General features: G+C 66.6%; 106 protein-coding genes, 6 tRNA genes, 1 other RNA gene, 1 pseudogene and 1 riboswitch (2 of these 115 only partly in view). Of the genes and pseudogenes, 62 read left to right on the forward strand and 52 right to left on the reverse strand.

What is annotated here, in order from left to right:
• Positions 1 to 8, forward strand: partial view of an ABC transporter ATP-binding protein gene (locus tag WT97_RS25025; RefSeq protein ID WP_059499910.1) — the final stretch only. Its footprint begins 1111 nt before the window's first position; 8 of the gene's 1119 nt are visible here — the last part of the coding sequence; the start codon falls outside the window, past its left edge; it ends in the stop codon at positions 6 to 8.
• A gap of 94 nt (positions 9 to 102) precedes the next feature.
• On the opposite strand, the gene WT97_RS25030 is transcribed toward WT97_RS25025, so the two are convergent.
• The 3 genes from WT97_RS25030 to trxB form a co-directional block, all read right to left on the reverse strand.
• Entirely contained in the window at positions 103 to 726 is a 624-nt protein-coding gene (locus WT97_RS25030; RefSeq protein WP_006491172.1) for a trimeric intracellular cation channel family protein, read from the reverse strand.
• The gene (locus WT97_RS25035; protein WP_060354607.1) at positions 713 to 1492 is read right to left on the reverse strand and encodes a Smr/MutS family protein; all 780 of its coding nucleotides are present in this window, start codon (positions 1490 to 1492) and stop codon (positions 713 to 715) included. Before WT97_RS25035 ends, WT97_RS25030 begins: the two co-directional genes overlap by 14 nt.
• A gap of 136 nt (positions 1493 to 1628) precedes the next feature.
• Positions 1629 to 2591 carry a thioredoxin-disulfide reductase gene (gene trxB, locus WT97_RS25040; RefSeq protein ID WP_059499913.1) on the reverse strand — a complete coding sequence of 321 codons (963 nt, stop codon included), beginning with the start codon at positions 2589 to 2591 and terminating at the stop codon, positions 1629 to 1631.
• Positions 2592 to 3018: 427 nt separating this feature from the next.
• Between trxB and WT97_RS25045 the strand changes: the two genes are divergently transcribed.
• The 3 genes from WT97_RS25045 to WT97_RS25055 all read left to right on the forward strand — a co-directional run bounded on the left by WT97_RS25045 (position 3019) and on the right by WT97_RS25055 (position 7541).
• Complete coding sequence (locus tag WT97_RS25045; RefSeq protein WP_059499914.1) at positions 3019 to 5328, forward strand: DNA translocase FtsK; 2310 nt, start codon at positions 3019 to 3021, stop codon at positions 5326 to 5328.
• Between the two features lie 37 nt (positions 5329 to 5365).
• A complete protein-coding gene (lolA, locus tag WT97_RS25050) occupies positions 5366 to 6055 on the forward strand; it encodes an outer membrane lipoprotein chaperone LolA (protein WP_059499915.1) in 690 nt (229 codons plus the stop codon).
• Between the two features lie 175 nt (positions 6056 to 6230).
• Positions 6231 to 7541 (forward strand): replication-associated recombination protein A, encoded by a 1311-nt coding sequence (locus WT97_RS25055; protein ID WP_059499916.1) that lies wholly within the window; start codon positions 6231 to 6233, stop codon positions 7539 to 7541.
• Positions 7542 to 7584: 43 nt separating this feature from the next.
• Here WT97_RS25055 and WT97_RS25060 read toward each other — a convergent pair whose 3' ends face one another.
• Complete coding sequence (locus tag WT97_RS25060; RefSeq protein WP_059499917.1) at positions 7585 to 7857, reverse strand: DUF2164 domain-containing protein; 273 nt, start codon at positions 7855 to 7857, stop codon at positions 7585 to 7587.
• 258 nt (positions 7858 to 8115) lie between these two features.
• Here WT97_RS25060 and serS point away from each other — a divergent pair, with 258 nt between their 5' ends.
• Positions 8116 to 9417: a serine--tRNA ligase gene (serS, locus tag WT97_RS25065; protein WP_059499918.1), complete on the forward strand. Its 1302-nt coding sequence runs from the start codon at positions 8116 to 8118 to the stop codon at positions 9415 to 9417.
• Between the two features lie 117 nt (positions 9418 to 9534).
• Positions 9535 to 9625, forward strand: a tRNA-Ser gene (locus tag WT97_RS25070).
• A gap of 418 nt (positions 9626 to 10043) precedes the next feature.
• Here WT97_RS25070 and WT97_RS25075 read toward each other — a convergent pair.
• Positions 10044 to 11204, reverse strand: coding sequence for an alkane 1-monooxygenase (locus tag WT97_RS25075; protein ID WP_059499919.1), 1161 nt, complete (start codon positions 11202 to 11204; stop codon positions 10044 to 10046).
• Between the two features lie 553 nt (positions 11205 to 11757).
• On the opposite strand from WT97_RS25075, the gene WT97_RS25080 reads away from it, so the two are divergent.
• The 5 genes from WT97_RS25080 to WT97_RS25100 all read left to right on the forward strand — a co-directional run bounded on the left by WT97_RS25080 (position 11758) and on the right by WT97_RS25100 (position 15040).
• Complete coding sequence (locus WT97_RS25080; protein WP_257127200.1) at positions 11758 to 12381, forward strand: GNAT family N-acetyltransferase; 624 nt, start codon at positions 11758 to 11760, stop codon at positions 12379 to 12381.
• 169 nt (positions 12382 to 12550) lie between these two features.
• Positions 12551 to 13336 carry a septum site-determining protein MinC gene (gene minC, locus WT97_RS25085; protein ID WP_060354608.1) on the forward strand — a complete coding sequence of 262 codons (786 nt, stop codon included), beginning with the start codon at positions 12551 to 12553 and terminating at the stop codon, positions 13334 to 13336.
• Positions 13337 to 13395: 59 nt separating this feature from the next.
• Entirely contained in the window at positions 13396 to 14211 is an 816-nt protein-coding gene (minD, locus tag WT97_RS25090; RefSeq protein WP_006476635.1) for a septum site-determining protein MinD, read from the forward strand.
• Between the two features lie 12 nt (positions 14212 to 14223).
• Positions 14224 to 14478: a cell division topological specificity factor MinE gene (gene minE, locus WT97_RS25095; protein WP_006476634.1), complete on the forward strand. Its 255-nt coding sequence runs from the start codon at positions 14224 to 14226 to the stop codon at positions 14476 to 14478.
• Between the two features lie 160 nt (positions 14479 to 14638).
• Entirely contained in the window at positions 14639 to 15040 is a 402-nt protein-coding gene (locus WT97_RS25100) for a YXWGXW repeat-containing protein (RefSeq protein ID WP_059791586.1), read from the forward strand.
• Between the two features lie 116 nt (positions 15041 to 15156).
• Here the strand turns inward: WT97_RS25100 and WT97_RS25105 are convergent, their stop codons facing one another.
• A complete protein-coding gene (locus tag WT97_RS25105; protein ID WP_060354609.1) occupies positions 15157 to 16704 on the reverse strand; it encodes a chloride channel protein in 1548 nt (515 codons plus the stop codon).
• Between the two features lie 196 nt (positions 16705 to 16900).
• Here WT97_RS25105 and waaC point away from each other — a divergent pair, with 196 nt between their 5' ends.
• Positions 16901 to 17899 (forward strand): lipopolysaccharide heptosyltransferase I, encoded by a 999-nt coding sequence (gene waaC, locus WT97_RS25110; RefSeq protein WP_060033524.1) that lies wholly within the window; start codon positions 16901 to 16903, stop codon positions 17897 to 17899.
• A gap of 19 nt (positions 17900 to 17918) precedes the next feature.
• Here waaC and WT97_RS25115 read toward each other — a convergent pair whose 3' ends face one another.
• The 9 genes from WT97_RS25115 to rph all read right to left on the reverse strand — a co-directional run bounded on the left by WT97_RS25115 (position 17919) and on the right by rph (position 24540).
• Complete coding sequence (locus WT97_RS25115; RefSeq protein WP_059499925.1) at positions 17919 to 18098, reverse strand: hypothetical protein; 180 nt, start codon at positions 18096 to 18098, stop codon at positions 17919 to 17921.
• Positions 18099 to 18203: 105 nt separating this feature from the next.
• A complete protein-coding gene (locus WT97_RS25120) occupies positions 18204 to 19514 on the reverse strand; it encodes an MFS transporter (protein WP_059499926.1) in 1311 nt (436 codons plus the stop codon).
• 302 nt (positions 19515 to 19816) lie between these two features.
• The gene (locus tag WT97_RS25125; RefSeq protein ID WP_060354610.1) at positions 19817 to 20308 is read right to left on the reverse strand and encodes an energy transducer TonB; all 492 of its coding nucleotides are present in this window, start codon (positions 20306 to 20308) and stop codon (positions 19817 to 19819) included.
• 316 nt (positions 20309 to 20624) lie between these two features.
• A complete protein-coding gene (locus tag WT97_RS25130) occupies positions 20625 to 20918 on the reverse strand; it encodes a hypothetical protein (protein WP_059499928.1) in 294 nt (97 codons plus the stop codon).
• Between the two features lie 347 nt (positions 20919 to 21265).
• Positions 21266 to 21658, reverse strand: a complete 393-nt coding sequence (locus WT97_RS25135; protein WP_034206673.1) for a hypothetical protein — start codon at positions 21656 to 21658, stop codon at positions 21266 to 21268.
• A 141-nt stretch (positions 21659 to 21799) separates the two neighbouring features.
• Positions 21800 to 21887, reverse strand: a tRNA-Ser gene (locus WT97_RS25140).
• Between the two features lie 44 nt (positions 21888 to 21931).
• Positions 21932 to 23146 (reverse strand): radical SAM family heme chaperone HemW, encoded by a 1215-nt coding sequence (gene hemW / locus WT97_RS25145; RefSeq protein ID WP_059791578.1) that lies wholly within the window; start codon positions 23144 to 23146, stop codon positions 21932 to 21934.
• Between the two features lie 34 nt (positions 23147 to 23180).
• Positions 23181 to 23807: an RdgB/HAM1 family non-canonical purine NTP pyrophosphatase gene (rdgB, locus tag WT97_RS25150; protein ID WP_059499952.1), complete on the reverse strand. Its 627-nt coding sequence runs from the start codon at positions 23805 to 23807 to the stop codon at positions 23181 to 23183.
• A complete protein-coding gene (gene rph / locus WT97_RS25155) occupies positions 23800 to 24540 on the reverse strand; it encodes a ribonuclease PH (RefSeq protein ID WP_060354611.1) in 741 nt (246 codons plus the stop codon). The genes rdgB and rph overlap by 8 nt, the downstream gene beginning before the upstream one ends.
• Before the next feature lie 173 nt (positions 24541 to 24713).
• Between rph and WT97_RS25160 the strand changes: the two genes are divergently transcribed.
• The 4 genes from WT97_RS25160 (at position 24714) to WT97_RS25175 (ending at position 29020) form a co-directional block, all read left to right on the forward strand.
• Entirely contained in the window at positions 24714 to 25637 is a 924-nt protein-coding gene (locus WT97_RS25160) for a YicC/YloC family endoribonuclease (protein WP_059499954.1), read from the forward strand.
• Positions 25638 to 25644: 7 nt separating this feature from the next.
• Positions 25645 to 26328 carry a guanylate kinase gene (gene gmk, locus WT97_RS25165; protein WP_046545150.1) on the forward strand — a complete coding sequence of 228 codons (684 nt, stop codon included), beginning with the start codon at positions 25645 to 25647 and terminating at the stop codon, positions 26326 to 26328.
• Positions 26329 to 26386: 58 nt separating this feature from the next.
• A complete protein-coding gene (gene rpoZ, locus WT97_RS25170) occupies positions 26387 to 26590 on the forward strand; it encodes a DNA-directed RNA polymerase subunit omega (protein ID WP_006025620.1) in 204 nt (67 codons plus the stop codon).
• 63 nt (positions 26591 to 26653) lie between these two features.
• A complete protein-coding gene (locus tag WT97_RS25175; protein WP_060354612.1) occupies positions 26654 to 29020 on the forward strand; it encodes a bifunctional (p)ppGpp synthetase/guanosine-3',5'-bis(diphosphate) 3'-pyrophosphohydrolase in 2367 nt (788 codons plus the stop codon).
• A 194-nt stretch (positions 29021 to 29214) separates the two neighbouring features.
• Here WT97_RS25175 and WT97_RS25180 read toward each other — a convergent pair.
• The 3 genes from WT97_RS25180 to WT97_RS25190 form a co-directional block, all read right to left on the reverse strand.
• Positions 29215 to 29291, reverse strand: a tRNA-Arg gene (locus WT97_RS25180).
• A 61-nt stretch (positions 29292 to 29352) separates the two neighbouring features.
• Positions 29353 to 29429, reverse strand: a tRNA-Arg gene (locus WT97_RS25185).
• A gap of 61 nt (positions 29430 to 29490) precedes the next feature.
• Positions 29491 to 29567 (reverse strand) — tRNA-Arg (locus WT97_RS25190).
• A gap of 129 nt (positions 29568 to 29696) precedes the next feature.
• On the opposite strand from WT97_RS25190, the gene greB reads away from it, so the two are divergent.
• Positions 29697 to 30263, forward strand: coding sequence for a transcription elongation factor GreB (gene greB / locus WT97_RS25195; RefSeq protein ID WP_059499957.1), 567 nt, complete (start codon positions 29697 to 29699; stop codon positions 30261 to 30263).
• Between the two features lie 108 nt (positions 30264 to 30371).
• Here the strand turns inward: greB and WT97_RS25200 are convergent, their stop codons facing one another.
• Positions 30372 to 31523: a porin gene (locus WT97_RS25200; protein WP_059499958.1), complete on the reverse strand. Its 1152-nt coding sequence runs from the start codon at positions 31521 to 31523 to the stop codon at positions 30372 to 30374.
• A 501-nt stretch (positions 31524 to 32024) separates the two neighbouring features.
• Positions 32025 to 32291 carry a hypothetical protein gene (locus WT97_RS25205; protein ID WP_034206682.1) on the reverse strand — a complete coding sequence of 89 codons (267 nt, stop codon included), beginning with the start codon at positions 32289 to 32291 and terminating at the stop codon, positions 32025 to 32027.
• A gap of 392 nt (positions 32292 to 32683) precedes the next feature.
• On the opposite strand from WT97_RS25205, the gene WT97_RS25210 reads away from it, so the two are divergent.
• Both WT97_RS25210 and WT97_RS25215 read left to right on the forward strand, forming a co-directional pair.
• Positions 32684 to 32887, forward strand: a complete 204-nt coding sequence (locus WT97_RS25210) for a cold-shock protein (protein WP_059499959.1) — start codon at positions 32684 to 32686, stop codon at positions 32885 to 32887.
• Positions 32888 to 33028: 141 nt separating this feature from the next.
• Positions 33029 to 34156 (forward strand): exonuclease domain-containing protein, encoded by a 1128-nt coding sequence (locus WT97_RS25215; RefSeq protein ID WP_060354613.1) that lies wholly within the window; start codon positions 33029 to 33031, stop codon positions 34154 to 34156.
• Between the two features lie 29 nt (positions 34157 to 34185).
• On the opposite strand, the gene WT97_RS25220 is transcribed toward WT97_RS25215, so the two are convergent.
• The gene (locus tag WT97_RS25220) at positions 34186 to 34779 is read right to left on the reverse strand and encodes a chorismate mutase (RefSeq protein ID WP_059836830.1); all 594 of its coding nucleotides are present in this window, start codon (positions 34777 to 34779) and stop codon (positions 34186 to 34188) included.
• 223 nt (positions 34780 to 35002) lie between these two features.
• Positions 35003 to 35149, reverse strand: a complete 147-nt coding sequence (locus tag WT97_RS34670; protein WP_006476612.1) for a hypothetical protein — start codon at positions 35147 to 35149, stop codon at positions 35003 to 35005.
• A gap of 198 nt (positions 35150 to 35347) precedes the next feature.
• Between WT97_RS34670 and WT97_RS25225 the strand changes: the two genes are divergently transcribed.
• The 3 genes and pseudogenes from WT97_RS25225 to WT97_RS35005 all read left to right on the forward strand — a co-directional run.
• On the forward strand, positions 35348 to 35740 hold the full coding sequence (locus WT97_RS25225) for a DUF2946 domain-containing protein (protein WP_060354614.1): 393 nt from the start codon (positions 35348 to 35350) through the stop codon (positions 35738 to 35740).
• Positions 35741 to 35868: 128 nt separating this feature from the next.
• Positions 35869 to 38232 (forward strand): TonB-dependent receptor, encoded by a 2364-nt coding sequence (locus tag WT97_RS25230; protein ID WP_060354615.1) that lies wholly within the window; start codon positions 35869 to 35871, stop codon positions 38230 to 38232.
• A pseudogene (locus tag WT97_RS35005) lies at positions 38220 to 38573 on the forward strand (exo-alpha-sialidase); the annotation flags it as partial. The gene WT97_RS25230 and the pseudogene WT97_RS35005, both read left to right, overlap by 13 nt.
• A gap of 213 nt (positions 38574 to 38786) precedes the next feature.
• Here WT97_RS35005 and WT97_RS25235 read toward each other — a convergent pair.
• The gene (locus WT97_RS25235; RefSeq protein WP_006476609.1) at positions 38787 to 39041 is read right to left on the reverse strand and encodes a GlsB/YeaQ/YmgE family stress response membrane protein; all 255 of its coding nucleotides are present in this window, start codon (positions 39039 to 39041) and stop codon (positions 38787 to 38789) included.
• Positions 39042 to 39491: 450 nt separating this feature from the next.
• Here WT97_RS25235 and WT97_RS25240 point away from each other — a divergent pair, with 450 nt between their 5' ends.
• Positions 39492 to 39728 (forward strand): hypothetical protein, encoded by a 237-nt coding sequence (locus WT97_RS25240; protein ID WP_060354616.1) that lies wholly within the window; start codon positions 39492 to 39494, stop codon positions 39726 to 39728.
• A 167-nt stretch (positions 39729 to 39895) separates the two neighbouring features.
• On the opposite strand, the gene WT97_RS25245 is transcribed toward WT97_RS25240, so the two are convergent.
• The 3 genes from WT97_RS25245 to pepN form a co-directional block, all read right to left on the reverse strand.
• Positions 39896 to 39971: transfer RNA gene (locus WT97_RS25245), tRNA-Thr, on the reverse strand.
• Between the two features lie 206 nt (positions 39972 to 40177).
• Positions 40178 to 41191 (reverse strand): class 1 fructose-bisphosphatase, encoded by a 1014-nt coding sequence (locus WT97_RS25250; RefSeq protein WP_006485729.1) that lies wholly within the window; start codon positions 41189 to 41191, stop codon positions 40178 to 40180.
• A gap of 284 nt (positions 41192 to 41475) precedes the next feature.
• Positions 41476 to 44169, reverse strand: a complete 2694-nt coding sequence (pepN, locus tag WT97_RS25255; protein WP_060354617.1) for an aminopeptidase N — start codon at positions 44167 to 44169, stop codon at positions 41476 to 41478.
• 187 nt (positions 44170 to 44356) lie between these two features.
• Between pepN and WT97_RS25260 the strand changes: the two genes are divergently transcribed.
• Positions 44357 to 45058, forward strand: coding sequence for a DUF4136 domain-containing protein (locus WT97_RS25260; protein WP_059499966.1), 702 nt, complete (start codon positions 44357 to 44359; stop codon positions 45056 to 45058).
• A gap of 74 nt (positions 45059 to 45132) precedes the next feature.
• Here WT97_RS25260 and WT97_RS25265 read toward each other — a convergent pair whose 3' ends face one another.
• From WT97_RS25265 to WT97_RS25300, 8 genes are all read right to left on the reverse strand, one after another.
• On the reverse strand, positions 45133 to 45705 hold the full coding sequence (locus WT97_RS25265; protein ID WP_059499967.1) for a TMEM165/GDT1 family protein: 573 nt from the start codon (positions 45703 to 45705) through the stop codon (positions 45133 to 45135).
• 78 nt (positions 45706 to 45783) lie between these two features.
• A riboswitch (yybP-ykoY riboswitch) is annotated at positions 45784 to 45921 on the reverse strand.
• A 113-nt stretch (positions 45922 to 46034) separates the two neighbouring features.
• Positions 46035 to 47354 (reverse strand): guanine deaminase, encoded by a 1320-nt coding sequence (guaD, locus tag WT97_RS25270; protein ID WP_059499968.1) that lies wholly within the window; start codon positions 47352 to 47354, stop codon positions 46035 to 46037.
• 16 nt (positions 47355 to 47370) lie between these two features.
• Complete coding sequence (locus tag WT97_RS25275) at positions 47371 to 47712, reverse strand: hypothetical protein (RefSeq protein ID WP_257128554.1); 342 nt, start codon at positions 47710 to 47712, stop codon at positions 47371 to 47373.
• Between the two features lie 27 nt (positions 47713 to 47739).
• Entirely contained in the window at positions 47740 to 48765 is a 1026-nt protein-coding gene (locus WT97_RS25280) for an adenosine deaminase (RefSeq protein WP_059499969.1), read from the reverse strand.
• Positions 48766 to 48783: 18 nt separating this feature from the next.
• The gene (xdhC, locus tag WT97_RS25285) at positions 48784 to 49788 is read right to left on the reverse strand and encodes a xanthine dehydrogenase accessory protein XdhC (RefSeq protein WP_059499970.1); all 1005 of its coding nucleotides are present in this window, start codon (positions 49786 to 49788) and stop codon (positions 48784 to 48786) included.
• A gap of 625 nt (positions 49789 to 50413) precedes the next feature.
• Complete coding sequence (locus WT97_RS25290; protein WP_059499971.1) at positions 50414 to 50926, reverse strand: disulfide bond formation protein B; 513 nt, start codon at positions 50924 to 50926, stop codon at positions 50414 to 50416.
• A gap of 147 nt (positions 50927 to 51073) precedes the next feature.
• Entirely contained in the window at positions 51074 to 52450 is a 1377-nt protein-coding gene (locus WT97_RS25295) for an amidase (protein ID WP_060354618.1), read from the reverse strand.
• A gap of 6 nt (positions 52451 to 52456) precedes the next feature.
• Complete coding sequence (locus WT97_RS25300) at positions 52457 to 53137, reverse strand: GntR family transcriptional regulator (protein WP_059499973.1); 681 nt, start codon at positions 53135 to 53137, stop codon at positions 52457 to 52459.
• A 271-nt stretch (positions 53138 to 53408) separates the two neighbouring features.
• Here WT97_RS25300 and WT97_RS25305 point away from each other — a divergent pair, with 271 nt between their 5' ends.
• Together WT97_RS25305 and WT97_RS25310 are read left to right on the forward strand one after the other, a co-directional pair.
• The gene (locus WT97_RS25305; protein ID WP_059499974.1) at positions 53409 to 54599 is read left to right on the forward strand and encodes a gamma-glutamyl-gamma-aminobutyrate hydrolase family protein; all 1191 of its coding nucleotides are present in this window, start codon (positions 53409 to 53411) and stop codon (positions 54597 to 54599) included.
• A gap of 115 nt (positions 54600 to 54714) precedes the next feature.
• Positions 54715 to 55407, forward strand: coding sequence for a DUF2968 domain-containing protein (locus tag WT97_RS25310; protein WP_059791552.1), 693 nt, complete (start codon positions 54715 to 54717; stop codon positions 55405 to 55407).
• 78 nt (positions 55408 to 55485) lie between these two features.
• On the opposite strand, the gene WT97_RS25315 is transcribed toward WT97_RS25310, so the two are convergent.
• Positions 55486 to 56430, reverse strand: a complete 945-nt coding sequence (locus tag WT97_RS25315) for a hypothetical protein (RefSeq protein WP_179949811.1) — start codon at positions 56428 to 56430, stop codon at positions 55486 to 55488.
• Between the two features lie 351 nt (positions 56431 to 56781).
• On the opposite strand from WT97_RS25315, the gene WT97_RS25320 reads away from it, so the two are divergent.
• Positions 56782 to 58077 carry an MFS transporter gene (locus WT97_RS25320; RefSeq protein WP_034206702.1) on the forward strand — a complete coding sequence of 432 codons (1296 nt, stop codon included), beginning with the start codon at positions 56782 to 56784 and terminating at the stop codon, positions 58075 to 58077.
• A gap of 81 nt (positions 58078 to 58158) precedes the next feature.
• On the opposite strand, the gene WT97_RS25325 is transcribed toward WT97_RS25320, so the two are convergent.
• Positions 58159 to 60066, reverse strand: a complete 1908-nt coding sequence (locus tag WT97_RS25325; RefSeq protein ID WP_060354619.1) for a tetratricopeptide repeat protein — start codon at positions 60064 to 60066, stop codon at positions 58159 to 58161.
• Positions 60067 to 60124: 58 nt separating this feature from the next.
• Between WT97_RS25325 and WT97_RS25330 the strand changes: the two genes are divergently transcribed.
• Positions 60125 to 61771, forward strand: coding sequence for an FAD-dependent monooxygenase (locus WT97_RS25330; RefSeq protein WP_060033555.1), 1647 nt, complete (start codon positions 60125 to 60127; stop codon positions 61769 to 61771).
• Between the two features lie 8 nt (positions 61772 to 61779).
• Here WT97_RS25330 and WT97_RS25335 read toward each other — a convergent pair whose 3' ends face one another.
• The 4 genes from WT97_RS25335 to WT97_RS25350 are packed head-to-tail and all read right to left on the reverse strand — an operon-like array spanning position 61780 to position 67082.
• On the reverse strand, positions 61780 to 62031 hold the full coding sequence (locus WT97_RS25335; RefSeq protein WP_059499978.1) for a formate dehydrogenase subunit delta: 252 nt from the start codon (positions 62029 to 62031) through the stop codon (positions 61780 to 61782).
• A gap of 7 nt (positions 62032 to 62038) precedes the next feature.
• The gene (gene fdhF, locus WT97_RS25340) at positions 62039 to 64990 is read right to left on the reverse strand and encodes a formate dehydrogenase subunit alpha (protein WP_060354620.1); all 2952 of its coding nucleotides are present in this window, start codon (positions 64988 to 64990) and stop codon (positions 62039 to 62041) included.
• Positions 64991 to 65007: 17 nt separating this feature from the next.
• Complete coding sequence (locus WT97_RS25345; RefSeq protein WP_060033563.1) at positions 65008 to 66585, reverse strand: NADH-quinone oxidoreductase subunit NuoF; 1578 nt, start codon at positions 66583 to 66585, stop codon at positions 65008 to 65010.
• The gene (locus WT97_RS25350) at positions 66582 to 67082 is read right to left on the reverse strand and encodes an NAD(P)H-dependent oxidoreductase subunit E (RefSeq protein ID WP_059499981.1); all 501 of its coding nucleotides are present in this window, start codon (positions 67080 to 67082) and stop codon (positions 66582 to 66584) included. Before WT97_RS25350 ends, WT97_RS25345 begins: the two co-directional genes overlap by 4 nt.
• A gap of 131 nt (positions 67083 to 67213) precedes the next feature.
• On the opposite strand from WT97_RS25350, the gene WT97_RS25355 reads away from it, so the two are divergent.
• From WT97_RS25355 to WT97_RS25365, 3 genes are all read left to right on the forward strand, one after another.
• A complete protein-coding gene (locus WT97_RS25355; RefSeq protein ID WP_060354621.1) occupies positions 67214 to 68320 on the forward strand; it encodes a substrate-binding domain-containing protein in 1107 nt (368 codons plus the stop codon).
• 101 nt (positions 68321 to 68421) lie between these two features.
• Positions 68422 to 68691 (forward strand): hypothetical protein, encoded by a 270-nt coding sequence (locus tag WT97_RS25360; RefSeq protein ID WP_059791540.1) that lies wholly within the window; start codon positions 68422 to 68424, stop codon positions 68689 to 68691.
• Positions 68692 to 69046: 355 nt separating this feature from the next.
• Positions 69047 to 69400, forward strand: coding sequence for a DUF4148 domain-containing protein (locus WT97_RS25365; RefSeq protein WP_059791538.1), 354 nt, complete (start codon positions 69047 to 69049; stop codon positions 69398 to 69400).
• 256 nt (positions 69401 to 69656) lie between these two features.
• Here WT97_RS25365 and ssrA read toward each other — a convergent pair.
• From ssrA to ompA, 4 genes are all read right to left on the reverse strand, one after another.
• Positions 69657 to 70026: a transfer-messenger RNA gene (ssrA, locus tag WT97_RS25370) on the reverse strand.
• Between the two features lie 17 nt (positions 70027 to 70043).
• Positions 70044 to 70757 (reverse strand): phosphoglycolate phosphatase, encoded by a 714-nt coding sequence (gene gph / locus WT97_RS25375; protein WP_059501698.1) that lies wholly within the window; start codon positions 70755 to 70757, stop codon positions 70044 to 70046.
• Between the two features lie 13 nt (positions 70758 to 70770).
• Positions 70771 to 71469: a bifunctional 2-polyprenyl-6-hydroxyphenol methylase/3-demethylubiquinol 3-O-methyltransferase UbiG gene (gene ubiG, locus WT97_RS25380; protein WP_059501696.1), complete on the reverse strand. Its 699-nt coding sequence runs from the start codon at positions 71467 to 71469 to the stop codon at positions 70771 to 70773.
• Positions 71470 to 71621: 152 nt separating this feature from the next.
• On the reverse strand, positions 71622 to 72290 hold the full coding sequence (gene ompA, locus WT97_RS25385; protein ID WP_006400736.1) for an outer membrane protein OmpA: 669 nt from the start codon (positions 72288 to 72290) through the stop codon (positions 71622 to 71624).
• Between the two features lie 528 nt (positions 72291 to 72818).
• Between ompA and gyrA the strand changes: the two genes are divergently transcribed.
• The 16 genes from gyrA to cysM all read left to right on the forward strand — a co-directional run bounded on the left by gyrA (position 72819) and on the right by cysM (position 90555).
• Positions 72819 to 75422 (forward strand): DNA gyrase subunit A, encoded by a 2604-nt coding sequence (gene gyrA, locus WT97_RS25390; RefSeq protein WP_059501694.1) that lies wholly within the window; start codon positions 72819 to 72821, stop codon positions 75420 to 75422.
• Between the two features lie 83 nt (positions 75423 to 75505).
• Positions 75506 to 76105 carry a DUF2059 domain-containing protein gene (locus WT97_RS25395; protein ID WP_006486966.1) on the forward strand — a complete coding sequence of 200 codons (600 nt, stop codon included), beginning with the start codon at positions 75506 to 75508 and terminating at the stop codon, positions 76103 to 76105.
• A gap of 155 nt (positions 76106 to 76260) precedes the next feature.
• Positions 76261 to 77343, forward strand: a complete 1083-nt coding sequence (serC, locus tag WT97_RS25400; RefSeq protein WP_059501692.1) for a 3-phosphoserine/phosphohydroxythreonine transaminase — start codon at positions 76261 to 76263, stop codon at positions 77341 to 77343.
• A gap of 33 nt (positions 77344 to 77376) precedes the next feature.
• A complete protein-coding gene (gene pheA / locus WT97_RS25405) occupies positions 77377 to 78459 on the forward strand; it encodes a prephenate dehydratase (RefSeq protein ID WP_059501691.1) in 1083 nt (360 codons plus the stop codon).
• 187 nt (positions 78460 to 78646) lie between these two features.
• Positions 78647 to 79573, forward strand: coding sequence for a prephenate dehydrogenase/arogenate dehydrogenase family protein (locus WT97_RS25410; RefSeq protein ID WP_060033573.1), 927 nt, complete (start codon positions 78647 to 78649; stop codon positions 79571 to 79573).
• A 13-nt stretch (positions 79574 to 79586) separates the two neighbouring features.
• Positions 79587 to 80891 (forward strand): 3-phosphoshikimate 1-carboxyvinyltransferase, encoded by a 1305-nt coding sequence (aroA, locus tag WT97_RS25415; RefSeq protein WP_059501687.1) that lies wholly within the window; start codon positions 79587 to 79589, stop codon positions 80889 to 80891.
• Positions 80892 to 80904: 13 nt separating this feature from the next.
• Positions 80905 to 81591, forward strand: coding sequence for a (d)CMP kinase (gene cmk, locus WT97_RS25420; protein WP_059574065.1), 687 nt, complete (start codon positions 80905 to 80907; stop codon positions 81589 to 81591).
• Positions 81592 to 81732: 141 nt separating this feature from the next.
• Positions 81733 to 83445 (forward strand): 30S ribosomal protein S1, encoded by a 1713-nt coding sequence (rpsA, locus tag WT97_RS25425; RefSeq protein ID WP_011544885.1) that lies wholly within the window; start codon positions 81733 to 81735, stop codon positions 83443 to 83445.
• 22 nt (positions 83446 to 83467) lie between these two features.
• Positions 83468 to 83791, forward strand: coding sequence for an integration host factor subunit beta (locus WT97_RS25430; RefSeq protein ID WP_006486894.1), 324 nt, complete (start codon positions 83468 to 83470; stop codon positions 83789 to 83791).
• 209 nt (positions 83792 to 84000) lie between these two features.
• A complete protein-coding gene (locus WT97_RS25435) occupies positions 84001 to 84294 on the forward strand; it encodes a lipopolysaccharide assembly protein LapA domain-containing protein (RefSeq protein ID WP_012328123.1) in 294 nt (97 codons plus the stop codon).
• 53 nt (positions 84295 to 84347) lie between these two features.
• Complete coding sequence (lapB, locus tag WT97_RS25440) at positions 84348 to 85520, forward strand: lipopolysaccharide assembly protein LapB (protein WP_060354622.1); 1173 nt, start codon at positions 84348 to 84350, stop codon at positions 85518 to 85520.
• Positions 85521 to 85609: 89 nt separating this feature from the next.
• Entirely contained in the window at positions 85610 to 87010 is a 1401-nt protein-coding gene (locus WT97_RS25445; protein WP_060033576.1) for a UDP-glucose/GDP-mannose dehydrogenase family protein, read from the forward strand.
• Between the two features lie 7 nt (positions 87011 to 87017).
• Positions 87018 to 87968 (forward strand): D-glycero-beta-D-manno-heptose-7-phosphate kinase, encoded by a 951-nt coding sequence (gene rfaE1, locus WT97_RS25450; RefSeq protein ID WP_059501680.1) that lies wholly within the window; start codon positions 87018 to 87020, stop codon positions 87966 to 87968.
• A 63-nt stretch (positions 87969 to 88031) separates the two neighbouring features.
• Positions 88032 to 89024 carry an ADP-glyceromanno-heptose 6-epimerase gene (gene rfaD / locus WT97_RS25455; RefSeq protein WP_006496538.1) on the forward strand — a complete coding sequence of 331 codons (993 nt, stop codon included), beginning with the start codon at positions 88032 to 88034 and terminating at the stop codon, positions 89022 to 89024.
• Positions 89025 to 89098: 74 nt separating this feature from the next.
• On the forward strand, positions 89099 to 89440 hold the full coding sequence (locus tag WT97_RS25460; RefSeq protein ID WP_060354623.1) for a helix-hairpin-helix domain-containing protein: 342 nt from the start codon (positions 89099 to 89101) through the stop codon (positions 89438 to 89440).
• Positions 89441 to 89652: 212 nt separating this feature from the next.
• A complete protein-coding gene (gene cysM / locus WT97_RS25465; RefSeq protein WP_059501676.1) occupies positions 89653 to 90555 on the forward strand; it encodes a cysteine synthase CysM in 903 nt (300 codons plus the stop codon).
• 76 nt (positions 90556 to 90631) lie between these two features.
• Here the strand turns inward: cysM and mltB are convergent, their stop codons facing one another.
• Positions 90632 to 91975, reverse strand: coding sequence for a lytic murein transglycosylase B (mltB, locus tag WT97_RS25470; protein WP_082751483.1), 1344 nt, complete (start codon positions 91973 to 91975; stop codon positions 90632 to 90634).
• Between the two features lie 43 nt (positions 91976 to 92018).
• Between mltB and WT97_RS25475 the strand changes: the two genes are divergently transcribed.
• Positions 92019 to 92942 (forward strand): histone deacetylase family protein, encoded by a 924-nt coding sequence (locus tag WT97_RS25475; protein ID WP_034206723.1) that lies wholly within the window; start codon positions 92019 to 92021, stop codon positions 92940 to 92942.
• Positions 92943 to 92972: 30 nt separating this feature from the next.
• Here the strand turns inward: WT97_RS25475 and WT97_RS25480 are convergent, their stop codons facing one another.
• Positions 92973 to 93893 (reverse strand): alpha/beta hydrolase, encoded by a 921-nt coding sequence (locus tag WT97_RS25480; protein WP_060354642.1) that lies wholly within the window; start codon positions 93891 to 93893, stop codon positions 92973 to 92975.
• 218 nt (positions 93894 to 94111) lie between these two features.
• Here WT97_RS25480 and WT97_RS25485 point away from each other — a divergent pair, with 218 nt between their 5' ends.
• From WT97_RS25485 to WT97_RS25505, 5 genes are all read left to right on the forward strand, one after another.
• Positions 94112 to 95146 (forward strand): methionine ABC transporter ATP-binding protein, encoded by a 1035-nt coding sequence (locus tag WT97_RS25485; protein ID WP_059791522.1) that lies wholly within the window; start codon positions 94112 to 94114, stop codon positions 95144 to 95146.
• Positions 95136 to 95789: a methionine ABC transporter permease gene (locus tag WT97_RS25490; protein WP_006486982.1), complete on the forward strand. Its 654-nt coding sequence runs from the start codon at positions 95136 to 95138 to the stop codon at positions 95787 to 95789. Before WT97_RS25485 ends, WT97_RS25490 begins: the two co-directional genes overlap by 11 nt.
• Before the next feature lie 29 nt (positions 95790 to 95818).
• A complete protein-coding gene (locus WT97_RS25495) occupies positions 95819 to 96613 on the forward strand; it encodes a MetQ/NlpA family ABC transporter substrate-binding protein (RefSeq protein WP_034206726.1) in 795 nt (264 codons plus the stop codon).
• A gap of 226 nt (positions 96614 to 96839) precedes the next feature.
• Positions 96840 to 97589: an electron transfer flavoprotein subunit beta/FixA family protein gene (locus tag WT97_RS25500; protein WP_059501667.1), complete on the forward strand. Its 750-nt coding sequence runs from the start codon at positions 96840 to 96842 to the stop codon at positions 97587 to 97589.
• 16 nt (positions 97590 to 97605) lie between these two features.
• On the forward strand, positions 97606 to 98541 hold the full coding sequence (locus tag WT97_RS25505; protein ID WP_060033586.1) for an electron transfer flavoprotein subunit alpha/FixB family protein: 936 nt from the start codon (positions 97606 to 97608) through the stop codon (positions 98539 to 98541).
• 360 nt (positions 98542 to 98901) lie between these two features.
• Here the strand turns inward: WT97_RS25505 and WT97_RS25510 are convergent, their stop codons facing one another.
• The gene (locus WT97_RS25510) at positions 98902 to 100188 is read right to left on the reverse strand and encodes a D-amino acid dehydrogenase (RefSeq protein WP_059501664.1); all 1287 of its coding nucleotides are present in this window, start codon (positions 100186 to 100188) and stop codon (positions 98902 to 98904) included.
• Positions 100189 to 100333: 145 nt separating this feature from the next.
• Here WT97_RS25510 and WT97_RS25515 point away from each other — a divergent pair, with 145 nt between their 5' ends.
• The gene (locus WT97_RS25515; protein ID WP_012492860.1) at positions 100334 to 100822 is read left to right on the forward strand and encodes an Lrp/AsnC ligand binding domain-containing protein; all 489 of its coding nucleotides are present in this window, start codon (positions 100334 to 100336) and stop codon (positions 100820 to 100822) included.
• A gap of 91 nt (positions 100823 to 100913) precedes the next feature.
• Positions 100914 to 102092 carry a PA0069 family radical SAM protein gene (locus WT97_RS25520; RefSeq protein WP_060354624.1) on the forward strand — a complete coding sequence of 393 codons (1179 nt, stop codon included), beginning with the start codon at positions 100914 to 100916 and terminating at the stop codon, positions 102090 to 102092.
• A 51-nt stretch (positions 102093 to 102143) separates the two neighbouring features.
• Here the strand turns inward: WT97_RS25520 and WT97_RS25525 are convergent, their stop codons facing one another.
• Both WT97_RS25525 and WT97_RS25530 read right to left on the reverse strand, forming a co-directional pair.
• A complete protein-coding gene (locus tag WT97_RS25525) occupies positions 102144 to 102611 on the reverse strand; it encodes an NINE protein (protein WP_059791513.1) in 468 nt (155 codons plus the stop codon).
• A 111-nt stretch (positions 102612 to 102722) separates the two neighbouring features.
• Positions 102723 to 103862: a sorbosone dehydrogenase family protein gene (locus tag WT97_RS25530; RefSeq protein ID WP_060354643.1), complete on the reverse strand. Its 1140-nt coding sequence runs from the start codon at positions 103860 to 103862 to the stop codon at positions 102723 to 102725.
• Between the two features lie 152 nt (positions 103863 to 104014).
• On the opposite strand from WT97_RS25530, the gene rpsP reads away from it, so the two are divergent.
• The 6 genes from rpsP to WT97_RS25560 all read left to right on the forward strand — a co-directional run bounded on the left by rpsP (position 104015) and on the right by WT97_RS25560 (position 108144).
• Positions 104015 to 104269, forward strand: a complete 255-nt coding sequence (rpsP, locus tag WT97_RS25535) for a 30S ribosomal protein S16 (protein WP_006476550.1) — start codon at positions 104015 to 104017, stop codon at positions 104267 to 104269.
• A 42-nt stretch (positions 104270 to 104311) separates the two neighbouring features.
• Positions 104312 to 104989: a ribosome maturation factor RimM gene (gene rimM / locus WT97_RS25540; protein WP_060354625.1), complete on the forward strand. Its 678-nt coding sequence runs from the start codon at positions 104312 to 104314 to the stop codon at positions 104987 to 104989.
• A gap of 1 nt (position 104990) precedes the next feature.
• Entirely contained in the window at positions 104991 to 105785 is a 795-nt protein-coding gene (trmD, locus tag WT97_RS25545) for a tRNA (guanosine(37)-N1)-methyltransferase TrmD (protein WP_059501656.1), read from the forward strand.
• Positions 105786 to 105917: 132 nt separating this feature from the next.
• A complete protein-coding gene (rplS, locus tag WT97_RS25550; RefSeq protein ID WP_006486838.1) occupies positions 105918 to 106310 on the forward strand; it encodes a 50S ribosomal protein L19 in 393 nt (130 codons plus the stop codon).
• An 87-nt stretch (positions 106311 to 106397) separates the two neighbouring features.
• Complete coding sequence (locus tag WT97_RS25555) at positions 106398 to 107084, forward strand: CoA pyrophosphatase (protein WP_059501654.1); 687 nt, start codon at positions 106398 to 106400, stop codon at positions 107082 to 107084.
• 121 nt (positions 107085 to 107205) lie between these two features.
• Positions 107206 to 108144 (forward strand): CobD/CbiB family protein, encoded by a 939-nt coding sequence (locus WT97_RS25560; RefSeq protein WP_059791509.1) that lies wholly within the window; start codon positions 107206 to 107208, stop codon positions 108142 to 108144.
• 77 nt (positions 108145 to 108221) lie between these two features.
• Here WT97_RS25560 and WT97_RS25565 read toward each other — a convergent pair whose 3' ends face one another.
• The 3 genes from WT97_RS25565 to WT97_RS25575 all read right to left on the reverse strand — a co-directional run bounded on the left by WT97_RS25565 (position 108222) and on the right by WT97_RS25575 (position 110801).
• Positions 108222 to 108539 (reverse strand): putative signal transducing protein, encoded by a 318-nt coding sequence (locus WT97_RS25565; RefSeq protein ID WP_011351362.1) that lies wholly within the window; start codon positions 108537 to 108539, stop codon positions 108222 to 108224.
• Between the two features lie 64 nt (positions 108540 to 108603).
• Positions 108604 to 109545, reverse strand: coding sequence for a ribosome small subunit-dependent GTPase A (gene rsgA / locus WT97_RS25570; RefSeq protein ID WP_034206736.1), 942 nt, complete (start codon positions 109543 to 109545; stop codon positions 108604 to 108606).
• The gene (locus tag WT97_RS25575) at positions 109542 to 110801 is read right to left on the reverse strand and encodes a M48 family metallopeptidase (RefSeq protein WP_059501650.1); all 1260 of its coding nucleotides are present in this window, start codon (positions 110799 to 110801) and stop codon (positions 109542 to 109544) included. The genes rsgA and WT97_RS25575 overlap by 4 nt, the downstream gene beginning before the upstream one ends.
• Positions 110802 to 110926: 125 nt before the next feature.
• Between WT97_RS25575 and orn the strand changes: the two genes are divergently transcribed.
• On the forward strand, positions 110927 to 111380 hold the 5' portion of the coding sequence (orn, locus tag WT97_RS25580; protein WP_059501648.1) for an oligoribonuclease. The gene runs 167 nt beyond the window's last position; 454 of the gene's 621 nt are visible here — the first part of the coding sequence; the start codon lies at positions 110927 to 110929; its stop codon lies off the right edge, out of view.

Here is a 111380-nt window from a genome sequence, read left to right on the forward strand (position 1 = left end):
TCGCGTGACGCGGCGTTCGCGCTGAACGAAGGAGAAGGGGCCGTTTCGAACGGCCCCTTTTTCGTTTCGGCGATGCAGCCGACGCGTCGGCGGAGGCGTCGGTCAGTGCGGCAACCGCACGTCGAACTTGAACGTCGCGAGCCGTGCGACGAGGATGAAGCCGGTCGCGAGCAGCACGCTGTACACCGAGTCGAACTGCAGCCACACGAGCAGCAGGTAGAACCAGCAGCCGACGAACGCGCAGGTCGCATACGGCCGCGAATCGCGCAGGATCAGTGGGATGTCGTTGCACAGCACGTCGCGGACGATCCCGCCGACCACGCCGGTAATCACGCCCATCATCACCGCGATGAAGCGCGGCATCTCGGCGTCGAGCGCGATCGCCGTGCCCGAGATGCTGAAGATGCCGAGCCCGATCGCATCGGCGATCAGCAGCAGCCGTTCGGCCGACAGCCGCGACAGCATCCGCAGCACGAACGGCGCGAACAGCGCGAGCACGAAGATGGCGATCACGTAGTCGTCGTGCACGACCCAGTAGAACGGCCGGCGCTCGAGCAGGATGTCGCGCAGCGTGCCGCCGCCGAATGCGGTCGCGAGCGCGACGACGAACGTGCCGACCGAGTCGAGGCGGTTCTTGCGTGCCTCGATGAACCCCGAAATCGCGAAGGCCAGCGTGGCGATCGCCTCCAGTACCGCGATCGCGAGCGTCAGCCTAGGATGCGGCACGCGGCCCCCGGTCGGCCGGCGTCGCGTGCGGCTGCAGCAGCACCAGCACCGCGCCCGCGCCGCCGTCGTGGCCGCGGGCCTCGCAGAATGCGATCACCTCTTCCTTCTGCACGAGCCATGCGCGCACCTTGCCCTTCAGCACGGGCTCCTTGCCGATCGAGCCGAGCCCCTTGCCGTGGATCACGCGCAGGCAGCGCAGCCCTTTCTTGCCGGCTTCGCGGATGAATTCGGCGAGCGCATCGCGCGCTTCGTCGCGCCGCATGCCGTGCAGGTCGATCTGCGCCTGCACGATCCATGCGCCGCTCCTCAGCTTGCGCACCACCTCGCGGCTGATGCCGGGGCGGTGGTAGTACAGCGATTCGTCGCTGTCGAGCAGCGTCTCCGGATCGAATTCGTCGGACAGCGTCGCGTTCAGCACGGCTTCCTCGTCGCGCTGCGTCTGTTTCGGCACCGGGTCGGGCGGCATGCGGCCGGACGACGCGCGCGGCGGCGCGTTCAGCGGCCGGATCGCGCCGATTTCGTTGCGGAACAGGTTCGCGTCGGCTTCCGCCTTGCGCTCGGCCTTCGCGGCTTCGATACGCGCGCGTTCGCGACGATCGGCTTCACCTTGCAGCGACTTGCGCAACGCACCGAGGCCCGCGAGGCCCTGGCCGCGCAACGCGGCCGCATCGGGCGCGCGCGGCGGCGCCTCGGGCGCCGGGGTCACGGGACGGGCAGCGATCTTCCGCTTCGCGGGATCGCTCGGATGGGGCTGGTTCTTCGCCATGATTCGGTAACGGGGCAGGCGCGTTCGGGCGCGCGGGCACAAAAAAAGCCGCTGCGCGGCGGCAGCGGCTTTCCGGTCGAGCCCGCTTCGCGGCAGCGGACGCCATTGTAGCGTCCGGCGCGGCAACGCTCCCGGCTTACTTCTTGTCGTGCAGGCTTTCCAGGTAGCGCTGCGCATCGAGCGCGGCCATGCAGCCCGTGCCCGCGCTGGTGATCGCCTGGCGGTACACGTTGTCCTGCACGTCGCCCGCGGCGAACACGCCCGGCACGCTCGTCGACGTCGCGTTGCCTTGCAGGCCGCTCTTCGTCAGGATGTAGCCGTCCTTCATCTCCAGCTGGCCCTGGAACAGGTCGGTGTTCGGCTTGTGGCCGATCGCGACGAACACGCCCTGCACGTGCAGGTCTTCCGTCGCGCCGGTCTTCACGTTCTTGATGCGCAGGCCCGTGACGCCCGATTCCTCGCCCGTCACCTCGTCGAGCACGTGATCCCACTTGATGTCGACGACGCCTTCCTTTTGCTTCTCCAGCAGGCGGTCGATCAGGATCGGCTCCGCGCGGAACTTGTCGCGGCGATGGATCACCGTGACCTTCTTCGCGATGCCGGTCAGGTAGAGCGCTTCCTCGACGGCCGTGTTGCCGCCGCCGATCACCGCGACTTCCTGGCCGCGATAGAAGAAGCCGTCGCAGGTCGCGCAGGCCGACACGCCCTTGCCCATGAACGCTTCCTCGGACGGCAGGCCGAGATACTGCGCCGACGCGCCGGTCGCGATGATCAGCGAGTCGCACGTGTATTCGCCCGAGTCGCCGATCAGGCGGATCGGCTGCTCGTGCAGCTTCGCGGTATGGATGTGGTCGAAGACGATTTCGGTGTTGAAGCGCTCGGCATGCTCGAGAAAGCGCGCCATCAGCTCCGGACCCTGCACGCCGTTCGCGTCGGCCGGCCAGTTTTCGACGTCGGTCGTGGTCATCAGCTGGCCACCCTGCGCGATGCCGGTGATCAGCACCGGCGACAGGTTGGCGCGTGCCGCGTAGACGGCGGCCGTGTAGCCGGCGGGGCCGGAACCGAGAATCAGGACTTTGGCGTGTTTGGGCGTGGACATGTGCGAATCCGTAAAAGGCGGCCGCGGCGGGCGGGGTAGGGCTCGCCGTACGATCCGGGTTGACCGGGATGCCGTCATAGATGGGTATCAGACGCGCATTATAAAGGCCCCGTTGCTGCGCTGCCGAACGAGAGTTTCAATCGCGACGATAGTGTCTCGCGGGCGGCCGGCCGGCGCGGCAAGCAGGGCGGGGCGCCAGCGACGACCTCCGGCACCGCCGCATCGGGCGGCGCACTGCCACAGTCGAGCGCGAGTGACGGGCCGGCGCGTGTCGGGCTCGCACGCGCGGTATCCCGGTATCCGCTCGATGCGTGATCCCGACCCTCTTATGTAACCGTCATTTACACTTGGCGGCGCGGTGCAGCGTTTACAATAAGCGCGATCGAACGACAGGCGGGCGCACGGCCCGTCCTCTTTATACGGATTCATGGCAAAAGCTCCTTATTCCGCCCAGGCACAGGCGTTGCCGCACCGGATGTCGAAGCTCCTCACGGAGATCCGCTGGATTCTCCAGGTCGCGCTCTGCGCCTTTCTGGTGATGGCCCTGCTGAGCTACAGCCGGCGCGATCCAAGCTGGACGCATGCCGCCCAGGTCGATCACATCTCGAACTGGGCCGGCCGCGTCGGCGCGTGGACGGCCGACATCATCCTGCTGCTGTTCGGCCTGTCGGCCTACTGGCTGATCGTGCCGCTCGGGCGGCGCATCGCCGTCAACTACCGCCGCATCACGCGCCACGACGCGATTCCGGACGAACCGGAGCGCCCGATCGGCTGGCTGACCGAAATCCTTGCGTTCGTGCTGGTCGTGCTCGCCTGCGACGGCATCGAGGCGCTGCGCATGTGGTCGCTGAAGGTGCAGTTGCCGCGTGCGCCGGGCGGCGTCGTCGGCGAGGCCGTCGCGGGTGCGATGTCGCATGCGTTCGGCTTCACGGGCGGCACGCTGTTGCTGCTGATCGCGCTCGCGATCGGCCTGTCGCTGTATTTCCGCTTCTCGTGGCTGTCGGTCGCCGAGCGGGTCGGCGGCGCGATCCTGTCCGCGGTCAACGTCGCGAAGCTGCGCCGCGAGGCCGAGCGCGACCGCAAGCTCGGCGAGGCCGCGGCGGTGCGCCGCGAAGGCAAGGTCGAAGAGGAGCGCGTGCGCATCGAGGATCACGAGCCGGTGACGATCGTGCCGCCGGTCGTCACGCCCGCGAAGTCCGAGCGCGTCGAGCGCGAGCGCCAGGTGCCGTTGTTTACCGACCTGCCGGGCGATTCGACGCTGCCGCCGGTGTCGCTGCTCGATCCCGCGCCGAAGACGCAGGAAGCGATTTCCGCCGATACGCTCGAATTCACGTCGCGCCTGATCGAGAAGAAGCTGAAGGACTTCGGCGTCGAGGCGAGCGTCGTCGCCGCGTATCCGGGCCCGGTCGTCACGCGCTACGAGATCGAACCGGCCACCGGCGTGAAGGGCAGCCAGATCGTCAACCTCGCGAAGGATCTCGCGCGTTCGCTGTCGCTCGTGTCGATCCGCGTGGTCGAGACGATTCCCGGCAAGAACTACATGGCGCTCGAGCTGCCGAACCAGCGCCGCCAGACGGTGCACCTGTCTGAGATCATCGGCTCCGAGGTGTATGCGGCCGCAGCGTCGGCGCTGACGCTGAGCCTCGGCAAGGACATCGGCGGCAAGCCGGTGTGCGCGGATCTCGCGAAGATGCCGCACCTGCTGGTGGCCGGTACGACCGGTTCGGGCAAGTCGGTCGGGATCAACGCGATGATCCTGTCGCTGCTGTACAAGGCCACCGCCGAGCAGGTGCGCCTGATCCTGATCGATCCGAAGATGCTCGAAATGAGCGTCTACGAAGGCATTCCGCACCTGCTGTGCCCGGTCGTCACCGACATGCGCCAGGCCGGCCATGCGCTGAACTGGACGGTCGCGGAGATGGAGCGCCGCTACAAGCTGATGAGCAAGCTCGGCGTGCGCAACCTCGCGGGCTACAACAACAAGATCGACGAGGCGGCGAAGCGCGAGGAGAAGATCCCGAACCCGTTCAGCCTGACGCCGGACGATCCCGAGCCGCTCGGCCGGCTGCCGAACATCGTCGTCGTGATCGACGAGCTGGCCGACCTGATGATGGTCGTCGGCAAGAAGGTCGAGGAGCTGATCGCGCGGATCGCGCAGAAGGCGCGTGCGGCCGGCATCCACCTGATCCTCGCGACGCAGCGGCCGTCCGTCGACGTGATCACCGGCCTGATCAAGGCGAACGTGCCGACGCGGATTGCGTTCCAGGTGTCGTCGAAGATCGACTCGCGCACGATTCTCGACCAGATGGGCGCCGAATCGCTGCTCGGGATGGGCGACATGCTGTACCTGCCGCCCGGCTCGGGATTGCCGGTGCGCGTGCACGGCGCGTTCGTCGCCGACGACGAAGTGCATCGCGTCGTCGAGAAGCTCAAGGAGCAGGGCGAGCCGAATTACGTCGAGGGCCTGCTCGAAGGCGGCACCGCCGACGGCGACGAGGGCTCGGCCGGCGCGGGAACCGGCGAAGGCGGCGGCGAGTCTGATCCGCTGTACGACCAGGCGGTCGAGATCGTCATCAAGAACCGCCGCGCGTCGATCTCGCTCGTGCAGCGTCATCTGCGGATCGGCTACAACCGCGCGGCGCGGCTGCTCGAGCAGATGGAACAGTCGGGGCTCGTGTCGGCGATGTCGTCGAGCGGCAACCGCGAAATTCTTGTGCCGGCGCGCGACGCGGAATGAGTCCGCGGCGCCGGCCACCCAGGGAGAAAACCGCAATATGCAGCAACATTCGTTCGCAATGTCTCTTCGTTCGACGCGGCGCTGGCTCGGCGCGGCGCTCGCCGGCGCATCGCTGATGCTCGCGGCGACGCACGCGTTCGCGGGCGGCACCGAGCAACTGAAGGCCTTCGTGTCGCAGGTACGTTCGGCGAAGGGCGATTTCACGCAGCAGATCGTCAAGGCGCCGGCCAAGGGCGCGAGCGCCGCGCAGGCCGCGCCGAAGCCCACCGACAATTCGAGCGGCACGTTCGTGTTCTCGCGGCCTGGCAAATTCATCTGGACGTATCAGAAGCCGTACCAGCAGGTGCTGCAGGCCGACGGCGACAAGCTGTACGTGTACGACCGCGACCTGAACCAGGTCACCGAGCGCAAGCTGAACGGCGCACTCGGTGCGAGCCCGGCCGCGATCCTGTTCGGCAGCAACGATCTCGACAAGAGCTACACGTTGCGCGATGCCGGCGAGAAGGGCGGCATCGAGTGGCTCGAGATGCTGCCGAAGGCGCAGGACACGCAGTTCCAGCGGATCGGCATCGGCTTCCGGAACGGCACGCTCGCCGCGATGGAGCTGCACGACGTGTTCGGCAACGTGACGCTGCTGACCTTCACGAACATCCAGACGAACCCGCCGCTGAAGGGCGATACGTTCAAGTTCGTCGTGCCGAAGGGCGCGGACGTGATCAACGGCTGACGGGCGCCGCGCGCTGCTTTTCCGCAACGGGCCTGCCGGCGACGGCAGGCCCGTGTCGTTTCTGTGGGTGGGCACCGGCCCGGACACCGGGCGCGGCGGCGCCGTCGTGCGGCTGTCATAATGTCGAGTCCGGCGGCCGGTTCGGTCGCCATCGTTTGATGTGGAGCGAGGGTTCATGTCCGACCTGTTTCAAGTCGAGCCGCGCCGGCCGCTCGCCGAGGCGCTGCGGCCGAAAACGCTCGCCGAGGTGATCGGCCAGACGCATTTGCTGGGCGAAGGCAAGCCGCTGCGGCTCGCGTTCGAATCGGGCAAGCCGCATTCGATGATCCTGTGGGGGCCGCCCGGCGTCGGCAAGACGACGCTCGCGCGGCTCACTGCGCTCGCGTTCGACTGCGAGTTCATCGCGCTGTCCGCGGTGCTCGGCGGCGTGAAGGACATCCGCGAGTCGATGGAGCAGGCGAAGGACACGCTGAACCGCACCGGGCGCCACACGATCCTGTTTGTCGACGAGATCCACCGTTTCAACAAGGGGCAGCAGGATGCGCTGCTGCCGTTCGTCGAGTCGGGCCTCGTGACCTTCATCGGCGCGACGACCGAAAACCCGAGTTTCGAGGTCAATTCGGCGTTGCTGTCGCGTGCGCAGGTGTACGTACTGAAGTCGCTGAACGACGACGAGATGCGCCAGTTGCTGAAGCGTGCGCAGGACATCGCGCTCGACGGCCTCGCGTTCGACGACAAGGCGATCGATACGCTGGTCGGCTACGCGGACGGCGACGCGCGCCGCTTCCTGAACCTGCTCGAACAGGCGCAGACGGCGGCGACGTCGGCCGGGGTCGCGACGATCGATGCCGATTTCGTCAGCAGCGCGATGACGCTGAACGCGCGGCGCTTCGACAAGGGCGGCGACAACTTCTACGACCAGATTTCGGCGCTGCACAAGTCGGTGCGCGGCTCGAGCCCGGACGGCGCGCTGTACTGGTTCTGCCGGATGCTCGACGGCGGCGCGGATCCGAAGTATCTCGCGCGGCGCATCGTGCGGATGGCATGGGAAGACATCGGCCTGGCCGATCCGCGCGCGTTGCAGGTGGCGAACGACGCCGCCGAAACCTACGAGCGGCTCGGTTCGCCGGAAGGCGAACTCGCGCTCGGGCAGGCCGTGATCTATCTCGCGTGCGCGGCGAAGAGCAACGCCGGCTACAACGCGTTCAACCAGGCGATGGCGTTCGTGAAGCAGGACAAGTCGCGCGAGGTGCCCGTGCACCTGCGCAACGCGCCGACCAAGCTGATGAAGGAGCTCGGCTACGGTCACGCTTATCGTTACGCGCACGACGAGCCGAACGCGTACGCGGCCGGCGAGACGTACCTGCCGGACGGGATGCGCGAGCCGCGCTGGTATCAGCCGGTGCCGCGCGGGCTCGAATCGAAGATCGCCGACAAGCTTGCATGGCTGCGCGAGCTCGATCGCGAGGCCGGCAAGAAGGACTGACGGCGCCGCGCGGGGCGCTCCGGCCTGCGCCGCCGCGGATGCGTCAGCGCTTGTTGCGGCCCGGCGGTTGCTTCTTCCAGTATTCGAACGGCTCTTCGTGGCATTCGATGTCGAGTTCGGCGACTCGCGCATGCAGGCGTTCCTGCGCGTCGGCGATCGCGAGGTTGTAGATCGCCGGCGCGATTTCCTGGACGAAGAAATGCAGCAGCGCGCCGGCCTGGATGTTGCCGATCGGCTCGTCCATGTTTTCTGTGAAATAACGTTGCAGCGACGCGATCGCGCGGTCGCGTAGATCCTTGTCGAGTTCGATGGTCATCGGATTCCCTGGAGGCTGTGACGCGGAGCCGGCGCTCCGCTCGATTCGGTTGCCGCGAGCCGGCGCGGGCGTATCGCGAGCGTATTGCGATCCGTCATCGCGAGGCGCTCGGCCGTTCGCCGGCCGCCGATGCGGCGGACCGCCAGTGCGATACTGCCATGGCCGCCCATTTGCGACATCGTCCGTCCGGACGGTGCCGTGGCGGCCGCGGGGTGCGTTAGAATTCCCTTCTTACACAACGATTTTCCAAGTCCTCCCATGCTCGACATCCAGTTGCTGCGCAAAGACCTCGACGGCGTCGCCAAGCGCCTCGCCGATCGCGGCTACACCCTCGACGTCGCCGCGTTCTCCGCCCTCGAGGCGGAGCGCCGCGCGATCCAGACCCACACCGAAGAGCTTCAGGCGCGCCGCAACAGCCTGTCGAAGCAGATCGGCGCGATGAAGGGGAAGGGCGAGGACACGTCGGCCGTGATGGCCGAGGTCGGCGGGATCGGCGACGACATGAAGGCGTCGGAAGCCAAGCTCGGCGAGATCCAGGCGCGCCTGTCCGACCTGATGCTGGGCATGCCGAACGTCGCGCACGAAAGCGTGCCGGTCGGCAAGGACGAAGCCGACAACGTCGAGGTGCGCCGCTGGGGCACGCCGCGCCAGTTCGACTTCGAGGTGAAGGATCACGTCGACGTCGGCACGCCGCTCGGTCTCGATTTCGAGACGGGTGCGAAGCTCGCCGGTGCGCGCTTCACGATGCTGCGTGGCCCGATCGCACGCCTGCACCGCGCGCTCGCGCAGTTCATGATCGACACGCACACGCAGCAGCACGGCTATACCGAAACGTATACGCCGTACATCGTGAATCCCGAGATCCTGTACGGCACGGGCCAGTTGCCGAAGTTCGCGGACGACATGTTCCGCGTCGAGAAGGGCGGCGCGGAAAACACGGTCACGCAATACCTGATTTCCACGTCCGAGATTTCGCTGACGAACACCGTGCGCGAGTCGATCGTCGACGCATCCGCGCTGCCGATCAAGCTCACCGCGCATTCCCCGTGCTTCCGTTCGGAAGCCGGTTCGTACGGCCGCGACACGCGCGGGATGATCCGTCAGCACCAGTTCGACAAGGTCGAGATGGTGCAGGTCGTCGCGCCGGAAACGTCGTACGCGGCGCTCGACGAGATGGTCGGCCACGCGGAAGCGATCCTGCAGAAGCTCGGCCTGCCGTACCGCGTGATCACGCTGTGCACGGGCGACATGGGCTTTTCGGCGGCGAAGACGTTCGACCTCGAGGTGTGGCTGCCCGCGCAGAACACCTATCGCGAGATCTCGAGCTGCTCGAACACCGAGGCGTTCCAGGCGCGCCGGATGCAGGCGCGGTTCCGCAACGCGCAAGGCAAGCCGGAGCTCGTGCATACGTTGAACGGTTCGGGCCTGGCGGTCGGCCGCACGCTCGTCGCGGTGCTGGAGAACTACCAGAACGCGGACGGCTCGGTCACGGTGCCGGAAGTGCTGCGTCCGTACATGGGTGGCATCGAGCGGATCGACGCGCCGGCACAGGCGTCGTAACGCGGGCCTTCCGAAGCCCTGCAAAAAAATTTGCCGAAGGGGCTTGTCAGCCAAGAAAAGATCGTTTTATAATCTTTTCTTTCGCGGAAACGACCAACCGCGAAATGCAGTAAGGAAGGAGAGGTGGCAGAGTGGTCGAATGTACCTGACTCGAAATCAGGCGTACGGTTTCCCCGTACCGTGGGTTCGAATCCCACCCTCTCCGCCAAAATACGAAGCCCCTTGATCCGGAAGGATCAAGGGGTTTTTCGTTTTGAGCCGCCGGTGCAATGTGTCGATTGCCGATGCGGCGACGGCAGGCCGGCTACCGGCGCATCGGGTCGTGCCGAGACAATAGCGATTCCACTGCGCGCACGATCGTGCCGCATCGTCGATGCAGTCTCGCTGCATGACGAGCCCACCCGCCGGCGACGAACCGACCGTCGGAAGTCCTGACGGTTATTTTGCCGATTGAGGTCATCGCGGTCGTGGATCTTCGCAGCGCTCGTCGAGCGCGCCACGGCCACGCCGCAGAAGGACCATGTTCGATTAGGCGTGACGGCGTAGCTGCCACACCGAGCGCGCGCAAAACCGGCGCGTCGACCGTTTCAAGCCGCGTCCGCCGGCTTCTCCCCCATCCCGAACGATCACGCCGCCGCCGGATACTGCGCCAGCACCCTGTCGCGGATCGACGGCTTGATGTTCGAGTGCGCCATGTCGCCGCGATAGTGCGCGACCACGCGCGGGTTCATCACGCGATACCAGAGCGGCGGGACGTACGCGAGCAGGATCATCGTCGCGTAGCCGGCCGGCAACTGCGGCGCATCGTCGAAGTGGCGCAGTGCCTGGTACGAGCGCGTCGGATTCGCGTGATGGTCGGCGTGTCGCTGCAACTGGTACAGGAACAGGTTCGTGACGACGTGATTGCTGTTCCACGAATGCTGCGGTGTGCAGCGTTCGTAGCGGCCGCTTGGCAGCTTGCGACGGCCGAGCCCGTAGTGTTCGACGTAGTTCACGACTTCGAGCAGCGACGCGCCGTAGACGGCCTGGATCACGAGGAACGGGATCGCGACCTTGCCGGCCACCGCGATCGCGATGCCCCACACGACCGCAGTCATCGCCCACGCGTGCAGCACTTCGTTGCGCCAGGTCCACGGCGAATGCCCGAGCCGTTCGAGGCGGCCCTTTTCGAGCCGCCACGCCGAGCGGATGCTGCCGGTCACCGTGCGCGGCAGGAATGCCCAGAACGACTCGCCGTAGCGCGCGCTCGCCGGATCCTCGGCCGTCGCGACGCGCACGTGATGGCCGCGATTGTGCTCGACGTAGAAGTGGCCGTAAGCGACCGGCGCGAGCGTGATCTTCGCGAGCCAGCGTTCGAAGCGGTCGGTCTTGTGTCCGAGCTCGTGCGCGGTATTGATCGAGATGCCCGTCGCGGCGCCGAGCGAGAGCGCGAAGCCGACGTAGTCGTACCACGCGAGCGTATGTGTGCCGACGATCCACACGCACATGAAGAACGCGACGTATTCGACGAAAGTCGCGAGATAGACGATGTGCCGGTAATAGCGCTCGCGTTCCAGATGCGGCACGACGGCTTCGGGCGGATTGTCGCGATCGTCGCCGATCAGCGTGTCGAGGATCGGGATCACGCCGAACGCGAACAGCGGGCCGAACCACCAGAACACGTGAAGGCCCGTCGACAGCGCGAGCTGCGCGGCGAGGATCGGCAGCGTGATCGTCAGCGCGCCGAGCAGCCACAGATAACGCTTGCCATCCGACCAGCCCGAAGCCGGTCCGTCGGTCATTGCCATTGTCTCCCTCCAGTCGGCCGGCCCGCGGGCGGCCGCATGCAACATCGTTCGAATCCTCGTGGTCCGCGACGCGCGCGGCCGCCGGATCGTCGTCCGGTTCTGCCTGTTATACGACCGGTGCGCGCGCTTGCCAAACTCCGGCGCTAGGCGTGTCGCTCCAAACGACGGGGTGCGCGCAACATGCGTCGGGGAGGGGCCGACGCGCGCTGATTGAAACATGTCGACGCGGGTGGATCGGCCCGCGGCGGCGAGGTGTTTGTCGGAGGAATGACTCCGCAGGCGGCAAGCACAGGTCGATACGACGAGTTACAACAAATGTTGCGTTGCAATAGAGAGGTCGGCGAAGGAGGGGCGCAGCGGGCTTTTCGTTTGCTTATATTACGGAGCATTACGGTCGCGGCGATGCAATGCAACGCGGCTCGAAACCGGACGACCACGCGCCGCAAGGAGAACGACGCGAAGCGTCGGATCGCCAGATCGCGCTCACCGTCGGCGGGCCTGCGTCGATGTGCTGATGCTGCACCTGCACACCGGGCGGCGCGTATCGCCGCTGATGACATCTGCCGCCTTTCGATCCGCGCCGCCATTTGAAAATTACGATTTGACTCATGCCCCGCTTTCGGTTGAAGCTACTAGCTTGCTGTCCGAAGGGGGCTGTGCCTGCATGAGTTCGACCTTGACCGTTCGTCGTATCGCTGCCGATCAGGGCGGCGTGTATCGCGAACTCCGCGCCGCGTCGCTGCGTGAGCCCTACGCACCCGGCGAAGCGCCGGAGGCCGAATTGCTGACCGTCGAAACGGACGAGGCGTCGGCGATTGCCGCGCAGCGCGCCGTGTCCGACGAGTCGACGACTTTCCTGCTGTACACCGAAGGCCACCCGGCCGGCATGATCGGCGCGTATTTCGACAACAGCCCCGATCGGCGCGCGTTCGTCAGCGAATTGTGGGTCGCGCATGCGGTGCGTCACCTGCGCGGCGGCGTGCTGCTGCTGGAGACGGCCACCGCATGGCTCGCCGAGCGCGGCGCCACCGACGTCTACGCGTGGATCGCCGATGCGAACCGCAACGCGATCCGCTTCTACGAGCGTGCCGGCTTCGGCAACACCGGCGAACACGCACCGATCGCACGGATGCCCGGCGCGATGAAATCGCTGTTCGTGTCGCAGGTGAAGCACTGACGCGACCTCAAAAAGGCCACCGCGTGGCGCGATGACAGCCCGGTCGCCCACCGGCCCGCCCGCTGGCCGGTGGCGCGTCCGCGCGGGTCGCCGCCACGCCTCGTCCCAAAAATAATGGCCGCACGCGTGGACGCCTGTAAAATACGCAAAAAATTTTTGCAGAGTGTCCATGTCGCTTAAAAAATCGCCATTCTTCGAGCTGCGCAGCGGATCGGTCGATACGTTGCTGTTCACCGTGAAGACGACCGATCTCGATGCGTTGCGTACCGAACTGGTCAAGCGCTTCGAAGCGACTCCCGAGTTTTTCGCCGACGATGTCGTCGCGATCGACGTCCGCCGCCTGGCTGACGGCGAACGCGTCGCGCTCGCGGACATCCGGCAGATGCTGAACGACGTGCGGATGCGTCCGGTGGGCGTCGTCGCACTGGCAACGCAGGGCTGGGCGGGGGAAGCCGGCCTGCCGTTGCTGGAGGCGCGCGATCGCCGCGCGCCGGCCGCGAAACCTGCCGACGAAGCGGAACCGGCGGCCGTGCCAGCCGCCGAAACCGCCGCCGCTGCGGCAACCGCAGCGGCGCCCGAACAGTCGTCGGAGCTCGCGCCGACGCTCTCGCAGGCCGGCGGCCAGACGCTGGTGATCGACCGGCCGCTGCGTTCGGGGCAGCAGATTTACGCGAAAGGAGACCTCGTGGTGCTCGCGCCGGTCAGTCACGGTGCGGAAATCATCGCGGAAGGCAATATCCACATCTACGCGCCGTTGCGCGGCCGCGCGCTGGCGGGCGTGCACGGCAATCACGACGCGCGCATTTTCTGCACGTGTCTCGAACCGGAACTGATTTCGATCGCGGGTATCTATCGAACGACCGAGAACCCGCTGCCCGCCGACGTACTGGGCAAATCGGTGCAGATCCGGCTCGAAGAGGAAAAACTGATGATCGAACCGCTGCGGCTGACGTGATTCACGCGGTGCGCTCCGGATCGATCGGCTCTCATTGACGAACACAGGGTATTGGGTAAATGGCAAAAATCATCGTGGTGACCTCGGGCAAGGGCGGCGTGGGCAAGACGACGACGAGCGCGAGCTTCGCGTCGGGCCTCGCGCTGCGCGGCCACAAGACGGCCGTGATCGACTTCGACGTCGGCCTGCGCAACCTCGATCTCATCATGGGCTGCGAGCGTCGCGTCGTGTATGACCTCGTGAACGTGATCCAGGGCGAAGCGAACCTGAACCAGGCGCTGATCAAGGACAAGAAGTGCGAGAACCTGTTCATCCTGCCGGCGTCGCAGACGCGCGACAAGGACGCGCTGACGCGCGACGGCGTCGAGAAGGTGCTGAACGATCTCGTCGCGATGGACTTCGAATACATCGTCTGCGATTCGCCGGCCGGTATCGAGGCGGGCGCGCTGCACGCGATGTACTTCGCGGATGAAGCGCTGATCGTCACGAACCCGGAAGTGTCGTCGGTGCGCGACTCGGATCGCATTCTCGGCATCCTGTCGTCGAAGACGAAGCGCGCGACCGAAGGCAAGGAGCCGATCAAGGAACATCTGCTGATCACGCGTTACAGCCCGAAGCGCGTGAGCGAGGGCGAGATGCTGTCGCTCGAGGACATCAGCGAGATCCTGCGCATCAAGCTGATCGGCGTGGTGCCGGAGTCGGAGGCCGTGCTGCACGCATCGAACCAGGGTCTGCCGGCCGTGCACATCGACGGCACCGACGTCGCGGAAGCGTACAAGGACGTCGTCGCGCGCTTTCTCGGCGAGGACAAGCCGCTGCGCTTCACCGATTACCAGAAGCCGGGCCTGCTGCAGCGCCTCTTCGGCAGCAAGTAACGGAGGCCTCCCATGTCCATCCTTTCGTTTCTCCTCGGCGAGAAGAAGAAGTCCGCATCGGTCGCGAAGGAGCGCCTGCAGCTCATCATCGCGCACGAGCGGGTCGGCGGCCGGCCGCCGGCCGATTACCTGCCCGCGCTGCAGAAAGAGCTCGTCGCGGTCATCTCGAAGTACGTTCATATTTCCGACGATGACATTCGCGTGAGCCTCGAGCGCCAGGACGATCTCGAAGTCCTCGAAGTGAAGATCGAGATCCCGCAAGCCTGACGCTTGCGCGCGTCCTTCCGCACGGCGGCGCCCGCCGCCGTGCGCGTCTTACGCCCTGTTGCACTTTCGGGCACGCCGTAACACGGCGCCTGTCGGCCGTAATCGACCCTCCCGCATTGAACGAATACGCTCGCGTGACTTGTTCAACCCGGAGGTTGTGATGGCCGTTTCTACCGTTTCACGTCGTATCGTTTCGCTCGCGCTGTTCGCCGCGGGCCTGTCAGCCGTCGTCGCACCGTGTGCCGCGCATGCGGACGAGATGCTCGTCGGCACGCCCGTGCTCGCGCCGCAGGGGCGCATGGTCATCGCGGAGCCGGTCGCCGTGCGCACCGGGGAAATCGTCGTCGTCGCGCCGAATGCGCCGCCGCCCGTGCGCTACGAGGTCGTACCGGCCACGCGCGTGGGCTATGTGTGGGAGCGCGGGCACTGGCACTGGGATCATGGCCGCTACGTGTGGATCGGCGGCCACTGGGAAGCCGAGCGCGTGGGCATGCAATGGGTGCCGGGGCATTGGGACCAGCGCGGCCCGAACTGGTTCTGGACGCGTGGCCACTGGGCTTGACGGAGGCGCGCGATGAAAAGAACCGCAATCGCCATCGTGCTCGTCGCGATCACGCTGGCCGGGTGCATCGTCGTGCCGGCGCGGCCGGTCTACTACCGGCCGGCACCCGTCGTGATCTACTGAGCGTCGCGGGGGCCGTGCCGCTGCGCCGGACCGTCTGCGTCGGTCGCGGCCGGCCCGGCATCGTGCGGCGCATGCGCGGCGCTGTCGGCCGCTGAGGCGGCCGGCTCGTTGCCGCCTTCGTCGCGCAGCGTGTCGAGCGGATCGGCGGGGGCCGCGTTCGCATCCTGGGGTTCGGTCACGTCGGTCACGTTGCCCGCAGTGGCCGCTGCGGCGGCCGCTGCCGGCGCGGCGGCAGCGGCCGGCGGCGCGAGATAGCGCTGCGCGAGCGTTTCGTAGAGCGGTGGCGCGAAAAAGCGCGAGACCCGGCTCGATACCAGTGCGGTCGCCATCAGCGAAATCACCAGCGCATGACCGTTGATCATTTCCATCACGATCACGAACGACGTGATCGGCGACTGCGTGACGGCGGCGAGATAGCCGACCATCGCGAGCGCGATCAGCATCGGCAGGCTCATGTTGCTGAACACGGCGTGCAGCAGGTTGCCGAAGCCGGCGCCGATCGACAGCGACGGCGCGAAGATCCCGCCCGGGATGCCCGGCAGGTACGACGCGACCATCGAGATCATCTTCAGGAACGGATAGAACACCGACAGTTGCTGGCTGCCGTCGAGCAGGCCGCGCGCCTCGGCATAGCCGCTGCCGAACGTCGTGCCGCCGGATACGAGGCCCACGACGGCGATCGCGAAGCCGCACAGCGCGGCGAACGCGATCGGCCGCTCGCGATACAGGCCCAGCAGTTGCGCGGGCAGCCAGCGCCCCGTGTTGAGCAGCAGCCAGCAGAACAGGCCGCCCGCGATGCCCGTCACGATCGCGGTGACCAGCACCGCGACCGCCAGCAGTTTCGGGAAATGGAGGCCGGCGTCGATCGTGCCGAAATACGTGTAGTTGCCGTTCAGGCCGAGCGCGACGACGCCGGCGAGGATGATCGCGGTGATCAGTACGCCGCTGGCGCGCGCGGAGAAGCTGCGGGTCAGCTCCTCGATCGCGAACACGATCCCGGCGAGCGGCGTATTGAAGGCGGCCGACAGCCCGGCCGCCGCGCCGGCCAGCACCAGCTGGCGTTCGATCTGCGCGTTCGAGCGCGGGTAGAAGCGCCGCAGGTTGAACATCAGCGCCGCACCCACCTGTACCGTCGGCCCTTCGCGACCGATCGTGAAGCCGCCCAGGATGCCGAGGAACGAGATCAGCACCTTGCCGAACAGGATGCGCAGCGTCAGCAGCCGAGCGCCGAATGCGCTCGGGCGCGCATGCAGCGTCGCGATCACCTGCGGGATGCCGCTGCCCTCGGCGCCGCGAAAAAAGCGCCGCGTGATCCATGCCGACATCGCGGCGATCGCCGGTGTCAGCAACAGCGGCAGCCAGACGGCGTGATCGCGCATCGCGCGGAAGGTCTCGTAACCCCAGTCGATCAACCGGGCGTACAGTACGGCGGCGAGGCCGACGACGATCGCGCCCAGCCAGAAAACACCATATTGGCGCCAGATTCGCAGCGAGCGGCGGGTGAGGGCGGGAAACAGCGCGGGGAGGGCGGGGCGCGGCATTGGGGCGGGCCGGAGGGGCAAAGAGTCGATTATAAAAAGAACCGGATGCCGGCGGGGACGACAAAAGCCCGAATGGGGCGACAAAAATTCACAAAACAGATGCAATTTGTTGCAAATGTAATGCTCGCGTAATGTCTGCACATAGCAACCGTCGTTAGCATGCCGAGATGGCCAGTCGAGGATTCCCCCGCAAATCGTGAAACGCATCCTTATCGTGAAAGTGACGTCGCTCGGTGACGTCGTCCAGACGCTGCCTGTCGTTGCCGACCTGCATCGCGCCTTCCCCGGCGTGACGGTCGACTGGGCCGTGGACGAATCGTGCGCAGAGGTCGTACGCTGGCATCCGGGCGTGAGCGTCGTCCTGTGCGCGCCGCTGCGCCGCTTCAAGAAAATGCGCAACGCCGGTGACCTGAAGGCGATCTCGGCATCGATCGGTGCGTTGCGTGCGCATCGGTACGACGCGGTCATCGATCTGCACGGCGTCTACAAGAGCGCGATCATTTCGTCGCTGGCGCGCGCCGCGCGCCGCGTTGGCTATCAGACGCAGGATCTCGGCGAAACGGGCGCGCGCTTCGCGTATTCGCACCGTTTCGGTCCGCGACCGGACTGCGATGCATGGCACGGGATGCGCGTGAGTGCCGGCGAAGCGCTCGGCTACGTGCCCGAAGGGCCTGCCGCGTACGGCATCGTCGCGCCGCGGGACGCGAGCCTGCCAGCCGCCGTGACCGACGGCGGGCCGTTCATGCTGCTGTTCCATGCCACGTCCAACCCCGACAAGAAGTGGCCGGCCGAGCATTGGGCCGCCCTTGCCACGCAGATGATGGCGCGCGGCGTGCGCGTGCTGCTGCCGTGGGGATCGGCGGCCGAGCACGACGATGCGCGGGATATCGCCGCCCGTGCGCCGGGCGCGATCGTGTTACCGGCGATGACGGTGCGTGAGCTCGGCGCGGCGCTTGGCCGGGCTGCGCTCGTGGTGGGCGTCGATACGGGGTTCGTGCACATGGCGCATGCACTGCAGCGGCCGACCGTGATGATTTTCGTCGCGACGTCGCGCCACCATTGCGGCATCGGCGGTGCGCCGACGGCGCTGTCGATCGGCGAGCCGGGCGCGATACCGACCGTCGGCGAGGCGCTGGACGCGATCGACACGGTCTGCCCGGCCTACGGCGCGTTGCGCGCGCGGCTGTCCGCCTGACGCGGCGCGGCGGCCGCGATCAGGCCAGCAACATCTCGACCGTGACGACGGCGGCAATGGCCGCCAGATTCGCCAGCAGCGCCTCGAACACGAGGCCGCGCCAGGTCTTCGGCCGGAACCGCAGCGCGAGCAGTAGCGCGCCACCCAGCGCGAGTGCGAGGATCAGGACGAGATCGGCGTTGGCGAGGCGGATATTCATGGCGGCGGCTCCTGTCGGGGGCGGGATCCGAGGGCGCGTAACGACGCGCCCAGGATCGAGTATAGAGAGCGCTCGCCGTCGCACAACCCGGGCCGCCCCGGAGGGTCAGACGAGCGACGCGTCCCGCGTTTCGCGCATCAGCAGTACGCCGATCAGGCTGATCGCCGCGGCCACCGACACATAGCCGCCGACCCACGACAGCCCGCCATGCGCAGCCAGCAGTTGCGCGATATACGGTGCGATCGACGCACCGAGAATCCCGCCGAGGTTGTACGCCACGCCCGCGCCCGTATACCGGACGTTGGTCGGGAACAATTCCGGCAGCAGCGCGCCCATCGGGGCGAACGTCACGCCCATCAGGAACAGCTCGATCGTCAGGAACAGCGCGACGAGCGGCATCGAGCCGCTGCCGAGCAGCGGTTCCATCGCGAATCCCGACAGCAGCGCCGCGATCGCGCCGACGACCAGCACCGGCTTGCGACCGAAGCGGTCCGACGCCCAGGCGGACAGCGGCGTCGCGAGGCCCATGAAGACGACCGCGAAGCACAGCAGACCGAGGAAGCTCTGACGCGGAATATGCAGTGTCGACACGCCGTACGACAGCGAGAACACCGTCGAGATGTAGAACAGCGTGTAGCAGACGACCATCGCGAGCGCGCCGAGCAGCGTCGGCTGCCAGTGCTGCGTGACGAGCGTCGCGACCGGCACGCGCACGCGCTCGTTGCGATCGAGTGCGGCCTGGAACGCGGGCGTTTCGGTGATCTTGAGTCGCACGTACAGGCCGAGCGCGACGAGCACCGCGCTGACGAGGAACGGGATGCGCCAGCCCCAGCTGCGGAACTGCTCGTCGGACAACGACAGCGCGAGCGCGAAGAACAGCCCGTTCGACATCAGGAAGCCGACCGACGGCCCCAGTTGCGGGAACATCCCGAACCAGCCGCGCTTGCCCTGCGGCGCGTGCTCGGTCGCGAGCAGCGCCGCACCGCCCCATTCGCCGCCGAGGCCGATTCCCTGGCCGAAGCGCAGCACGCACAGCAGTACCGGCGCGAGCGCGCCGATCGCGTCGTAGCCGGGCACGAAGCCGATCGCGGTGGTGGACACGCCCATCACGAGCAGCGATGCGACGAGCGTCGATTTGCGGCCGATGCGGTCGCCGAAGTGCCCGAACAGGAACGAGCCGATCGGGCGCGCGATGAACGCGATGCCGAACGTGACGAACGCGGACAGCGCCTGCGCCGTCGCCGAGCCGTGCGGGAAGAACACGGGGCCGATGACGAGCGCGGCGGCTGTCGCGTACACGTAGAAATCGTAGAACTCGATCGCGGTGCCGATGAAGCTCGCGAACACGATGCGCCGGTGGCTGACGGCGCCGGCCGAACCGGTTGCGTGTGCAACGGCCGGGGGGGATGCGGACATGGATGTCTCCGTTTTGTCGTTGGGGCGGTCGGCCGAGCATGCACTCGGGCAGGCGCTTGCCTGCCGGGAGCAGCCGGGCAGATGATGATGCGGATGACGCGGTGGCGGCGTGGACGCGCGCCGTGGCGCGGACGTCACCCGCCGGTCGACGATGGAGACGGGTACGTCGCCGCCCGGTGCCGGCGTGGTCGGCTCGCTTGCCGGGTGGGGCGCGCGAACGCACGCGCGGCGTGATGGCCGCGCGAGTGCGGAAAATTATAGCCACCGCCGCCGCTCACCCGCAATCGGGTCGCGGCGGCGCGTCAATCGATCGATTGCGCCTGCGCGGACGCGGTGCTTTGCAGCTGGAAGTGACCGTCGTCGTTGAAGAGCCAGCCTTCCATCAGTTCGAGCCGGCCGTTGCCGTCGAGCAGCCGCGACGGCGGCGCCGGCAGCGGGGCCGAGCGGCGCAGCGACGCGAGCGCGAGCGCTTCCGCTTCGCTGTCGCCGTTGCTGCGATAGACGGATGCATTGATGACGCGGCCGCTGCCGTCGACGGTGAAGGCCACGACGACGAGCGAACGCAGCATGGCCTGCGGTGTGCCGTGCAGCATCCCGGACGGATTGCGTTCGGCGACACGATGGGCGACCTCGACGCGATACTGGTCGAGGCTGCCGCTGCGTGTGACGGACGGAATCGTCAGGACCGAGCGTAGCGACGAAGGTGGCGTGATCGTGCACGCGGCAAGCAGGGCGACGGCGGCCAGCGCGGCAACACGCAGCCGGGAGACGCGCGGACGGAGAAGGGGGCGCATGAGGTGACGGCCAGGAGGGACGATAAAAAAATGATAGGCGCACCGACGCGACGCGATATGGGGAGAAACGCATAGCGCGCGGGACCGGTTGCTGCGATCGCTGATGATGGCCGCCGGGCGCCGCGTCGAGCAACGTGCGTGTGCATGGTGCGCCCCGATGTGACGCGACATGTGACAGCGCCATATCGGGGTACGCGCGTGTTGCGAAGTTGAAAGCCACGGCATGCCGCGATCGTCCGGGCGGGCGGCGCGCTCGGACGATGCGGCAATTTCGGCTGGCCGTCCGCGCGATCGCAAGCGATGCGGGCCGGCCGCGTCAGAAGCCGTGCGTCACGAGCGACAGTACCGACAGGTCGGGATGTGTGCCGTCGATGATGCTCTTGCCGATGTGCACGGCTTCGTGGGCGGCCTCGTCGAGGCTCGCGAAGCTTTCCTCGCCGTCCGCGTGGAACGGCACCGCATGGCCGGGCAGCGCGGGATTCGCACCCGGATGACATACGTAGCCGGTGTAGGTATAGCGCGTGTCGCTGCCGGGCACCGCGGCCGGCACGACATGGATCTCGAAGCCTTCGTAATCGACGTGGTTCGTCGCGGTCGACAGGTCGGTCATGGCGATCTCCGTGTGCCGTACGCAAGGGTGGCGCGTGCGGCATCGAATACGCGGCGGCGTTCGTGTCGCCGTGTTGAACGAATTCTAGGCGATGGCGGGGTGGGTCGGGAGGCGTGCGGCGGTGGTGCGGCGACTTCCGGCCGGGTGCGCATACCATGCCGATTCGGCGCCGACGATCGGGCGCCGATTCCATTGGCGAGCGACGGAAGCGGGGATTGTCGTATTGATCGCGTGCGGCGCGTTCGTGTACGGCGCCGCCGCCCCGGCCTGCCAGCCAGGTGCCGTGCAGGGCACGGCGCAAACGCGCGTTCCGACTCGATCGACAGGCGTGTCGCCCCGCGACATCGCTACTTGCAGCGCGCGTCCTTGCGTTGCACGACGACGATCACCGGATACTTCTGGCCGTGATCGAGTTCCACGCGCGCGACGACGGTCAGCGTCGCAGGATCGGAATCGTCGTATACGCTGACCTGTTCGTTGCGAAGGTAGGTCACGCCGGTGCAGTTCGACGTGCGCCCGTCGTCGCCCACCTTGCACTGAAGCTCGTTGTCCTTCAGGTAGTTGTACGGCGACGGACTGGCGAGGTATTCGCTCAGGCCGCGCGGCGAACCGCCGACGCCGGTTACGTACGCGATCGCGCACGACGCCTGTGCGTCGCTGCCGGCGGCGGTGTCGGCCGCTGCATGCGTGCTGACGGTGGCCAGCACGGCGACGAGCGACGAGACGAGGAAGGGCTTCATGACGTGGATTTCCCGTTTCGCGAATCGGAGCGCGGGATTGTAACGGCATCCGGCGGGGCGCGTCGGAACGTGGGGAGCGCACGTGTGCGGCCAAACAAAAACCCCGTCATTCCGGGAATGGACGGGGTTGGGCGAACTTCCTGGCGGAAGCGGTGAGATTCGAACTCACGGACAGTTTCCCGTCGCTGGTTTTCAAGACCAGTGCCTTAAACCGCTCGGCCACGCTTCCACACGAGGCGGCATTGTAACCGAAATGCCGCCGGGTTCATCCGGTCAGTCGTCGCGCAGGAACAATTCCTGCAGATCGTTGAGGAAACGCTGGCCGAGCGGCGTCGGCGCGATCCGGGTGAAATCGCGTGTGATCAGTCCGCGCCGCTCCGCTTCCTTCAGCGCCGGCTCGATCGTGCTCATCGGCAGGCCCGTGCGTTCTACGAAGCTGTGCACGGGGAAGCCCTCGACGAGCCGCAACGTGTTCAGCATGAATTCGAACGGCAGGTCGCGCGCGCCGACTTCACGCTCTTCCTGCACGGCCGTGCCGGCCTTCGCCTGCTCGATGAAGGTCGCCGGATGCTTGTAGCGCGCCTGCCGCAGGATCCGGTTCGGGAACGACAGCTTCGTGTGGGCACCCGCGCCGATCCCGAGATAGTCGCCGAAGCGCCAGTAATTCAGGTTGTGCTTGCACTGATGATTCGGCTTCGCGTATGCGGACACTTCGTAGCGCTCGTAGCCGGCTTCGGCCGTGCGCGCATGAATCCATTCCTGCATGTCGGCCGACGCGTCGTCGTCGGGGACGACCGGCGGGAACTTCGCGAACAGCGTATTCGGCTCTAGCGTCAGGTGATACAGCGACAGGTGCGGCGGCGCGAACGACAGCGCGGTCTCGATGTCGGTGCGGCATTCGTCGAGCGTCTGGTTCGGCAGCGCGAACATCAGGTCGAGGTTGAAGTTGTCGAAATTCTTCGCGGCGATCTCGACGGCCGCGCGTGCCTGCGCGGTGTCGTGAATCCGGCCGAGCGCCTTCAGGTGCGCCTCGTTGAAGCTCTGGATGCCGACCGACAGGCGATTCACGCCGCTCGCGCGGAACTGCGCGAACTTCGCGGCTTCGAACGTGCCCGGATTCGCCTCGAGCGTGATCTCGGCATCGGCGTCGAGCGGCAGCAGCGCACGCACGTCGGACAGCATCCGATCGAGGCCGGCCGCCGACAGCAGGCTCGGCGTGCCGCCGCCGATGAACACGGTATGCACCTGCCGACCCCACACGAGCGGCAGCGCCTGCTCGAGGTCGGCACGCAGCGCGTCGAGATATTCCGCTTCCGGAAACCGCTCGCCTTTCCATTCGTGCGAGTTGAAATCGCAGTACGGGCACTTGCGCACGCACCACGGGAAATGCACGTACAGCGCGAGCGGCGGCAGCGACGTGAGGCGCACCTGGCCGGGCGACGTGAAGGTCGCGACAACGCGTGCACCGGTTTCCGCGGCCTGGCTCATGCCACCTCCTGCGGCGAAGCGATATCGGGGACGGTCATGCTTCCTCCGCGAGCCGTGCGAGCAGCGCCTTCAGCGCCAGCGCGCGATGGCTGTGCGTGTTCTTCACGGCCGGCTCGAGTTCGGCGGCCGTCGCGCCGAGCGACGGCAGGTAGAAATACGGGTCGTAGCCGAATCCGTGTTCGCCGCGCGGCGTATCGACGATCTCGCCGGCCCAGCGCCCTTCGGCGAACAGCGGTTCCGGATCGTCCGCATGGCGCACGAGCGCGAGCACGCAGCAGTAGTAGGCCCGCCGGTCGTCGACGCCGCGCAACTGCTCGACGAGATACGCATTGTTCGCCGCGTCGCCCTTGGCGCGGCCCGCACGCTGCGCATAGCGCGCCGAATAGACGCCCGGCGCGCCGCGCAGCACGCGCACGCACAGGCCGGAATCGTCGGCGATCGCCGGCAGCCCGGTGAGCCGCGACGCGTGGCGCGCCTTGGTCAGCGCGTTCTCGATGAACGTGCCGAACGGCTCTTCCGCCTCCGGCACCGCGAGGTCGCCCTGCGGGACGATCTCGATGCCGACCGTCGAGAACAGCGCGGTGAATTCGCGCAGCTTGCCCGGGTTGTTCGATGCGAGCACGATGCGCGACAGCGGCGCGAGGGTGAGGTCGTCAGGCATGGCTCGTGCCCAGGACATCTTTCTGCAACCGCACGAGCTCGGCGATCCCGCCCTGGGCGAGGTCCAGCAGCGCATTCATCTCGGCGCGCGAGAACGGCACGCCTTCGGCCGTGCCCTGCACTTCGACGAAGCCGCCCGCGCCCGTCATCACGACGTTCATGTCGGTGTCGCAGCGCGAATCTTCCGCGTAGTCGAGATCGAGCACGGGCGCGCCTTCGTACACGCCGACCGAGATCGCGGCGACATGGTCGGTGATCGGCGAGCGTGCGAGCTTGCCGGCCGCGATCAGCGTCGACACGGCGTCGTGCGCAGCGACGAACGCGCCGGTGATGCTGGCCGTGCGCGTGCCGCCGTCGGCCTGGATCACGTCGCAGTCGATGTGGATCGTGCGCGGGCCGAGCGCCTCGAGATCGAATACCGCGCGCAGCGCGCGGCCGATCAGGCGCTGAATTTCCTGCGTACGGCCCGTCTGCTTGCCGCGGGCGGCTTCGCGGTCGCTGCGCGTGTGGGTCGCGCGCGGCAGCATCCCGTATTCGGCGGTCAGCCAGCCTTGCCCGCGCTCGCGCAGGAACTCGGGCACGCGTTCGGCGACGCTTGCGGTGCAGAGCACCTTGGTGTCGCCGAATTCGACCAGCACGGAGCCTTCGGCGTGTTTCGTGTAGTGGCGCGTGAGGGCGACCTTGCGCAGTTCGTCGGCGCGGCGGCCGCTCGGGCGGAAAACGGAAGACGTCATGGGGAAATCGCGGAAGGGGAGGAAACCCCGATTTTAGCGCCGAACGGCGGGCGTGCCCGGCGGGACGGTCCGCAAAAATGGGATAATGCGCGCTTCCCGCCCCGCGCCTTTCGATGCGCCGGGCGCCTCGATGTATTCCCCGCCCGCGAGGGCACCAGACGGCGAGACGAACCATGATCTACAGCATGACGGGCTACGCGAGCGCGACGCGCGAACTCGCGACGGCCACCGGCAACGGCGGCACCAGCGTGTCGGTCGAACTGCGCACCGTGAACTCGCGCTTCCTCGATCTCAATTTCCGGATGCCGGACGACGTGCGCGCGTGCGAACCCGCGCTGCGCGAAATGCTGATGAACAAGCTGTCGCGCGGCAAGGTCGACGTGCGCATCAACCTGCAGCGCGGCGAGCAGGGCATCGGCGCGGGCGCGCTGAATCAGTCGGCGCTCGGCCAGCTTGCCGATCTCGAACGCGCGGTGCTCGATTCGTTCCCGGGCGTCGGCCGCCTGCGCGCGGGCGAAATCCTGCGCTGGCCCGGCGTGCTCGCCGAGAGCGGGGTGTCGGCCGACGCGATCCGCGACGCGGTGCTCGCATGCGGCAAGGAAGCGATCGCCGAGCTCGTCGTCGTGCGTTCGCGCGAAGGCGCACAACTGGCGACGATGCTGCTGTCGAACGTCACCGAGATGGAAGCGATCGTCGCGCGCATCACGCCGCTCGTGCCGGAGCTGATCGCGAAGCACCAGCAGAAGATCGTCGAGCGGCTGCAGGAAGCGCTCGGCCTCGCGGCGCCCGAAGGCGGCTCGACGGTCGTCACGCGCGAGGAAGCCGCGGAGCGCATCCGTCAGGAAGTGACGATGTACGGCATCCGGATCGACATCGCGGAAGAGTTGTCGCGGCTCACCGCGCACCTGAACGAAACGCGTCACGTGATCGAGAAGGGCGGCCGCGTCGGCAAGCGTCTCGACTTCATGATGCAGGAACTGAATCGCGAAGCGAACACGCTCGGCTCGAAGGCGGCGGCGAAGGAACTCGCCGACGCGTCGATGGCGCTGAAGCTGCTGATCGAGCAGATGCGCGAGCAAGTGCAAAACCTGGAGTAAAAGCAACATGACCGAATCCCATCGCGACGGCCACGCGTCGCATTCGCTGCACGGCGGCGTCTATCCCGGTAACCTGTTCATGGTCGTCGCACCGTCGGGTGCCGGCAAGTCGACGCTCGTGAATGCGCTGCTGTCGAAGGACAGCGACATCTGCCTGTCGATCTCGTACACGACGCGCAAGCCGCGCCCGGGCGAGCAGGACGGCCAGCACTACCACTTCACGACCGTCGAGGATTTCCGCGCGCGTCACGCGGCGCACGAATTCCTCGAGAGCGCGGAAGTGCACGGCAACTACTACGGCACGTCGCGCGTCTGGATCGAAGAGCAGATGAAGAACGGCCACGACGTGCTGCTCGAAATCGACTGGCAAGGTGCGTTGCAGGTGAAGAAGCAGTTCCGCAACGCGGTCGGCATCTTCATCCTGCCGCCGTCGCTCGATGCCCTCGAGGAGCGCCTGAAGAAGCGCGGCCAGGACGAACCGAACGTGATCACGCGACGCCTGCTGGCCGCCGGCAGCGAGATCGCGCACGCGTCGGAAGCGGAATACGTGGTGATCAACGAGAATTTCGAGCGTGCGCTCGCCGAACTCGAATGCATCGTCGCGGCGACGCGCCTGCGTTTTGCTTCGCAGTACGCGCGACACACGGAGCTGTTCATCGAGCTCGGCATCCATCTGCCCCACGCGGAATGACGCGGGGCACGAGGGACATAAGGTAGAATAAGGACTATATTCAGAAGGAATTACCAACATGGCTCGCATTACCGTCGAAGACTGCCTGAAGCAAATCCCGAATCGCTTCGAACTGGCGCTCGCCGCCACTTATCGCGCGCGGCAGCTCGCGCAAGGCCATACGCCGAAAATCGAAAGCCGCGACAAGCCGACCGTCGTCGCGCTGCGCGAAATCGCCGCCGGCCAGGTCGGCGTCGAGATGCTGAAGAAGGTGCCGGTGTAACGCGCATCCGGCCCGTTCCAGCCATGTAGTCCACGCGCGCAACGACTCGACCTGGAGGCGAATATGAGCACCACCCCATCGTCCGCCTCCGCGGATCCGACCACCGAAGCCCCGGCCCAGTCGCCTGCGCGCCAGTACATCGACGCGGTCCTCGAACAGTCCTTCCGGCATCTGTTCGGGCCGACCGCCACGCCCGAGCAGCCGCGCAAGCACGGCGTCGTTTCGATCGCGAAACTGACGGCCGTGCTTGCCGAATATCTCGCTCCGGACGAAATCAAAGAGGTCAAGGCGGCGTTCCACTTCAGCGACGAAGCCCACCTCGGTCAATATCGCCAGAGCGGCGAGCCCTACATCACCCATCCCGTCGCCGTCGCGGAAATCTGCGCCGGCTGGAAGCTCGACGCGCAGGCCGTGATGGCCGCGTTGCTGCACGACGTGATGGAAGACCAGGGCGTGACCAAGAACGAGCTGGCCGAGCGGTTCGGCCCGAAGGTCGCCGAGCTGGTCGACGGCCTGTCGAAGCTCGACAAGATGGAATTCCGCAGCCGCGAGGAAGCGCAGGCGGAAAACTTCCGCAAGATGCTGCTCGCGATGGCGCGCGACGTGCGCGTCATTCTCGTCAAGCTCGCCGATCGCCTGCACAACATGCGCACGCTCGGTGCGGTGCCGATGGAAAAGCGCCGTCGCGTTGCACGCGAAACGCTCGACATCTACGCGCCGATCGCGCACCGGCTCGGGTTGAACAACACGTATCGCGAGCTGCAGGACATGAGCTTCGCGAACTTCAACCCGCATCGCTACGCGACACTCGAGAAGGCCGTGAAGGCCGCGCGCGGCAACCGCCGCGAAGTGATCAGCAAGATCCTCGAGGCCGCGCAGCGCGCGATGGCCGACGCGAAGATCGACGCCGAGATCACCGGCCGCGAGAAGACTATCTACAGCGTCTACCGCAAGATGCGCGACAAGCAACTGTCGTTCTCGCAGGTGCTCGACGTGTACGGCTTCCGGGTCGTCGTCGACAGCCCGCTCGACTGCTACACGTGCATCGGCGCGCTGCACGCGCTGTACAAGCCCGTGCCCGGCAAGTTCAAGGATTACATCGCGATCCCGAAGATCAACGGCTATCAGTCGCTGCACACGACGCTCGTCGGCCCGTTCGGTGCGCCGATCGAGTTCCAGGTGCGCACGCGCAAGATGCACGAGATCGCCGAGGCGGGGGTCGCCGCGCACTGGCTGTACAAGAACGGCAGCGCGGATCTCAGCGACGTGCAGAAGCGCGCGCATCAGTGGCTGAAGTCGCTGCTCGACATCCAGAGCGAAGCTGGCGATTCGAGCGAATTCCTCGAGCACGTGAAGATCGACCTGTTCCCCGACGCGGTCTACGTGTTCACGCCGAAGTCGAAGATCATGGCGCTGCCGCGCGGCGCGACGGCGCTCGATTTCGCGTATTCGATCCACAGCGATCTCGGCAACCAGTGCGTGGCCGTGAAGATCAACAACGAGCTGCTCCCGCTGCGCACCGAATTGAAGAGCGGCGACATCGTCGAGGTGATCACCGCGCCGTATTCGAAGCCGAACCCCGCGTGGCTCGGCTTCGTGCGTACCGGCAAGGCGCGCTCGGCGATTCGCCACTATCTGAAGACGATGCGCCTGAACGAGTCCGTGCAACTGGGCGAGCGGCTCGTCGACCAGAGCCTGAAGGTCTATGGTCTCTCGCTGGCCGATATCGAGCCGGAAGTGTGGGAGAAGCTCGTGCAGTGGACGGGTAACAAGAGCCGCCAGGAGATCTTCGCGGACATCGGCCTCGGCCGTCGCGTCGCCGCGGTGATGGCCAAGCGCATCGAGGTGCTGATGAGCGGCCGCGACGCGGACGACGATCTCCCGAAGTCCGAGCGGCATCCTGCGCATCACGCGCCGCCGGTCGTGATCACCGGCACCGAAGGGATGTCCGTGCAGTTGTCCGCCTGCTGCCGGCCGATTCCGGGCGACGCGATCATGGGTTACATCGGCATCGGTCTGGGTATGGCGATTCATACGACGGATTGCCGTGTCGCGCAGCGCATCCATCGCCGCGATCCGGGGCGCTGGATCGACGTCGAGTGGGCGCCGCAGCCGGGCCGCCTGTTCGATGTCGCGGTGAAGGCGCTCGTGAAGAACACGAAGGGCATCTTTGCGCGCGTCGCGGCGGACATCACGTCGGCCGACGCGAACATCGTCCATATCGCGATGGACGAGGATCTGACGCACGAATCGACGGTGCTGCGCTTCGTGATCCAGGTCAGCGACCGCGTGCATCTCGCGAACGTGATGCGGCGCGTGAGAACCAATCCGGACGTGATGCGGATCATGCGCGAGCGTTCGACCGACGACGGTGCGCACACGCGCCATGACGGCGGCATGCGTATCGAGCGCGAGCGGCAGGATTACTGACGCCGACGCGCGGGGGCGGGCGAATTCGACGATCGACGGACGGCGGCCTATGGCCGCCGTTTTCATTGGGGGGCTGCCGAACGTGCGGCCGACGTTGCCGGCGCTTTGCCGAGGGCGCCCGGGCCGATGGCGCGAGCGAGGGAAGGCGAGCGCAAAAAGAAAAAGGGCTTTCCCGGAGGAAAGCCCTTTTAAGGTGGCGCGGCTGGCAGGATTCGAACCCACGACCCCTTGGTTCGTAGCCAAGTACTCTATCCAACTGAGCTACAGCCGCACGCAAAACGGTACTGCTTCAACTGTCGGGGCCTTCTGCGATGGGAAGGCCCCCAAAAAAGTGGCGCGGCTGGCAGGATTCGAACCCACGACCCCTTGGTTCGTAGCCAAGTACTCTATCCAACTGAGCTACAGCCGCACGCAAAACGGTACTGCTTCAACTGTCGGGGCCTTCTGCGATGGGAAGGCCCTCGAAAAAGTGGCGCGGCTGGCAGGATTCGAACCCACGACCCCTTGGTTCGTAGCCAAGTACTCTATCCAACTGAGCTACAGCCGCACGCAGAAGCGGAAGTATAGCAGAGTCGTATAAAAAGGGAAGCCTTATTCGCGAATAAGGCGGCATGGCCTCGGTCGGCCGCCCTTCGTGTACCCTTGGGGGATCGGTCATTCACGTTGAATCTGCATCATGAACAAGGCGTTTGTCAAAGAGTCGGACGGTGACGACGACGATCTCGACCAGGCTCAACCCGCGATTCCGGCGGGCGCGAAGAACTACATCACGCCGGCCGGCCACAAGCGGCTGCGCGACGAGCTGCTGAACCTCATCGACGTCGAGCGTCCCGAGGTCGTGCGGCTCGTATCGTGGGCCGCGTCGAACGGCGACCGGTCGGAAAACGGCGACTACATCTACGGCAAGCGGCGGCTTCGCGAGATCGACCGCCGGATCCGCTTCCTGACGAAGCGGCTCGACCTCGCGGAAGTCGTCGACGCGAGCCGGCAGGAGAATGTCGATCAGGTGTTCTTCGGCGCGACGGTCGATTATGAGACGCCGGACGGCGAGGATCACACGGTGACGATCGTCGGGATCGACGAGGTCGATCTCGACCGCGGCTGCGTCAGCTGGATTTCGCCGGTCGCACGCGCGCTGATCAAGGCGAGGATCGGCGATACCGTCACGCTGATGACGCCGGCCGGCCCGCAGCCGATCGATATCCTCGATGTGCGTTACCCGGCCGCGGACAGCCGGACGTGAACCGCATGGTCGGCGCTGCGCCGGGCCGTCCGGCCGTCCGCGAGACCTGCTTCCCTTCCCGAAAAAAAAGCGCCTCGCGAGGCGCTTTTTGTGCCGAAGCCGCTCCGGTCAGAAACGGTGACGCAGGCCGGCGGTCACCGCGATCTGCTTGTTGGTCGACGAAGCGCCGCCGAGACCATTGACATAGGCGCCGAGGCCCAGGCCGTCCGTGCTGACTCGCTGATACACGCCTTGTACATACACGTCGGTTCGCTTGGACAGCGCATAGTCGGTCTGCAGGTTGAATTGATTCCAGCCCGGATGGCGGCCGTCCAGGAAGCCTGCGGTGTACGTGTACGACCCGGCCAGCGACAAGGCCGGCGTGAGCGCGTAGCGTGCGTTGACTTCGTAGTTGTTGAAGCGGGCGAACGTGCCGTCGAGAGCCAGGCCGTTCGACACGCCCGACGCACCCGCAGAGATGCCGAGCGCCCGGTTCACGCGCGATTGCGTGAATACGAAGCCGGCCGTGGCCGGGCCGAACGTGTAGTTCAGGCCGCCGCCGAACACGCGCTGACGCTTGCCGACGAACGTGTTGTCGCCTGCCACCGCGCCGGCGCTGTTGGTCACTGCAGCCGACGTGAGCCCGGAGATGTCATTGTTCAACTGCAGGTAGCCGGCGCCGATATTGAAGCCGGCGTAGGAATACGACACGCCCGCGCTGTATGCGCGATTGTTCGAGAACTGGGTGCTGTTCGAGAAGCCGTACAACGCGCCGAACTTCAGGCCGCCGAAATTGACGCTCGTATATTTGACCGAATTATTGATCCGGAACGAATTGTTCAGGTTGTCGTTGTCGAACGGGTGGGCAAACTGGGTGCCGCCGAATTGCGTGCCGGTCAGCGACAGCGGCCCGATGTAGTCGACGACGCTATCGTATTGGCGACCGAGGGTGACGGAGCCGAACTGGTCTTGCGACAGGCCGACGAACGCCTGGCGGCCGAATTCGCGGCCGTTCTGGCCGAGCGTGCCGTTGGCGATGTTGAAGCCGTTTTCCAGTACGAAGATTGCTTTCAGGCCGCCGCCGAGATCTTCCGTGCCGCGCAGGCCCCAGCGGCTGCCATTGATCTGGCCGCTGCGTTCCGACCATGAGCTGTGCCCGCCCTGATTGTTCGTGTAGGTGATGCCTGCATCGATCAGGCCGTACAGCGTCACGCTGCTTTGAGCATGGGCTGCGGTAACGAACACGCCCGACAACGCGGTGACGATCAGGGTTTTTTTCATGGATATGTCTCCAAACACGATGATGTCGATCGAACCTGCGGCGGACTGGCCGTGTTTTGCTTGACGCTGTAGCCGGTCCGGCAGAACGGCGGTGCGCTTATCAGAAAGCCGTCTGCAGTGTACGGAGTGTGCGGAGCAGGGGTGTCTTACGCTTTAAGAAATAATGTATTTTGGAATCCGCAAAAATCAGAAAAACCGCGCAAACGGTTGCCCAGTAAGGGTTTGCGGCAGTGCAGCGAAGGGAGGTGACGATCAGGACTGCCGAGCGAGCGTTGCGAGATTGCGACAGACGATCAGCAGCGGGCGGGAGTCGCGATAGCGCGATTATTGACACATCGGCAATAGAGGTTTGTGTGGGGCATGGATAATGAAAGGTAGTTCTCTCGCTATACTGCAATCTCTGCTTTCCGAAGCAGACTTTTTCGTTGACGGAAAAGATCTCCAAACCTTTGTCGGCGCGACTTCCCAGTCGCGCTTTTTTTTGTCCCGCTGCCCGGTGCGCTACGGCGTGTACGAGCGGCGCTTGCGTTTGCCCGCAGGCGCGGCGTCTTCTGCTTCGATCGGCGGCGGCGTGTAGGTCCAGTCTTCCATCACGTAGTGACGGGCATCCAGAGGCGATGCGAGCAGGTTCTGCCAGTGATCGCCGTGCCACGTCGTATCGAATTCGGTATCGCACGGCGCTTCGCGCGCGGACTCGGCCAAGGCGCGGGACTTGCGACGTACGCGCCCGAGCCGGCTCGCGAAGCGCATGATTCCGTCCAACCACATGACCCTCTCCTTCCTTTCGGCGTTGATTCAGGATCGCAACGTCCCCGGATTTCTGCAACCCGGAAAAAACCCGAGGATTTTACCGAATCGATTTGTCCCCGGTAGGAATTTCAGCCCTGCATTAATGATGATCCGGTCCCGGTAATATTGACAGGTTTTTGATGCGCATCAATTAATCAAAGGCGACGGTGTACCGATTCCAGTGGTATTAGCGCCTTTTCGAGAAAGCGATCGCTAAAAATTTTCTTGACGCACCCGGATTGTCCAATTTATAAAGTCAGCACTCCGTCCTCGGGCGGCATGCTGGTACGGGTGCTGGCGCGATGTTTCGGGATTTCGGGAAACGGCTATAAAAATAGCTTTTTTGATCTTATCGAGTGGGGAACGAAGACATGGATACCGGTATCGTGAAATGGTTTAACGATGCTAAAGGTTTTGGCTTTATTACGTCGGACAATGGCGGTGAAGATTTGTTTGCGCACTTTTCCGAAATCCGGATGGAAGGCTTCAAGACGCTGAAGGAAAACCAGCGTGTTTCGTTCGACGTCAAAGTCGGGCCGAAAGGCAAGCAGGCAGCGAATATCCAGGCGGTCTGACGCGCCTCGCATTGCCGATCACGTCCGGCCCCCGCATCGCGGGGGCTTTTTGTTTTCCGGGGACGGAACGAACCGGCCCGGGCTGGCCGCGAGTACGCATGCCGGTGCATACTCATGAAAGCATCGTTTCCTTGTCTTTTCATGTCCGATTCCCGTCCGTCCGATCCCGCCAGTGAGCAGCCGCTCGTCTTCGTCGACCTTGAAACCACCGGCGGCTCGTCCGCCGACCACCGGATCACCGAAATCGGCGTGGTCGAAATCGGGCCGCTCGGCGTGTCGACGTGGACGAGCCTTGTCAATCCGGGGCAGGCGATTCCGCCGTTCATCCAGCAACTGACGGGCATCTCGGACGCGATGGTGCGCGATGCGCCGACGTTCGCGTCGCTCGCGCCGGCGCTGTTCGAACGGCTCGACGGCAAGTTGTTCGTCGCGCACAACGCGAGCTTCGATCGCGGCTTCCTGCGCGCCGAGTTCGAGCGTACCGGCCTGGCGTTCAATCCCGATGTGCTCTGTACGGTGCGGCTGTCGCGCGCGCTGTTTCCGCGCGAATCGCGGCACGGGCTCGATGCGTTGATCGAGCGGCATGGGCTCGTTCCGGCCGCGCGCCACCGGGCACTGGCCGATGCCGACCTGCTCTGGCAGTTCTGGCGCCAACTGCACGACATCGTGCCGCTCGAGCGGCTGCGCGACCAGATCGCGCGGACGACACGCCACTTCCGTTTGGGCGGCGACCTGACCGAGGCCTGGCTGGATACCGCGCCGGCAGGGTGTGGCGCGTATGCGCTCTTCGGCGAGCGTGACGAAGCGCTGTATGTCGGCCGCAGCGTGCGCGTACGGCAGCGGCTGCGCGCGCTGTTGACCGGCGAGCGCCGCTCGTCGAAGGAAATGCGGCTGGCGCAGCAGGTGCGCCGCGTCGAATGGCGCGAGACCGGCAACGAGCTGGGGGCGATGCTTGCCGAAGCGCAATGGATCGCCCGCTTGCGCCCGTCGTACAACCGGCGCCCGGCGGCCGACGTCGCTCGCGGGGGCGGTGCGCCTTGGCCGTTCGAGGGGGCTGTCGCGTTCGAGGCGAGCGGCGAGCGTCGCCTGTTTCATGTAATCGACGGCTGGTGCTATCTCGGTTCGGCGGAATCGCTCGATGCAGCCGCGCGGCTGGTGGCCGACGCGGCGGGTGGCGGGTTCGAACCCTTCACTCATCGCCTGCTGCAGACGCATCTCGCGCGCGGCCTGCAAGTGATTCCGCTCATGGCGCTGACGCCGGCGCACTGAGCGCCACGGCGCGATGCGCGCCGGCCGCGTCAGCCGATCGCGCTGGCTCCGCCGGCGGCGCACACATGCGACAGCGCGGTATCGAGCGCCTGCGTTTGCGTGGAATCGTAGCGCGTGAGCGTCTTCCAGTTTGCGATGCTGCGCGCGAGCCGCGCCTGGCAGTCGGGCGCATCGCGCAGCGGGGCGACCTGCGCGAGACCGGCGAGCATTTTCTGCGTCAGCCGATCGAGTGCCGGGCGCGTGCTGGTCGCGAGATCCGGCGGCGTGCCTTCCGGCGGCCGCGTCGTGCGCCAGGTCGCGAACAGTGCGTTCTGCACGTCCTTGCTTGCGGTGATCTGATCCTCGAAGAACGTGCGGGCGAATGCGGGATCGACGCCGGCCTGGACGGCGCGTTTTTCGACTGCGGTGAGCAATGCCGCTTCGCGCGGCCGGTCCTCGATGGCCTTGTGATTCGCCCATTTCCATCGCGCGACCGGTTCGGCGAGCGCGAGGCGCTGCGACGCGAGCGCCACGACGTTGGTGAGGGCGGTGTCGTCGCCGTCTGCACGGGCGATGTGAGGAGACGAAAAGAGGGCGACGCCGAGCACGGCGACAGCGAGGCTGGCACGAATGGCTTGCTTCATCGGAACGATCGGGAGAGCCGGGCGGGCCGGACGTGGAAAACCAGAAGGATAGACGAAGACAGTCGCGCGGCGCAGCGTCGCGACAGGAGAATCAGCCGGCGAGCCGATCCGGCACCGTCAGGCTGTTGCGGCCCGGGTGCGAGGCGAATTGCGCGCGAAGCGCACGAATGAACCGCACGATAACGATGATCGACACGTGGCGGTTACAGAACCGAACTGACGTTCACTTCGGCGCGTACAGCTTGTGCTGCTCGTCGAAGAATGCCCGAACGTGCTCGGGCAATTCGGCGAGAAATTCCACGCCGACGGGTTCCGGATCCGGGCTCATCACTTGCTCGGGCGGGGGCATGCGAGTTGGTCTTTCGTCCATGATCGTTTCTCCAGCAGGTGCAATGATTATCAACCTCGCGCTCGGATTTATGCCAGCGGCGAATCGTTAGATTTTGTCTCTGTTGTATTAACGGCACATGCGCTCAGACGCGCGGTGCGATGCCCGGTATTGCACGCTGCACAATCGGCAACAATCGGACTGCTTGTTACACTTGCGCGCACTTTTTTCTGGACCGCGATGAGACGAACGACGCGATGGATCGGCCTCGTATGGCTGGCGCTGGTACTGAACGTACTGTCGCCCGTCGTCGGCTACGCGCGTCTCGCGTCGAGCGGCTCCGGCGGCGCGCTCACGCTCGAGTTGTGCAGTGCAGCGGGCGCCCGTCAGGTCGTGCTCGCGCAAGCGGGCGACGAGCGCGACACGTCGTCGTTCGACCATGCCGGCGTCCCGCATTGCGTGTACTGCCCCGGCTTCGCGGCGAACGTCGCGCTAGGTACGAGCCTGCCCGCGATGCCGGGCTTCGTGCGCACGTTCGCGTATCGGGTAGCCGCGCCGATCGTTCCCGATGTGCGCCGCAAGGGCATCCGTCTCGCGCAGCCGCGCGCCCCGCCTGAAAACGTTCCGGTCTGATTGATGTCGTCCGCGCGCCCCGGTGGCGCGCGAGCCGCCCGCGGCTTGGGTCCGTGCGTCGCGCCGTTCGTGCGCGGCTCGCGCGCTCATGTCCGGCGGCGTCCGATCACGTTTTCAGGAACTCACCCATGTCGTCTACTCTTGCCGCGCGACCGTCGCGCGGCCGGCTCGCGCTTGCATGCGCGGCCGCTTTCGCATGGCCGGCCGCTCACGCGGCTTCGATGGACGATGGACGCGCCGAAGCCGCCCGCAGCGGTGGCGTCGGCCGTCCCGCCACCGCCGCACCGGCTGCCGCTGGCGTCGCTGCGTCGGCCGCACCGGCCGGCGATACGCTGACCGCCGTCAGCGTGACCGCGCAACGGCAACCGGTCGACCCGGATACGCCGGCCGTCGTCACGTCGATCACGCGCGAGCAGATCGATGCGCACACCAACGTCACCACCGAGGACGCGCTGAAGTACGCGCCGAACCTGATGGTCCGCAAGCGCTACATCGGCGACCGCAACAGCATATTCGCGGGCCGCGACTTCAACGAATTGCAGAGCGCGCGCGGGCTCGTCTATGCCGACGGCGTGCTGCTGTCGAACCTGCTCGGGTCGAGCTATGCGTATCCGCCGCGCTGGTCGCTGATTCCGCCCGACGACATCGCGCGCGTCGACGTGCTCTATGGCCCTTTTTCCGCGCTGTATCCGGGCAATGCGATCGGCTCGACCGTGCTGCTCACTACGCGCCGCCCGGAACGGCTCGAGGCGTCGCTGTCGACGCAGTTCTTTACGCAGCGCTACCACGACGGCTACGGGTTCGCGGACAGCTTCGGCGGCAATCATCAGACCGCGCGAATCGCGAACCGCGTCGGCCGGTTCTGGTTCGCGCTGTCGCTCGACCGGCTGGAGAACGACGGACAGCCGATGCAGTATGCGAGCCCCAATTCGGCCTACAACCCGAAACTGGGCGCCGCCGTGCCCGTGACGGGCGCCGCGACCGACATCGGACCCAACGGCAAGCCGCGGACGATCGTCGGCGCACAGACGATCGAGCGGACCGAGCAGCTCAACGAGACGGTCCGGATGGGCTATGCGTTCACCGATCATGTCGATGCGACGCTGACGCTCGGGCATTGGGAGAACCATTACCGGCAGCACGGCGAGACCTTTCTGCGCGATGCGGCCGGCCATCCGGTCTACGGCGGCAACGTGTCGATCGGCGGCCGGAACATGACCGTCGCGCCGAACGCCTTCGCGCCGCAGCGTGGCGACCAGGAGAACTGGCTGTATGCGCTCGGGCTGAACGGCCGGCTCGATTCCGGCTGGCGGCTGTCGGGCGTCGTGTCGGCGTACGACGTCTCGCGCGACGTGCTGCGCGCGGCCTCGACCGTGCAGGGCGGCGCGGGCACGCTGTTCCAGGGCGACGGCACCGGCTGGCGCACGCTCGACCTGAAGGCGGAGGCGCCCGAAGTGAGGGGGCATGCGTTCACGTTCGGCTATCACTACGACAACTACTTCCTGCGCAACGTCACGTACAACACGGCTGACTGGCTGGCCGGGCCGACCACGTCGCTCGCGGGCGTCTATCGCGGCGACACGCGCACGCAGGCGCTGTTCGGGCAGGACACGTGGCGTTTCGCGCCGGGCTGGTTGGCGACGCTCGGGCTGCGCTACGAGCGCTGGGATGCGTACGGCGGCGCGCTCGGCAACGCGAACGGCACGCTCGGCTATGCGGACCGCAGCGCGAATGCGCTGTCGCCGAAAGTCGCGCTGCAGTGGGATGCGACCGAGGTCTGGCGTTTCCGGCTGTCGTTCGCGACCGGCACGCGATTCCCGACGGTCGGCGAACTGTTCCAGGGCACGATTTCGAACAACGCGATCGTCAACAACAACCCGAACCTGCGGCCGGAAAAGGCGATCGACTGGGATTTCACCGCCGAGAGCGACGTGGGCGTCGGCGTCGTGCGTGCCAGCGTGTTCCAGAGCGACCTGCGCGATTCGATCTACAGCCAGACGACGGTGTCGGGCGCGACGACCGTCACGAACATCTCGAACGTCGACCGCGTACGCGTACGCGGTGTCGAACTCGCGTTCAGCGGCGAGAACGTCGGGCTGCGCGGGTTCAACGTCGATGCGAACGTATCGGCGAGCAACGCGCAGATTCTCGCCGATGCCGCGAACCCGGCCTACGTCGGTTCGCGTTTCCCGCGCATTCCGCGCATGCGCGCGAACCTGCTCGCGTCGTATCGCTTCGACGAGCACTGGCTCGCGAGCGTCGGCGTGCGCTATTCGGGACGCCAGTTCAACACGCTCGACAACAGCGACGTGAATCCGGACGTCTACGGCGGGACGAGTTCGTTCACGGTCGTCGATCTGAAGGCGCGCTACCGCTTCGATCGTCACTGGAGCGCGTCGGCCGGCATCGACAACCTGACGGACCGCCGCTACTACACGTTCCACCCGTATCCGGGCCGCACTTTCTATGGAGAACTGAAATGGTCGCTGTGAAATCGTTCGCGGCAGACCGTGCGCCGTGGTTGGCGGCGCTGTCACCCGCCGGCGCGCACGGTGGGCCGGGGCCGCCGATCCGGTCGCCGCGCATATGAGCATGCAGGCCGCGTCTGCGCAGGAAGCAGCCGCTCGCGACCGGCGCCGCGTTCGACGACGCGCGGAGCCCGCTTTGGGTCGCGTGGGTCGACGGTGCTCATGTCGTCGACCCACGCGACGATGCGGGCCGCACGCTGTCCGCGCCCGTCACCGTCTACACGGTTCCGGAGCGGATCTACACGCGCGCCGACAATCGCCCGAAGCTCGCGACGAGCCCGGACCGGCGTGCGGTATACGTATCGTGATCGATGCCGCTCGATGCGGGATGAAGAGGGGATGCCGCGCACCGTATCGATCGGGCGCGAAGGTGTGCGCGAAGGGGATTGCTGGCGGCCGGCGTGCTCGATGGTTGGCGGCAGCAAACGGAGCGCTGACCGAGCCGGCGGCGCGCGGCGAACCGGCCGCGCGCCGGCCCGATGCGAAAACGCGCCCGAAGGCGCGTGGGGAGAGAAACGTCAGGCCGCTCGCCTGAATAGCCGGATCACGAACAGCAGGATCACCGCGCCGATGACCGCGACGATCACCGAGCCGATGAAGCCGCTGCCGATGCTGATGCCGAGCAGTCCGGCAAGCCAGCCGCCGATGACCGCGCCGACGATGCCGACGATGATGTCGACGATCAGCCCGAAGCCGCCGCCCTTCACGAGCAAGCCGGCAAGCCAGCCGGCGATCGCGCCGATGATGAGCCACATAATCAAGCCATGAGTCATGGTGGTCCTCTCCTTGGGGTTGAGTCGAAATGACCGCGCGTCGGCTGCCGCATGCCGAAAAACTGATTGAAAGCGGCTGCGACCGCCGCGCCGCCCACGCAATGTAACGCGATAGACGGGTCAGGATCGTTAAGTAATGTTATGCACCCTTAAGCAGATTTGCCAAGGGGATTTGTCTGCGTAGGGCACGATTCGTGCGCCCACGTTTGGCGAAATGGATTTGTAAGGATTGGCCGCCGCTGGAGTCCGTCGGCTGCGTCGCAATCAGTCGCGCGACCGTCGCGCATCGCCGATCGCCTCGATCGAAAGCAGTGCAAAACGGGCGAGGCGGCACGACTCGCCGCTTCGCCGATCCGGGGCATCGTGTGGCGCGGATCGGCGTAGGGCGGTCATACCCGATGTCCGTCATCGTTCGGTATCCTGAAGGATGGGCTTGGGTCGCGGTGTGCGGTGGAGCGGGAGATCGACCGTGGCGGCCATGTCGTCGGTGCGTGCGTCGCGCCCGAGCCCGAGATGGACGGTGCCGTTGCGTGCGCCGTCGAGGTCGGCCAGTTGGCCATCGTCGCCATGGCCGCCGCGCAGACCGTGACGCTGCGCACCGCGAGGGGCGATGCGATCGCTGGTGGCCGTCGCGTGCGTGGAAACGTCGTGCCGATGCGCCAGCGAGGTTGTGTGGAGAACGGCTGACGCGACGATCGGCAACGAGCAAGGCTACGTGCGCGGTTGCCGAACGCGCATGTGATCGCGCGCGGCGTGATCGGCGATCGGGCGGGGCGTCGTCGAACGACTTCAGGATTTCGGCGCCGGAAAAGAGAAAAGGTCTGACAAGCGATGCTTGTCAGACCTTTATGTCTTGGTGCCGGAGATAGGAGTCGAACCTACGACCTTCGCATTACGAATGCGCTGCTCTACCAACTGAGCTACACCGGCAGCGGAGAAATGAAATTATATGGTGAAATCCGCGATCTTGGCAATAGGTTTTGCGAAATTTTTTCAGCTTGCTGCGGCTGCTTCGCGAAACCCTCGATCCGGCGGACTTTCCGCTTTCACTTCACTGCGACGCGACCCGTTAGGGCCACATCGCGAAGGCGCGATTGTACTGATGTCTCGCGCCTCCGTCCAGTGCTGCAGTGCAATTATTTTGCTTCGTCGTGATAGCCGGTCACGCGCTCGACTTCGTTCTTCGAGCCGAGGAACACGGGCACGCGCTGGTGCAGGCCGGTCGGCTGCACTTCCATGATGCGCTGCGTGCCGGTCGTCGCGGCGCCGCCCGCCTGTTCGACGATGAACGACATCGGGTTCGCTTCGTACATCAGGCGCAGCTTGCCCGGACGATCGGGCGTGCGCTTGTCGGCCGGATACATGAAGATGCCGCCGCGATTCAGGATCCGGTGCACGTCGGCCACCATCGACGCGATCCAGCGCATGTTGAAGTTGTCGCCGCGCGGGCCGTCCTTGCCGGCGTTCAGTTCGTCGACGTAGCGCTTGACCGGGTCGTACCAGTGGCGGGCGTTCGACGCGTTGATCGCGTATTCGCGCGTGTCGGCCGGGATCTGCATGTTGCTCTGCGTGAGCACCCACGAGCCGACTTCGCGATCGAGCGTGAAGCAGTTCACGCCGTTGCCGGTCGTCAGCACGAACACCGTCTGCGGGCCGTAGACGGCGTAGCCGGCCGCGACTTGCTGCGTGCCGGGCTGCAGGAACGATTCTTCGGTCGCCTGCTTGCCGTCCGGGCAGCGCAGCACCGAGAAGATCGTGCCGATCGACACGTTCACGTCGATGTTCGACGAGCCGTCGAGCGGATCGAACACGAGCAGGTATTCGCCGCGCGGGTAGTTCGCGGGGATCGGGAAGAACGTTTCCATTTCTTCCGACGCCATCGCGGCGAGGTTGCCGCCCCATTCGTTCGCGTCGAGCAGGATTTCGTTCGACAGGATGTCGAGCTTCTTCTGCACTTCGCCCTGGACGTTCTCGCTGCCGGCGGTGCCGAGCGCCTCGCCGAGCGCGCCCTTCGACACGTTGTAGCTGATCGCCTTGCACGCGCGGGCGACGACTTCGATCAGCAGGCGCAGGTCGGCGGGGAGGTTGTTGGTCTCACGTTGCTGTTCGATCAGGAACTTCGACAGCGTGGTGCGGCGGGCAATGGACATGACAGACTCCGAAAGGCCAAAGAATCCTTGAATGGCCGCAATTTTACCCGTCGCGCTTCCGATGCCGCCGGCTTTTTTCGTCCGGTTACATGGCCGGGCCGCCGAATCGGGCCGGGGTCGGGCGGCGATGACGGGTGGGGCGTGCATCGCGACGCAGGGACGCCGCGCGGTCCGACCCCGCGCGTGCGTCTGCTTTCAGGACGGGCACGCGCAATAAAAAAGCCGGCGCCGCGTCGGGCGGCGCCGGCTCGATCGCGCGGACGCGACAGCGTCGGTCGCCCGACTTACGCGAGCGCTTTCTCGACGATCTCGCGCACGTCACGCGATTTCGCGCTGGCGGCGACCTGTTCGAGCGCTTCGTGCATCCGGTCGCGCAGCGTCGGCGTGAAGCGGCGCCACAGTTCGAGCGAGCGCGCGAGGCGTGCCGCGACCTGCGGGTTGATCGCGTCGAGCGCGAGCACCTGTTCGGCCCAGAACGCGTAGCCCGAACCGTCCGCCGCGTGGAATTGCGCGGGGTTGGCCGCGCAGAAGCTGAAGATCAGCGAGCGCGCACGGTTCGGATTCTTCAGGTTGAACGCGGGGTGCGCGAGCAGCTTGCGCACCTTCGCGAGCGTCGGCTGCGCGGGCGTGCCGCGTTGCGCCGCCTGCATCGCGAACCACTTGTCGATCACGAGCGCCTCCTTCTCGAAGCGACGGTAGAAGTCGTCGAGCGCGTGCTCGGCCGGCCCGTTCGCGCCCGCGGCGGCCGCGGACAGCAGCGCGCCGAGCGCAGCCGCGCGATCGGTCATGTTGTTCGCCGCGTCGTACTGGGCCGTGGCGAGGCGCACAGCATCGGTCGGATCGTCGAGTTCGGCGAGATACGCGAGCGCGAGGTTCTTCAGCGCGCGGCGGCCCGAGGCTTCCGGCGTCGGCTCATAGGCGCCGGGCGTCTGGTGCCGTTCGTATGCGGCGAGCCAGTCGGCGCGCAGCGCGCTCGCGAGTTGGCGGCGCACGAACTGGCGCGCGCGATGCACGGCGGCCGGGTCGGCCTCGGCCATCTGGTCGGCGAGATAGGTTTCCGACGGCAGCGTCAGCGCGAGTTCGCGGAATGCCGGCGACAGGCTTTCATCGGTCAGCACGCGACGGAACGCGGCGACGAAATTCCCGCCGAGCGCGAGCGGCGCATCGGCGGCGGCACGTGCGGCGAGCGTCAGCAGCGCGCGTGTCGCGAGGCGCTGGCCGGCCTCCCAGCGGTTGAACGGATCGCTGTCGTGCGCGAGCAGGAACGCGAGATCGTCGTCGCTGTAGTCGTACTCGACGATCACCGGCGACGAGAAGTTGCGCAGCAGCGACGGCAGCGGCGCTTCCGGCACGTCGACGAACGTGAAGGTCTGCTCGGTATCGGTGAACTCGAGCACGCGCGTCGTGCCCGATGCGGCGGCTTCGCCGTCCAGACGCAGCGGCAGGTCGCGGCCGTCGCGGCCGATCAGGCCGATCGCGAACGGGATCAGCAGCGGCCCCTGCTGCGTTTCGCGCGCGGCCGGCGACGCGTCGCCGTAGCCTTGCGCGAGGGTGATCGTATAGCGGCGCGCGGCCGCGTCGTACGCGGTGCGCACCGACACGCGCGGCGTGCCGGCCTGGCTGTACCAGCGCTCGAATTGCGCGAGGTCGCGCCCGTTCGCGTCGGCCATCGCGTGACGGAAGTCGTCGCAGGTCACCGCGTGGCCGTCGTGGCGCTTGAAGTAGAGATCCATCCCCTTGCGGAAGCCGTCGCGGCCGAACAGCGTCTGGTACATCCGCACGACTTCCGAGCCTTTCTCGTAGACCGTCATCGTGTAGAAGTTGTTGATCTCGACGTAGCTCTCCGGGCGCACCGGGTGCGCCATCGGGCCGGCATCCTCGGCGAACTGGAGTTGGCGCAGCACGCGCACGTCCTCGATGCGCTTCACCGCGCGGGCCGCCGATTCGACGTCGTCGCCCGCGGCCATGTCGGCCGAGAATTCCTGGTCGCGGAACACCGTCAGGCCTTCCTTCAGGCTCAACTGGAACCAGTCGCGGCAGGTCACGCGGTTGCCGGTCCAGTTGTGGAAGTACTCGTGGCCGACCACCGACTCGATGTTCGCGAAATCGGTGTCGGTCGCGGTCTCGGGGTTCGCCAGCACGTACTTCGTGTTGAAGATGTTGAGCCCCTTGTTTTCCATCGCGCCCATGTTGAAATCGCCGACCGCGACGATCATGAAGCGGTCGAGATCGAGCTCGAGACCGAAGCGCTTTTCGTCCCAGCGGATCGAGTGGATCAGCGAATCCATCGCGTGGCGCGTCTTGTCGAGATCGGCCGGTTCGACCCACACCTGCAGCAGCTTTTCCTTGCCGGAGCCGGTCGTGATCGTTTCCTCGATCGCGACGAGCTTGCCCGCGACCAGCGCGAACAGGTAGCTCGGCTTGCGGAACGGGTCTTCCCATTTCGCGAAGTGGCGGCCGTCGGGCAGGTCGCCCGAATCGACGAGGTTGCCGTTCGACAGCAGCACCGGGTACGCGGCCTTGTCGGCACGCAGCGTGACGGTGTACGACGCCATCACGTCGGGGCGGTCGAGGAAGTAGGTGATGCGGCGAAAGCCTTCGGCTTCGCACTGCGTGAAGAAGTTGCCGCTCGACACGTAGAGGCCCGACAGCGTCGTATTCTGATCGGGGGCGCACGCGCTTTCGAGCGTCAGCTCGAACGCCTCGGGCACGTTCTCGACCGTCAGGCCGTGTTCGTGCGCGCGCACCGCGCCGTGCGGCGCGCCATCCAGCCGCGCGCCGAGGAATTCGAGCGCCTCGCCCATCAGTTCCAGGTGGGGCGCGGGCGCGGCGTCCGGATTGCGGCGCACGCGCATCGTATTCCTGACGATCGTGCGGGCCGGCGCGAGATCGAATTCGAGTGCAACGGCATCGATGAGGAAGGCCGGCGGCGTATAGTCGGCGCGGCGGATCACGGTGGAGGAGGCGTTGTCGGACATGGTCGTCGAGATCGGTGGAGTGGGGATCGGGCCCGCGGCGCGGGCCGGGCGAACCGGGCCATTGTACAAAGGCTTGCCGCCGCGTGCCGCTGCGAACTTTTTACCGCTTCCGGGAGTCCGCGTATTATCGGCATCCCGTGCGCTTCGCGCGGTGCGACGAACGGGTGACGGATCGACGAGGATCGACATGAAACGCGAATGGATACAACGCGGTGCGGGCTGGGTTGCGGTGCTGTGCGTGGCGCTGCTGGCGGGCTGCACGAGCTACGTGACGACGCAGGTCACGGCCTTCTCCGACTGGAGCGGCAGCGACGCGACACGCACTTACGCCTTCACGCGCACCGACGCGCAGAAGCACAGCATCGAGCAGTCGACCTACGAGCCGATCGTCGCGAACGAATTGTCTGTGTACGCGTTCCGCCAGGTGCCGGCCGCGCAGGCGCGCTATCTGGTCGGCCTGACGTACGGCGTCGGCAGCGATCTGGTGACGGTGCCGCAGCCGGTCTACTACGACCCGTGGTTCATGGGGCCGGGGCCGTACTGGCGGGGCGGGCCGTGGGGCCCGTGGGGGCCATGGGGCGGGATGCCGGCCGGCTATGTCGCGCAGACCTACCAGGTGTTCGATTACACGCTCGGCATCCGGATCACCGAGCGCGCGACCGGCAAGGAGGTCTACAACGTGACCGCGCGCACCACCGGCGACAACGGCGCGCTGCTGTACGCGATGCCGTTCCTCGCGCGCAGCGCGCTCGCCGATTTCCCGTTGTCGAACGGCGCGATCCGCACCGTGCGGCTGCCGGTCGACAAGCGCGGCGGGCCGGCCGCGCCAGCCGCCAACGAGCGCGCGGTGCCGGCGGCCCCGGCGTCGGGCGCGGCGGTCGCGAAGTAACGCGATCGCGGTACGGGCGCGGCCGCGCGGCCGCGCCGCTCGCTCGCCTGCATCGAGCGGGAGTCAAACCTGCGTCAAACCCCGATACCCAGCAGCGCCAGCACGCCGAGCACGACGAACAGCACGGCCGCGATGCCGTGCACGAGCTTCGTCGGCAGACGGTGCGCGAAGCGGTCGCCGAGCAGGATCGCCGGCACGTTCGCGAGCATCATTCCGAACGTCGTGCCGGCCACGACGCCGATGTAATCCTGGAAGCGCGCCGCCAGCGCAACGGTCGCGATCTGCGTCTTGTCGCCCATTTCGGCGAGGAAGAACGCGACGAGCGTCGCGCCGAACACGCCGAGCCGCGAGCGGGTCGCATTGGCTTCGTCCTCGTCGAGCTTGTCCGGCACGAGAATCCACAGCCCCATTGCGATGAACGAGAACGCGAGCGCCCAACGCATGATCGACGGCGTGACGAGTACGCCCAGCCATTCGCCGAGCGCGCCGGCGAACCCGTGATTCACGAGCGTCGCGACGAGCACGCCGAGAATGATCGGCATCGGCTTGCGATAGCGCGCAGCCAGGACGAGGGAAAGCAGTTGGGTCTTGTCGCCGATTTCAGCGAGGGCGACGGCGCCGGTGGAGATCAGGAAGGCTTGAGACACGAATGGGGTTCCACGGGCCGTTGTTGTGCGTGCGAGCGACGATCCACCGCGCGCCGGGCCCTGATGCGGCGCGCTGTGAACCATCGGTCTCGCCAGGCCAACGTGGCTGCGCCCGCCATGGCCGAACGGCCAAGTCTGTTGACGGACGCCTCCGTCACGATGCGCGCCGGTGGCGCGGGACATCGAGCGGAGCGGCTACTCCCCAATGAGCGGCGAATTCTAGCACGGCGCATTGCACGCGGGAAAGCGGTCCGGCCGCCGTGCATTCGATCGCCGGCATGCACGGCGGCGAAGCTGCCGCGCTGCCGGAACGGCGTGCCCGCCGGGCGTTACGCGGCGGTGGGGCGGCGAGCGGCGCCGCGCTCGTGCACGAGTTCGCCGGCCGCATAGGTGCGGTACACCGCGCGGTCGTCGCCGAGCAGCGCGAACGCGAACAGCAGTTCCTCGAGCGAATCCGCGCGCTTCGTGCGGCGCGCGAGCAGCGGCGTCGCCTGCGGGTCGAGCACGACGAAATCGGCTTCGGTGCGCGGCTGGAGCGTGCCGACCGTGTCCGTGAGGTCGAGCGCCTGCGCGGCGCCGGCCGTCGCGAGCCAGAACATCCGCGTGGCGGTCAGATGATGGCCCGACAGCCGCGCGACCTTGTGCGCCTCGTTCATCGTCTGCAGCATCGAGAACGACGTGCCGCCGCCGACGTCGGTCGCGAGCGTGACGGGCACGTCGTATTCGCCGGCCTTGTCGAAATCGAACAGCCCGCTGCCGAGGAAGAAATTCGACGTCGGGCAGTGCGCGACGACGGTGCGCGTCTCGGCCATCCGGCGGCGATCCTCGTCGTCGAGGTGGATGCAGTGGCCGTACACCGCGCGCGGACGCAGCAGCCCGTAGCGGTCGTAGATGTCGAGATAGCTGCGGTGGCCGGGGAACAGCTCGGCCACCCATTTCACCTCGTCGACGTTTTCCGCGACGTGGCTTTGCACGAACACGTCCGGATGGCGGCGCGCGAGTTCGCTGCACGCCTCGAGCTGCGCCTCGGTCGACGTCGGCGCGAAGCGCGGCGTGAGCGCGTACATCTGGCGCCCCTTGCCGTGCCAGCGGTCGATCAGCTCGGCGCTGTCGTCATAGCCCGATTGCGCGGTGTCGCGCAGGAATTCGGGGCAGTTGCGGTCCATCAGCACCTTGCCCGCGATCATCCGCAGGTCGCGTGCGTCGCTCGCCGCGAACAGCGCATCGGCCGACTGCTTGTGCACCGTGCAGTAGACGAGCGCGCTCGTCGTGCCGCACGCGAGCAGTTCGTCGACGAAGAACTCGGCGACTTCGCGCGCATGCTCGGGGTCGCCGAACTGGCGCTCGGTCGGGAACGTGTACTTGTCGAGCCACGGCAACAGGCCCGGGGCCGGCGACGCGATCATGTCCGTCTGCGGATAGTGGATGTGCGTGTCGATGAAGCCGGGCACGATCAGCTTGTCGCGCAGGTCGTGGACCACCGCGTCGCGCGCAAGCGTCGCGGCGAGCCGTGCATACGGGCCGGCCGCGACGACCTTGCCGGCGTCGACGATCAGGAGTCCGTCGGTCTCGTAGTTCGCGGCCTGGCTCGATTGCGCCGGGTCGCCGTTGAAGGTCAGCAGTTGGGAACGGAAAGCGGTTTGCGTCATGACGAAAGGTCCTGCATCAAGGTAAGGCGAACGGAAGAAGGCGATCGACGCCGCATGGCGGCGGGACGGTGCTTCGCGAGCGGCGGCGGCACGCGACGTGCGGCACGGCCGGGGCAACGGCGCGGGTGAACTTGGCGGCCGGAGCCGCCAACGAGTGGTTGCCCGCGCACCTCGCGGCCGTTGCGTCCGCAACCGGTGCGCCCGCATCCGGTACGACGGCGAACGGCACGGCAAGCCGCGACGGCCGGTGCAAGCAGGCGACGACGCGCTGCACGGTCACTCCGCCTGCACGCAGCCGGCCGGCCCGGCGCCAGGCCGAACCGGTGATCGCGAAGCGAATGTCGTTGCCGTGTTTCATCCGTCTAGCGTTCCTCGATGCGGGTCGTCACGCGGCCTTCCAGTAAGCGTCGAGGCGCGCGTACAGTGCGTCGCGCTGCGCCGGCTCGATGAACGACGCCTCGAAGCCGTTGCGGATCACCGCATGGACTTCGGCGTCCGTGAGTTGCAGCCCTTCGGCCGTCGCGAAGTAGTTTTCGTTGACGTAGCCGCCGAAATAGGCCGGATCGTCGGAATTGATCGTCACCGCCACGCCACGGTCGAGCAGGGCCTTCAGCGTATGCTTCGCCATGTCGTCGAACACGCACAGCTTCAGGTTCGACAGCGGGCAGACGGTGAGCGCCGTGCGCGTCTTCGCGAGGCGTTCGACGAGCGCCGCATCCTCGATGCTGCGCACGCCGTGGTCGATCCGGTCGACCTTCAGCACGTCGAGTGCTTCGTAGATATACGCGGGCGGACCTTCCTCGCCGGCGTGCGCGACGAGCTTCAGCCCGAGCGCGCGCGCCTTCTCGAACACGCGTGCGAACTTCGTCGGCGGATGGCCGAGCTCCGACGAATCGAGGCCCACGCCGATCAGGCGATGACGATAGCGTTCGAACAGCGGCAATGCGGATTCGAACGTCGCGAGCGCATCTTCTTCGGACAGGTGGCGCAGGAAGCACAGGATCAGTTTGCTCGACAGCCCGCGTCGTTCGGCATCGGCGAGTGCGCGCTCGATGCCCGCGACGACCGTCTCGATCGGCACGCCACGCTCGGTGTGCGTCTGCGGGTCGAAGAACAGTTCGGTGTGGACGACGTTGTCGGCGAGCGCGCGTTCGCAGTACGCGGCCGTCATGTCGTAGAAATCCTGCTCGGTGAGCAGCACGCTCGCGCCGGCGTAGTAGATGTCGAGGAACGATTGCAGGTCGGTGAACGCGTATGCGGCGCGCAGCGCATCGATCGAATCGTACGCGAGCTTCACGCCGTTGCGCTGCGCGAGCGCGAAGATCAGCTCGGGCTCGAGCGAGCCTTCGATATGGATATGCAGTTCCGCTTTCGGTGCGCGGGCAATCTTGTCCTTGAATGTCGGGGTCATGGCGTCGTTCTTGGTCGGTCAGTAGGATGGGGAAGCCTGCGCGGACGCATTCGCCTCGACGGCCTGCAGCAACTGCGCGGCCACCGAGATCGCGATCACTTCGGGCGCCTTGTCGACGATGCCTTCGACGCCGATCGGGCAGCGCATCCGCGCGAGCTGGGCCGGGTCGATGCCGATCGCGGCGAGGCGATGATCGAACTGCGCGCGTTTCGTGTGCGAGCCGGTCATCCCGAAGTATGCATAGTCGCCGCGTCGCAGGATGCGCTCGGCCAGCGCGAAATCGAGTGCGTGGTCGTGCGTCATCACGACGAAGTAGGACTGCGGCGGCGCTGCATCGACCGCGTCCGCCGGGGAAGCGGCCGCGTCGATCGCGAGGTTGCCGATGCCGGCGAGCGCGTCGGCCGGCGGGAATACCGCATCGGGCCGGTCGATCCAGCGCACGTGGCACGGCAGCGTCGCCAGCACCTTCACGAGCGCGGTGCCGATGTGCCCGGCGCCGAACAGCATGACGGGGAACGCGTACGGGGCGATCGTTTCGGTCATCAGCGATACGCCGCCGGTTTCCCACAGCAGGCAGTCGGCGCGCGCGGCTTCCGATTCGGGCTCGCTCAACAGCGGCGCGCCCGGCGAGGGGCCGAATGATACGCTACGGACGGTCGCGGCGCCGGCCGCGACGCGCTTCGCGAGCGACATGATCCAGCCGAGATCGCCGACGTCGAGCCGCTCGAATGCGAGCACCACGGCGCCGCCGCAGCACTGCCCGAGGCTCGGGCCGAGCGCGAGCCGCTCGAGCCGGCGTGCGTGCGGCACGTGCGCGCCGTCCTTCAGCAGGTGCCGCGCGATCTCGATCGCCTTCCATTCCAGATGACCGCCGCCGATCGTATGGCGTGCCGTGTCGCGCGTGACGAGCATCTTGGTGCCGGCCTCGCGCGGCGCGGAGCCGTCGGTGTGCGCGACCGTCACGAGCACGGCCGCTTCGCCGTGCGCGAGCAGTTGCTGCAGATCGCCGAGCCAGGCTTCCATCAGCACGCTCCGTTCGGGACGACGCGGCACGACACGCGGCGCGGGCTGGCGGGCGCGGCGGCAACGAGGACGGACGGGAGCGGGGCAGCCCGGCTGCACGGCCGATGCGGTGCGGCGGCCGGGGACCGACGGCGTGCGCGAACGGCGCCGCCGGACGCGCGGACGCCATGAGGGTGACGGATGCGGATGGTTTGCGTTGTCATGATGAATCCAGTCGACATTGCGGATCGGGCGCGCGTTACGCAGGCAGCGGTGAGACCGCCTGGCCTCGCGCACGTAGATCGCCATCCAGTCCCGAAGATAGCACCGCCACGCGGCGGGAACATGGGCGGGCGGTGATCCGGGCTATCAGGCGGCGACCATGTCGATCATAGGCCCGCTGCGCGGGATCGGGGCGCCGAGGCATGCACATCGGGCCGAAACGCCCGCGTGACGGGCGCGAGCGCGGCGATTGCGCGACGCACGCCGGCTCGGCGATCCGGACGGCGGCGGGGTAGGGGTTTACACGCGACGACCGGGCGGGGCCGGCGCAGGCACCCGCCGCGACCGGGTGGCGACTCGCCGGCGCCGCGCGGCCCATTCGGCCGGGCCGCGCAGGCCGTGGGCCGGCAAAACGGCCGGCCGGTCAGCTCGCGAGCTTGCGGCGATGGCGCCAGAGGCTCGCGACGACCGCGATCAGGATCACGGCGAAGCCGATCAGCGCCCAGCCGGGCAGCAGGATGCCGAAGATCGGCGGGTAGACGGTCTCGCACAGCCCGGCGACCTTGAACATGCCGGGGAACCACTGCGCGGGCGGCAGGCTGTCGACGATCGGCTGCAGCGTGTCGAAGCCGCAGCTGAAGCCCGGATTCATCTGGATCGACAGGTGTCGCGCGGCCGTGGCGACGCCGCCGGCCGCGGCGATCGCGATCAGCAGTTCGAGCACCCAGATGCCGCGCCAGTTGCGGATCCCCGCGGCCAGGAACGCGAAGATCCCGATCGCGCAGAAGAAGTAGCGCTGGATGATGCACAGCGGGCACGGGTCTTCGTTCTTCACGTACTGCAGGTACAGCGCGCCGGCCAGCAGGGCGATGCACACCCATCCGAGCAGCATCAGCAGGCGGCGTTCGCGGCGTAGTGCAAGCGTGTAGTCGTTCATGTCGGCGGGGTTCCTCGTCGGTCGGTCCGGAAAACAATCGCGCGATTTTAGCGCGAACGGTCTGGCACGAAACTGACGGCGCGCGTGCGGCACCCTGCCGCACCGCGCGCGGGCCGCCGGCGAACGGCTGGCCACCGGCTGGCGCGGTCAGCGGATCGTGTTCAGCACGGCTTCGACCGACTGGCCGATCGCGAGCAGCGCATCGTCGCGATGCGGCGCCGCCGCGAGCATCAGGCCGACCGGCGCGGCATCGCGCGGATGGCACGGCAGCGACAGCCCGCATGCATCGAGGAAGTTGAATGCGCTGGGGTTGCGCAGGATCAGCGCGTTGGTACGCGTGAACGCGTCGTCGTCCGTTTCGAGTTCGGCGATGCGCGGCGGCACGACCGGCACCGTCGGCGCGACGAGCGCATCGAAGCGCGACCAGACCGTGTGCGCGGCCTCGTCGAGCATCGCGGCGCGTGCGGCGAGCAGGTCCAGATAGTCGGCGGCCGTCGCGGGCTCGCCCTTCAGGATCCGCGTCAGCACGCGCGGGTCGTACCGGTCGCGATGGGTGGCGAGCAGCGGGCGATGCCATGCGTACGCTTCGATCGGCGAGAAGCCGAAACGGTTGATCTCCGGCAACCGGTCGAGCGCGGGGAAGCGCACTTCGGTGACGATCGCGCCGGCGGCTTCGAGATGCTTGAGCGCGGTGTCGAGCGCGGTCGCGACGTCGGCATCGACGCCGTCCGTCACGTAGTTCGTCAGCACGCCGAGCCGCACGCCCTCGAGCGGCCGGGCAGCCGGCACGTGCGGCTCGAGCCCCGCGAGCATCCGGTCGACGAGCGCGCAGCACGCGACCGTCAGGCCGATCGGGCCGAACGAGTCGAGCGTCGTCGACAGCGGCACGCCGCCTTGCGTCGGAATCCGGCTCGCGGTCGGCTTGAAGCCCGTCAGCCCGCACAGCGCGGCCGGAATGCGGATCGAGCCGCCGGTGTCGGTGCCGAGCGCGACCGCAGCCATCCCGTCGGCGACCGATGCGGCCGCACCCGACGACGAGCCGCCCGAAATCCGTGCATCGCCCGGCACGTCGCGATGGTACGGCGAGCGCGGGGTGCCGAAGTGCGGATTCAGCCCGAGCCCCGAGAACGCGAACTCGCTCATGTTGGTGCGGCCGACCAGCACCGCGCCCGCACGCTTGAGCCGCGCGACGGCGACCGCATCGGTGCGCGCGGCCGGCGCGCCGTCGAGTACGCGCGAACCCGCGCGCGTGACCTGGCCCGCGACGTCGAACAGATCCTTGACCGACACGGGAATGCCCGCGAGCGGCGACAGCACGGTGCCCGCAGCGCGCAGCCGGTCGTGTGCGTCGGCGACCGCGCGGGCGTTGTCCGCATCGACTTCGGTGAAGACGACGGCGCCCTGGCCCGACGGATCGGCGATCCGGTCGAGTGCGGTGTCGACGAGCGCGCGGCTCGTGGTCCGGCCGGCGGCGAGATCGGCGGCGAGCTGGGCGAGCGGGGGGAAGGGCGTGAAAGTGGTCATGGCGGCTCAGGGGCGAAGATGTTGAAGAAGCGTGGAGCGAAACGAATCGATATGGCGTTCGACGGCTGCGCGCGCGCCGGCGGCGTCGCGTGCGGACAGCCGATCGAACAGCGCGCGGTGCTCGTGCTGGACGTCGGCGAGATGGTGCGGTTCGGACAGCGTGACGAACCAGAAGCGCAGCGAACGATCGTGCAGTGCGCGCAGGATGTCGGCGAGCACCGCGTTGCGCGCGGCCGCGGCGATCGTCTGATGAAACGCGCGGTCGAGCGCCATCATGCCCTCGACGTCGTGCGTGTCGACGCAGGCCTGCCCGTCGTCGAGCAGCGCGGCCAGGCGCGCGAGATCGTCGGGCGTCGCATGGCGCGCGGCGAGTTCGGCGCAGTGCGCTTCGTTGATGCGCCGCACGTCGATCACCGCGACGATGTCGTCGAGCGACAGCGGCTGCACCATCAGGCCCTTGCGCGGCATCACGGACAGCAACCCTTCGAGCACGAGCCGATGCACGGCCTGGTGCACCGGTGTGCGGCCGATCCCCGTGCGGGCGACGAGATCGGCTTCGTTGAGCGCGGCGCCCGGCTTCAGGCGCATCGTGATGATGTCCCGCTGAATCAGCGCGTACGCGCGCTCGGCGAGGCTGGCCGGCGACGCGGCGGCGCGGTCGCGGGCGACGTCGGTGAGGGTGCTCACACGGGGTGCGGCGCAAGGGCCGGAAGGGGCGCGATCATGGCGCGGATGGCTCGGAAAGGATGAACGATCTCTGGATATTATTGTGATATATCAGCGATGTCCAGCATGGTCGATACGAGGCGGGCGCGTGACCGGGCCGCTCTCCGGCGCGACTGGCCAACGACTTGCAACAATATCGACAGGATGTTGCCGGTTTGCCGCGCGATCGTGCACTGAAGCATAATGAATCCTCGTCTATCCCTACGCGCGAGCGACGCATCAGACCATCGTCATGAGCGAAAACACGCCTTCTCCGGCCGGTCTGCCCGGCACCTCTTCCGCTTCTTCCGATTCCCCCCGTCCCGATCCGGCGAAAACGCCCGCTGCGCCGGCCACGCAGGCCGCCGCGGAGAACGTCGCCGACGACGGTGCGTCGCCCGTCACGGCCGCATCCGAGCCGGGTGCGCCCGGCGCGGCGGGCGCCGTCGGTGATGGCGCCGCCTCGGCCGCGCCGCCGAAGCCCGGCTCGCCGCCGCCCGGCTTCGGCGCGCCGCCCGATTTCGACACGCCTCGGCCGCCGCCCGCGAACGCGCAGAATGCGCCGCCGGCCTACCTGAAGCAGAGCGACACGCCGTGGTCGGTGTTCGGCCGGATCGTCGCGGCCCGCGCGCGACGGCTGTTCGACCGTGCCGGCCAGCGCATCACGCAGCGCACGCTGCGCATCGGCGTGTCGGCGCGGATCTTCCATCCGGAGCCGGGCGCGAAGGGGTTGCGCGGCAAGACGCTGCAGTATCTCGAGGAGTCGATCGCCCACTGGGTGATGTCGCGCGACGTGCTCGTGTTCATGATTCCGACGGTCGGCCATCAAGGCATGATCCATCCGAGCAACATCCGCCTGCGCGATTACGCGAAGCATCTCGACGGCCTGCTGCTGCAAGGCGGCGCCGACGTGTCGCCGCAGACCTACGCGGCGTCGGATGCGCGCCCCGAATGGCCGGGCGATCGCGTGCGCGACATGTACGAGCTCGAACTGCTGCACGAATTCGTCGAGTCCGGCAAACCCGTGCTCGGCGTGTGTCGCGGCTGCCAGCTGATCAACGTCGCGTTCGGCGGCTCGCTGTACCAGGACATCGCCACCGACGTGCCGACCGCGAACGCGCACGTGAGCGAGCATTACGACCAGCATCGCCACGCGATCCGCTTCCCCGACTCGTCGACGCTCGCGAGCATGTTCCCGGGGCGCAGCGAAGCGATCGTCAACTCGATACACCACCAGGCGATCCGCGATCTCGGCCGCGATCTGAACATCGAGGCCGTGTCGGCCGGCGACGGGATCATCGAAGGCATTCGCCATCGGCGTTCGCCGTTCGTCGTCGGCGTGCAGTGGCATCCGGAGTTTCATCGCGCGGGCGGCTCGGAACTGCTCGACTGCACGCCGCTGCTCGATGCGTTCCTGCGCGCGGCGCGCGAAACGCGTCTGTAGTACGCGGCATTTTTCGCGTCGCACGACGGCCGGCCGCATTCCGATAAATTCGAGATGCGGCCGTTTCGTTTTGAACGATAATCGCGAGTTCCGATTCGTTCGCCGGAGTCTGACGTTGGCTTTCCGAAACTTCTTCCCTGCACGATGCGCGACGTGGATCGTCGCGCTGGTTGCCTGCGCACAAGCGGGCACGGCCTGGTCCGCCGATGCGACCGCACCTGCCGCCGGTACGCGTCCGGCGGTCACGAGCCTGAGCGGCGGCGCGCAGCCGGCGGCATCGGCCGCGACGGACGCCGCCGCGCAAGGCAACGTCGCCGAGCTGACGCAACTGCTGCACGACGGCCGGATCGTCGAGATGCGCACGACGTACAACGGCAGCTACGGCGCGAGCTTGATGTTCGATCCGCGGGAGATGACGTACTACGTCGCGCTGTTCCAGGACAAGAACCTGTGGCGCGTGATCCGTTCGCAGGAAAAGAACCGCGCGGAGATGGTGTACGCGAACTTCGTCCAGCAGACGGCGCAGCTTGCCGATATCGAGATCCGCCGGACCGAGCTGCAGGCGCAGAAGGCATTTCTCGAACGCGTGATCGCGCTGCAGGCGAATCGTGCGCAGCAGTTGCAGGCCGACTTGAGCATCGCGCGCAGCCAGCAGGCCGAAGTCGCGCAGCGGCAGAAGTCGGCGCAGGAGCAGGCACAGGCGCTGCAGGTCGAGAAGCGGGCTGCGCAGTTGCAGTTGCGCGATCTGCAGGAGCAGGTGCGGCAACTCGAGAAGCAGACCGAGACGGGGCTGTCCGCGCACAAGTAACGATTCGTCGAACGGACGGAGCGAGACGAGCAAAAACCCGGCGAAGCGATCTTCGCCGGGTTTTTTATTGCGCGGGCGTCAGTGAGCGAACGCGTCCGGCGCGTCGGTCACGCGACGGTGCGATAGTTGCGACGTCCAGTCGAAACCGGCCGCGGGCGGCGGCGCCGGGCGAGCGGGCTGGGTGGCGCGCAGCGCGTTCGCCATGGTAATCAACGTGGCCGGATCGTCGAGCGAGTCGCGGGTATCGCGCGTGTCTGCCAGACGCGACGGGGGAACGAGCCGATCGGGTGTGCCGGTGGGGCGCGCGCTGCGCTGGGTCGACGGATGTGCGGCCAGCCGCGGCACGACCGGTGTGCGGGGCGGTGCTTTCGTTGCGCGCGGGCTGGTTGTCCGACGTGGCGAGGCAGGGTGGACCTGCCGCGCGTCGGCCGCCGCTTGCGGGTGAAGCGACGCCGGGCGAACTGCGATGCGATGCGTGGCTGGCGGCGATCCGATCGTGTTCGCGACAGGCGTCGCCACGTTGCGCTGCGGTATGACGTGCGTCGACGTACCAGGTCGTGCCGTAGCGGCGTGAATCGTGCCGGTCGATGTTGCGACGACATCGGCCGAACTGCCGGCTGCTTGCGTCGCGTATGCAGGACCGAACCCCGCAGGCGGGTCGTACACGCCGATCAGCCCGCCGATGATGCCGAGTGCGCCGATGCTCCAGCAGACGGCGTAGATCGCGCGCCGGTCGTGAGGGCGGCGCACGCGACGGGTGGCTGCCGCAGCCGGCGTGACGGCCACCCCGACCGAAGCCGGCAGCGATATCACCGCAGGCAGCGGTTGCCATCGGCACGCGTGGTGTGGCCGGTCGACATCGATGCAGGACGTCGTCAGTGTCGCGAGGCAGGGCCTGCCGGGCCGTGTGCCGGGCGCACCGGGGAGTCGCCATTCGCGGCCGAACGGCGGGACGTGATCGAGCGGGGTGGCGCGCGGGCGGGCGAGCGCGCCTTCGACCGGGACGAGAGGCAATGGGGTCATGAAAAGAGTACGCCGTGCGACACGGGCGACCGTGCCGGCGCGGCGCGGAAATGTCGTCGCAAATCCTGCATTGTGGTCGGCAGGCGAATGCCGGTCGATCAGATCAATCTGATTCTCGTGCCCGTTTCGGGGCGACGTGTACGAGACGGATACCGCGACGGTCATGACAGGGCGCCACAAGGCAAATGTCGGGCTGACGTGGCATGATTCGCGAATCATGCCGGCGGCGCGCCGTTACGCGCCGCCGGCGGGCAGCGATGCCCGTGCGCACCGGCTCGGCTCGGCCCGGCGCGTCGTGCATCGTCGGATTCATGCGGTGCGGTATGCGCCGTCCGAGCTGAGCGAGAAAACATGTCCACTGCATCCCCTGCCATCGCGCAGGAATCGAAAGTCCGCACCGTCTTCCGGGTCGTCAGCGGCAACTTCCTGGAAATGTACGACTTCATGGTCTACGGGTATTACGCGTCGGCCATCGCGAAAACGTACTTTCCGAGCGGCAACGCCTTCGCATCGCTGATGCTGTCGCTGTCGGTATTCGGCGCGGGCTTCCTGATGCGGCCGGTCGGTGCGATCGTGCTCGGCGCGTATATCGACCATCACGGCCGCCGCAAGGGACTGATCCTGACGCTCGGGCTGATGGCGATCGGCACGCTCACGGTGGCCGCGATACCGGGATACGCGACGATCGGCGTGCTGGCGCCGGTGCTCGTGCTGTTCGGCCGGTTGTTGCAAGGTTTCTCGGCGGGCGTCGAACTCGGCGGCGTGTCGGTCTACCTGTCGGAGATCGCGACGAAGGGCCACAAGGGGTTCTACACGTCGTGGCAGTCGGGGAGCCAGCAGGTGGCCGTCGTGTTCGCCGCGTTCGTCGGCGTCGTGCTGAACCGCGCGCTGCCGGTCGAGGAAATGACCGCGTGGGGCTGGCGCATTCCGTTCCTCATCGGCTGCCTGATCGTGCCGTTCCTGTTCCTGATTCGCCGGTCGCTGAAGGAGACCGACGAATTTCTTGCAAAGCGTCACCGCCCGACGATGGGCGAGATCATGCGCTCGATGCTCGACAACTGGGGTGTCGTGGTGGCCGGCATGGGGATGGTGATCATGACGACGGTGTCGTTCTACATGATTACCGCCTACACGCCGACCTTCGGCAAGGAAGTGCTGCACCTGTCGTCGCTCGACGCGCTGGTCGTGACCGTCTGCGTCGGGATCTCGAACCTCGTGTGGCTGCCGCTGTCCGGTGCGCTGTCCGACCGCATCGGCCGTCGCCCCGTGCTCATCGCGTTCACCGTGCTGACGTTGCTGTCGGCTTACCCGGCCGTGCTGTGGCTCGTCGGCGATCCGTCGTTCCTGCGGCTGCTCGCGGTCGAGCTGTGGCTGTCGTTCCTGTACGCGTCGTACAACGGGGCGATGGTCGTCGCGCTGACCGAAGTGATGCCGGCCGACGTGCGTACGGCCGGCTTCTCGCTCGCGTACAGCCTGGCAACGACAATCGGCGGCTTCACGCCGGCGATCTCGACGCTGCTGATCCACCAGACGGGCAATAAAGCGGCGCCCGGGCTGTGGTTGAGCGTGGCCGCGATCTGCGGCTTGATCGCGACGCTCGTGCTCTATCGCACCGCCGACGCGCGCAACCAGTACAAGTCGGCCTGACGGCGGCCGGTCTATCGCGCGGCGTCGGCCGCGCATCGCATCGAAAAAAGGGAGCGCATGCGCTCCCTTTCTCGTTGGCGGTCATGCCTCGCGCAGCATGTCGGCCACCGCGGCCGCCACGTCGAGCCATGCGCCCGGCGCAGGCTGGCGGGCGATCCTGGCCTGCGGATACCACGGGCAGTCGTTGCCGGTGAACCAGCGCCAGTCGGGCGCGAACGGCAGCATGACCCACAGCGGCTTGCCGAGCGCGCCCGCGAGGTGCGCGACGGCCGTGTCGATCGTGACGACGCCGTCGAGCCGTTCGATCAGCGCCGCCGTATCGGCAAAGTCGTTCAGCCGGCCGTCGAGGCGATGCACGCGCGGATGTGCGTCGACGCGCGCTCGTTCGTCGTCGTCCAGCGCGGGCTGCAGCACGATCCAGTCGATGTCCGGCAGCGCGAGCAACGGCGCGAGCGCGTCGAACGGCATCGAGCGGTTTTCCTGCGCCTGCCGGCGCCCCGACCATGCCAGGCCGAACTTGCGTTTCGACTGCCCGCCGAGCGACCCGCGAAAGCGCCGCCGGGCGCCGTCGGGCGCATCGAGATAGCGCGAGCCGACGATGTCTTCCGGCTGAAGCCCGAGCAGGAACGGCAGGCTCATCAGCGTGCAGCCGACGTCCGCGACAGGCGGCTTCGCGGCGCCTTGCGCGATGAGCGTCACGCGCCAGCGCGACGCGGCCGGCGTCAGCAGTGCGACGAGTTCCGGCTGGACTTCGAGCACGACGCGCGCGCAGCGTGCGCGGGCCAGCGGCACGAAGCGCACGAACTGCAGCGTGTCGCCGAACCCCTGTTCCGCGCGAATCAGCAACGTACGCGACGCAATCGGCTCGCCCTGCCAGCGCGGCAGCGCGCCGAGCGGCGTCGCGCCGGGCGTCTCGTGGCGCGCTTCGTAGGCGGGCAGGCCGCGCGTGAAGTCGCGCAGCGTCAGCAGCGTGACCGCGCGATGCAGCCGCGCGAGCGTGAGATCGGGCGCGACGCGCAGCGCTTGGTCGAATGCGCGCAGCGCCATCTCGTGCGCGCCGAGCGCATGATGCGCGTTGCCGAGATTCAGCCACGCGAGCCCGAACGACGGATCGAGCCCGACGGCGCGTTCGTAGTAGGGCAGCGCGTCGCGGTGGCGCGCCTGCGCGCAGAGTGCGTTCGCGAGCCCGAACAGCGCGAGCGGAAACGGCGGGTGCAGCGCGAGCGCGGCTTCGAAGGCGGCTGCCGCCTCGGCATGCCGGCCGACCGCGTCGAACGTGTTGCCGAGATTGAAATGCGCGGCGACGAACCGCGGCTGCGCGGCGATCGCGGCCTGGAAGTGCGCGATCGCCTCGTCGGCGCGACCCATCGCGCTCAGCGCCATCGCGAGATTGTTGTGCGCGCCCGCATGCCCGGGCCGGAGCTCGAGCGCGCGACGGAACGCGGCGAGCGCGTCGTCGTGGCGGCCGAGCGCGTTCAGCGCGTTGCCGAGATTGTTGTGGATCGATGCGTCGTCGGGCGTGAGCTGCAGCGCGCGGCCGAAGGCGTCGATCGCATCGTCGTGACGCTGCACCGCCGCATAGGCGTTGCCGAGGTTGTAGTGCGCGAGCGGAAACTCGGGCGCGAGCGTCAGCGCGTTGCGAAAGCGGTCGATCGCTTCGTCGAGCCGGCCGAGCGCTTTCAGCGCGTTGCCGAGATTGAGCTGCAGCGCGGCATCGTCCGGACGCAGCGCGACGGCGCGGCCGACGAGATCGGCAGCCTCGGCGTGCTGGCCCTGCTGGTGCCGCAGCACGCCGAACAGGTGCAGCGCGTCGGCGTCGGCGGGGTTGGAGGCGAGCGCGTTGCGATAGCCGTGCTCGGCCTCGGCGAGGCGACCCGCGCGGTGCGCGGCGTATGCCCGGTCGAATGCGGAATCCATGACGCGAAAACTGGCGGAAAGCGCGTATTTTCCCACACCGCGCGGCGCGGGCGCGTATCGGCCGGTCGGCATATGGCCCCGTGACGCGGAGCGGCGTAGACTTGCAGAGTCGCGTGTCATCGAGGGTCTCATGGCTGACACACTGTCCGATATCCCACCCGTGCTGATCGTCGGCGCGGGGCCGACCGGCCTTGCCGCGGCGATGAGCCTCGCGCGTGCCCGCGTGCCGGTGCGCATCATCGATCGTCTCGTCGCGCCGGCGCCGTTTTCGCGTGCGATCGGCATCCAGGCGCGCACGCTCGAGCTGCTGGAGCAGCATCGTGCGGTCGAACCGTTTCTCGCGCTCGGCCATCGCGCACATGCGGCCGAGCTGCATGCCGACGGCCGCGTGATCGCACGGCTCGATTTCGATCCGCTGCAAACGCGCTATCCGTATCTGATGTTTCTCGATCAGAGCATCACCGAGCGGCTGCTCGCCGAACACCTGGCCACATTGGGCGTGACCGTCGAACGCGGGACGACGCTGACCGCATGCGACGCGGGCGGCACGTCGCTCGACGTGACGCTGCGCCGCGCCGACGGCCGCGAAGAGTCGTTCACCCCGTCATACCTGATTGCCGCCGACGGCGCGCACAGCACGGTCAGGCATCTCCTCGGCCTCGGCTTTGCCGGGCATGCGTTCGAACAGACTTTCCTGCTTGCCGATTTCGCGGCGATACCCGAATGGTCGGACGAGGAGATCCATCTGTTCACGACGCCCGCAGGCATCGCGGGCCTGTTTCCGATGGGAGGCGGCCGTTACCGGCTCGTGGCGGACCGGCCGCCCGGCAGCGGTGCGTCGCCCGACGCACCGGCTCCGTCGCTCGCGGAATGCGACGCGATCATCCGCGCGCGCGTCGGCGCGTCGATCTCGCCAAGCGATCTCGCGTGGTCGTCCTATTTCCACCTGCACAGCCGGATGGTCGACCGGCTGCGTCATGGCCGCGTGTTCTTCGCGGGCGACGCCGCGCACGTCCACAGCCCGGCCGGCGCGCAGGGCATGAACACCGGCATCCAGGAGGCGTTCAACCTCGGCTGGAAGCTTGCGCGCGTCCTCGGCGCAGGCGCGCCCGAGCGGTTGCTCGACACGTATCACGCGGAGCGCCATCCGATCGAGCGCGACGTGTTGCGGCAGACTGGTTTCGTCACCCAGGTGGTCGAAGCCGAACGCGGTGCGATGAAGCTGCTGCGCGATCATGTCGTGCCGCTGCTGGCGTCGTTCGGGCCGATGCGCGACGCGCTCAGGCGCACGGTGAGCGAACTCGGCGTGCAGTATCGGAAGAGTCCGCTCACGCTCGAGCGCGTGCTCGACGGCGGCCCGCGCGCGGGCGAGCGCGCGCCCGATGCGCTCGTGCACGTGCTCGACGGGCCGCTCGGTCGGGCGCCCGGCACGGCGCGGCTATACGATCTTCACGATCCGGCGAGTTTCACGCTGTTGCTGCTGGAAGAACCGGTGAATACCGACGCCGGCGAAGTGCCGCCGATCCCGGCCGATGCGCAGGCGCTCGTGCAGGGGCTCGAACGGATCATGCCGGAAGCGGTGCGCGTGTGGCGCGTCGCCGATGCCGAAGGCGACGGTGCGGCGGGGCTCGCGCAGGAATACGGCCGCTCGCGGCCGTCGTTCTATCTGCTGCGGCCCGATGGCTATGTCGCCGCGCGGGGACGCACGGCGACCGACGCCAACGCGTTGCTGCGCCACTGCGAAAGCTGGTTCGCGGGCATGTCGGTGTCCGCGTAGCCGGGCGGTCAGGCGGGCGCTGCGGCAGGGACGAGCGACGCGCGATGCGCGGCGATCGCATCGCGCACGATCGGCATCGCGCGTTGCCCGGCTTCGCTCGACGGGTCGTCGAGCGCGGCGAGCAACGCGCGTCGCATCCGCGGCTCCCAGAAGCGCCGGATATGCTCGGCGATCCCGGTCAGCGCTTCGTCGCGATCGGGCATCGATTCGAAGAATGCGCCGATCTGATTGGCCATGTCGATCAGGTGGTCGTTGTCCATTGCGGCCTCACTTGCCTGTTGTGACGGCGGCTGGCGCGGCGGCGCGGCGCTCGAGCAAGTCGAGCTGCTCCGAGTTGAAGCGCGCATACGCGCGCTGCCAGTCGGACGGCTGCGCAACCGGCATCACCTGCACGGCAGTCACCTTGTATTCGGGGCAGTTCGTCGCCCAGTCGGAGCTGTCCGTCGTGATCACGTTCGCGCCCGATTCGGGAAAGTGGAATGTGGTGTACACGACGCCCGGCTGCATGCGCTCCGTCACCAGCGCGCGCAGCACCGTCTGCCCCGCGCGCGATTCGATGCCGACCCAGTCGCCGGTGCGGATCCCGCGATCCTCGGCATCGTGCGGATGGATCTCGAGGCGATCCTCTTCGTGCCACCGCACGTTTTCGGTCCGGCGCGTCTGCGCGCCGACGTTGTATTGCGACAGGATGCGGCCCGTCGTCAGGATCAGCGGATAGCGCTGCGTGACCTTCTCCGGCGTCGGAATGAACTTGGTGATCACGAACCGGCCCTTGCCGCGCACGAACGTGTCGATGTGCATGGTCGGCGTGCCTTCCGGCGCGTGTTCGTTGCACGGCCACTGGATGCTGCCGAGTGCGTCGAGCTTGTCGTACGACACGCCCGAGAAGGTCGGCGTGAGCCGCGCGATCTCGTCCATGATTTCCGACGGATGCGTGTAGTGCATGTCGTAGCCGAGCGCCTGCGACAGCAGCAGCGTGACTTCCCAGTCCGCGTAGCCCGCGAGCGGCGGCATCACCTTGCGCACGCGCGAGATCCGGCGTTCCGCGTTCGTGAACGTGCCGTCCTTCTCGAGGAACGTCGAGCCCGGCAGCAGCACGTGCGCGTATTTCGCGGTTTCGTTCAGGAAGATGTCCTGCACGACGATGCATTCCATCGCCGACAGCGCGGCCGCGACATGCTGCGTGTTCGGGTCCGACTGGACGATGTCCTCACCCTGGCAGTAAAGCCCCTTGAAGCTGCCGTCGAGCGCGGCGTCGAACATGTTCGGGATCCGCAGCCCGGGTTCCGGCTGCAGCGTGGCCGCCCACGCCTGCTCGAACTGCGTGCGCACGACTTCGTCGCCGATGTGGCGGTAGCCGGGCAGTTCGTGCGGGAACGAGCCCATGTCGCACGAACCCTGCACGTTGTTCTGGCCGCGCAGCGGATTGACGCCGACGCCTTCGCGGCCGACGTTGCCGGTCGCCATCGCGAGGTTCGCGATGCCCATCACCGTCGTCGAGCCCTGCGCGTGTTCGGTCACGCCCAGCCCGTAATAGATCGCGGCGTTGCCGCCCGTTGCGTACAGGCGCGCGGCGGCGCGGACCAGCTCGGCCGGCACGCCCGTCACGTCCGCTGTCGCCTCGGGCGAATTGTCGGCCTGCGCGACGAAGTCGCGCCATTGCTCGAACGCGCGCGTCTCGCAGCGCTCGGCGACGAATGCGTCGGCCACCAGCCCTTCGGTGACGATCACGTGCGCCAGTGCATTGACGATCGCGACGTTGGTGCCCGGACGCAACTGCAGGTGGTGCGTGGCCTTCACGTGCGGGCCGTCGACTACGTCGATGCGGCGCGGGTCGATCACGATCAGCTTCGCGCCTTCGCGCACGCGCCGCTTCAGCCGCGAGCCGAACACCGGGTGGCCGTCGGTCGGGTTCGCGCCCATCACGACGATCACGTCGGCCTGGCCGACCGATGCGAACGTCTGCGTGCCGGCCGATTCGCCGAGCGTCGCCTTGAGGCCATAGCCGGTCGGCGAGTGGCACACGCGTGCGCAGGTATCGACGTTGTTGTTGCCGAATGCAGCGCGCACGAGCTTCTGCACGAGATAGGTTTCCTCGTTCGTGCAGCGCGACGACGTGATGCCGCCGATCGAGTCGCGGCCGTACTTCTGCTGCAGCTTGCGGAATTGCGTCGCCGCGTAGGTGAGGGCTTCGTCCCAGCTCACTTCGCGCCACGGATCGGTGATCTTCTCGCGGATCATCGGCTTCGTGATGCGGTCCTTGTGCGTCGCATAGCCCCACGCGAAGCGTCCCTTCACGCATGCGTGGCCTTCGTTCGCGAGACCGTTCTTGTGCGGCGTCATGCGCACGACCTGCGTGCCCTTCATCTCGGCCTTGAACGAGCAGCCGACGCCGCAGTACGCGCAGGTCGTGATCACCGAGTGCTCGGCCTGCCCGAGCTGCACGACGGATTTTTCCTGCAGCGTGGCCGTCGGGCAGGCGGCCACGCATGCGCCGCACGACACGCATTCCGACGCCATGAACGATTCGCTTTCGCCCGCGGCGACGCGCGATTCGAAGCCGCGTGCGGCGATCGTCAGCGCGAACGTGCCCTGCGTTTCCTCGCACGCGCGCACGCAGCGGTTGCAGACGATGCATTTCGACGGGTCGTACGTAAAGTACGGGTTCGACTCGTCCTTCGTGCCCTTCAGGTGATTCGCGCCGTCGAAGCCGTAGCGCACTTCGCGCAGGCCGACCACGCCCGCCATGTCCTGCAGCTCGCAGTCGCCGTTGGCCGGGCAGGTGAGGCAGTCGAGCGGGTGGTCGGAAATGTACAGCTCCATCACGTTGCGGCGCAGCGACTGCAGCCGGTCCGACTGCGTGCGCACCTTCATGCCGGCTTCGGCGGGTGTCGTGCACGACGCCGGATAGCCGCGCCGGCCCTCGATCTCGACGAGGCACAGCCGGCACGAGCCGAACGGCTCGAGCGAATCGGTCGCGCAGAGCTTCGGGACGTTGATGCCGGCTTCGATCGCCGCGCGCATCACCGACGTGCCGGCCGGCACGGTGACCGGCTGGCCATCGATTTCGAGCGTGACGTCGGTGTCGGCATGCCGTTGCGGCGTGCCGTAGTCGGTATCGTCCAACGGATCGCGGGCGCGCGCCTGTGCGGCGCTCTTGCACGCGCATTGGCCCGAGCCGCAGCCGCCTTGGCGGACGTTGTTCGTGTCGAGGGACATGCAGGGCTCCTTCTGGGTCAGGCCGCAGCCTTGACCGGGCCCGACGCGGCATCCTTGCCGGCAGCGAGCCCGAAATCTTCGGGGAAATGGTCGAGCGCGGACAGCACCGGGTACGGCGTCATGCCGCCCATCGCGCACAGCGAGCCGGCGAGCATCGTGTCGCACAGGTCGCGCAACAGCGTGACCTGCCGCTCCGACGTATCGCCGTCGCGAATCCGCGCGATCGTCTCGACGCCGCGCGTCGAACCGATCCGGCACGGCGTGCACTTGCCACACGATTCGATCGCGCAGAACTTCATCGCGTATTCGGCCAGCTCGGCGAGATTCGACGTGTCGTCGTGCAGCACGATGCCGCCGTGGCCGACCACCGCGCCGATCGCCGTGTACGCCTCGTAGTCGAGCGGCACGTCCCACTGGTGGTCGGGCAGGTAGGTGCCGAGCGGGCCGCCGACCTGTGCGGCGCGTGCCGGCCGGCCGCTGGCCGTGCCGCCGCCGAAGTCGAACAGCAGTTCGCGCAGCGTGACGCCGAACGCGAGCTCGACGAGGCCGCCGTGACGGATGTTGCCTGCCAGCTGGAACGGCAGCGTGCCGCGCGAGCGGCCCATCCCGTAGTCGCGATAGAACGCGGCGCCGCGCGCGAAGATCACCGGCGCCGTCGCGAGCGTGATTACGTTGTTGATCACGGTCGGCTGGCCGAACAGGCCCGCGAGCGCGGGCAGCGGCGGCTTCGCGCGCACGACTCCGCGCTTGCCCTCGAGCGATTCGAGCAGCGCCGTTTCCTCGCCGCATACGTACGAGCCCGCGCCTTTCGCAACGTGCAGCTCGAACGCGTGCGCGGAGCCGAGCACGTGCTCGCCGAGCCAGCCGGCTTCGCGCGCGCGGCCGATCGCGGCTTCGAGCGTGGCGATCGCGTGCGGGTATTCGCTGCGCACGTAGATGTAGCCGACCGTCGCGCCGGTGGCGACGCCCGCGATGATCATCCCTTCGATCAGGCAGTACGGATCGCATTCCATCAGCAGGCGGTCGGAGAACGTGCCCGAATCGCCTTCGTCCGCGTTGCAGACGATGTATTTCTGCGTGGCGCGCGCTTGCCGCACGGTACGCCACTTGATGCCGGCCGGAAACGCCGCGCCGCCGCGGCCGCGCAGCCCCGACTCGATCAGCGTTTCGCATGCGGCGTCGCCGTCGAGCGCCAGTGCGTTCTTCAGGCCGGCGAGGCCGTCGTGTTGCAGGTAGTCGTCGATCGACAGCGGATCGGTCAGGCCGATGCGCGCGAACGTGAGCCGCTGCTGGCGCGCCAGATAGGGCAGCGCGTCGACGAGGCCGACGCCGCTCGGATGCGTGCCGCCTTCGAGCCAGTTGGCGTCGAACAGGGCCGGCACGTCGGCGGCCGACAGGTTCGCATAGCCGACGCGGCCCGCGGCCGTCCCGACTTCGACGAGCGGTTCGAGCCACAGCAGCCCGCGAGAACCGTTGCGGATCACCTCGACCGCGACGCCGCGCCGTTCGGCTTCGGCCGTGATCGCGGCGGCGAGCGCGTCGGCGCCGAGTGCCAGCGCGGACGAATCGCGCGGAACGTAGATGCGGGTCGTCATGCGGCCTCCGGCGTGTGGGCGACCGCGTCGGCCAGCAGGGCGTCGAACTTCTCCGGCGTGACCTTTGCGTGGAGCACCCCGTTGATTGTCATCGACGGCGATTGCGCGCACAGCCCGAGGCAGTAGACCGATTCGAGCGCGACGTCGTCCGGTGTGTGGGCTGCGGCGGCATCGCCGTGCGCGGCGTCGAACCGGCAGCCCGTGCGGGCTTCCGCGTGGGCGGCGAGCGTTTCGCAGCCCATGCTGCGGCACGCTTCGGCGCGGCACATCTGGATCGTGACGCGTGCGGGCGGCGCGGTGCGGAAATGGTGGTAGTAGGTCAGGACGCCGTGCACTTCCGCGCGCGACAGGTTCAGCGCCTTTGCGAGCGGCGCGACGCAGCCCGGCGGCACGTAGCCCGCCTCGTCCTGGATCGCGTGCAGGATCGCGACGAGCGACCGGCCGGCGCTCGCATGGCGCTCGACGAGCGCGTCGGGCGCGGGGGAATTCGGGGACATCGGTTATGCTCCTCCAAAGTCTCATATGCGCTCGAAATTCATATAGTGCGCAGCGGGACTTCGTTCTGATTGATTTCGACCAACGATAAGCGGAAGATTTCGCGGTCGCAATAGGAAATCGGGGTGCATAATTGATTCGGATCGAATGCGACGCGTATCTGACCGTACGCGACACGGAAGGCCGTTCGGCCAGTCTGTCCGACGTCGCTCCGCTGCTGGAGCTCGTGGCCGATACGGGCAGCATCGCGCAGGCCGCGCAAGCCAAGGGGCTGTCGTACCGGCACGCGTGGGGCATGCTGCGCGCGCTGGAATCGTGCATCGGCGGGGAATTGATCGAAACCGCGCGCGGCAAGGGTTCGACGTTGTCGGCGCTCGGGCAGGCGGTCATCGATGCGCAGCGTCTGGCACGCAGCCGCCTCGACGGAAACCTGCGCACGCTGGCGGCCGAGGTGGCCAGCGAGCTGAACCGGCGGCTCGCGCAGCGCGACGGCGCCGTGCGCATTCATGCGTCGCACGGTTACGCGGTCGCGACGCTCGTTTCCGCGCTCGTCGATGCGCAGGCGGCCGTCGACATCAAGTATCGCGAAAGCGTCGAGGCCGTGCAGGCGCTCGCGCGCGGCGAATGCGATCTCGCGGGCTTCCATTTGCCGCGCGGCGCGTTTCGCGCGCAGTGCGCGCAAATCTATCGGCCCTGGCTCGACGACACGCGCCACGTGCTGATTCACCTGACGCGCCGCCAGCAGGGGCTGTTCGTCCCGCGCGGCAACCCGAAGCAGGTGCGCGGGCTGGCGGATCTGGCGCGCGACGACATCCGCTTCGTCAACCGCCAGCCGGGATCGGGCACGCGCATGTTGCTGGATCTTGCGTTGCGCGCGATCGGGATCGACCCGGAGCGCATCGACGGCTATGCGTCGGCCGAACTCACGCATTCGGCGATCGCGGCGTTCGTCGCGAGCGGAATGGCCGATCTGGGGTTCGGCGTCGAGCCGGCTGCCCATCACTTCGGGCTCGACTTCATCCCGATCGTCGACGAGGACTATTACTTCGCATGCGAACGCGCACGGCTCGATGTGCGGCCGCTCGCCGATGTGCTGGCATTGCTGCGTGACGCACGCTTCGTCGAGCGTGTCGCGCATCTGGACGGCTACGATCCGGCCGCGTGCGGCGCGCTGGAGCCCATCGCCGCCGGGCTGGCCGGCCGCGACGACGCGAGCGGCGCGGATGGCAATTCGCGGTAACGAAGACGCGATCGAGCCGCGCTGCAACAGTGGGGGAATTGCGCTACGCTTGCCGCTTGATCAACGTTCCAACAAGCACGCCGTTCAGGCGTCATCCCGCCATGAAATTTTCCGTTCCCCTTGCCGCGGCAGCGTTGACCGCGGGGCTGCTGGTCGTCGCTTCGCCGTTTGCGTTCGCGCAGAATTCCCCGGGGGTGCCCGGCGGTATCCTCAGCGAACAGTTCCGCCTGAACGAACATCCACAGATGCCGTTCGCGGCGTCGGCGCCGTCGGAGAAATATCAGAGCGGCAAAAAGTCGGCATTGCGCCGCAAGGGTGACCTTGGCGACCCGAACGGTTGCAACCTGAAGTGCCCGATGGATGCCCGGTAACGGGCAGGCGGCGTGTGTGCGCGCGAGCGAGGCGCGCCTGTCTTCGGCACAGCGGTTTGATCAACTGGCAGACGGCAGCAGACGCTCCACTTGATTCCACTCTATTCGAGCCCCGCGAAGCCTGCCGCTTCGCGGGGCTCGTGCATTTGCGGCCCTTCACGCGATACGGGGTGGACGAAGCGGCCATTCACCCGCATTGCCGTTCCGACGCGAATCTAGGGTTAACCCGCAAATCAGGAAGGATGTCTTCCTGAAACCCGCCTTATTCTTAAGCATCCACCTACATAAACTTCGGTTTGTCGGCGCTGATCAAGGTGTTCACCGCCGAATCAGACAAATCTGGAGGTAGGTCATCATGAAGTCGCTCGTTCAAGCCGTTGTCGTTGCTGCTGCTCTCGTTGCTCCGGTCGCTTCGTTCGCCCAGTCGGGTTCAACGATCACCCGAGCGCAGGTGCGCGCCGAACTGGTTCAACTCCAGCAGGCCGGTTACAACTCAGCCCGCGGCGAAGATCCGCACTATCCGGAAGCGATCCAGGCCGCCACGGCCCGTATCGCTGAGCAGCAGCGCAGCGCGCTGGCACAAGCTCAAGGCGCCGACGCCAGCGGCTACGGTGCGCAGGCACAGGGTGCATCGGCGTCGGGTTCGCGCGCAATGGGCGTGCGCCCGGCCAGCGCGGAAGAAATGAAGTCGCTGTATCGCGGCAGTTGAGCCGCGTATCGCCCGGTATGGGCAGGTGCGGGCGCGGCGCTGCGCCCGACGCCCGAACCATCGGGCCGGTCACCGCCCGGCGCAGCGACGATCGCGCGGGCGCGGCAGAACATCCGTCACCTCCTGCCGCCGGACATCGGCGGCATTCCGCCCGGCCCATCCGTGGCTGGGCGCTTTTTCGGAGGGAGTCGGACGCCGGAAACAAAAAACCCCGCAGACTTCCGTCATGCGGGGTTCGTGCGACGAGCGCGGAATTTGGTGGAGGCGGCGGGAATCGAACCCGCGTCCAGAAGCGCTCCACGACTAGTTCTACATGTTTAGTCCAGTCTTTTGATTTAACCGCAGCGACGCGGACGAACACGCTGCACTACGGCGATTCGCTGGATTTTCGACCCTGGCGTCGCGACGCCGACAGGGCTTAACTGACGTAAATGACCTCTGGCGGTATTGCTACCGGTCTTGCGACACTAGCCCGTCAGTGAACTAGGCAGAGGACGGCGGCCCTTAGGCTGCCAGTGCGAACGTATCGTCGTTTGCAGTTACGATTTTCCCATTGATTAACGAGGTGACGGGTCCTCGACATGCCCTAGCCGCTTCACAACCCCTGTCGAAACCAGGTCGCCCCCGCGGATAAGATCAAACATTATAGCCCAACATCGCGCAGCAGGTCCCGCAGTTCCTGCGTCGTGTCGACGAGGTGCTGGGCCTGCCAGTCGACGGGCGCGACGCCGTCGCCGCAATAGCCGTACGCAGCTGCCACTGTGGCCATGCCGGCGGCGCTGCCGGCCTGAATGTCGCGCAGGTCGTCGCCGACGTAGACGATGCGCGCAGGCGCGAGCGCCAACTGGTCGGCCGCATGTAGCAGCGGGGCCGGATGCGGCTTCGAGTGCGGCGTTGTGTCGCCCCCGACGACGCACGCGGCGCGCGGCGCGAGACCGAGCAGCTCGACGAGCGGCGCCGTGAGCCGCATCGCCTTGTTCGTGACGATGCCCCAGCGCACGCCGCGCGCATCGAGTTCGTCGAGCACGTCGCCGATGCCAGGGAACAGCGTCGTATGCACGCAGAGATCGGTTGCGTAGTTGGCCAGGAACTCGTCGCGCATCGCTTCGTAGCCGGGCGTGTGCGGATCGATGCCGAACGCGCCGCCGAGCAGGCCGCGCGCGCCGGCCGAGGCCAGCGGCCGCAACACGTCGAGTGACGTTTCGGGTAGGCCGCGCTCGCGCTGCATCTTGTTGACGGCTGCCGCGAGATCGGGCGCCGTGTCGGCGAGCGTGCCGTCCAGATCGAACAGGACCGCATCGCAGTGCAGCAAGCGCGGTTCGTCAGCGATCCGCGCAGTCGAAAGGGGAGTCGTCATGCCGGTCGAAAGGTCATGCGCCGCGTCGGCATGCGACGAGGTAGTTGATGTCGGTGTCGTTCGACAGCGCGAAGCGCTTGCCGATCGGGTGATACGTGATGCCCTTGATCTCGACGATGTGCAGATCCGTCGCGCGCACGAAGCCGGCCAGTTCCGACGGGCGGATGAAGCGCGCGTAATCGTGCGTACCCTTCGGCAGCATTTGTGCGATGTATTCCGCGCCGATCACCGCGAACAGATAGGACTTCAGGTTGCGGTTCAGCGTCGAGAAGAACACCCAGCCGCCCGGTTTCACGAGCGTCGCGCACGCGGCCACGATATCGCCGGGTGACGGCACGTGCTCGAGCATCTCCATGCATGTGACGACGTCGTAGGTGCCCGGTTCGCGCGCGGCGATCGCTTCGGCGGCGATCGCCTCGTAATCGACCGAAATGCCGCTTTCGAGGCTGTGCAGGTCGGCAACGCCGAGCGCTTCGGTCGACAGATCGATGCCTTTCACCTGGGCGCCGAGCCCGGCCATCGATTCGGACAGGATGCCGCCGCCGCAGCCGATGTCGAGCGCGCGCTTGCCGGCGAGGTGCGCATGCGCGTCGATCCAGCCGAGCCGCACCGGGTTCAGGTCGTGCAGCGGCTTGAATTCGGCATTCGGATCCCACCATCGGTGGGCGAGGTCGCTGAATTTCTGGAGTTCGTGCGGATCGGCGTTGGTCATGTCGGCAAACGGGCTACGAGAGGAGGGCGATGCATCGGTGCGTCAGCCCCGAGTATATAAGCGGGCGGACGACGAGGCCAGCGAGCGCCTGGACGGGCATCAATGAAAAAGCCCCGCCGGAGCGGGGCTTTGAAGCAGTCGAAAACCGCGGCTTACTGCGCCGGAACGGTCGTCTTCTGCACTTCTTGCGTACCGACCACTTCGACTTCCACGCGGCGGTCCGGTGCGAGGCAGGCGATGAGTTGCTTGCGGTTCTTCTGGTTGCAGCCGGTCGTGACCGGGTTGCGCTTGCCCTTGCCTTCCGTGTAGATCTTGTTGGCCGGCACACCCTTGCTGACCAGGTACGACTTCACGGCTTGCGCACGGCGCAGCGACAGACGGTCGTTGTACTTGTCCGAACCGATGCGGTCCGTGTAGCCCGTTGCGACGACCACTTCCGTGTTCATGCCCTGGATCTTCGATGCCAGTTCGTCCAGCTTCTGCTTGCCCAGCGGCTTGAGCGTTGCCTTGTCGAAGTCGAACAGTGCGTCAGCTTGATACGTGATCTTCTGGCTCGTGATGGCCGGAGCGACCGGAGCGACCGGCGGCTGCGGTGCCTGGGCGACCAGTGCGCCATCGCACTTCGCGTTGGCGGTGGCCGGCGTCCAGAACGCATCGCGCCAGCAGAGCTCGTTCGTGCCGTTCATCCACACCCATTCGCCCGTGCCGTTCACCCAGTTGTCATTGACGGCTTGACGCGACGCCGGCACCGACTGTGCCGAAGCGGATGCAGCCATAACTGCGGTAGCTGCAATGAACGCGAGCTTTGAAAGTTTATTCATATTTCTCCTCTCGAAATTGAGATTACCGCAGGTTTACTGCGAGCCTGTTGACGGTGACAAGTCATACATTGCTCGAAGTATAACATTGGTGCGGCACAAAAAACGCGGCACCGCTCTGTGTAGACTTCGAGCAGCGTCTAACTTTCAGTGCGTTGGCATTTTGCCATATCGTTCCCTTCCTACGAAAAAAAATCCTCCCCACCCCAAGATCGCTTCAACTTTGTGGTGCATGCGCAACACCGGCCTGCCGTAACTTTTAGAGATTGTCAAGAGCGTGGCCGGGAAATCGTACGAATGCCTGCCATCGTTTACTCGCGCGCGTGAAACACGGCGGATGGGATCGTATGCGACGTCTCGAGTCGCGCGCGATTTCGGCCGATTCGCCGCCGCCGCGATTTTTGCTGTTTACATATAGAGGGGGAGCGGATTGGCGGCTGATGGGCGCATGTTAGAATCTCGCGTTGCGTTGCGCATGCAGCGCCCACGCGAAAGGCGTTCGCCGTCTTCGCTCCGAAACGATACGGATACATGGATCAATTCGCCAAAGAGACCCTGCCCACCTCCCTCGAGGAGGAAATGCGCCGTTCGTATCTCGATTACGCGATGAGCGTGATCGTCGGACGTGCCCTTCCGGATGTCCGCGATGGCCTGAAGCCCGTGCACCGGCGCGTATTGTTCGCGATGCACGAACTGAACAACGACTGGAACCGCGCGTACAAGAAATCGGCGCGTATCGTCGGTGACGTGATCGGTAAATATCACCCTCACGGCGATACCGCGGTCTACGACACGATCGTGCGGATGGCGCAGGACTTCTCGCTGCGCTACATGCTGATCGACGGGCAGGGCAACTTCGGCTCGATCGACGGCGACAATGCCGCGGCGATGCGTTACACCGAAATTCGCATGGCGAAGATCGGTCACGAACTGCTCGCCGACATCGACAAGGAAACGGTCGATTTCGAGCCGAACTACGACGGCAACGAAACGCAGCCGTCGGTCCTGCCGTCGCGTATTCCGAACCTGCTGATCAACGGCTCGTCGGGCATCGCGGTCGGCATGGCGACCAACATCCCGCCGCACAACCTGAACGAAGTCGTCGACGCGTGCCAGCATCTGCTCGGCAATCCGGAGGCGACGATCGACGAGCTGATCGAGATCATCCCGGCGCCGGACTTCCCGACGGCCGGCATCATCTACGGCGTCGCCGGCGTGCGCGACGGCTACCGCACCGGGCGCGGCCGTGTCGTGATGCGCGCGGCCACGCACTTCGAGGAGATCGACCGCGGCCAGCGGATGGCGATCATCGTCGACGAGCTGCCGTACCAGGTGAACAAGCGCTCGCTGCTCGAGCGGATCGCCGAGCTCGTCAACGAGAAGAAGCTCGAAGGCATTTCCGACATCCGCGACGAGTCCGACAAGAGCGGCATGCGCGTCGTGATCGAGCTCAAGCGCGGCGAAGTGCCGGAAGTGGTGCTGAACAACCTGTACAAGGCGACGCAGCTTCAGGACACGTTCGGCATGAACATGGTCGCGCTCGTCGACGGCCAGCCGAAGCTGCTGAACCTGAAGGAAATCCTGCAGTGCTTCCTGTCGCATCGACGCGAAGTGCTGACGCGCCGCACGATCTACGAACTGCGCAAGGCCCGCGAGCGCGGCCACGTGCTCGAAGGTCTCGCGGTCGCGCTCGCGAACATCGACGAGTTCATCGCGATCATCAAGGCCGCGCCGACGCCGCCGATCGCGAAGCAGGAACTGATGGCGAAGCCGTGGGATTCGTCGCTCGTGCGCGAGATGCTGACGCGCGCCGAGAGCGAGAACGCGGCGGCCGGCGGCCGTTCCGCGTACCGTCCGGAAGGCCTGAACCCGGCGTTCGGGATGCAGACCGACGGGCTGTACCGCCTCTCCGACACGCAGGCGCAGGAAATCCTGCAGATGCGTCTGCAGCGCCTGACCGGCCTCGAGCAAGACAAGATCATCGGCGAGTACCGCGAAGTGATGGCGCAGATCGCCGACCTGCTGGACATCCTCGCGCGCCCCGAGCGGATCACGACGATGATCGGCGAGGAGCTGACGTCGGTGAAGGCCGAATTCGGCGACGCGCGCCGCTCGAAGATCGAGCTGAACGCGACCGAGCTGAACACCGAGGATCTGATCACGCCGCAGGACATGGTCGTCACGATGTCGCATGCGGGCTACGTGAAGTCGCAACCGCTGTCCGAGTACCGCGCGCAGAAGCGCGGCGGCCGCGGCAAGCAGGCGACGCAGATGAAGGAAGACGACTGGATCGAGACGCTCTTCATCGCGAACACGCACGACTACATCCTGTGCTTCTCGAACCGCGGCCGCGTGTACTGGGTCAAGGTCTATGAAGTGCCGCAGGGCTCGCGCAACTCGCGCGGCCGCCCGATCGTCAACATGTTCCCGCTGCAGGAAGGCGAGAAGATCAACGTCGTGCTGCCGGTCAAGGAATTCTCGGCCGACAAGTTCATCTTCATGGCGACGTCGCTCGGCACCGTGAAGAAGACGCCGCTCGAAGCATTCAGCCGCCCGATGAAGAAGGGCATCATCGCGGTCGGCCTCGACGATGGCGACTACCTGATCGGTGCGTCGATCACCGACGGCGCGCACGACGTGATGCTGTTCTCGGATTCCGGCAAGGCCGTGCGTTTCGACGAGAACGACGTGCGCCCGATGGGGCGCGAGGCGCGCGGCGTGCGCGGCATGCAGCTCGAGGACGGGCAGCAGGTCATCGCGATGCTGGTCGCGGGCAGCGAGGAGCAGACCGTGCTCACCGCAACCGAGAACGGCTACGGCAAGCGCACCCCGATCACCGAATACACGCGTCACGGCCGCGGCACGAAGGGCATGATCGCGATCCAGACGTCCGAGCGCAACGGCAAGGTCGTGGCCGCCACGCTGGTCGACGCCGAGGATCAGATCATGCTGATCACCACGGCCGGCGTGTTGATTCGCACCCGTGTTTCCGAGATACGCGAGATGGGGCGCGCCACGCAAGGTGTTACACTCATCAGTCTCGATGAGGGTACCAAGCTCTCTGGCCTGCAGCAGATCGCGGAGGCCGAAGAGGGAGAGGGCGAGGCCGACGAGGCGTCGGACGGCGAAGCCTGAAGAACGGATGAGACTCTGGCCGCCGCGGGCGAAAAGCGCCGCGGCCGGCGAGCAACCATTCATATTTCCAAAAGGGAGTGATGATGCAAAAGCAATTCAAGCAACTGGTTCTGCTGGCTGCACTGGTGCCGACGTTCGCGATGGCGCAGGCGCTGTCGAATTCCGCACCGGCTGCTCCGGCGGCAGCTGCGCCGATCGACGCCGACAAGAAGGCGGCGATCAAGGATCTGCTCGACGCGATCGACGCGCCGAAGCTCGTGTCGGCAATCGGCAACAGCGCCGAAATGCAGGCCAAGCAGCTCGTGCCGGCGATCCTGTCGGACGCGCTGTCGGAAAACAAGACGCTGAACGACAAGCAGAAGCAGGCTGCCGTTCCGACGCTGCAGAAGAACGCGGTGCCGAAGCTGGTCGACGGTGCAGGCAAGGTGTTCGGCACGCAGCAGTTCCAGAGCGACGCGATGTCGGCTCAGTACGACGCGTACGCGAAGTACTACAGCACGTCGGAGATCAAGGATCTGACGACGTTCTACAAGAGCCCGACGGGCCGCAAGTTCATCCAGGTTCAGGATCAGGTCGGTCGCGACGTGGTCAACGGCCTGATGCAGAAGTACATGCCGCAAGCGATCCAGGCAACGCGTACGCAGGCTGACAAGGAAGTCGCAGCAGTCAAGCCGGGCAAGTAAGCTGTCCGGGCACGCCCCCGGCCGTTCGGCCGGGTTTGGCGGGAGCCTGACGACAGTGCGATAATGGCCGTTTGCGCGCGAGCGCAAGCGGCCATTTCTTTTCTGGCGCGTTTTGCCGGCGGCAAGCCGGTCGCGTCCCTCCCGAGGTTTTCACGATGCGCGTCTTTAATTTCTCCGCCGGCCCCGCGGCGATGCCCGAGGAAGTGTTGCGGCAGGCCGCCGACGAAATGCTCGACTGGCACGGCAGCGGCATGAGCGTGATGGAGATGAGCCATCGCGGCAAGGAATTCATGTCGATCCACGAGGCCGCGCTGACCGACCTGCGCGACCTGCTCGGCGTGCCGGCGAGCCACCGGATCCTGTTCCTGCAGGGCGGCGGCATCGCGGAAAACGCGATCGTGCCGATGAACCTGCTCGGCTCGCGCAAGACGGCCGACTTCGTCGTGACGGGTTCGTGGTCGCAGAAATCGTTCGGCGAGGCGAAGAAGTTCTGCACGCCGCATCTGGCCGCGACCGGCAAGACGGAGGGCGGCTTCACGCGTGCGCCCGCGCGCGCCGAATGGCAGCTGTCGGACGATCCCGCCTACGTGCATCTGTGCACCAACGAGACGATCGACGGCGTCGAGACGTTCGAGATCCCCGATCTCGGCGACGTGCCGCTGGTCGCGGATGTCTCGTCGCACATCCTGTCGCGCCCGATGGACGTCGCGAAGTACGGCGTGCTGTTCGGCGGTGCGCAGAAGAACATCGGGATGGCCGGCGTGACGGTCGTGATCGTGCGCGAGGATCTGCTCGATCGCGCGCTGTCGATCTGTCCGTCCGCATTCGAATGGAAGACCATCGCCGCGAACAACTCGCTGTACAACACGCCGCCCACCTACGCGATCTACATCGCGGGCCTCGTGTTCCAGTGGCTGAAGCGGCAGGGCGGCCTCGAAGCGATCGAGGCCCGCAATATCGAAAAATCGAAGCTGCTCTACGACACGATCGACGCGAGCAGTTTCTATCTGAACAAGGTCGAGCCGGCAGCACGTTCGCGGATGAACGTGCCGTTTTTCCTGGCCGACGAAACGCGCAACGAAGACTTCCTTGCCGGCGCAAAGGCGCGCGGGCTGCTGCAGCTGAAGGGCCACAAGTCCGTCGGCGGCATGCGGGCGTCGATCTACAACGCGGTGCCGCTCGAGGGCGTGAAGGCGCTCGTCGAGTACATGAAGGACTTCGAGCAGCGCGGCGCCTGACCGCGGCGCTGTTCAAACAGCACGGCAAAACGCATGGACGACGAACTGAATTCCCGCCTGAAACCGCTGCGCGACCGCATCGACGCGATCGACGCGCAGCTGATTGCGCTCCTGAACCAGCGCGCCGCGGTGGCGCTGGAGGTGGGCGAGGTCAAGAAGCATTTCAACGCGCCGGTGTTCCGGCCGGAGCGCGAGCTGCAGGTGATCGCGCGGCTGCAGGACATGAGCGCGGGGCCGCTCGCGAGCGAGCACATCAGCGCCATCTGGCGCGAGATCATGGCGGCGAGCCGCGCGCTCGAGCAGACGATCCACGTCGCGTTCCTCGGGCCGGTCGGCACGTACAGCGAGCAGGCGATGCTCGAGTATTTCGGTCAGTCGATCGAAGGGTTGCCGTGCCCGTCGATCGACGAGGTGTTCCGCTCGGTCGAGGCCGGGGCGTCCGCGTTCGGCGTCGCACCGGTCGAGAATTCGACCGAAGGCGCGGTATCGCGCACGCTCGACCTGCTGTTGCAGACCCAACTGGTGATCAGCGGCGAGCTCGCGCTGCCGATCCATCACAACCTGCTCACGCAGAGCGGCACGCTCGACGGCGTGAAGCGTGTCTGCGCGCATGCGCAGGCGCTCGCGCAATGCCAGCAGTGGCTCGCGGCGAATGCGCCGCAGCTCGAGCGGCAAGCCGTGGCGAGCAACGCGGAAGCCGCGCGTCTGGCCGCGGCCGATCCGACCGTCGCCGCGATCGCGGGCGATCGCGCGGCCGCGCATTACGGCCTGCAGATTGCGTTCTCGCTGATCCAGGACGATCCGCACAATCGCACGCGCTTCGTGATCGTCGGCAAGCAGCCGGCCGGCCAGAGCGGTCACGACCAGACGTCGCTGATCGTGTCGGTGAAGAACGAGCCGGGCGCCGTGTTCAAGCTGCTCGAGCCGCTCGCGCGGCACGGCGTGTCGATGACGCGCTTCGAGTCGCGTCCGGCGCGCGTCGGCACGTGGGAGTACTACTTCTACATCGACATCGAAGGGCATCGCGACGATGCGGCGGTGGCGGCCGCGCTGGCGGAACTCGGCCAAAAGGCTGCGTTCCTGAAGATACTCGGTTCGTATCCGCGCGCACGCTGACGCGGCGGCTCGTCGCCTGCGGTGCGCAGGCGGCGCGCGAAGAAGCGGGCAGGGCAGGCCGATCGGCGCTGCCGAAGGCGGGGGCGGGCGGTATCCGGCGCAGGTTGCGCCGGGTGCGGGCCGGTTGCCCGGAATCTGGAATTCCGCGTGCTGGGCGTCGTCCCGCACGCGTAACTTGGCTCTTGTCGTGTCAGGCTTTGCATTCAACAAACTGGTCATCTTCGGCGTCGGCCTGATCGGCGGATCGCTGGCCCGCGCGCTGCGCGAACGCGCGCCGGGCGGCGCAGGCGAGATCGTCGGCGTGGGCCGTTCGCGTGCATCGGTCGAGCGCGCGCTGTCGCTCGGCGTGATCGACCGCGCAGCGGCGCTCGACGACGACGCGCAGGTGCGCGACGCCCTTGCCGGTGCCGATCTCGTCTTGCTGGCCGCGCCTGTCGCACAGACGGGCCCGTTGCTCGCACGTATTGCGCCGTGGCTCGACGGCGCGACGATCGTCACCGATGCAGGCAGCACCAAGTCCGATGTCGTTGCGGCTGCGCGCGACGCGCTCGGCGCGCGGATCGTGCAGTTCGTGCCGGGTCATCCGATCGCCGGACGCGAGTCGAGCGGCGTCGAGGCTGCGTTGCCGGACCTCTACGTCGGCCGCAACGTCGTGCTGTGCCCGCTGCCGGAGAACGCGCCCGAAGCGGTGGCCCGGATCGACGCGATGTGGCGCGCGACCGGCGCCGACGTGCGCACGATGACCACCGAACAGCACGATCGCGTATTCGCGTCGATCAGCCATCTGCCGCACGTGCTGTCGTTCGCGCTCGTCGAGCAGATTCTCGGCGAGGCCGACGCGGAACTGAAATTCTCGTATGCGGCCGGCGGTTTTCGCGATTTCACGCGCATCGCGGCGTCGAACCCGGAAATGTGGCGCGACGTGTGCGTCGCGAACCGCGCGGCGCTGCTCGACGAACTCGACGGCTACACACGCGTGCTCACGCGGTTGCGCGCGGCGATCGACGCCGGCGACGGCGCGGCGCTCGAAGCCGTATTCACGCGCTCGCGCGCCGCGCGCAAGGCATGGCAGGAACGCGGCGGCACGCCCGCTGCCGAACCGGTCAAGAAATAACAGGACGATTCCCATGGACTATCTCGATCTCGGCCCGTACTCCAGCGCATCGGGCACCGTGCGCCTGCCCGGCTCGAAGAGCATTTCGAACCGCGTGCTGCTGCTCGCGGCGCTCGCCGAAGGCGAAACGACGATCACCAACCTGCTCGACTCCGACGATACGCGCGTGATGCTCGATGCACTCGGCAAGCTCGGCGTGAAGCTCGCGCGCGACGGCGACACCTGTGTCGTCGCCGGCACGCGCGGCGCGTTTACCGCGAAGACGGCCGACCTGTTCCTCGGCAACGCGGGCACGGCCGTGCGGCCGCTGACCGCCGCACTTGCAGTGAACGGCGGCGACTACCGGGTGCACGGCGTGCCCCGCATGCACGAGCGGCCGATCGGCGATCTCGTCGACGGCTTGCGCCAGATCGGCGCGCAGATCGACTACGAGCTGAACGAAGGCTACCCGCCGCTGAGGATCAAGCCCGCGACGATCTCGGTCGATGCGCCGATCCGCGTGCGCGGCGACGTGTCGAGCCAGTTCCTCACCGCGCTCCTGATGACGCTGCCGCTCGTGAAGGCGAGGGACGGCCGGATCGTCGTCGAAGTCGACGGCGAGCTGATCTCGAAGCCGTACATCGACATCACGATCCGGCTGATGGCGCGCTTCGGCGTGAGCGTCGAGCGCGACGGCTGGCAGCGCTTCGTCGTGCCGGCCGGCGTCCGCTACCGCTCGCCGGGGCGGATCATGGTCGAGGGCGACGCGTCGTCCGCGTCGTACTTCCTCGCGGCCGGGGCGCTGGGCGGCGGCCCGCTGCGGGTCGAGGGCGTCGGGCGGGCGAGCATCCAGGGCGACGTCGGCTTCGCGAATGCGCTGATGCAGATGGGCGCGAACGTGACGATGGGCGACGACTGGATCGACGTGCGCGGCATCGGCCACGATCACGGCAAGCTCGAGCCGATCGACATGGACTTCAATCTGATTCCCGACGCGGCGATGACCATCGCGGTCGCGGCGCTGTTCGCGAACGGCACGAGCACGCTGCGCAACATCGCGAGCTGGCGCGTGAAGGAAACCGACCGCATCGCCGCGATGGCGACCGAGCTGCGCAAGGTCGGCGCGATCGTCGAGGAAGGCCCCGACTATCTCGTCGTCACGCCGCCGGAAAAGCTCACGCCGAACGCGGCGATCGATACGTACGACGATCACCGGATGGCGATGTGCTTCTCGCTCGTCAGCCTGGGCGGCGTGCCCGTGCGGATCAACGATCCGAAGTGCGTCGGCAAGACGTTCCCCGACTATTTCGACCGCTTCGCCGCGCTCGCCAAAGCCTGATCCGACTGTTCCGATGAAATCGACCCGACCCTTTCACCCGACTCCCGTCATCACGATCGACGGCCCGACCGCCTCCGGCAAGGGCACCGTCGCGGCGCTCGTCGCCGCGCACCTCGGCTTCCACCTGCTCGACAGCGGCGCGCTGTACCGGCTCGCGGCGCTCGCGAGCGTGCGCTACGGAATCGCCGCGGAAGACGTCGACGCGCTGGTGAAGCTGATCGACGATCTGCACATCACGTTCCGTGAAGGCTGCGCGCAGCTTGACGGCGTCGACGTGTCGAACGACATCCGTGCCGAAGCGGTCGGCAACCGCGCGTCGGCCATTGCCGTGCACGGCCCCGTGCGCACCGCGCTCGTCGCGCGCCAGCGGGCGTTTCGCAAGACGCCGGGCCTCGTGGCGGACGGGCGCGACATGGGCACGGTGATCTTCCCCGACGCCGTGCTGAAGGTGTTCCTGACGGCCAGCGCCGAGGCGCGCGCGACCAGACGGCATAAGCAATTGATGCAAAAAGGTTTTTCTGCTAACATAGATGACTTGCTCCGGGATCTTCGTGAACGTGACGCGCGCGACAGCAATCGCGCAGCCGCGCCGCTGAAGCCTGCGGCAGATGCCAAGCTGCTCGATACGTCGGCACTTTCGGTCGATGAAGCCGTCGATCAGGTGCTGCAGTGGTACCGGGCGCTTGGCCAGCCAGCCTGAGAAGGCGGGCGGCAGTAGGTGCTCCGCGCGTAAGTGCAGAGCGTGTTTCGAACCCTTAACCCCGTGTGGTCTTCGATCTGGCCCTTTCAGCCTGCCATTCCGGCCGGCGTGGCACAGCGAGCCATGCACAATCAGATTTTTATGTCCGACCTGCAAACCTCCACCCCGAATACCGAATCCTTTGCGGCTCTGTTCGAAGAGTCGCTGACCCGCCAAGACATGCGCGCCGGCGAAGTGATTTCCGCCGAAGTCGTGCGCGTCGACCACAACTTCGTGGTCGTCAATGCAGGCCTGAAGTCCGAGGCTTACATTCCGATCGAGGAATTCCTGAACGATCAGGGCGAGGTTGAGGTGCAGTCGGGCGATTTCGTGTCCGTCGCGATCGACGCACTCGAAAACGGCTACGGCGACACGATCCTGTCGCGCGACAAGGCGAAGCGCCTTGCATCGTGGCTGTCGCTGGAAAAGGCGCTCGACAACAACGAGCTCGTCACCGGCACGATCACCGGCAAGGTGAAGGGCGGCATGACCGTGATGGTCAACGGCATCCGCGCGTTCCTGCCGGGTTCGCTGGTCGACACGCGTCCGGTCAAGGACACGACCCCGTACGAAGGCAAGACGCTCGAGTTCCGCGTGATCAAGCTCGATCGCAAGCGTAACAACGTCGTGCTGTCGCGTCGTGCAGTGATCGAGGCAACGCAAGGCGAAGAGCGCGCGAAGCTGCTCGAGACGCTGAAGGAAGGCGCGATCGTCAACGGCGTGGTCAAGAACATCACCGATTACGGCGCGTTCGTCGACCTCGGCGGCATCGACGGCCTGCTGCACATCACCGACATCGCATGGCGTCGTGTGCGTCACCCGAGCGAAGTCCTGTCGGTTGGCCAGGAAGTCACCGCGAAGATCCTCAAGTTCGACCAAGAGAAGAACCGCGTCTCGCTGGGCATCAAGCAACTGGGCGACGATCCGTGGGAAGGCATCTCGCGCCGTTACCCGTCGGGCACGCGCCTGTTCGGCAAGGTCACGAACATCACCGACTACGGCGCATTCGTCGAAGTGGAATCGGGCATCGAAGGCCTCGTCCACGTGTCGGAAATGGACTGGACCAACAAGAACGTTGCGCCGTCGAAGGTTGTCCAGCTGGGCGACGAAGTCGAAGTCATGGTCCTCGAGATCGACGAAGACCGTCGTCGTATCAGCCTCGGCATGAAGCAGTGCAAGCCGAATCCGTGGGATGACTTCAGCCGCAACTTCAAGAAGGGCGACAAGATCACGGGCGCAATCAAGTCGATCACCGACTTCGGCGTGTTCATCGGTCTGCCGGGCGGCATCGACGGCCTGGTCCACCTGTCGGATCTGTCGTGGAGCGAAGCCGGCGAAGAAGCCGTTCGCAAGTACAAGAAGGGCGACGAAGTCGAAGCAATCGTGCTCGGTATCGACGTCGAGAAGGAGCGCATTTCGCTCGGCATCAAGCAGCTCGAAGGCGACCCGTTCAGCAACTACGTTGCAATGAACGACAAGGGCTCGATCGTCGACGGCGTCGTGAAGACGGTCGATGCGAAGGGTGCGGTCGTCACGCTGACGGGCGACATCGAAGGCTACCTGCGTGCGTCGGAAATCTCGCAGGATCGCGTCGAAGACGCACGCAACGTGCTGAAGGAAGGCGACAAGGTCAACGCGATGGTGATCAACATCGATCGCAAGTCGCGCGGCATCAACCTGTCGATCAAGGCGAAGGATTCGGCCGAACAACAGGAAGCGATCCGCGGCCTGCAGTCGGACTCCAGCGCTGCTGCGACCGGTACGACCAACCTCGGCGCGCTGCTGAAGGCGAAGCTCGACGGCCAAAACCAGTAAGCCTTACGAGGTCTGCTGAAGTATGACCAAATCCGAGTTGGTCGCGCAGCTGGCATCGCGATTTCCGCAACTTGTCCTCAAGGATGCGGATTTCGCGGTGAAAACGATGCTCGATGCGATGTCCGACGCCCTGGCGAAAGGGCATCGCATTGAAATTCGGGGTTTCGGCAGCTTTGGCCTCAATCGTCGCCCGGCGCGTGTCGGACGCAACCCGAAGTCGGGGGAGAAAGTGCAGGTGCCCGAGAAGTTCGTGCCGCACTTCAAACCTGGCAAGGAATTGCGTGAACGCGTCGACGGTCGCGCCGGTGAACCGCTGAAGGCTGACGATCCGGACGACGAGCGTTGAACGTCGTTCGGTGTGCCCGGAACCTGTCCGGCGAAGGCTGAAAAGAAAAGCGCCCCTTGCGGGCGCTTTTTTCATTTCCGGCCACCGATGCGCAACGCCGCGCACAGGATGTGCGCAGCCGCGGAAACGCTTCCTTTACAATACGGGTCGATTCGGTGCGACGAAGGGGAGTCGCGCGCCGCGGCAAACCTCAACAAAGAGAGGGCTTCATGAAGTTTATCGTCTGGCTGATCCGGGTATTGGTGTTCGTCCTGCTGCTGGTGCTTGCGCTGGCCAATACGCAAACCGCGACGCTGAATTTCGTTGCCGGCTACGCATGGCAAGCGCCGCTGATCCTGATCGGCCTGGCATTCTTCGCCGTGGGGCTGCTGGCCGGCCTGCTGTCCGCGCTGCCTTCGATCTTCCGCCTGCGTCTCGAGAACGGGCGTTTGAAGCGCGATCTGCGTGCGGCGCGCGAAACGCCTGCCGTCATCGACCAGCCGCCGATGCCGCCCGTCATTTAACACGGACGCCGCGCGATCATCGCGCGGTTTTCGTCTCTGCTTCGATATTTCGCATGGATCTGGATTTCTGGTGGTTGCTCGCGATTCCGGTCGCGTTCGCGCTCGGTTGGGCGGCGTCACGCTATGACCTGAAGAATCTCCTGTCGGAGAGCGCCAACCTGCCGCGTTCGTATTTTCGCGGCCTGAATTTTCTGTTGAACGAACAACCCGACAAGGCGATCGATGCGTTCATCGAGGTTGCCAAGCTCGATCCCGAAACGGTCGAGCTGCACTTCGCGCTCGGCAACCTGTTTCGCCGTCGCGGCGAGACCGACCGCGCGATCCGCGTGCACCAGAACCTGCTGAGTCGCACCGATCTGCCGGTCAACGAACGCGACCACGCGCTGTACGAACTGGGCCAGGATTTCCTGAAAGCCGGCTTGCTGGATCGCGCGGAAGAGGCGTTCCACAAGCTCGCGGACGGCGACTACGCGCTCGGCGCGCAGCGGGCGCTGCTGACGATCTACGAGATCGAGAAGGACTGGAACAAGTCGATCGATACGGCGAAACGCATCGAGTCGATGAGCGACAAGCCGCTCGGCATCGAAATTGCGCAGTTTCACTGCGAACTCGCGCAGGACGCGCTGCAGCGCAAGAATGCCGCCGCAGCGGCCGAACAGTTGCGCCTTGCGTTGACCGTGAATCCGCAGAACGTGCGTGCGACGGTCCTGTCCGGCGACGCGGCGGAAGCGGCGGGCGATCACGCGGCCGCGATCGAGCATTGGAAGCGCGTCGAAGCGCAGAACCCGGCGTATCTGCCGCTCGTGGCCGACAAGCTGATGAAGGCATACGTCGCGCTCGGCAAGAACGTCGAAGGCGCGGAGTTGCTGATGGGGTACGTCGATCGTTATCCGTCGAACGACCTGCTCGACATCGCCTATCAGCATATCGCCGGGTTGCGTGGCCAGGATGCGGCGCACACGCTCGCGCGGACGCAGATGGAAAAGTCGCCGAACCTGTCGGGGATGCTGCACCTGCTCGATGCGCAGATCGCGGCGGCCGAGGAACCTCGTCGTAAGGAACTTGAAATGATGCGTGCGCTGATCAAGCAGCGCACGAAAAATCTGCCACGGTATACGTGCCAGAATTGCGGTTTCCGGGCACGGCTCTTCTATTGGCAGTGCCCCGGATGCAGCGGCTGGGAAACCTATGCGCCGCGCCGCGTCGAACCTGCGATGCCGGGCTGATCCCGGCCGCGGAGCCAACGCGCTGCGGTTGCCGCCGGGCTCGCTCCGGCGGCCAAGTTAGTCAATTACCGGGAAGTACCGGAACATCTATGAAAATCACCATCATCGGCACCGGCTATGTCGGCCTCGTCACGGGCGCCTGCCTCGCGGAGATCGGTCACGACGTCTTCTGTCTCGACGTCGATCCGCGCAAGATCGATATCCTGAACAACGGCGGGATGCCGATTCACGAGCCGGGGTTGCTGGACATCATCGCGCGCAACCGCACGGCGGGGCGTCTGCGCTTCTCGACCGACATCGAGGCGAGCGTCGCGCATGGCGAGATCCAGTTCATCGCGGTCGGCACGCCGCCCGACGAGGACGGCTCGGCCGATCTGCAATACGTGCTCGAGGCCGCGCGCAACATCGGCCGCCACATGACGGGCTTCAAGGTGATCGTCGACAAGTCGACGGTGCCGGTCGGCACCGCACGGCGCGTGCGCGGCGTGGTCGACGAGGCATTGGCTGCACGCGGGCTCGCGGGCAGCGTCGCGCATCGCTTCTCGGTCGTGTCGAACCCGGAATTCCTGAAGGAAGGCGCTGCGGTCGAGGACTTCATGCGCCCGGACCGGATCATCATCGGCGTCGACGACGACGACACCGGCACGATCGCGCGCGAGAAGATGAAGAAGCTCTACGCGCCGTTCAACCGCAACCACGAGCGCACGATCTACATGGACGTGCGTTCGGCCGAATTCGCGAAGTATGCGGCGAACGCGATGCTTGCGACGCGCATCTCGTTCATGAACGAGATGTCGAATCTCGCCGACAAGGTCGGCGCCGACATCGAGGCCGTGCGCCGCGGGATCGGCTCCGATCCGCGCATCGGCTATCACTTCCTGTATGCTGGCGTCGGCTACGGCGGCTCGTGCTTTCCGAAGGACGTGCAGGCGCTGATCCGCACCGCCGGCGAGAACGGCCAGCCGCTGCGCATCCTGGAGGCCGTCGAGGCCGCCAACCATGCTCAGAAGGACGTGCTGATCGGCAAGATCGAGCAGCGCTTCGGCGCCGACCTGACGGGGCGCGAATTCGCGGTCTGGGGCCTGGCGTTCAAGCCGAACACCGACGACATGCGCGAGGCGCCCAGCCGCCGCCTGATCGCCGCGCTGCTCGAACGCGGCGCGACCGTGCGCGCCTACGATCCGGTCGCCGTCGACGAAGCGCGGCGCGTGTTCGCGCTGGATTTCGGCGACGATGCGCACATGCTGGCACGACTGCATCTCGTCGACACGCAGGACGCCGCGGTCACCGGCGCGGACGCACTCGTGATCGTGACCGAGTGGAAGGAATTCCGCAGCCCCGATTTCACGCGCCTGAAGGCCGAACTGAAGGCGCCGGTGATCTTCGACGGGCGCAATCTGTACGAGCCGGACGCGATGGCCGAACTGGGCATCGATTACTACGCGATCGGCCGGCCGTATGTCGATCCCCAGTCGTTCTCCCGTGGCTGAACGTACGATGGATACTCTTCGCGAAGTCGTTCCGGTGCCGCGCGAGCAACTCGCGCGCTCGCGTGTGCTCGTCGTCGGCGACGTGATGCTCGACCGTTACTGGTTCGGCAACGTCGATCGCATTTCGCCTGAAGCGCCGGTGCCGGTGGTGCACGTGCAGCGTCAGGAGGAGCGGCTCGGCGGTGCGGCCAACGTTGCGCGCAATGCCGTGACGCTCGGCGGCCAGGCCGGGCTGCTGTGCGTCGTCGGTTGCGACGAGCCCGGCGAGCGGATCGTCGAGCTGCTCGCCGGCAGCGGCGTGACGCCGCATCTCGAGCGCGATCCGGCGTTACCGACCACGATCAAGCTGCGCGTGCTCGCGCGTCAGCAGCAGTTGCTGCGCGTCGACTTCGAGGCGATGCCGACGCACGAGGTGCTGCTCGCGGGGCTCGCGCGCTTCGACGCGCTGTTGCCGCAGCACGACGTCGTGCTGATGTCGGATTACGCGAAAGGCGGCCTGACGCACGTCACGACGATGATCGAGAAGGCGCGTGCGGCCGGCAAGGCGGTTCTGGTCGACCCGAAGGGCGACGACTGGGAACGCTATCGCGGCGCATCGCTGATCACGCCGAATCGCGCGGAGTTGCGCGAGGTGGTCGGGCAGTGGAAATCGGAAGACGACCTGCGCGCGCGCGTCGCGAATTTGCGTGCGGCGCTCGGCATCGACGCGTTGCTGCTCACGCGCTCGGAAGAGGGCATGACGCTCTTTTCCGCGGGCGGCGAACTGCATGCGCCGGCGCTTGCGCGCGAAGTGTTCGACGTGTCGGGCGCGGGTGACACCGTGATCGCGACGGTCGCGACGATGCTCGGCGCCGGTGTGCCGCTCGTCGACGCCGTGGTGCTCGCGAATCGCGCGGCCGGCATCGTGGTCGGCAAGCTCGGCACGGCCACGGTGGACTACGACGAACTGTTTCACTGAGTGCATTCGGCGGCGCGACGAGCGCGCTGCACGAGTGGCTCGCACTTTTCAGGCAGGACGATCATGACCCTCATCGTTACCGGCGCAGCCGGTTTCATCGGCGCGAACATCGTCAAGGCGCTCAACGAGCGCGGCGAGACGCGCATCATCGCGGTCGACAACCTGACGCGCGCGGACAAGTTCCGCAATCTCGTCGACTGCGAGATCGACGACTATCTCGACAAGACCGAATTCGTCGAACGCTTCGCGCGCGGCGATTTCGGCAAGGTACGCGCGGTATTTCATGAAGGTGCCTGTTCGGACACGATGGAAACCGACGGCCGCTACATGATGGACAACAACTTCCGCTACAGCCGCGCGGTGCTCGATACCTGCCTCGCGCAGGGCACGCAGTTCCTGTATGCATCGTCGGCCGCGATCTACGGCGGCTCGACGCGTTTCGTCGAGGAACGCGACGTCGAGGCGCCGCTGAACGTATACGGCTATTCGAAGTTCCTGTTCGACCAGGTGATCCGTCGCGTGCTGCCGAGCGCGAAGAGCCAGATCGCGGGCTTCCGCTATTTCAACGTGTACGGTCCGCGCGAGACGCACAAGGGACGCATGGCGTCGGTCGCGTTCCACAACTTCAACCAGTTCCGCGCGGAAGGCAAGGTGAAGTTGTTCGGCGAGTACAACGGTTATGCGCCGGGCGAGCAGACGCGCGATTTCGTGTCCGTCGAGGACGTGACCAAGGTGAACCTGTTCTTCTTCGATCATCCGGAGAAGTCGGGCATCTTCAATCTCGGTACGGGCCGGGCGCAACCGTTCAACGATATCGCGTCGACGGTCGTGAACACGCTGCGCGCACTCGACAACCAGCCACCGCTGACGCTCGCGCAGCAGGTCGAGCAGGGATTGATCGAATACGTGCCGTTCCCCGATGCGCTGCGCGGCAAGTACCAGTGCTTCACGCAGGCCGACCAGACGAAACTGCGCGCGGCCGGCTACGACGCACCGTTCCTGACCGTGCAGGAAGGCGTCGACCGCTACGTTCGTTGGCTATCCGGCCAGGTTTAAACCGGCGCGTTGCATCGATAGACTGGGTCTCACGGTCGGCAGCCGCCGGCCGTTTTTCTTCGGAGATCCAGCACATGATCAGGAAATGGTTTGCCGCGGTGGTCATGCTCGGCGCAGTGGCGTCGGCCTGGGCGGCCGTCGACGTTAACACCGCGAACGAGGATGCGCTCGTCGGTATCAAGGGCATCGGTCCGGCGCGGGCGAAGGCGATTCTCGACGAGCGCGGCGCACGCGGCCCGTTCAGGAATGCAGACGATTTCGCCACGCGCGTGAAGGGCATGGGCGGGCATACCGTCGAGCGGCTTCAGCAGGAAGGGTTGACGATCGGTGCGGTGGCGGGCGCGGCGCCGTCGGCCGCAGGCAAGCCGGCGGCAGCGAAACCGGCCGCCGCACCGGCTCGCACCGCGCAGAAATAACGGGTCGCACGTATCCGCAAAGGGCTCCTTCAGCCGCCGTCGTTGCGACGGCTTCCCGCGGCATGCCGCGGGTTTTTTGCATGGGGCGGCGTACGCGGCGATCGCGCACCGCGCGGCGCGCGTATTCCATCGTCGCAATGGGGTTGCCGGCGCGCGTGCTGGTGCTGGTTTACAATCGATCGATTGATCGGCCTCGTACTCACGGTATATCCATGGCTTACAAAACTATCGAAGACACGATCGGCAATACGCCGCTCGTGCAACTGGTCCGCCTGCCGGACGACGAGATTCGCGCCCGCAACAACGTGGTGCTCGCGAAGCTCGAGGGCAACAATCCGGCAGGTTCCGTGAAGGATCGCCCGGCGCTGTCGATGATCGGCAAGGCCGAGGCGCGCGGGCGCATCAAGCCGGGCGATACGCTGATCGAGGCGACGAGCGGCAACACGGGCATCGCGCTCGCGATGGCCGCGGCGATCCGCGGCTACAAGATGGTGCTGATCATGCCGGAGGATCTGTCGGTCGAGCGTCGCCAGAGCATGGCGGCGTATGGCGCCGAAATCATCCTGACGCCGGTGAAGGGCGGGATGGAACTGGCGCGCGACCTCGCGGAACAGATGCAGCGCGAAGGCAAGGGCGTGATCCTCGACCAGTTTGGCAACCCCGACAATCCCGTCGCGCACTACGAAGGAACGGGGCCGGAGATCTGGCGAGATACCGAGGGGCGTATCACGCACTTCGTGTCGGCCATGGGCACGACGGGCACGATCATGGGCACGTCGCGCTACCTGAAGGAACAGAATCCGGCGATCGAGATCGTCGGCGCGCAGCCGGAAGACGGCTCGCGTATTCCGGGCATTCGCAAGTGGCCGGAAGCGTACATGCCGACCATTTTCGATCGCAGCCGCGTCGACCGCGTCGAGAGCGTGAGTCAGGCTGCGTCGGAAACGATGACGCGCCGGCTCGCGGCGGTCGAAGGTATCTTCGCGGGCATTTCGTCGGGCGGCGCATGCGAAGTCGCGTTGCGCATTGCGCGCCAGGTCGAGAATGCGACGATCGTGTTCATCGTCTGCGATCGTGGCGACCGCTACCTGTCCACGGGCGTGTTTCCCGCCTGAGCGCGCGAGGGGTGCGCGATCGGCGCATCGATAAAAAAGCGCCGCTTCTGCGGCGCTTTTCTTTGACGGCCAGTGCTTACTGCGACTGCGTCGCGGCAGCGGCGGGTTGTAGCGCGCCGCTCGCTTCCATCTGTGCTTTCACTGCCTCGCCGAGCTGGTACACGGTGAGCGCGTAGAAGAAACTCCGGTTGTAGCGCGTCAGCACATAGAAGTTCTTCAGGCCAAGCATGTATTCGGTCGCGCGCCCGGGCGTCGGCAAGTCGACCACGGTGACCGGCGTGCCGGCTTCGGTCGTGATGTTGACCGTCGGCTCGTTCAACGTCATGCCCGCACGCAGCAGTTGCGACAGCGCCCAGTGCGGCTCGGGCTGGCCGTCGGCGGCGGCCTGCGCGATGCCCAGGCTGCCTGTATCGGGCGTGATCTGCCAGACCACCGGACGGTCCGTTTCCCAGCCGTGCTGCTTCAGGTAGTTCGCGACACTGCCGATCGCATCGACAGGACTGCTGCGCAGATCGACGTGGCCCGTGCCGTCGAAGTCGACCGCATATTCGCGGATGCTGCTCGGCAGGAACTGCGGAATCCCGATTGCGCCGGTGTACGAGCCGAGCACGGTGGTGGGGTCGAGCTGGTTGTCGCGGGTCCAGACCAGGAAGTCTTCGAGGTTCTTGCGGAACGTGGCCTGGCGGCTGTCGCGGTTCGGCGTGTCCGGGTAGTCGAACGTGAGCGTCGTCAGCGCGTCGAGCACGCGGAAATTGCCCATGTAGCGGCCATAGATGGTCTCGACGCCGATGATGCCGACGATCACCTCGGGCGGCACGCCGAACTGCTCGGACGCGCGCTGCAGCGTGGCCTGGTTCGCTTTCCAGAACTTCACGCCCGCGTTGATGCGGATCGGCTCGATGAAGCGCGAGCGATAGACGCGCCAGTTCTTGACCGTCGGCGACGGGGCCGGCTTCACGAGCTTGACGGCCGTCGCCGAGTAGCTGATGCGCGAGAACAGCGCATGCAGGCTTGCCGAATCGAAGCCGTTGCGGCTCACCATCTCGTCGATGAACGCGTCGACCTTCGCATTGTTCGCGTAACGCTGTGGAACGATTTCCTCTTCGAAGGTCTGGCCTTGCGGCGTCTCCTGCTGCGGTTGGGCTTGGGCGACGAGCGTGCCGGCGGGCTTCGCCGGCTGCGTCTGCGCGGCGGCAGGTGCGGTGCCGAGGGCAGCGGCGAGGGCAGCGGCGACGAGCGGAGCGCGAACCCGGAACAGCGCGGAAAGAAGGGCGGCAGGCTTGCTGGAATTCATGTCGAAGCGGGCGGACAGGGCGATTGTGTTCGGCGCAGTATACCCGACGCATCCGGCGCGCCGGGCCGAAGCTGGCCCCCGTTGTGGTAAGTTAGCGGCGAATTCGCGGCAGACGATGGACATCATTGATGGAGACCTGCGACGCACCGTGCGCCGCGGATGACAGCTTATGGCAACCGCTTTCTATACGCACCCCGACTGCATGCTGCACGAGATGGGGGAATGGCATCCGGAATGTCCGGCCCGCCTGTCGGCGATCCAGGATCAATTGATTGCGAGCCGCATCGACGACCTGATCGTGCACGAAACCGCACCGTTCGCGAGCGAGGTCGCGCTGGGCCGGGTGCATACGCAGGCGCACATCGACTACATTCGGAGCATGACGCCGGTCGACGGTTACGTCGAGATCGATCCTGACACGCTGATGAATCGCGACACGTGGCGCGCGGCACTGCGCGCGGCCGGCGCCGCGATCGCGGCGACCGACGCGGTGATCGAAGGCCGCTACGCAAATGCGTTCTGCGGCGTCCGTCCACCCGGCCACCATGCGGAGCCCGCGCGCGCGATGGGCTTCTGCTTCTTCAACAACGTCGCGATCGCCGCGCGGCACGCGCTCGACGTACACGGCATCGAGCGCGTCGCGATCGTCGATTTCGACGTGCATCACGGCAACGGCACCGAGGCGGCGTTCGCGAACGACGAGCGCGTGCTGATGTGCAGCTTCTTCCAGCATCCGCTGTATCCGTTCTCGGGCGTCGATCATCAGGCGCCGAACATGGTCAACCTGCCGATGCCCGCACGCAGCAACGGGATGGCGATCCGCGAAGCCGTCGACATGTTCTGGCTGCCGCGCCTCGACGCGTTCAAGCCGCAGATGCTGTTCGTGTCGGCCGGCTTCGATGCGCATCGCGAGGACGATATCGGCAATCTCGGCCTCGTCGAAGCCGATTTCGAATGGCTGACCGCGCGGATCGTCGACGTGGCGCGCCGGCATGCGCAGGGCCGTATCGTCAGTTGCCTCGAGGGCGGCTACAACCTGTCCGCGCTCGGGCGCAGCGTCGTCGCGCACCTGCGCGTGCTGGCCGGGATCTGATTCGCGATTGACCGGCCGGGCCGGGCGCGTTCAGCGCGCCGGCACGCGCGCATGAATCCACGCGATCAGCGCGTCGATCACGCGGTCGCGTTCGAGATCGTTCATCGTTTCGTGGAAGCCGCCTTCGTACAGCGTCAGCGTACGATCGGGCGAACCGACGTGCGCGCCGAACGCCCGGCTGCCGTCGGGTTCGGTCAGCTTGTCCTCCGTGCCGTGATAGACGAGCACCGGCACGCGCAACGCGCCGCGGCCGCTCTCGATGCGCGCCATCGCATCGAGGATTTCCGCGCCGGTGCGTGCGGGCACGGCGCCGTGATGCACGAGCGGGTCGGCGCGATTGGCCGCGACGACGGCCGGATCGCGCGACAGCAGGGCCGCATCGATCCTGATCGCGGGGAAAGTAGGCCATGCACGGCTGATGAGGCGGCTGAGCGCAAGCATCCAGCGCGGCACGTCGCGCCCCGGCGCAAGCGCCGGACTCGACAGCACGAGGCCGGCCAGCGCATGGCCACGAGCCGGTGCACGTTCGATCGCGTAGAGCGCCGCGACCGCGCCGCCCATGCTGTGCCCCATCAGGAACAGCGGCGCATCGCCGCGCGCGGCGTCCGCGACCAACGTATCCGCGTCGTTCAGGTAGCCGTCGAAACGCTCGACCCACACGCGTTTGCCCGGCGACTGGCCATGCCCGCGCAGATCGATCGCAAGCACGTCGATGCCGGCTGCGTTCAGCCGGCCGGCGAGCGCGGCATAGCGGCCCGCGTGTTCGGCCAGGCCGTGCACCAGCGCGATCGTCGCGCGCGGCGGCACGCTGCCGTCGCCGGCCGGCCAGCGGTACGACGCCAGTTCGAGCCCGTCCGCGGTACGCAGCCGGCCCATGTGCGGCGCGGGCGCCGAAGGCGCCGATCCGGCGATGGCGGCGGGTGCGGCGGCCGGCGTGGTGGTGGCGCTCATCTGGCGTGTCTCCGGTTCGTTGGCAAGTGCGTTCCCGATCATAGTCGCGACCTTCCCAGAGGGACGAAGCGGCGCTCCTCTAATTTCGTCCGGTTATGAAAAGATCGAAATCGATTATTAAGGGGAATGAGGGGTTTGCGGTAAAATCGCCGGCTATTCCAGATGCATCGGCGGCCGACTGGCGGGCCAACTCGCCGGCCGGCCGCCGTTTTGTTTACATGATCGAATTACGCAATCTTTCGCAGCGTTTCCCCGGCCCGGGCGGTTGGGTCGAAGCGTTGCGCAACGTCAACCTGACGATCCCGCAAGGCGAGGTGTTCGGCATCATCGGCCGAAGCGGCGCCGGCAAGAGCACGCTCGTGCGCACCATCAACCTGCTCACGCGGCCGACCGAAGGCAATGTCGTCGTCGGCGGGCGCGACCTGATGCTGCTGTCGGCCGCTGCGCTGCGCGAGGCGCGCCGCGAGATCGGCATGATCTTCCAGCACTTCAACCTGCTGTCGTCGCGCACGGTGTTCGACAACGTTGCGCTGCCGCTCGAACTGGCCGGCGCGAGCCGTGCCGACATCGAGGCCGCCGTGTTGCCGCTGCTCGACCTGGTCGGGCTGTCCGCGCAGAAGGATCGCTATCCGGCGCAGATCAGCGGCGGCCAGAAGCAGCGCGTCGGCATCGCCCGCGCGCTGGCGAGCCAGCCGAAGGTGCTGCTGTCGGACGAGGCGACGTCCGCGCTCGATCCCGAAACCACGCGTTCGATCCTCGATCTGCTCAAGCGCATCAACCGCGAACTCGGACTGACGATCGTGCTGATCACGCACCAGATGGAAGTGATCAAGCAGGTCTGCGATCGCGTCGCGGTGCTCGACGCGGGGCGCGTGGTCGAAGAGGGCCGCGTGATCGACGTTTTCCTGCAACCGCATCACGAAGTCACGCGCGCGCTGATCGGCGACGTGATCGCGCAGGAGCTGCCGCCCGCGCTGAAGGCGCGCGTGGCCGAGCGGCTGAAGACGGGCAGCGGGCATCTGCTGCGGCTCGCGTTCACGGGCTCGGGTGTCGACCAGCCGATCCTGTCGGAAACGATCCGCCGGTACGAACTCGATTTCAACATCCTGCACGGCCAGATCGACGAGATCCAGGGGCAGGCATTCGGTTCGCTCGCGGTGCTCGCCGGCGGCGAGCCGGGCAAGGTCGGGCAGGCGCTCGCGTTCCTGCGCGAGCAAGGTGTGGTGGTAGAGGAGCTTTCGTATGTTGAGTGAGATGTTCGATATGTTCGTGCAGTCGTTCTGGGAGACGCTGATCATGGTCGGCATCTCCGGGGCGGTCGGCGCGCTCGTCGGCCTGCCGCTCGGCGTGCTGCTCTACCTGACCGATCGCCAGGGCGTGTTGCAGAACCTCGCGGTGAATCGCGTGCTCGGCGGCATCGTGAACGCGGTCCGCTCGACGCCGTTCATCATCCTGCTGGTCGCGGTGATTCCGTTTACGCGGCTCGTCACCGGTTCGTCGATCGGCACGGCCGCGGCGGTCGTGCCGCTGACGCTCGCAGCCGCGCCGTTCATCGCGCGTCTCGTCGAAACGGCGCTGCGCGAGGTCGATCGCGGGCTGATCGAGGCCGCGCAGTCGATGGGCGCGACCACGTCGCAGATCGTATTCAAGGTGCTGTTGCCCGAATCGCTGCCGGGCGTCGTCGCGGGCCTGACGATCACGTTCGTGTCGCTCGTCGGCTATTCGGCGATGGCGGGTGCGATCGGCGGCGGCGGGCTCGGCGATCTCGGGATCCGCTACGGTTACCAGCGCTATCTGCCGGAAGTGATGTGGACGGTCGTCGCGATCCTGATCGTGTTCGTGCAGATCGTGCAATCGTTCGGCGACTGGCTGGTGCGCCGGCTGAGCCACAAATAAGACCAAACCGATCCGATAGGAAAGACACGATGCAACGACGCTTCATGCTGAAGTTTGCGGCGGCGCTGGGCGCGGCCGCGCTGTTCGCGGGCGCGCATGCGCAGGCGGAAACCATCAAGGTAGGGGTGACGGGCGGTCCGCACGCGCAGATCATGGAAGTGGTGAAGAAGGTCGCGGCGAAGGACGGCCTGGAGATCCGCATCGTCGAATTCTCCGATTACGTGCAGCCGAACGCGGCGCTCGCGTCGGGCGACCTCGACGCGAACAGCTACCAGCACGATCCGTATCTGCAGGCGCAGGTGAAGGATCGCGGCTACAAGCTGCTCAAGGTCGCGGACACCGTCACGTTCCCGATGGGCATCTATTCGAAGCGCGTGAAGTCGCTGGCCGAACTGAAGCCGGGCGCGCGCGTCGCGGTTCCGAACGATCCGACCAACGGCGGCCGCGCGCTGCTGTTGCTGCAGAAGCAGGGGCTGTTGAAGCTGCGCGCGGATGCTGGGCTGAAGGCGACGCCGCTCGATATCGTCGACAATCCGCGCAAGCTGAAAATCGTCGAGCTCGATGCGGCGCAGATCCCGCGCTCGCTCGGCGACGTCGACGCGGCCGCGATCAATACCAACTACGCGATGGAAGCGGGGTTGAAACCGAAGCAGGACGCGATCGCGATCGAGGGCCCCAACGGCCCGTACGCGAACATCCTTGCGATCCGCGAGGCGGACCGGAACAAGCCGTGGGTCGCCAAGCTGATTGCGGCGTATCACTCGGCCGACGTGAAGCAGTTCATCGAAGGCAAGTTCGGCGGCGCGGTCGTTGCTGCCTGGTAACGGTGGAGCGCGGACGCCCGGCGGGATTAGAGTCGATGATCGAAAACCCGGGCTTTGCGTCCGGGTTTTTTCTCTTTTAAAATAGAACGACCGTTCGCTATCATTGGCGCGTCGCCAAGAAGCGGTATCCTCGACAACCATGATGGTTGGGGCCGCCTGGCCGCGCAGTCATGAGGTCGCGCTATAAAATGGCCTCTGGTCGTATTCGTAACTTTGGAGCGTGTGCATGAAAATCCTGGTGCCAGTGAAAAGAGTGGTCGACTACAACGTGAAGGTCCGCGTGAAGTCGGACAACACGGGTGTCGACATCGCGAACGTGAAGATGTCGATGAACCCGTTCGACGAAATCGCCGTTGAAGAAGCCGTGCGCCTGAAGGAAGCGGGCGTGGCGACCGAAGTGATCGCGGTGTCGGTGGGCGTCGCGCAAGCGCAGGAAACGCTGCGCACGGCGCTGGCGATCGGCGCGGATCGCGCGATCCTCGTCGAGTCGAACGACAGCGTCGAGCCGCTGGCCGTCGCGAAGATCCTCAAGGCGCTGGTCGACAAGGAACAGCCGCAGCTCGTGATCCTCGGCAAGCAGGCGATCGACGACGATTCGAACCAGACGGGCCAGATGCTCGCTGCGCTGGCCGGCCTGCCGCAGGCGACGTTCGCGTCGAAGGTGACGATCGCCGACGGCAAGGCAACCGTGGCACGTGAAGTCGACGGCGGCGCGGAAACGCTGTCGCTGACGCTGCCGGCAGTCGTGACGACCGACCTGCGCCTGAACGAGCCGCGCTACGTGACGCTGCCGAACATCATGAAGGCGAAGAAGAAGCCGCTCGAAACGGTGAAGCCGGAAGACCTGGGCGTTGACGTCACGCCGCGTCTGAAGACGCTGAAGGTGGCCGAGCCGCCGAAGCGCGCAGCCGGCGTGAAGGTGCCGGACGTGAAGACGCTGGTCGAGAAGCTGAAGACCGAAGCCAAGGTGCTGTAAGAGGGAGCGGAAAGAAATGACGATTCTGGTGATTGCAGAACACGACAACGCGTCGATCAAGGCCGCGACGCTGAACACGGTGGCGGCTGCTGCGAAGATCGGCGGCGACATCCACGTGCTGGTCGCGGGCCACAACGCGCAAGCGGCTGCCGACGCGGCCGCGAAGATCGCAGGTGTGTCGAAGGTGCTGCTGGCCGACGCGCCGCAGCTCGAAGCAGGCCTCGCGGAAAACGTCGAAGCGACCGCGCTGAACATTGCAAAGGACTACTCGCACATCCTCGCGCCGGCGACGGCCTACGGCAAGAACATCGCGCCGCGTATCGCCGCGAAGCTGGACGTTGCGCAGATCTCGGACATCACGGCGGTCGATTCGGCCGACACGTTCGAGCGCCCGATCTACGCGGGCAATGCGATTGCGACGGTGCAGTCGAGCGACCCGATCAAGGTCATCACGGTGCGTGCGACGGGCTTCGATCCGGTGGCGGCGGAAGGCGGCAGCGCAGCGGTCGAGAAGATCGAAGCGGCAGCCGACGCCGGCAAGTCGCAATTCGTCAGCCGTGAAGTGACGAAGCTGGACCGTCCGGAACTGACCAGCGCGAGCATCATCGTGTCGGGCGGCCGCGGCCTGGGCAGCGGCGAGAACTACACGAAGGTGCTGGAGCCGCTGGCGGACAAGCTCCAAGCGGCACTCGGCGCATCGCGCGCGGCAGTCGACGCCGGCTATGTGCCGAACGACTACCAGGTCGGCCAGACCGGCAAGATCGTCGCACCGCAGCTGTACATCGCGGTCGGTATCTCGGGCGCGATCCAGCATCTGGCCGGGATGAAGGATTCGAAGGTGATCGTCGCGATCAACAAGGATCCGGAAGCGCCGATCTTCAGCGTGGCCGACTACGGCCTCGTCGGCGATCTGTTCTCGCTCGTGCCGGAGCTCGTGACCGAGCTCGGCTGACGCGGCGTGACGCTTCAGCGGTAAAGCACACGAGAAGAGGGGCGCGACGAGCGCCCCTTTTTTGTGTGTCTGTCCCGTCCTGAAATAGGTTGACGCTTTTTCGCCGAAGCGAAGAGGCGCGAGCGTCGCTCGTCAGGAAGATTCCGGATCGTACCGTGCCGTGCGGAACGTATCGTCGCGCACGCACGACTGGTAGCGTCGATTCGATCGCCGTGCGACGGCAGCATGCGCACGTTGACTGAAGCCTCGTGCCGAATCGACATTCGCGGTCGCTGCACGCCGCAGCCTCCGAAGCGAAAAAGGCGCCCTCGGGCGCCTTTTTCGCTGATGCAACGGGCCCGCATCGCGGGCCGTTCCGATTTACGCGTATGCCGGGCGCGTCTGGCTGGGCACGTCCTTCAGATAACGATGCACCGACAGATCGTCGGCCTGGATCGCGGGCATCTTGCCCGAGATCAGGTCCGCGAGCAGTTGACCCGAGCCGCACGACATCGTCCAGCCGAGCGTGCCGTGGCCGGTGTTCAGGAACAGGTTCGACACCGGCGTGCGGCCGACGATCGGCGTGCCGTCCGGTGTCATCGGGCGCAGGCCTGTCCAGAACGTGGCCTTCGACGTATCGCCGCCGCCCGGGAACAGGTCGTTCACGCACATCTCGAGCGTTTCGCGGCGCGCCGCGCGCAGCGTCTTGTCGAAGCCGACGATTTCCGCCATGCCGCCGACGCGGATGCGCTGGTCGAAGCGCGTGATCGCGATCTTGTAGGTCTCGTCGAGCACGGTCGACACGGGCGCGGCGGCTTCGTTGACGATCGGCGCGGTGATCGAATAGCCCTTGAGCGGATAGACGGGAATCTTCATCAGGTTCGAGATGAAGCGGGTCGAATACGAGCCGAGCGCGACGACGTACGCGTCGGCACGCACCGTCTCGCTGCCGCACTGCACGCCGGCGATCTTGCCGCCCGCGATCGCGAGCGCATCGATCGGCGTGTTGTAGCGGAACTTGACGCCGAGCGATTCGGCGAGGGCGGCGAGGCGCGTCGTGAACAGCTGGCAATCGCCTGTTTCGTCGCCCGGCAGGCGCAGGCCGCCCGTCAGCTTGTGCGAGACGGCGGCGAGCGCCGGTTCGGCTTTTTTCAGTTCGGCCGGCGACAGCAGTTCGAACGGCACGTTCGCTTCCTGCAGCACGGCGATGTCCTTCGCCGCGCCGTCGAGTTGCTGCTGCGTGCGGAACAGTTGCAGCGTGCCGCCCGTGCGGCCTTCGTACTGAATGCCGGTGTCGGCACGCAGCGCCTGCAGGCAGTCGCGGCTGTATTCGGCGAGACGGACCATGCGCCCCTTGTTGACCGCATAGCGCTCGGCCGTGCAGTTGCGCAGCATCTGATACATCCACTGGAGCTGGAAGCGCGTGCCGTCGAGGCGGATCGCGAGCGGCGCGTGCTTTTCGAACATCCACTTGACGGCCTTCAGCGGCACGCCGGGCGCGGCCCACGGCGCGGCATAGCCGGGCGAGATCTGGCCTGCGTTCGCGAAGCTCGTCTCCAGCGCCGGGCCGGCTTCCCGGTCGATCACAGTGACTTCATGGCCGGCGCGCGCAAGGTAATACGCGCTTGCCACGCCCACTACACCGCTGCCCAGAATGACGACTCGCATAGTTGCTCCAGATGGAAGGGACCAGATTGAGGCCGGGCGCACCTGCGGCTCCGTGTAACCTCTAGCTGATCTAGTTTTTCGAGCTATGGTATTGTCGAATGTGCAGTTTTTGTTATCGTATTTTTTCGGTTTTCAGCATAAACAAATGAGAACGCAACGTCAGCCCGTACGCTCGCTCGACAAGCTCGACCGGCGCATTCTGAAACTGCTCCAGGACGACGGCCGGATGGCGATGAAAGACCTCGCGGAACAGGTCGGACTGACCGTTACGCCGTGCATCGAGCGCGTGCGGCGCATGGAGCGCGACGGCGTGATCACCGGTTATCACGCGCGGGTCGACCCGGGCCAGCTGGGCGCCGCGCTGCTGGTGTTCGTCGAGATCACGCTCGGCCACAAGGGCGGCAACATGTTCGAGCAATTCCGCCGGGAAGTGATGAAGATCGACGAGGTGCTCGAATGCCATCTCGTTTCCGGCGATTTCGACTACCTGATCAAGGCGCGGATCGGCGAGATGGCCGACTACCGGAAGCTGCTCGGCGACATCCTGTTGCAGTTGCCCGGTGCCGTGCAGTCGAAGAGCTACGTCGTGATGGAAGAAATCAAGGAAACGCTGACGATCGCCGTCGGCGAGTGACGTACCGGCGGCCCGTTTGTCGGGCCCTTTATCCCGCTCTTGGCATGCTGCGCCCAATACTGTATAAATGTACAGTATTGGGCGCAGGCGAATGGGTGGGCACATGGACGATCGGTCCGACAACGAATTTCCGGTAGCGCCGCCCGTGCCCCGCAAGGGGCGCGGTGCGGTCGACAACCTGCAGGGGCGGTATGAAATCGCGCAGCGCGAAGCGGTGGACGACGGCTGGACGTACGAGTCCGACGATGCCGATTTCCCCGCGCCGCTGCGCACGCAGGTATTCGAGGAGCGGGCGAAGAGCATCCTGACGCACAATCAGTCGCCCGATATTCCGTTCAGCGTGTCGCTCAATCCGTATCGCGGCTGCGAGCACGGTTGTATCTACTGCTTCGCGCGGCCGACGCACAGCTACCTCGGGCTGTCGCCGGGGCTCGATTTCGAAAGCCGCATCTACGCGAAGGTGAATGCGGCCGAACTGCTCGAGCGCGAGATTTCGCGCAAGCGCTACGTGCCGGAGCCGATCGCGCTCGGCGTCAACACCGACGCATACCAGCCGGTCGAGCGCGACCTGCGCATTACGCGCAGCGTGATCCAGGTGATGCACGATCGCGGGCTGCCGTTCGCGGCGATCACGAAATCGTCGCTGATCGAGCGCGATCTCGACCTGCTCGCACCGATGGCCGAACGCGGGCAGGTGATGGCGGCGGTCACGATCACGACGCTCGATGCCGAGCTCGCGCGCACGCTGGAGCCGCGTGCGGCCACGCCGGCGCGGCGGCTGCGCACGATTCGCGCGCTGCGAGATGCGGGCGTGCCGGTCGGCGTGAGCATTGCACCGGTGATACCGTTCGTGACCGAGCCCGACATGGAGCGCGTGCTGGAGGCTTGCGCGGAAGCCGGCGCGACGCATGCGAGCTACATCATCCTGAGGTTGCCGTGGGAGGTCGCGCCGTTGTTCAAGCAATGGCTTGCCGCGCATTTTCCCGATCGTGCGGAGCGCGTGATGAACCGCGTACGCGACATGCGCGGCGGCAAGGATTACGACTCCGATTTCTCGAAACGGATGAAGGGCGAGGGGATCTGGGCCGACCTGTTGCGGCAGCGCTTCCGCCAGGCCGTCAAGCGGCTCGGGTTGAACGAACGCACGAACGGTATCCTCGATCTGTCGCGGTTCAGCGGTGCGCCTGCCGCCGGGGTGCCGGCACCGCGTGTCGCGGTGCGTGCGGCCGGCGCGAAGCCGCGCGACGACATGCAGTTGAACCTGTTCTGACCGGCGAGCCATGCAGTCGCCGGTGTGCCGTATCGACCGTATGGGTCGTGCTTACTGCGAAATCTGCTTGGCTGCTTCGACCTGCGATTCGAAGTACGTCTGGAACGACAGCGCGAGTGCGGTCATCAACAGGAACGCGCCGATCAGCAGCGAGAAGATCACGACGAAGATCACGGTCCAGCCCGACCGGCTGTGCTTGCCGGTGTCCGCGTTGAATTGCGCATCCCATTTTTCGTCGGGGCGCAGCCCGTAGACGAGTGCGGCAAGAAACGCCGCCAGCAGCGAGATTGCGCCGGGTACCGCGAGCCACCAGCCGAGGCCGGCGCTGCGCTGGGTTGCGGCGAGCAGGAGGAAGCCCGGGATGCCGACGATCGTCGCGAGCAGGTGGGCCCAGCCGTACACATCGCGAAAGCCGTACAGATAGAAGCGGTGCGCGCCGAGCGATCCGAGCAGGAACGCGAGGGCGGCGGTGAGCGTCTTGGAGCGGAAGCGGCGGGGCGATGCGGTGCTGCTGGACATGGATGGCGGCGTATTGTCGTTGGCATGGGCGGGGCCGGCAGGCCGGCGCGGGCGCGCGGCCCGGCACGCATTCTACGATGCCCGGTCGGGCCCGGTCACGCCTCGCCTGCGTCAAGGTGCCGCATAGGTCACGCGGTAGATCGCGCCCGCGTAATCGTCGCTGACGAGCAGCGAGCCGTCCGGTAGCGGCAATACATCGGCCGGGCGTCCCCATACGGTGCCGTCGGGTCGCAGCCAGCCCGTGATGAACGGTATCTGGCGCGCGTGGCTGCCGTCCGCCGATGCGATCACGCGCATCACGCGGTAGCCGACCTTCGTGCTGCGATTCCACGAGCCGTGTTCGGCAATGAAGACATTGTTGCGATAGGGCGCCGGAAACATCGTCCCGGTATAGAAGCGCATCCCGAGCGCCGCGACGTGCGCGCCGAGTTTCAGGACGGGCGGCACGTAATGACGACAGACGTCGGCGCCGCCGAATTCGGGGTCGGGCGTATCGCCGCCGTGGCAGTATGGAAAGCCGAAGTCGAGGCCGGTGCGCGGCGCACGGTTCAGCTTGTCGTCGGGTACGTCGTCGCCCATCATGTCGCGCCCGTTGTCGGTGAACCACAGCTCGCCCGAGTCAGGGTGCCATGCAAAGCCGACCGTATTGCGTATGCCGCGAGCGATCACTTCACGCCCGCTGCCGTCGGCGTTCATCCGCGCGATGATCGCGTAGCGGCCGCGATCGGCGAGGCACGCGTTGCACGGCGCGCCGACCGGCACGTACAGCTTGCCGTCGGGGCCGAACGCGATGAATTTCCAACCGTGATGGTGGTCGGTCGGCAGCGCATCGGTCACGACGACGGGCGCGGGCGGTCTGGCGAGCCGGTCGTCGATATGGTCGAGGCGCAGGATGCGCGAGACGGCGGATATATAGAGGGCGCCATCGCGATAGGCGACGCCGACGGGCATGTCGAGCCCGGACGCGATGACGTAGTGTGCGCTGATCCGGCCCTCGTGCATTGCGAACGCGTGGACGCGGCCGTCTCGCGTGCCGACATACAGGATGCCGCGCGGCGACCACGCCATTTCGCGCGCGGCCGGTACGGCGTCGGTCAGCACGCTCACATGGAATCCGGGCGGCACGACGAGTTCGTTCACCGGCAGCGGCGCGGCAAACGCCGCGGCGGACGCGACGCAGGCAAGGCCGGCAAGCAGCGCCGCCAATTGGCGCTGCGCGCGGCGCATCGGGGTGGCGCGAAGGGGCGGCATGATGGTCGAGCGCATCCTGGACACGACGATTGTAGGCCCGGCCGACGGGCCGTCCGCGGATTTTTACGCGTAAGTGTTTGTTGTACCTCTGGTTTCCGGCTATAATCGCGTGTTTCAGTAGTTTCGAACCCGGTTTTCCCGAAGGACATCATATGGTTATCATCCGTCTGGCTCGTGGCGGCTCGAAGAAGCGCCCGTTCTACAACATCGTTGCTACCGATTCGCGCAACCGTCGTGACGGCCGCTTCATCGAGCGCGTCGGCTTCTACAACCCGGTCGCCACGAAGGGCGAATCGCTGCGTATCGCTCAGGATCGCCTGACGTACTGGCAAGGCGTTGGCGCGCAACTGTCGCCGACCGTCCAGCGTCTCGTGAAGGAAGCGCAAAAGGCGCAACCGGCTGCCTGACATGGCGCGGTGTGCCGGTCGTGCCGGCTGTGAGGTGCATTGATGGCGGGTCACGATTCCGGTAATGCAAGGCGCGGGCGTGCGTCATTCGGCGCATTCGTCCGCAAGCCGGTCGAGCGCGACACGGTCGCGAACGCCGGTCAGGCTGCCGAACAGGGCGGCCCCGAAGCGACGCAAGCCTGGCCCGACGATGCCGTCGAGGTCGGGGCGGTGGTCGACGCCTACGGCCTGAAGGGCTGGGTCAAGGTGGCGACGCATGCCGATGCCGGTCGCGGTGGCGACGCGCTGCTCAGCGCGCGTCGCTGGTGGCTGGAACGCGGTGCGGAGCGGCTTTCCGTCCGCATCATGCAGTCGAAGACGCACAGCGACACTGTCGTTGCGCAACCCGCGGGTGTCGGCGACCGCGATGCTGCGCTGTCCATGCGCGGCTTTCGCGTGTTCGTGCGCCGGGAAGATTTCCCGGCACTGGCCGCGGACGAATTCTATTGGGTCGACCTGATCGGTCTCGATGTCGTCAACGAGCAATCGGTGGCGCTCGGGAAGGTGAGCGGGATGATCGACAACGGCGTGCATTCGATCATGCGCGTCGAGTATCCGGCAACCGGCAAAGACGGTCAGCCGACCACCGGCGAGCGGTTGATTCCGTTCGTCGGCGTCTACGTCAAAACGGTGGATCAGGCGGCGCGTCGCATCGTCGTCGACTGGGAAGCCGATTACTGAAATGAACCAGGTTACCGAGAGCGCGGTGCAGTTCGACGTCATCACGCTCTTTCCCGAGATGTTCCGCGCACTGACCGACTGGGGAATCACCAGCCGGGCCGTCAAGCAGGGGCGCTTCGGGCTGCGCACCTGGAACCCGCGTGATTTCACGACGGACAACTACCGTACGGTCGACGATCGTCCGTACGGCGGCGGTCCGGGCATGGTGATGCTGGCCAGGCCGCTCGAAGCCGCGATCGACGCCGCGAAAGCGGCGCAGGCGGAGCAGGGCATCGCGAGCACGCGCGTCGTGATGATGTCGCCGCAAGGCGCGCCGCTCACGCATGATCGTGCGGTGCGGATGGCGCAGGAACCCGGCGTCGTCGTGCTGTGCGGTCGCTACGAAGCGATCGATCAGCGCTTGCTCGACCGTTGCGTCGACGAGGAAATCAGCCTCGGCGATTTCGTGCTGTCGGGCGGCGAACTGCCGGCGATGGCGATGATGGATGCGGTCGTGCGGTTGCTGCCCGGCGTGCTGAACGATTCGCTGTCGGCCGTGCAGGACAGCTTCGCCGACGGCCTGCTCGATTGCCCGCACTACACGCGCCCCGAGGAATACGCCGGCGTGCGCGTGCCGGACGTGCTGCTCGGCGGGCATCATGCCGAGATCGAGCGGTGGCGGCGCCAGGAAGCATTGAGGAATACGTTGCGGAAGCGGCCGGACCTGATCGTCCGGGCGCGCCGCGAGAAGTTGTTGAGCCGCGCCGACGAGGCGTGGCTCGCGAACCTCGCACGCGAAGCGAAGGACGCCTCCTGAGGCGGCTGCGCGAGCGGGAATTGGCGGTGCCGTACATGCGTGTGCGGCGCCTGATGTGAATCCATCCTCTATCGGGACCAAGCCTGGAAGCAGGCGGGTTGAACGCCGACACGATGGCATAAGGAGTCAGTAATGAATCTGATCGCAAAACTTGAGCAGGAAGAAATCGAGCGCGCGCTCGCCGGCAAGACGATCCCCGATTTCGCCCCGGGCGACACGGTGATCGTGAACGTGAACGTGGTTGAAGGTAACCGCAAGCGCGTTCAGGCTTACGAAGGCGTCGTGATCGCGATTCGCAATCGTGGTCTGAACTCGAACTTCATCGTCCGCAAGATCTCGTCGGGCGAAGGCGTCGAGCGTACGTTCCAGACGTACTCGCCGCTGCTGGCAAGCATCGTCGTGAAGCGTCGCGGTGATGTGCGTCGTGCGAAGCTGTACTACCTGCGCGAGCGTTCGGGCAAGTCGGCTCGTATCAAGGAAAAGCTGGTGTCGAAGGATCGCGCCGCCGCAGCTTCCCAAGAGTAAGGGCTGTAAGGAAAAAGCACCCAACCGGGTGCTTTTTTCATTCTGGCGCGACAATATGCTCGACACGACACGAACCCGAGAGCCCCATTGAATCGCCGCCCCATCATCGATCCCGAAGTATTGCCGGTCGAAGGCACCGGCGCCGGCCTGCCGGTCATCGATTCCCGGCTGATGACGCCGTCCGGCCTGCGCGAACGGTTCGCGCGCACGCTCGAATGGAGCGTCGAGCCTGGCGAAGCGAGGCTGCAGGAAGGCGTCGATCCGCGTAGCGCGGCCGTCCTCGTGCCGCTCGTCGTCCGCGAATCGGGCCTCACCGTATTGCTGACGCAGCGCGCCGATCACCTGAACGACCACGCCGGACAGATCAGCTTTCCCGGCGGTCGTCGCGAGCCGTTCGATCGCGACGCGACCGCCACCGCGTTGCGCGAGGCGAAGGAGGAGATCGGGCTGGCCGCCGAACGCGTCGAGATTCTCGGTGCGCTGCCCGACTACCTGACCGGCACGGGTTTCTGCGTGACGCCGGTGGTCGGCCTCGTGCATCCGCCGTTCACCGTGCAGGCCGACACGTTCGAAGTCGCCGAGATTTTCGAGGTGCCGCTCGCGTTCGTGATGAATCCCGCGAACCATCAGGTGCGTGTGTTCCGGTGGGAAGGCGGCGAGCGTCGTTTTTTTGCCATGCCCTATCCGAATGAGAAACCGGACGGGCATTACTTCATTTGGGGCGCAACTGCCGCCATGTTTCGCAATCTGTATCGCTTCTTGGCTGCCGGCTAGGCGGGCGCGCCGGCCGGCGCGCGCCGCCGGCTGCCTGGCGAGCGCGCCGTGCAGCCATGCGCGGCTGACGCTGTGCTATCGTTATGCAAAAAATGACATAACTCCGAAGACGGCGCCACGCATGACTTTCTTTTCGGTTCTCCTCGCCCTCATCATCGAACAGGTCCGCGCGTTGTCGCCGAGCAATCCGGTGTTCGCGCTGTTCCAGTTTCATGCGGAAACCGTCGCGCATGGCCTCGACGCCGGCAAGCAGAAGCACGGAATCCTTGCATGGCTCGCGGTCGTGCTGCCGTGGGTACTGATCGTCGCGCTGATCTATTTCCTGCTGTACAAGGTGAGCTTCGTGCTCGCGTTTCTGTGGAACGTCGTCGTCGTGTATTTCACGCTCGGCTTCCGCCAGTTCAGCCACTACTTCACCGATATCCATCTCGCGCTCAACAACGACGACGTGCCGCGCGCGCGCGAAATCCTGCACGAGTGGACGGGTATCGACACGGTCGACATGCCGGTCGGCGAAATCGTCCGTCATACGCTGATCCACGCGGTCGTCGCGTCGCATCGCCACGTCTTCGGCGTGTTCTTCTGGTACGTGCTGCCGCTCGGCCCGGCGGGCGCCGTGCTGTACCGGATTTCCGAATACCTCGCGCGCAGCTGGTCGACGCCGGGCGACGACCGCACCGCTGCCTTCTCGACGTTCGCGCAGCGCGCGTTCTTCGTGATCGACTGGATTCCGTCCCGGCTGACGGCGCTCGGCTTCGCGATCGTCGGCAATTTCGAGGATGCGATCTACGCGTGGCGCAACCATACGCGCCAGTGGCCCGACCCGAACGACGGCGTGCTGCTGGCCGCCGGCAGCGGGGCGCTCGGCGCGCGTCTTGCCGGGCCGCTCGCGGAGCCGTCGAGCCTCGATGCGCTGGCGGTCGGCGACAGCGGTCCGTTGACGGTTGGTGACGATTGCACGCCGCGCACGCTGCAGTCGGCGGTCGGCCTCGTGTGGCGCGCGGTGATCCTGTGGATGATCCTGTTGCTGATGCTGACGCTGGCGGTCTGGGTATCGTGACGCGCTAGCCCGGCGCCCGACGAAATGAACAGGCCGGCTTGATGCCGGCCTTTTCGCTGTGCGTCGGCGCAATGCGTTCAGTCGTCGAGCGGGTCGCGCACGGCGCCGCATTGCCAGCACGCGGTGAATTGCGCTTCGAGCGCTTCGCCGCACTGCCGGCAGCGCCAGGGTGCGGCGCCGGCAGACGGGCCGTGCGATGCGGCATCGAGGAGCCGGCGGGCGAGTGCGTCGTCGCGTTCGTCGTCGAGCCACAGTTCGGGCGTGCACGCGTCGGCGGGCAGGCCACCGAGCGCGCCGGTCGCGTAGCAGTTGTGCAACTCGCAACCGATGCCGGCCACCTGGAGCACGTTGGCCCAATGCTGCGCGGTCGCGAGGTCGGGTGCCTTGAAACGCATCGCCGCTCCTGTCGATGAAGGCCGGCCCGTCTGGCGCCGGCCGGCCGTCGCACACGTCGCGCGATCAGCGGACGATCTGGCTCGCCTCGTGCACGAGCTGCGCGTACAGCGCGTGCCGGGACGGCGCGATGCGGCCGTCGGCGACGGCTTCGAGGATCGCGCAGCCGGGCTCGTGCAGATGATGACAATTATAGAAACGGCAGTCCGCGAGCAGCGGCCGGAATTCCGGGAACGCGCGCTCGAGGCGGCCTTCGGTCAGGTGGTAGAGGCCGAATTCCTGGAAGCCCGGCGAATCGATCAGCGCACCGCCGCCTTCCAGCGGGTACAGGCGCGTGAACGTCGTCGTGTGACGGCCGCTGTTGAGCGCGGCCGAGATCTCGCGGGTCGCGGCTTCGGCGTCGGGCACGAGCAGGTTCACGAGCGTCGACTTGCCCATCCCGGACTGGCCGAGCAGGATCGTCGAATGGCCGGCGAGGTGCGGCATCAGTTGCGCGCGCGCGTCGTCCGGCGCGCCTTTCACCGACAGCTCGAGCACGTCGTAGCCGAGCGCGCGGTACGGCGCGAGGCGTTCGCGCGCGACCGGCAGCGCGGCCTCCACGTCGATCTTGTTCAGCACGACGAGCGGCTTCAGCTCGTTCGCTTCGGCGGCGATCAGCGCGCGGCCGAGCAGATCCTCGCTGAAATAGGGCTCGGTCGCGAGCACGATCAGCAGTTGGTCGAGGTTGGCCGCGAACAGCTTCGACTTGAACTGGTCGGAGCGGTACAGCAGGTTGCGCCGTTCGCCGATCTCCACGATCACGCCCTGGTCGGCCGACGCGAGTTCGTACGCGACGCGGTCGCCGACCGCGACGTCGCTCTTCTTGCCGCGCGGGAAGCATTGCAGCATCGGGCCGCCGTCGTCGGGGGCGACGATGTAGTGGCGGCCGTGCGCCGCAATCACGCGGCCTTCGGCCCGTTGCGCGCCCGATGCGCGCGGGGCCGGCTTGCGGGAGGTCGGCCGGCTCATGCGTGCTGCAGCAGGCGGTCGATCCGCTGCGACGCAGGCGGATGCGAGTAGTAGAAGGCCGTGTAGACGGGGTCGGGCGTCAGCGTCGACGCGTTGTCTTCATAGAGTTTCACGAGCGCGCTGACGAGATCCTGCGCGTCGGTCTGGCTGGCCGCGAACGCGTCGGCCTCGAATTCGTGTTTGCGCGACGTGAGGCTGCTGAACGGCGTCGCGAAGAACAGGAATACCGGAATCGCGAGGAAGAACAGGATGAGCGCGGCGCCCGCGTTGCTGGTGTCGAGCGACGGCGTGACGCCGAGCCCCGTATAGAACCACGTGCGTTGCGCGAGCCAGCCGAGCAGCGCGAGCAGCACGAGGCTCAGCACGAACGACACGAGCATCCGCTTCATCACGTGGCGGCGCTTGAAGTGGCCGAGCTCGTGCGCGAGCACGGCTTCGATCTCCTGGCCGGACAGGCGCGCGAGCAGCGTATCGAAGAACACGATCCGCTTGGATGCGCCGAAGCCCGTGAAGTACGCGTTGCCGTGCGCCGAGCGGCGGCTGCCGTCCATGACGAACAGGCCCTTCGCCGCGAAGCCGCAGCGCTTCATCAGCGACTCGATGCGTGCGCGCAGCGCGTCGTCCTTCAGCGGCTCGAACTTGTTGAAGAGCGGCGCGATGAAGGTCGGGTAGATCAGCAGCACGAGCATCTGGAACGCGACCCACACGATCCAGGTCCACAGCCACCACAGGCTGCCGGCCTGGTTCATCAGCCACAGAACGACGAACAGCAGCGGCAGGCCGAGCACGGCGCCGAGCAGCGAATTTTTCAGCATGTCGGCGAAGAACAGCCGCTTCGTCATCCGGTTGAAGCCGAAACGCTGCTCGATCCCGAACTGGCGGTAATACTCGAACGGGACGTCGATCGCGCTCATGATCACGAGCACCGCGGCGACCAGCGCGACCTGCTGCCCGTAGCCGCGGCCGAGCCAGCCGGTCAGCAGCGAGTCGAGCGCGCCGACGCCGCCGAGCAGCGTGAGGCCGACCAGCACGGCCGCGCTGACGACGATCTCGAGCATCGTCAGCCGGGTGCGCTCGACCGTGTAGTCGGCCGCGCGCTGGTGGGCGGTCAGCGGGATGGTGGCGCTGAATTGCGCGGGCACGCCGTTGCGGTGCGCGGCGACGAAGCGGATCTGCCGCGACGCGAGCCACAGCTTGGTGACGACCATCGCGAGTACGGCGATCGCGAACAGCAGGGTGAACGAAAAGGGTGACATCGAAGGCGCCAAAGGGTTCTATGCGAGAATTATATGTTCTTGCGGACCGGCCCCGCTGATGCGATGCCGGCCGCCCGGGCGGCGCCGCATCGGCGCGCCCGGTCCGCCATTTTCCAGGATGAATCATGACCGATACCGCCGCTTCCGCCAGCCAGCCCGCGCTCGTGCGCAACGAGTTGAACCTCGTCTGGCTCGACATGGAGATGACGGGCCTCGACCCGGAAAACGACCGCATCATCGAGATCGCGGTCGTGGTGACCAATTCCACGCTCGACGTTGCCGTCGAGGGCCCGGTGTTCGCGATTCACCAGAGCGACGAGACGCTCGCGAAGATGGACGACTGGAACAAGTCGACGCATGGCCGCTCGGGGCTGATCGACCGCGTGCGCGCATCGACCGTGACCGAGGCGGAAGCCGCCGCGCAACTGCAGGCGTTCCTCGCGCAGTACGTGTCGCCGGGCAAGTCGCCGATGTGCGGCAACTCGATTTGCCAGGACCGCCGCTTCATGGCGCGCTGGATGCCGGAATTCGAGCGGTTCTTCCATTACCGCAACCTCGACGTCAGCACGCTCAAGGAGC

The organism is Burkholderia sp. MSMB1459WGS (assembly GCF_001534535.1).
In the GTDB taxonomy this organism is placed as follows: Bacteria; Pseudomonadota; Gammaproteobacteria; order Burkholderiales; family Burkholderiaceae; genus Burkholderia.

Excerpts from the sequence above, each read along its gene's own strand:
- WT97_RS25315 (WP_179949811.1), bottom strand. The coding sequence starts at position 56,430 with ATGACCCCATTGCCTCTCGTCCCGGTCGAAGGCGCGCTCGCCCGCCCG.
- rsgA (WP_034206736.1), bottom strand. The coding sequence starts at position 109,545 with ATGAGCCGGCCGACCTCCCGCAAGCCGGCCCCGCGCGCATCGGGCGCG.
- gmk (WP_046545150.1), top strand. The coding sequence starts at position 25,645 with ATGACCGAATCCCATCGCGACGGCCACGCGTCGCATTCGCTGCACGGC.
- rplS (WP_006486838.1), top strand. The coding sequence starts at position 105,918 with ATGAATCTGATCGCAAAACTTGAGCAGGAAGAAATCGAGCGCGCGCTC.
- WT97_RS25335 (WP_059499978.1), bottom strand. The coding sequence starts at position 62,031 with ATGGACAACGACCACCTGATCGACATGGCCAATCAGATCGGCGCATTC.
- minC (WP_060354608.1), top strand. The coding sequence starts at position 12,551 with ATGTCGCTTAAAAAATCGCCATTCTTCGAGCTGCGCAGCGGATCGGTC.
- WT97_RS25435 (WP_012328123.1), top strand. The coding sequence starts at position 84,001 with ATGAAGTTTATCGTCTGGCTGATCCGGGTATTGGTGTTCGTCCTGCTG.
- WT97_RS25115 (WP_059499925.1), bottom strand. The coding sequence starts at position 18,098 with ATGAATATCCGCCTCGCCAACGCCGATCTCGTCCTGATCCTCGCACTC.
- mltB (WP_082751483.1), bottom strand. The coding sequence starts at position 91,975 with ATGATGTCCATCGTCTGCCGCGAATTCGCCGCTAACTTACCACAACGG.
- WT97_RS25495 (WP_034206726.1), top strand. The coding sequence starts at position 95,819 with ATGCAACGACGCTTCATGCTGAAGTTTGCGGCGGCGCTGGGCGCGGCC.
- minD (WP_006476635.1), top strand. The coding sequence starts at position 13,396 with ATGGCAAAAATCATCGTGGTGACCTCGGGCAAGGGCGGCGTGGGCAAG.
- WT97_RS25320 (WP_034206702.1), top strand. The coding sequence starts at position 56,782 with ATGTCCACTGCATCCCCTGCCATCGCGCAGGAATCGAAAGTCCGCACC.
- WT97_RS25350 (WP_059499981.1), bottom strand. The coding sequence starts at position 67,082 with ATGTCCCCGAATTCCCCCGCGCCCGACGCGCTCGTCGAGCGCCATGCG.
- WT97_RS25430 (WP_006486894.1), top strand. The coding sequence starts at position 83,468 with ATGACCAAATCCGAGTTGGTCGCGCAGCTGGCATCGCGATTTCCGCAA.
- WT97_RS25345 (WP_060033563.1), bottom strand. The coding sequence starts at position 66,585 with ATGACGACCCGCATCTACGTTCCGCGCGATTCGTCCGCGCTGGCACTC.
- WT97_RS25055 (WP_059499916.1), top strand. The coding sequence starts at position 6,231 with ATGTCCGACCTGTTTCAAGTCGAGCCGCGCCGGCCGCTCGCCGAGGCG.
- pheA (WP_059501691.1), top strand. The coding sequence starts at position 77,377 with ATGGACGACGAACTGAATTCCCGCCTGAAACCGCTGCGCGACCGCATC.
- WT97_RS25485 (WP_059791522.1), top strand. The coding sequence starts at position 94,112 with ATGATCGAATTACGCAATCTTTCGCAGCGTTTCCCCGGCCCGGGCGGT.
- WT97_RS25290 (WP_059499971.1), bottom strand. The coding sequence starts at position 50,926 with ATGAACGACTACACGCTTGCACTACGCCGCGAACGCCGCCTGCTGATG.
- WT97_RS25365 (WP_059791538.1), top strand. The coding sequence starts at position 69,047 with ATGAAGTCGCTCGTTCAAGCCGTTGTCGTTGCTGCTGCTCTCGTTGCT.
- WT97_RS25565 (WP_011351362.1), bottom strand. The coding sequence starts at position 108,539 with ATGCGTTTCAAGGCACCCGACCTCGCGACCGCGCAGCATTGGGCCAAC.
- WT97_RS25130 (WP_059499928.1), bottom strand. The coding sequence starts at position 20,918 with ATGACCGACCTGTCGACCGCGACGAACCACGTCGATTACGAAGGCTTC.
- greB (WP_059499957.1), top strand. The coding sequence starts at position 29,697 with ATGAACAAGGCGTTTGTCAAAGAGTCGGACGGTGACGACGACGATCTC.
- WT97_RS25360 (WP_059791540.1), top strand. The coding sequence starts at position 68,422 with ATGAAATTTTCCGTTCCCCTTGCCGCGGCAGCGTTGACCGCGGGGCTG.
- WT97_RS25280 (WP_059499969.1), bottom strand. The coding sequence starts at position 48,765 with ATGACCCCGACATTCAAGGACAAGATTGCCCGCGCACCGAAAGCGGAA.
- WT97_RS25395 (WP_006486966.1), top strand. The coding sequence starts at position 75,506 with ATGCAAAAGCAATTCAAGCAACTGGTTCTGCTGGCTGCACTGGTGCCG.
- WT97_RS25060 (WP_059499917.1), bottom strand. The coding sequence starts at position 7,857 with ATGACCATCGAACTCGACAAGGATCTACGCGACCGCGCGATCGCGTCG.
- rpoZ (WP_006025620.1), top strand. The coding sequence starts at position 26,387 with ATGGCTCGCATTACCGTCGAAGACTGCCTGAAGCAAATCCCGAATCGC.
- rdgB (WP_059499952.1), bottom strand. The coding sequence starts at position 23,807 with ATGCCTGACGACCTCACCCTCGCGCCGCTGTCGCGCATCGTGCTCGCA.
- WT97_RS25520 (WP_060354624.1), top strand. The coding sequence starts at position 100,914 with ATGGGTGGGCACATGGACGATCGGTCCGACAACGAATTTCCGGTAGCG.
- guaD (WP_059499968.1), bottom strand. The coding sequence starts at position 47,354 with ATGACGCAAACCGCTTTCCGTTCCCAACTGCTGACCTTCAACGGCGAC.
- WT97_RS25510 (WP_059501664.1), bottom strand. The coding sequence starts at position 100,188 with ATGCGAGTCGTCATTCTGGGCAGCGGTGTAGTGGGCGTGGCAAGCGCG.
- WT97_RS25230 (WP_060354615.1), top strand. The coding sequence starts at position 35,869 with ATGTCGTCTACTCTTGCCGCGCGACCGTCGCGCGGCCGGCTCGCGCTT.
- trmD (WP_059501656.1), top strand. The coding sequence starts at position 104,991 with ATGAACCAGGTTACCGAGAGCGCGGTGCAGTTCGACGTCATCACGCTC.
- WT97_RS25275 (WP_257128554.1), bottom strand. The coding sequence starts at position 47,712 with ATGAAACACGGCAACGACATTCGCTTCGCGATCACCGGTTCGGCCTGG.
- WT97_RS25175 (WP_060354612.1), top strand. The coding sequence starts at position 26,654 with ATGAGCACCACCCCATCGTCCGCCTCCGCGGATCCGACCACCGAAGCC.
- WT97_RS25125 (WP_060354610.1), bottom strand. The coding sequence starts at position 20,308 with ATGCGCCCCCTTCTCCGTCCGCGCGTCTCCCGGCTGCGTGTTGCCGCG.
- rfaE1 (WP_059501680.1), top strand. The coding sequence starts at position 87,018 with ATGGATACTCTTCGCGAAGTCGTTCCGGTGCCGCGCGAGCAACTCGCG.
- hemW (WP_059791578.1), bottom strand. The coding sequence starts at position 23,146 with ATGAGCCAGGCCGCGGAAACCGGTGCACGCGTTGTCGCGACCTTCACG.
- WT97_RS25575 (WP_059501650.1), bottom strand. The coding sequence starts at position 110,801 with ATGTCACCCTTTTCGTTCACCCTGCTGTTCGCGATCGCCGTACTCGCG.
- WT97_RS25250 (WP_006485729.1), bottom strand. The coding sequence starts at position 41,191 with ATGTCCATTGCCCGCCGCACCACGCTGTCGAAGTTCCTGATCGAACAG.
- WT97_RS25530 (WP_060354643.1), bottom strand. The coding sequence starts at position 103,862 with ATGCCGCCCCTTCGCGCCACCCCGATGCGCCGCGCGCAGCGCCAATTG.
- WT97_RS25500 (WP_059501667.1), top strand. The coding sequence starts at position 96,840 with ATGAAAATCCTGGTGCCAGTGAAAAGAGTGGTCGACTACAACGTGAAG.
- WT97_RS25075 (WP_059499919.1), bottom strand. The coding sequence starts at position 11,204 with ATGGCAATGACCGACGGACCGGCTTCGGGCTGGTCGGATGGCAAGCGT.
- ubiG (WP_059501696.1), bottom strand. The coding sequence starts at position 71,469 with ATGACCAACGCCGATCCGCACGAACTCCAGAAATTCAGCGACCTCGCC.
- serC (WP_059501692.1), top strand. The coding sequence starts at position 76,261 with ATGCGCGTCTTTAATTTCTCCGCCGGCCCCGCGGCGATGCCCGAGGAA.
- WT97_RS25205 (WP_034206682.1), bottom strand. The coding sequence starts at position 32,291 with ATGTGGTTGGACGGAATCATGCGCTTCGCGAGCCGGCTCGGGCGCGTA.
- WT97_RS25295 (WP_060354618.1), bottom strand. The coding sequence starts at position 52,450 with ATGACCACTTTCACGCCCTTCCCCCCGCTCGCCCAGCTCGCCGCCGAT.
- WT97_RS34670 (WP_006476612.1), bottom strand. The coding sequence starts at position 35,149 with ATGGACGAAAGACCAACTCGCATGCCCCCGCCCGAGCAAGTGATGAGC.
- WT97_RS25215 (WP_060354613.1), top strand. The coding sequence starts at position 33,029 with ATGTCCGATTCCCGTCCGTCCGATCCCGCCAGTGAGCAGCCGCTCGTC.
- WT97_RS25325 (WP_060354619.1), bottom strand. The coding sequence starts at position 60,066 with ATGCCGACCGGCCGATACGCGCCCGCGCCGCGCGGTGTGGGAAAATAC.
- WT97_RS25330 (WP_060033555.1), top strand. The coding sequence starts at position 60,125 with ATGGCTGACACACTGTCCGATATCCCACCCGTGCTGATCGTCGGCGCG.
- gyrA (WP_059501694.1), top strand. The coding sequence starts at position 72,819 with ATGGATCAATTCGCCAAAGAGACCCTGCCCACCTCCCTCGAGGAGGAA.
- WT97_RS25210 (WP_059499959.1), top strand. The coding sequence starts at position 32,684 with ATGGATACCGGTATCGTGAAATGGTTTAACGATGCTAAAGGTTTTGGC.
- rpsA (WP_011544885.1), top strand. The coding sequence starts at position 81,733 with ATGTCCGACCTGCAAACCTCCACCCCGAATACCGAATCCTTTGCGGCT.
- fdhF (WP_060354620.1), bottom strand. The coding sequence starts at position 64,990 with ATGTCCCTCGACACGAACAACGTCCGCCAAGGCGGCTGCGGCTCGGGC.
- rpsP (WP_006476550.1), top strand. The coding sequence starts at position 104,015 with ATGGTTATCATCCGTCTGGCTCGTGGCGGCTCGAAGAAGCGCCCGTTC.
- WT97_RS25045 (WP_059499914.1), top strand. The coding sequence starts at position 3,019 with ATGGCAAAAGCTCCTTATTCCGCCCAGGCACAGGCGTTGCCGCACCGG.
- WT97_RS25035 (WP_060354607.1), bottom strand. The coding sequence starts at position 1,492 with ATGGCGAAGAACCAGCCCCATCCGAGCGATCCCGCGAAGCGGAAGATC.
- WT97_RS25235 (WP_006476609.1), bottom strand. The coding sequence starts at position 39,041 with ATGACTCATGGCTTGATTATGTGGCTCATCATCGGCGCGATCGCCGGC.
- WT97_RS25505 (WP_060033586.1), top strand. The coding sequence starts at position 97,606 with ATGACGATTCTGGTGATTGCAGAACACGACAACGCGTCGATCAAGGCC.
- trxB (WP_059499913.1), bottom strand. The coding sequence starts at position 2,591 with ATGTCCACGCCCAAACACGCCAAAGTCCTGATTCTCGGTTCCGGCCCC.
- minE (WP_006476634.1), top strand. The coding sequence starts at position 14,224 with ATGTCCATCCTTTCGTTTCTCCTCGGCGAGAAGAAGAAGTCCGCATCG.
- WT97_RS25135 (WP_034206673.1), bottom strand. The coding sequence starts at position 21,658 with ATGAAGCCCTTCCTCGTCTCGTCGCTCGTCGCCGTGCTGGCCACCGTC.
- pepN (WP_060354617.1), bottom strand. The coding sequence starts at position 44,169 with ATGTCCGACAACGCCTCCTCCACCGTGATCCGCCGCGCCGACTATACG.
- WT97_RS25445 (WP_060033576.1), top strand. The coding sequence starts at position 85,610 with ATGAAAATCACCATCATCGGCACCGGCTATGTCGGCCTCGTCACGGGC.
- xdhC (WP_059499970.1), bottom strand. The coding sequence starts at position 49,788 with ATGGAAGCCTGGCTCGGCGATCTGCAGCAACTGCTCGCGCACGGCGAA.
- rph (WP_060354611.1), bottom strand. The coding sequence starts at position 24,540 with ATGACGTCTTCCGTTTTCCGCCCGAGCGGCCGCCGCGCCGACGAACTG.
- WT97_RS25515 (WP_012492860.1), top strand. The coding sequence starts at position 100,334 with ATGAGAACGCAACGTCAGCCCGTACGCTCGCTCGACAAGCTCGACCGG.
- WT97_RS25475 (WP_034206723.1), top strand. The coding sequence starts at position 92,019 with ATGGCAACCGCTTTCTATACGCACCCCGACTGCATGCTGCACGAGATG.
- cmk (WP_059574065.1), top strand. The coding sequence starts at position 80,905 with ATGAAATCGACCCGACCCTTTCACCCGACTCCCGTCATCACGATCGAC.
- serS (WP_059499918.1), top strand. The coding sequence starts at position 8,116 with ATGCTCGACATCCAGTTGCTGCGCAAAGACCTCGACGGCGTCGCCAAG.
- ompA (WP_006400736.1), bottom strand. The coding sequence starts at position 72,290 with ATGAATAAACTTTCAAAGCTCGCGTTCATTGCAGCTACCGCAGTTATG.
- gph (WP_059501698.1), bottom strand. The coding sequence starts at position 70,757 with ATGACGACTCCCCTTTCGACTGCGCGGATCGCTGACGAACCGCGCTTG.
- WT97_RS25225 (WP_060354614.1), top strand. The coding sequence starts at position 35,348 with ATGAGACGAACGACGCGATGGATCGGCCTCGTATGGCTGGCGCTGGTA.
- WT97_RS25160 (WP_059499954.1), top strand. The coding sequence starts at position 24,714 with ATGATCTACAGCATGACGGGCTACGCGAGCGCGACGCGCGAACTCGCG.
- WT97_RS25120 (WP_059499926.1), bottom strand. The coding sequence starts at position 19,514 with ATGTCCGCATCCCCCCCGGCCGTTGCACACGCAACCGGTTCGGCCGGC.
- WT97_RS25560 (WP_059791509.1), top strand. The coding sequence starts at position 107,206 with ATGACTTTCTTTTCGGTTCTCCTCGCCCTCATCATCGAACAGGTCCGC.
- WT97_RS25100 (WP_059791586.1), top strand. The coding sequence starts at position 14,639 with ATGGCCGTTTCTACCGTTTCACGTCGTATCGTTTCGCTCGCGCTGTTC.
- lapB (WP_060354622.1), top strand. The coding sequence starts at position 84,348 with ATGGATCTGGATTTCTGGTGGTTGCTCGCGATTCCGGTCGCGTTCGCG.
- rfaD (WP_006496538.1), top strand. The coding sequence starts at position 88,032 with ATGACCCTCATCGTTACCGGCGCAGCCGGTTTCATCGGCGCGAACATC.
- WT97_RS25260 (WP_059499966.1), top strand. The coding sequence starts at position 44,357 with ATGAAACGCGAATGGATACAACGCGGTGCGGGCTGGGTTGCGGTGCTG.
- WT97_RS25105 (WP_060354609.1), bottom strand. The coding sequence starts at position 16,704 with ATGCCGCGCCCCGCCCTCCCCGCGCTGTTTCCCGCCCTCACCCGCCGC.
- WT97_RS25080 (WP_257127200.1), top strand. The coding sequence starts at position 11,758 with ATGACATCTGCCGCCTTTCGATCCGCGCCGCCATTTGAAAATTACGAT.
- WT97_RS25525 (WP_059791513.1), bottom strand. The coding sequence starts at position 102,611 with ATGTCCAGCAGCACCGCATCGCCCCGCCGCTTCCGCTCCAAGACGCTC.
- lolA (WP_059499915.1), top strand. The coding sequence starts at position 5,366 with ATGCAGCAACATTCGTTCGCAATGTCTCTTCGTTCGACGCGGCGCTGG.
- aroA (WP_059501687.1), top strand. The coding sequence starts at position 79,587 with ATGGACTATCTCGATCTCGGCCCGTACTCCAGCGCATCGGGCACCGTG.
- WT97_RS25200 (WP_059499958.1), bottom strand. The coding sequence starts at position 31,523 with ATGAAAAAAACCCTGATCGTCACCGCGTTGTCGGGCGTGTTCGTTACC.
- WT97_RS25220 (WP_059836830.1), bottom strand. The coding sequence starts at position 34,779 with ATGAAGCAAGCCATTCGTGCCAGCCTCGCTGTCGCCGTGCTCGGCGTC.
- WT97_RS25305 (WP_059499974.1), top strand. The coding sequence starts at position 53,409 with ATGAGCGAAAACACGCCTTCTCCGGCCGGTCTGCCCGGCACCTCTTCC.
- WT97_RS25480 (WP_060354642.1), bottom strand. The coding sequence starts at position 93,893 with ATGAGCGCCACCACCACGCCGGCCGCCGCACCCGCCGCCATCGCCGGA.
- WT97_RS25460 (WP_060354623.1), top strand. The coding sequence starts at position 89,099 with ATGATCAGGAAATGGTTTGCCGCGGTGGTCATGCTCGGCGCAGTGGCG.
- WT97_RS25490 (WP_006486982.1), top strand. The coding sequence starts at position 95,136 with ATGTTGAGTGAGATGTTCGATATGTTCGTGCAGTCGTTCTGGGAGACG.
- cysM (WP_059501676.1), top strand. The coding sequence starts at position 89,653 with ATGGCTTACAAAACTATCGAAGACACGATCGGCAATACGCCGCTCGTG.
- rimM (WP_060354625.1), top strand. The coding sequence starts at position 104,312 with ATGGCGGGTCACGATTCCGGTAATGCAAGGCGCGGGCGTGCGTCATTC.